This window comes from Pseudomonas sp. 8(2025), assembly GCF_052665325.1.
Genome location: NZ_JBQOIE010000013.1, coordinates 1 through 112,303, shown reverse-complemented (window position 1 = coordinate 112,303; position 112,303 = coordinate 1). Strand labels below are relative to the sequence as shown.

At 63.4% G+C, this 112,303-nt stretch carries 103 protein-coding genes and 2 pseudogenes (1 of these 105 cut by a window edge); 75 read left to right on the top strand and 30 right to left on the bottom strand.

Annotated elements, in window-relative coordinates:
- The 18 genes from fliP to ACUXVH_RS23135 all read left to right on the top strand — a co-directional run.
- A protein-coding gene (gene fliP, locus ACUXVH_RS23220) for a flagellar type III secretion system pore protein FliP (protein WP_011059987.1) crosses the window boundary here: on the top strand, positions 1–584 show its 3' portion. The gene continues 166 nt to the left of window position 1, outside the view; the window shows 584 of its 750 coding nt (coding positions 167–750); its start codon lies beyond the left edge, outside the window; its stop codon occupies positions 582–584.
- A 24-nt stretch (positions 585–608) separates the two neighbouring features.
- A complete protein-coding gene (fliQ, locus tag ACUXVH_RS23215) occupies positions 609–878 on the top strand; it encodes a flagellar biosynthesis protein FliQ (RefSeq protein WP_011059988.1) in 270 nt (89 codons plus the stop codon).
- 4 nt (positions 879–882) lie between these two features.
- Entirely contained in the window at positions 883–1,665 is a 783-nt protein-coding gene (gene fliR, locus ACUXVH_RS23210) for a flagellar biosynthetic protein FliR (RefSeq protein ID WP_011059989.1), read from the top strand.
- Between the two features lie 3 nt (positions 1,666–1,668).
- Positions 1,669–2,844 (top strand): flagellar biosynthesis protein FlhB, encoded by a 1,176-nt coding sequence (gene flhB, locus ACUXVH_RS23205; protein ID WP_065363383.1) that lies wholly within the window; start codon positions 1,669–1,671, stop codon positions 2,842–2,844.
- A gap of 215 nt (positions 2,845–3,059) precedes the next feature.
- Positions 3,060–5,189: a flagellar biosynthesis protein FlhA gene (gene flhA / locus ACUXVH_RS23200; protein ID WP_065363384.1), complete on the top strand. Its 2,130-nt coding sequence runs from the start codon at positions 3,060–3,062 to the stop codon at positions 5,187–5,189.
- Positions 5,190–5,200: 11 nt separating this feature from the next.
- A complete protein-coding gene (gene flhF, locus ACUXVH_RS23195; RefSeq protein WP_011060001.1) occupies positions 5,201–6,523 on the top strand; it encodes a flagellar biosynthesis protein FlhF in 1,323 nt (440 codons plus the stop codon).
- A gap of 118 nt (positions 6,524–6,641) precedes the next feature.
- Positions 6,642–7,472, top strand: coding sequence for a flagellar synthesis regulator FleN (fleN, locus tag ACUXVH_RS23190; RefSeq protein WP_011060002.1), 831 nt, complete (start codon positions 6,642–6,644; stop codon positions 7,470–7,472).
- Complete coding sequence (gene fliA, locus ACUXVH_RS23185; protein WP_011060003.1) at positions 7,469–8,209, top strand: RNA polymerase sigma factor FliA; 741 nt, start codon at positions 7,469–7,471, stop codon at positions 8,207–8,209. The genes fleN and fliA overlap by 4 nt, the downstream gene beginning before the upstream one ends.
- Before the next feature lie 165 nt (positions 8,210–8,374).
- Positions 8,375–8,746, top strand: a complete 372-nt coding sequence (locus tag ACUXVH_RS23180; protein WP_003183998.1) for a chemotaxis response regulator CheY — start codon at positions 8,375–8,377, stop codon at positions 8,744–8,746.
- A gap of 30 nt (positions 8,747–8,776) precedes the next feature.
- Positions 8,777–9,565 carry a protein phosphatase CheZ gene (locus tag ACUXVH_RS23175; protein ID WP_011060004.1) on the top strand — a complete coding sequence of 263 codons (789 nt, stop codon included), beginning with the start codon at positions 8,777–8,779 and terminating at the stop codon, positions 9,563–9,565.
- A 12-nt stretch (positions 9,566–9,577) separates the two neighbouring features.
- On the top strand, positions 9,578–11,863 hold the full coding sequence (locus tag ACUXVH_RS23170) for a chemotaxis protein CheA (protein WP_065363385.1): 2,286 nt from the start codon (positions 9,578–9,580) through the stop codon (positions 11,861–11,863).
- Positions 11,864–11,910: 47 nt separating this feature from the next.
- Positions 11,911–13,032, top strand: coding sequence for a protein-glutamate methylesterase/protein-glutamine glutaminase (locus ACUXVH_RS23165; protein WP_011060006.1), 1,122 nt, complete (start codon positions 11,911–11,913; stop codon positions 13,030–13,032).
- On the top strand, positions 13,032–13,772 hold the full coding sequence (locus tag ACUXVH_RS23160) for a flagellar motor protein (protein WP_011060007.1): 741 nt from the start codon (positions 13,032–13,034) through the stop codon (positions 13,770–13,772). Before ACUXVH_RS23165 ends, ACUXVH_RS23160 begins: the two co-directional genes overlap by 1 nt.
- Positions 13,773–13,774: 2 nt before the next feature.
- The gene (motD, locus tag ACUXVH_RS23155; RefSeq protein WP_011060008.1) at positions 13,775–14,659 is read left to right on the top strand and encodes a flagellar motor protein MotD; all 885 of its coding nucleotides are present in this window, start codon (positions 13,775–13,777) and stop codon (positions 14,657–14,659) included.
- A 50-nt stretch (positions 14,660–14,709) separates the two neighbouring features.
- Positions 14,710–15,498, top strand: a complete 789-nt coding sequence (locus ACUXVH_RS23150) for a ParA family protein (protein WP_011060009.1) — start codon at positions 14,710–14,712, stop codon at positions 15,496–15,498.
- 84 nt (positions 15,499–15,582) lie between these two features.
- Positions 15,583–16,461, top strand: a complete 879-nt coding sequence (locus ACUXVH_RS23145) for a chemotaxis protein CheW (RefSeq protein WP_065363386.1) — start codon at positions 15,583–15,585, stop codon at positions 16,459–16,461.
- A gap of 79 nt (positions 16,462–16,540) precedes the next feature.
- On the top strand, positions 16,541–17,023 hold the full coding sequence (locus ACUXVH_RS23140) for a chemotaxis protein CheW (RefSeq protein WP_011060011.1): 483 nt from the start codon (positions 16,541–16,543) through the stop codon (positions 17,021–17,023).
- Positions 17,024–17,416: a DUF2802 domain-containing protein gene (locus tag ACUXVH_RS23135; protein WP_011060012.1), complete on the top strand. Its 393-nt coding sequence runs from the start codon at positions 17,024–17,026 to the stop codon at positions 17,414–17,416.
- A 59-nt stretch (positions 17,417–17,475) separates the two neighbouring features.
- Here the strand turns inward: ACUXVH_RS23135 and ACUXVH_RS23130 are convergent, their stop codons facing one another.
- Both ACUXVH_RS23130 and fliK read right to left on the bottom strand, forming a co-directional pair.
- Entirely contained in the window at positions 17,476–17,805 is a 330-nt protein-coding gene (locus ACUXVH_RS23130) for an EscU/YscU/HrcU family type III secretion system export apparatus switch protein (RefSeq protein WP_011060013.1), read from the bottom strand.
- Positions 17,802–19,385 (bottom strand): flagellar hook-length control protein FliK, encoded by a 1,584-nt coding sequence (fliK, locus tag ACUXVH_RS23125; RefSeq protein ID WP_065363388.1) that lies wholly within the window; start codon positions 19,383–19,385, stop codon positions 17,802–17,804. The genes ACUXVH_RS23130 and fliK overlap by 4 nt, the downstream gene beginning before the upstream one ends.
- 196 nt (positions 19,386–19,581) lie before the next feature.
- Here fliK and ccmA point away from each other — a divergent pair, with 196 nt between their 5' ends.
- The 11 genes from ccmA (at position 19,582) to ACUXVH_RS23070 (ending at position 28,231) form a co-directional block, all read left to right on the top strand.
- Positions 19,582–20,217, top strand: coding sequence for a cytochrome c biogenesis heme-transporting ATPase CcmA (gene ccmA, locus ACUXVH_RS23120; RefSeq protein ID WP_011060015.1), 636 nt, complete (start codon positions 19,582–19,584; stop codon positions 20,215–20,217).
- The gene (gene ccmB, locus ACUXVH_RS23115; protein WP_011060016.1) at positions 20,214–20,882 is read left to right on the top strand and encodes a heme exporter protein CcmB; all 669 of its coding nucleotides are present in this window, start codon (positions 20,214–20,216) and stop codon (positions 20,880–20,882) included. The genes ccmA and ccmB overlap by 4 nt, the downstream gene beginning before the upstream one ends.
- Positions 20,883–20,972: 90 nt before the next feature.
- Positions 20,973–21,728 (top strand): heme ABC transporter permease, encoded by a 756-nt coding sequence (locus ACUXVH_RS23110; protein WP_011060017.1) that lies wholly within the window; start codon positions 20,973–20,975, stop codon positions 21,726–21,728.
- Entirely contained in the window at positions 21,725–21,901 is a 177-nt protein-coding gene (gene ccmD / locus ACUXVH_RS23105) for a heme exporter protein CcmD (protein ID WP_011060018.1), read from the top strand. Before ACUXVH_RS23110 ends, ccmD begins: the two co-directional genes overlap by 4 nt.
- A complete protein-coding gene (gene ccmE / locus ACUXVH_RS23100) occupies positions 21,898–22,353 on the top strand; it encodes a cytochrome c maturation protein CcmE (protein WP_011060019.1) in 456 nt (151 codons plus the stop codon). The genes ccmD and ccmE overlap by 4 nt, the downstream gene beginning before the upstream one ends.
- Positions 22,354–22,356: 3 nt before the next feature.
- The gene (locus ACUXVH_RS23095) at positions 22,357–24,345 is read left to right on the top strand and encodes a heme lyase CcmF/NrfE family subunit (protein ID WP_065363389.1); all 1,989 of its coding nucleotides are present in this window, start codon (positions 22,357–22,359) and stop codon (positions 24,343–24,345) included.
- Entirely contained in the window at positions 24,342–24,878 is a 537-nt protein-coding gene (locus ACUXVH_RS23090; protein WP_065363390.1) for a DsbE family thiol:disulfide interchange protein, read from the top strand. Before ACUXVH_RS23095 ends, ACUXVH_RS23090 begins: the two co-directional genes overlap by 4 nt.
- Positions 24,875–25,345 (top strand): cytochrome c-type biogenesis protein, encoded by a 471-nt coding sequence (locus ACUXVH_RS23085; protein WP_011060022.1) that lies wholly within the window; start codon positions 24,875–24,877, stop codon positions 25,343–25,345. The genes ACUXVH_RS23090 and ACUXVH_RS23085 overlap by 4 nt, the downstream gene beginning before the upstream one ends.
- Complete coding sequence (gene ccmI, locus ACUXVH_RS23080) at positions 25,342–26,553, top strand: c-type cytochrome biogenesis protein CcmI (RefSeq protein ID WP_015634649.1); 1,212 nt, start codon at positions 25,342–25,344, stop codon at positions 26,551–26,553. The genes ACUXVH_RS23085 and ccmI overlap by 4 nt, the downstream gene beginning before the upstream one ends.
- A gap of 14 nt (positions 26,554–26,567) precedes the next feature.
- Complete coding sequence (locus ACUXVH_RS23075) at positions 26,568–26,969, top strand: hypothetical protein (protein ID WP_011060023.1); 402 nt, start codon at positions 26,568–26,570, stop codon at positions 26,967–26,969.
- Positions 26,970–27,088: 119 nt separating this feature from the next.
- Positions 27,089–28,231: a hypothetical protein gene (locus ACUXVH_RS23070; protein WP_065363391.1), complete on the top strand. Its 1,143-nt coding sequence runs from the start codon at positions 27,089–27,091 to the stop codon at positions 28,229–28,231.
- Positions 28,232–28,301: 70 nt separating this feature from the next.
- Here ACUXVH_RS23070 and ACUXVH_RS23065 read toward each other — a convergent pair whose 3' ends face one another.
- Positions 28,302–29,510 carry an MFS transporter gene (locus tag ACUXVH_RS23065; RefSeq protein ID WP_041116710.1) on the bottom strand — a complete coding sequence of 403 codons (1,209 nt, stop codon included), beginning with the start codon at positions 29,508–29,510 and terminating at the stop codon, positions 28,302–28,304.
- 245 nt (positions 29,511–29,755) lie between these two features.
- On the opposite strand from ACUXVH_RS23065, the gene ACUXVH_RS23060 reads away from it, so the two are divergent.
- On the top strand, positions 29,756–30,385 hold the full coding sequence (locus ACUXVH_RS23060) for a hypothetical protein (RefSeq protein WP_065363392.1): 630 nt from the start codon (positions 29,756–29,758) through the stop codon (positions 30,383–30,385).
- Between the two features lie 134 nt (positions 30,386–30,519).
- Positions 30,520–30,969 carry a RidA family protein gene (locus ACUXVH_RS23055; RefSeq protein ID WP_011060027.1) on the top strand — a complete coding sequence of 150 codons (450 nt, stop codon included), beginning with the start codon at positions 30,520–30,522 and terminating at the stop codon, positions 30,967–30,969.
- 65 nt (positions 30,970–31,034) lie between these two features.
- Here the strand turns inward: ACUXVH_RS23055 and ACUXVH_RS23050 are convergent, their stop codons facing one another.
- The 8 genes from ACUXVH_RS23050 to gcl all read right to left on the bottom strand — a co-directional run bounded on the left by ACUXVH_RS23050 (position 31,035) and on the right by gcl (position 40,508).
- The gene (locus ACUXVH_RS23050) at positions 31,035–32,036 is read right to left on the bottom strand and encodes a sulfate ABC transporter substrate-binding protein (RefSeq protein WP_011060028.1); all 1,002 of its coding nucleotides are present in this window, start codon (positions 32,034–32,036) and stop codon (positions 31,035–31,037) included.
- A 90-nt stretch (positions 32,037–32,126) separates the two neighbouring features.
- The gene (locus tag ACUXVH_RS23045) at positions 32,127–32,951 is read right to left on the bottom strand and encodes an ion transporter (protein WP_015634655.1); all 825 of its coding nucleotides are present in this window, start codon (positions 32,949–32,951) and stop codon (positions 32,127–32,129) included.
- 21 nt (positions 32,952–32,972) lie between these two features.
- The gene (locus ACUXVH_RS23040) at positions 32,973–33,893 is read right to left on the bottom strand and encodes an urea transporter (protein ID WP_123397646.1); all 921 of its coding nucleotides are present in this window, start codon (positions 33,891–33,893) and stop codon (positions 32,973–32,975) included.
- A 101-nt stretch (positions 33,894–33,994) separates the two neighbouring features.
- The gene (gene pyk, locus ACUXVH_RS23035) at positions 33,995–35,410 is read right to left on the bottom strand and encodes a pyruvate kinase (protein WP_047284607.1); all 1,416 of its coding nucleotides are present in this window, start codon (positions 35,408–35,410) and stop codon (positions 33,995–33,997) included.
- Complete coding sequence (locus tag ACUXVH_RS23030; RefSeq protein WP_011060032.1) at positions 35,400–36,680, bottom strand: glycerate kinase type-2 family protein; 1,281 nt, start codon at positions 36,678–36,680, stop codon at positions 35,400–35,402. The genes pyk and ACUXVH_RS23030 overlap by 11 nt, the downstream gene beginning before the upstream one ends.
- A 153-nt stretch (positions 36,681–36,833) precedes the next feature.
- Positions 36,834–37,727, bottom strand: a complete 894-nt coding sequence (locus ACUXVH_RS23025; RefSeq protein ID WP_011060033.1) for a 2-hydroxy-3-oxopropionate reductase — start codon at positions 37,725–37,727, stop codon at positions 36,834–36,836.
- 105 nt (positions 37,728–37,832) lie between these two features.
- Positions 37,833–38,615: a hydroxypyruvate isomerase gene (gene hyi / locus ACUXVH_RS23020; RefSeq protein WP_011060034.1), complete on the bottom strand. Its 783-nt coding sequence runs from the start codon at positions 38,613–38,615 to the stop codon at positions 37,833–37,835.
- Between the two features lie 117 nt (positions 38,616–38,732).
- Positions 38,733–40,508 carry a glyoxylate carboligase gene (gene gcl / locus ACUXVH_RS23015; RefSeq protein WP_015634658.1) on the bottom strand — a complete coding sequence of 592 codons (1,776 nt, stop codon included), beginning with the start codon at positions 40,506–40,508 and terminating at the stop codon, positions 38,733–38,735.
- A gap of 268 nt (positions 40,509–40,776) precedes the next feature.
- Between gcl and ACUXVH_RS23010 the strand changes: the two genes are divergently transcribed.
- The gene (locus ACUXVH_RS23010; protein WP_011060036.1) at positions 40,777–41,217 is read left to right on the top strand and encodes a GlcG/HbpS family heme-binding protein; all 441 of its coding nucleotides are present in this window, start codon (positions 40,777–40,779) and stop codon (positions 41,215–41,217) included.
- A 131-nt stretch (positions 41,218–41,348) separates the two neighbouring features.
- Here ACUXVH_RS23010 and ACUXVH_RS23005 read toward each other — a convergent pair whose 3' ends face one another.
- Entirely contained in the window at positions 41,349–41,957 is a 609-nt protein-coding gene (locus tag ACUXVH_RS23005) for a TetR/AcrR family transcriptional regulator (RefSeq protein ID WP_011060037.1), read from the bottom strand.
- A gap of 274 nt (positions 41,958–42,231) precedes the next feature.
- Between ACUXVH_RS23005 and ACUXVH_RS23000 the strand changes: the two genes are divergently transcribed.
- The 5 genes from ACUXVH_RS23000 to ACUXVH_RS22980 all read left to right on the top strand — a co-directional run bounded on the left by ACUXVH_RS23000 (position 42,232) and on the right by ACUXVH_RS22980 (position 52,042).
- On the top strand, positions 42,232–43,362 hold the full coding sequence (locus ACUXVH_RS23000; RefSeq protein WP_065363395.1) for an efflux RND transporter periplasmic adaptor subunit: 1,131 nt from the start codon (positions 42,232–42,234) through the stop codon (positions 43,360–43,362).
- Between the two features lie 10 nt (positions 43,363–43,372).
- On the top strand, positions 43,373–46,474 hold the full coding sequence (locus tag ACUXVH_RS22995) for an efflux RND transporter permease subunit (RefSeq protein ID WP_065363396.1): 3,102 nt from the start codon (positions 43,373–43,375) through the stop codon (positions 46,472–46,474).
- Complete coding sequence (locus ACUXVH_RS22990) at positions 46,464–49,589, top strand: efflux RND transporter permease subunit (RefSeq protein ID WP_065363397.1); 3,126 nt, start codon at positions 46,464–46,466, stop codon at positions 49,587–49,589. The genes ACUXVH_RS22995 and ACUXVH_RS22990 overlap by 11 nt, the downstream gene beginning before the upstream one ends.
- Before the next feature lie 2 nt (positions 49,590–49,591).
- On the top strand, positions 49,592–51,043 hold the full coding sequence (locus tag ACUXVH_RS22985) for an efflux transporter outer membrane subunit (protein WP_065363398.1): 1,452 nt from the start codon (positions 49,592–49,594) through the stop codon (positions 51,041–51,043).
- A 75-nt stretch (positions 51,044–51,118) separates the two neighbouring features.
- Positions 51,119–52,042: a DUF808 domain-containing protein gene (locus ACUXVH_RS22980; RefSeq protein WP_011060038.1), complete on the top strand. Its 924-nt coding sequence runs from the start codon at positions 51,119–51,121 to the stop codon at positions 52,040–52,042.
- Positions 52,043–52,049: 7 nt separating this feature from the next.
- On the opposite strand, the gene ACUXVH_RS22975 is transcribed toward ACUXVH_RS22980, so the two are convergent.
- The 3 genes from ACUXVH_RS22975 to ACUXVH_RS22965 form a co-directional block, all read right to left on the bottom strand.
- Complete coding sequence (locus tag ACUXVH_RS22975) at positions 52,050–54,083, bottom strand: FUSC family protein (protein WP_065363399.1); 2,034 nt, start codon at positions 54,081–54,083, stop codon at positions 52,050–52,052.
- A 141-nt stretch (positions 54,084–54,224) separates the two neighbouring features.
- The gene (locus ACUXVH_RS22970) at positions 54,225–55,013 is read right to left on the bottom strand and encodes an MlaA family lipoprotein (protein WP_011060040.1); all 789 of its coding nucleotides are present in this window, start codon (positions 55,011–55,013) and stop codon (positions 54,225–54,227) included.
- Positions 55,006–56,304 (bottom strand): serine/threonine protein kinase, encoded by a 1,299-nt coding sequence (locus tag ACUXVH_RS22965; protein WP_026020029.1) that lies wholly within the window; start codon positions 56,302–56,304, stop codon positions 55,006–55,008. The genes ACUXVH_RS22970 and ACUXVH_RS22965 overlap by 8 nt, the downstream gene beginning before the upstream one ends.
- A 233-nt stretch (positions 56,305–56,537) precedes the next feature.
- Here ACUXVH_RS22965 and ACUXVH_RS22960 point away from each other — a divergent pair, with 233 nt between their 5' ends.
- Positions 56,538–56,900, top strand: coding sequence for a hypothetical protein (locus ACUXVH_RS22960; protein ID WP_065363400.1), 363 nt, complete (start codon positions 56,538–56,540; stop codon positions 56,898–56,900).
- Between the two features lie 27 nt (positions 56,901–56,927).
- On the opposite strand, the gene ACUXVH_RS22955 is transcribed toward ACUXVH_RS22960, so the two are convergent.
- Positions 56,928–58,523, bottom strand: coding sequence for a glycoside hydrolase family 17 protein (locus ACUXVH_RS22955; RefSeq protein WP_176707079.1), 1,596 nt, complete (start codon positions 58,521–58,523; stop codon positions 56,928–56,930).
- 288 nt (positions 58,524–58,811) lie between these two features.
- On the opposite strand from ACUXVH_RS22955, the gene ACUXVH_RS22950 reads away from it, so the two are divergent.
- The 3 genes from ACUXVH_RS22950 to ACUXVH_RS22940 all read left to right on the top strand — a co-directional run bounded on the left by ACUXVH_RS22950 (position 58,812) and on the right by ACUXVH_RS22940 (position 61,820).
- The gene (locus ACUXVH_RS22950) at positions 58,812–59,663 is read left to right on the top strand and encodes a glycine betaine ABC transporter substrate-binding protein (RefSeq protein WP_011060044.1); all 852 of its coding nucleotides are present in this window, start codon (positions 58,812–58,814) and stop codon (positions 59,661–59,663) included.
- A gap of 190 nt (positions 59,664–59,853) precedes the next feature.
- The gene (locus ACUXVH_RS22945) at positions 59,854–60,165 is read left to right on the top strand and encodes a DUF485 domain-containing protein (protein WP_011060045.1); all 312 of its coding nucleotides are present in this window, start codon (positions 59,854–59,856) and stop codon (positions 60,163–60,165) included.
- Positions 60,162–61,820, top strand: a complete 1,659-nt coding sequence (locus ACUXVH_RS22940; protein WP_011060046.1) for a cation acetate symporter — start codon at positions 60,162–60,164, stop codon at positions 61,818–61,820. Before ACUXVH_RS22945 ends, ACUXVH_RS22940 begins: the two co-directional genes overlap by 4 nt.
- Positions 61,821–62,108: 288 nt before the next feature.
- Here ACUXVH_RS22940 and gltA read toward each other — a convergent pair whose 3' ends face one another.
- Positions 62,109–63,398 carry a citrate synthase gene (gene gltA, locus ACUXVH_RS22935; protein ID WP_011060047.1) on the bottom strand — a complete coding sequence of 430 codons (1,290 nt, stop codon included), beginning with the start codon at positions 63,396–63,398 and terminating at the stop codon, positions 62,109–62,111.
- A gap of 350 nt (positions 63,399–63,748) precedes the next feature.
- On the opposite strand from gltA, the gene sdhC reads away from it, so the two are divergent.
- The 12 genes from sdhC (at position 63,749) to ACUXVH_RS22875 (ending at position 78,239) form a co-directional block, all read left to right on the top strand.
- Entirely contained in the window at positions 63,749–64,135 is a 387-nt protein-coding gene (gene sdhC, locus ACUXVH_RS22930; RefSeq protein WP_015634665.1) for a succinate dehydrogenase, cytochrome b556 subunit, read from the top strand.
- A complete protein-coding gene (gene sdhD / locus ACUXVH_RS22925) occupies positions 64,129–64,497 on the top strand; it encodes a succinate dehydrogenase, hydrophobic membrane anchor protein (protein WP_011060049.1) in 369 nt (122 codons plus the stop codon). Before sdhC ends, sdhD begins: the two co-directional genes overlap by 7 nt.
- Positions 64,498–64,500: 3 nt before the next feature.
- Complete coding sequence (gene sdhA / locus ACUXVH_RS22920) at positions 64,501–66,273, top strand: succinate dehydrogenase flavoprotein subunit (RefSeq protein WP_011060050.1); 1,773 nt, start codon at positions 64,501–64,503, stop codon at positions 66,271–66,273.
- Positions 66,274–66,285: 12 nt separating this feature from the next.
- Complete coding sequence (locus ACUXVH_RS22915; protein WP_011060051.1) at positions 66,286–66,990, top strand: succinate dehydrogenase iron-sulfur subunit; 705 nt, start codon at positions 66,286–66,288, stop codon at positions 66,988–66,990.
- 263 nt (positions 66,991–67,253) lie between these two features.
- Positions 67,254–70,085, top strand: coding sequence for a 2-oxoglutarate dehydrogenase E1 component (locus tag ACUXVH_RS22910; protein WP_011060052.1), 2,832 nt, complete (start codon positions 67,254–67,256; stop codon positions 70,083–70,085).
- A 42-nt stretch (positions 70,086–70,127) separates the two neighbouring features.
- Positions 70,128–71,351, top strand: a complete 1,224-nt coding sequence (gene odhB, locus ACUXVH_RS22905; RefSeq protein WP_025128636.1) for a 2-oxoglutarate dehydrogenase complex dihydrolipoyllysine-residue succinyltransferase — start codon at positions 70,128–70,130, stop codon at positions 71,349–71,351.
- Between the two features lie 100 nt (positions 71,352–71,451).
- The gene (gene lpdA / locus ACUXVH_RS22900; protein WP_011060054.1) at positions 71,452–72,888 is read left to right on the top strand and encodes a dihydrolipoyl dehydrogenase; all 1,437 of its coding nucleotides are present in this window, start codon (positions 71,452–71,454) and stop codon (positions 72,886–72,888) included.
- A gap of 230 nt (positions 72,889–73,118) precedes the next feature.
- The gene (gene sucC, locus ACUXVH_RS22895) at positions 73,119–74,285 is read left to right on the top strand and encodes an ADP-forming succinate--CoA ligase subunit beta (protein ID WP_009047768.1); all 1,167 of its coding nucleotides are present in this window, start codon (positions 73,119–73,121) and stop codon (positions 74,283–74,285) included.
- Positions 74,285–75,166 (top strand): succinate--CoA ligase subunit alpha, encoded by an 882-nt coding sequence (gene sucD / locus ACUXVH_RS22890; protein WP_003223019.1) that lies wholly within the window; start codon positions 74,285–74,287, stop codon positions 75,164–75,166. The genes sucC and sucD overlap by 1 nt, the downstream gene beginning before the upstream one ends.
- 328 nt (positions 75,167–75,494) lie before the next feature.
- The gene (gene brnQ / locus ACUXVH_RS22885; protein WP_011060055.1) at positions 75,495–76,808 is read left to right on the top strand and encodes a branched-chain amino acid transport system II carrier protein; all 1,314 of its coding nucleotides are present in this window, start codon (positions 75,495–75,497) and stop codon (positions 76,806–76,808) included.
- 176 nt (positions 76,809–76,984) lie between these two features.
- Positions 76,985–77,722 (top strand): DUF599 domain-containing protein, encoded by a 738-nt coding sequence (locus ACUXVH_RS22880; RefSeq protein WP_011060056.1) that lies wholly within the window; start codon positions 76,985–76,987, stop codon positions 77,720–77,722.
- Positions 77,723–77,765: 43 nt separating this feature from the next.
- The gene (locus ACUXVH_RS22875; protein WP_065363402.1) at positions 77,766–78,239 is read left to right on the top strand and encodes a hypothetical protein; all 474 of its coding nucleotides are present in this window, start codon (positions 77,766–77,768) and stop codon (positions 78,237–78,239) included.
- A 117-nt stretch (positions 78,240–78,356) separates the two neighbouring features.
- Here the strand turns inward: ACUXVH_RS22875 and ACUXVH_RS22870 are convergent, their stop codons facing one another.
- Positions 78,357–78,608, bottom strand: a complete 252-nt coding sequence (locus ACUXVH_RS22870) for a hypothetical protein (RefSeq protein WP_011060058.1) — start codon at positions 78,606–78,608, stop codon at positions 78,357–78,359.
- Between the two features lie 158 nt (positions 78,609–78,766).
- Between ACUXVH_RS22870 and ACUXVH_RS22865 the strand changes: the two genes are divergently transcribed.
- The 4 genes from ACUXVH_RS22865 (at position 78,767) to ACUXVH_RS22850 (ending at position 82,487) form a co-directional block, all read left to right on the top strand.
- Positions 78,767–79,243, top strand: coding sequence for a PaaI family thioesterase (locus ACUXVH_RS22865; protein WP_015634669.1), 477 nt, complete (start codon positions 78,767–78,769; stop codon positions 79,241–79,243).
- A complete protein-coding gene (locus ACUXVH_RS22860) occupies positions 79,240–79,692 on the top strand; it encodes a PaaI family thioesterase (protein WP_015634670.1) in 453 nt (150 codons plus the stop codon). The genes ACUXVH_RS22865 and ACUXVH_RS22860 overlap by 4 nt, the downstream gene beginning before the upstream one ends.
- A gap of 90 nt (positions 79,693–79,782) precedes the next feature.
- Positions 79,783–81,687: a molecular chaperone HtpG gene (gene htpG / locus ACUXVH_RS22855; protein WP_011060059.1), complete on the top strand. Its 1,905-nt coding sequence runs from the start codon at positions 79,783–79,785 to the stop codon at positions 81,685–81,687.
- 71 nt (positions 81,688–81,758) lie between these two features.
- Complete coding sequence (locus ACUXVH_RS22850; RefSeq protein ID WP_015634672.1) at positions 81,759–82,487, top strand: dienelactone hydrolase family protein; 729 nt, start codon at positions 81,759–81,761, stop codon at positions 82,485–82,487.
- A 103-nt stretch (positions 82,488–82,590) separates the two neighbouring features.
- On the opposite strand, the gene ACUXVH_RS22845 is transcribed toward ACUXVH_RS22850, so the two are convergent.
- Both ACUXVH_RS22845 and ACUXVH_RS22840 read right to left on the bottom strand, forming a co-directional pair.
- Positions 82,591–83,463 (bottom strand): pirin family protein, encoded by an 873-nt coding sequence (locus ACUXVH_RS22845; protein ID WP_065363403.1) that lies wholly within the window; start codon positions 83,461–83,463, stop codon positions 82,591–82,593.
- Positions 83,464–83,525: 62 nt separating this feature from the next.
- A complete protein-coding gene (locus ACUXVH_RS22840; RefSeq protein WP_011060062.1) occupies positions 83,526–83,942 on the bottom strand; it encodes an OsmC family protein in 417 nt (138 codons plus the stop codon).
- Between the two features lie 191 nt (positions 83,943–84,133).
- On the opposite strand from ACUXVH_RS22840, the gene ACUXVH_RS22835 reads away from it, so the two are divergent.
- The 4 genes and pseudogenes from ACUXVH_RS22835 (at position 84,134) to ACUXVH_RS22820 (ending at position 87,410) form a co-directional block, all read left to right on the top strand.
- On the top strand, positions 84,134–85,108 hold the full coding sequence (locus tag ACUXVH_RS22835) for an amidohydrolase family protein (protein WP_370505840.1): 975 nt from the start codon (positions 84,134–84,136) through the stop codon (positions 85,106–85,108).
- A gap of 72 nt (positions 85,109–85,180) precedes the next feature.
- Complete coding sequence (locus ACUXVH_RS22830) at positions 85,181–85,645, top strand: DUF3859 domain-containing protein (protein WP_015634675.1); 465 nt, start codon at positions 85,181–85,183, stop codon at positions 85,643–85,645.
- A gap of 139 nt (positions 85,646–85,784) precedes the next feature.
- Positions 85,785–86,555, top strand: a pseudogene (locus ACUXVH_RS22825) (MCP four helix bundle domain-containing protein); the annotation flags it as partial.
- Complete coding sequence (locus ACUXVH_RS22820) at positions 86,547–87,410, top strand: methyl-accepting chemotaxis protein (protein WP_404940410.1); 864 nt, start codon at positions 86,547–86,549, stop codon at positions 87,408–87,410. The pseudogene ACUXVH_RS22825 and the gene ACUXVH_RS22820, both read left to right, overlap by 9 nt.
- A gap of 67 nt (positions 87,411–87,477) precedes the next feature.
- Here the strand turns inward: ACUXVH_RS22820 and fabB are convergent, their stop codons facing one another.
- From fabB to ACUXVH_RS22795, 5 genes are all read right to left on the bottom strand, one after another.
- A complete protein-coding gene (gene fabB, locus ACUXVH_RS22815; protein ID WP_011060066.1) occupies positions 87,478–88,698 on the bottom strand; it encodes a beta-ketoacyl-ACP synthase I in 1,221 nt (406 codons plus the stop codon).
- Between the two features lie 11 nt (positions 88,699–88,709).
- Positions 88,710–89,225: a 3-hydroxyacyl-[acyl-carrier-protein] dehydratase FabA gene (gene fabA, locus ACUXVH_RS22810; protein ID WP_011060067.1), complete on the bottom strand. Its 516-nt coding sequence runs from the start codon at positions 89,223–89,225 to the stop codon at positions 88,710–88,712.
- A gap of 248 nt (positions 89,226–89,473) precedes the next feature.
- A complete protein-coding gene (locus tag ACUXVH_RS22805; RefSeq protein ID WP_065363406.1) occupies positions 89,474–91,375 on the bottom strand; it encodes an ATP-binding protein in 1,902 nt (633 codons plus the stop codon).
- Positions 91,372–92,295: an ABC transporter substrate-binding protein gene (locus ACUXVH_RS22800; RefSeq protein WP_065363407.1), complete on the bottom strand. Its 924-nt coding sequence runs from the start codon at positions 92,293–92,295 to the stop codon at positions 91,372–91,374. Before ACUXVH_RS22800 ends, ACUXVH_RS22805 begins: the two co-directional genes overlap by 4 nt.
- Position 92,296: 1 nt before the next feature.
- The gene (locus ACUXVH_RS22795; protein ID WP_015634679.1) at positions 92,297–94,423 is read right to left on the bottom strand and encodes a TonB-dependent receptor plug domain-containing protein; all 2,127 of its coding nucleotides are present in this window, start codon (positions 94,421–94,423) and stop codon (positions 92,297–92,299) included.
- A gap of 195 nt (positions 94,424–94,618) precedes the next feature.
- On the opposite strand from ACUXVH_RS22795, the gene ACUXVH_RS22790 reads away from it, so the two are divergent.
- The 10 genes from ACUXVH_RS22790 to ACUXVH_RS22745 all read left to right on the top strand — a co-directional run bounded on the left by ACUXVH_RS22790 (position 94,619) and on the right by ACUXVH_RS22745 (position 103,174).
- Positions 94,619–95,644: an NAD(P)H-dependent glycerol-3-phosphate dehydrogenase gene (locus tag ACUXVH_RS22790; RefSeq protein WP_011060071.1), complete on the top strand. Its 1,026-nt coding sequence runs from the start codon at positions 94,619–94,621 to the stop codon at positions 95,642–95,644.
- An 18-nt stretch (positions 95,645–95,662) separates the two neighbouring features.
- The gene (locus tag ACUXVH_RS22785) at positions 95,663–96,010 is read left to right on the top strand and encodes a DUF4389 domain-containing protein (protein WP_011060072.1); all 348 of its coding nucleotides are present in this window, start codon (positions 95,663–95,665) and stop codon (positions 96,008–96,010) included.
- A complete protein-coding gene (gene sixA, locus ACUXVH_RS22780) occupies positions 96,007–96,456 on the top strand; it encodes a phosphohistidine phosphatase SixA (RefSeq protein ID WP_011060073.1) in 450 nt (149 codons plus the stop codon). Before ACUXVH_RS22785 ends, sixA begins: the two co-directional genes overlap by 4 nt.
- A gap of 171 nt (positions 96,457–96,627) precedes the next feature.
- Positions 96,628–98,295, top strand: coding sequence for an AMP-binding protein (locus ACUXVH_RS22775; protein WP_065363408.1), 1,668 nt, complete (start codon positions 96,628–96,630; stop codon positions 98,293–98,295).
- A 31-nt stretch (positions 98,296–98,326) separates the two neighbouring features.
- The gene (locus ACUXVH_RS22770; protein ID WP_011060075.1) at positions 98,327–98,770 is read left to right on the top strand and encodes a hotdog fold thioesterase; all 444 of its coding nucleotides are present in this window, start codon (positions 98,327–98,329) and stop codon (positions 98,768–98,770) included.
- 114 nt (positions 98,771–98,884) lie between these two features.
- The gene (locus tag ACUXVH_RS22765; RefSeq protein ID WP_011060076.1) at positions 98,885–99,679 is read left to right on the top strand and encodes an alpha/beta fold hydrolase; all 795 of its coding nucleotides are present in this window, start codon (positions 98,885–98,887) and stop codon (positions 99,677–99,679) included.
- Positions 99,676–100,530: an alpha/beta hydrolase gene (locus ACUXVH_RS22760; RefSeq protein ID WP_065363409.1), complete on the top strand. Its 855-nt coding sequence runs from the start codon at positions 99,676–99,678 to the stop codon at positions 100,528–100,530. The genes ACUXVH_RS22765 and ACUXVH_RS22760 overlap by 4 nt, the downstream gene beginning before the upstream one ends.
- Before the next feature lie 50 nt (positions 100,531–100,580).
- The gene (locus ACUXVH_RS22755; protein ID WP_011060078.1) at positions 100,581–101,240 is read left to right on the top strand and encodes a glutathione S-transferase family protein; all 660 of its coding nucleotides are present in this window, start codon (positions 100,581–100,583) and stop codon (positions 101,238–101,240) included.
- Between the two features lie 8 nt (positions 101,241–101,248).
- Positions 101,249–102,052, top strand: a complete 804-nt coding sequence (locus ACUXVH_RS22750) for a DUF4892 domain-containing protein (RefSeq protein ID WP_053156988.1) — start codon at positions 101,249–101,251, stop codon at positions 102,050–102,052.
- 69 nt (positions 102,053–102,121) lie between these two features.
- Positions 102,122–103,174, top strand: a complete 1,053-nt coding sequence (locus ACUXVH_RS22745) for an AI-2E family transporter (RefSeq protein ID WP_065363410.1) — start codon at positions 102,122–102,124, stop codon at positions 103,172–103,174.
- 39 nt (positions 103,175–103,213) lie between these two features.
- On the opposite strand, the gene xopAW is transcribed toward ACUXVH_RS22745, so the two are convergent.
- From xopAW to ACUXVH_RS22730, 3 genes are all read right to left on the bottom strand, one after another.
- Entirely contained in the window at positions 103,214–103,840 is a 627-nt protein-coding gene (xopAW, locus tag ACUXVH_RS22740; protein WP_011060081.1) for an EF-hand domain-containing protein, read from the bottom strand.
- A gap of 113 nt (positions 103,841–103,953) precedes the next feature.
- On the bottom strand, positions 103,954–104,994 hold the full coding sequence (locus tag ACUXVH_RS22735) for a sensor histidine kinase (RefSeq protein WP_065363411.1): 1,041 nt from the start codon (positions 104,992–104,994) through the stop codon (positions 103,954–103,956).
- Positions 104,994–105,758, bottom strand: a complete 765-nt coding sequence (locus ACUXVH_RS22730; protein WP_011060083.1) for a response regulator — start codon at positions 105,756–105,758, stop codon at positions 104,994–104,996. The genes ACUXVH_RS22735 and ACUXVH_RS22730 overlap by 1 nt, the downstream gene beginning before the upstream one ends.
- Positions 105,759–106,075: 317 nt before the next feature.
- Here ACUXVH_RS22730 and pyrF point away from each other — a divergent pair, with 317 nt between their 5' ends.
- Positions 106,076–106,777 (top strand): orotidine-5'-phosphate decarboxylase, encoded by a 702-nt coding sequence (gene pyrF / locus ACUXVH_RS22725; RefSeq protein ID WP_011060084.1) that lies wholly within the window; start codon positions 106,076–106,078, stop codon positions 106,775–106,777.
- A 105-nt stretch (positions 106,778–106,882) separates the two neighbouring features.
- Here the strand turns inward: pyrF and ACUXVH_RS22720 are convergent, their stop codons facing one another.
- Positions 106,883–107,887, bottom strand: coding sequence for an NADP-dependent oxidoreductase (locus ACUXVH_RS22720; RefSeq protein ID WP_019095878.1), 1,005 nt, complete (start codon positions 107,885–107,887; stop codon positions 106,883–106,885).
- Positions 107,888–108,124: 237 nt separating this feature from the next.
- On the opposite strand from ACUXVH_RS22720, the gene ACUXVH_RS22715 reads away from it, so the two are divergent.
- The 3 genes and pseudogenes from ACUXVH_RS22715 to ACUXVH_RS22705 all read left to right on the top strand — a co-directional run bounded on the left by ACUXVH_RS22715 (position 108,125) and on the right by ACUXVH_RS22705 (position 111,032).
- On the top strand, positions 108,125–108,886 hold the full coding sequence (locus tag ACUXVH_RS22715; protein ID WP_011060086.1) for an SDR family oxidoreductase: 762 nt from the start codon (positions 108,125–108,127) through the stop codon (positions 108,884–108,886).
- 79 nt (positions 108,887–108,965) lie between these two features.
- Positions 108,966–110,123, top strand: a pseudogene (locus ACUXVH_RS22710) (methyl-accepting chemotaxis protein); the annotation flags it as partial.
- 27 nt (positions 110,124–110,150) lie between these two features.
- A complete protein-coding gene (locus tag ACUXVH_RS22705; protein ID WP_370508345.1) occupies positions 110,151–111,032 on the top strand; it encodes a methyl-accepting chemotaxis protein in 882 nt (293 codons plus the stop codon).
- Positions 111,033–111,095: 63 nt separating this feature from the next.
- Here the strand turns inward: ACUXVH_RS22705 and ACUXVH_RS22700 are convergent, their stop codons facing one another.
- Positions 111,096–111,854 (bottom strand): hypothetical protein, encoded by a 759-nt coding sequence (locus tag ACUXVH_RS22700; protein ID WP_065363413.1) that lies wholly within the window; start codon positions 111,852–111,854, stop codon positions 111,096–111,098.
- Positions 111,855–112,303: the final 449 nt, after the last annotated feature.

Genomic DNA, 112,303 nt, shown 5'->3' with positions numbered 1-112,303 from the left:
TCATTCCAGCGTTCGTCATGCTGATGACCAGCTTCACCCGGATCATCATCGTCTTCTCGATCCTGCGTCAGGCCCTGGGCCTGCAGCAGACCCCGTCGAACCAGATCCTCACCGGCATGGCGCTGTTTCTTACCATGTTCATCATGGCGCCGGTGTTCGACCGGGTGAACCAGGACGCCTTGCAGCCTTACCTGGCGGAAAAACTCACCGCCCAGGACGCCGTGGCCAAGGCTCAGGTGCCGATCAAGGACTTCATGCTGGCGCAGACCCGCAGCAGCGACCTGGAGCTGTTCATGCGCCTGTCCAAGCGCACCGACATCGCCAGCCCTGACCAGGCGCCGCTGACCATCCTGGTCCCGGCCTTCGTCACCTCCGAGCTCAAGACTGCGTTCCAGATCGGCTTCATGATCTTCATTCCGTTCCTGATCATCGACCTGGTGGTGGCCAGTGTGCTGATGGCCATGGGCATGATGATGCTCTCGCCCCTGATCATTTCCCTGCCGTTCAAGATCATGCTGTTCGTCCTCGTGGACGGTTGGGCGTTGATCATCGGTACCCTGGCGGGCAGTTTCGGTGGTGTTTAAAACCTTGTTTGCGGGTGATCGAAAATGACTCCGGAAGTCGCGGTAGACCTGTTTCGCGAAGCGCTCTGGCTGACCACCATGATGGTGGCGGTGCTGGTGGTGCCCAGCTTGTTGGTGGGCCTGATGGTGGCCATGTTCCAGGCTGCCACCCAGATCAACGAACAGACCCTGAGCTTCCTGCCGCGCCTGCTGGTGATGCTGGTGACCCTGATTGTCGCCGGGCCCTGGCTGGTGCAAACCTTCATGGAATACATCCGTCAGTTGTACGGCAGTATTCCGCAGTTGATCGGCTGAGCCCATGTCCCTGCTGGCGTTGACCGACACCCAGATCAGTACCTGGGTGGCGAGCTTCATGTTGCCGCTGTTCCGGGTCACCTCGCTGCTGATGGTGATGCCGGTCTTCGGGACCACCCTGGTGCCGCGGCGGGTACGCTTGTACTTTGCCCTGGCGATCACCGTGGTGATAGCGCCGGGGCTGCCGCCCATGCCCGAAGTGCACGCCCTGGATCTCAGCGGCCTGTTGCTGGTCGCCGAACAGATCCTGATCGGCGCGGTACTGGGGTTTTCCCTGCAGCTGTTCTTCCAGGCTTTCGTGGTTGCCGGACAGATCGTGGCGATCCAGATGGGCATGGGGTTCGCTTCCATGGTCGACCCCACCAACGGTGTGTCGGTGGCGGTGATCGGGCAGTTCTTCACCATGCTGGTGACCCTGTTGTTCCTGGCCATGAACGGCCACTTGGTGGTGTTCGAGGTACTTACCGAGAGCTTTACCACCCTGCCGGTGGGTGGCGGCCTGATGGTCAACCATTACTGGGAGCTGGCAGGCAAGCTCGGTTGGGTGCTGGGGGCGGCGCTGCTGCTGGTATTGCCGGCGATCACCGCGCTGCTGGTGGTGAACATCGCCTTTGGCGTCATGACTCGCGCGGCGCCGCAATTGAACATCTTCTCCATCGGCTTTCCCCTGACCCTGGTGCTGGGCATGGGCATCGTCTGGATCAGCCTGGCTGACATTCTCAATCAGTATCAACCGCTGGCCTCCGAGGCCCTGCAGTTCTTGCGCGAACTGGCGAGGGCACGCTGAGCCATGGCAGAGAGCGAGAGCGGTCAGGACAAGACAGAAGAGCCCACGGAGAAACGCAAAAAGGACTCCCGGGAAAAGGGCGAGATTGCCCGCTCCAAGGAGCTCAATACCCTGGCCATCATGCTGGCGGGGGCGGGTGGTCTGCTGGTCTATGGTGGTGGCCTGGCCCTGGATCTGCTGGAAATCATGCGCCTGAATTTCTCCCTGCCCCGTGAAGTGCTGCTCAGCCCCGGGGCTATGGGCCTGTACCTGCTGCATTCGGGCAAGATCGCCATCCTGGCAGTGCAGCCGGTACTGCTGACCCTGCTGCTGGCGGCGGTCATCGGCCCTATTTCCCTGGGCGGCTGGTTGTTCGCCGGCAAGAGCCTGGCGCCCAAGTTCAGCCGGATGAACCCGGCCAACGGCCTCAAGCGGATGTTTTCCCCCACGGCGTTGATCGAGCTGCTCAAGGCCCTGGCCAAGTTTGCCCTGGTGCTGTTCGTGGCGCTCTCGGTGCTCTCGGCAGATATCGACGACCTCTTGCGTATCGCCCATGAGCCCCTGGAGAAGGCGATCATCCACAGTATCCAGGTGGTGGGCTGGAGCACCTTGTGGATGGCCTGCGGGCTGATCCTGATTGCTGCAGTGGATGTGCCGGTGCAGCTGTACCAGGCCCACAAGAAGTTGCTGATGACCAAGCAGGAAGTGCGCGACGAGCACAAGGACCAGGAGGGGCGGCCTGAGGTCAAGCAGCGGATTCGCCAGTTGCAGCGCGAGATGTCCCAGCGGCGGATGATGGCGGCGATCCCGGAGGCCGATGTGGTCATCACCAACCCGACCCACTACGCCGTGGCGCTCAAATACGATGCCGAGAAGGGCGGGGCGCCGGTGCTGCTGGCCAAGGGCAGCGACTTCCTGGCCTTGCAGATTCGCGAGATCGCCGTGGCCCACGAAGTCATGCTGCTGGAGTCGCCGGCCCTGGCGCGTTCGATCTTCTATTCCACCGAGCTTGAGGAAGAGATTCCTGCCGGGCTTTACCTGGCGGTGGCCCAGGTACTGGCCTACGTCTATCAGATCCGCCAGCACCGCGCGGGCAAGGGCAAGCGCCCGGATCCGCTCAAGGATCTGCCGATTCCGCCGGATCTGCAGCGCGATACTTCTGGCAAGCAGGCCCCACCCGGGCCCGTCACGCCGGTATAAGCCTGGCCATAGCGGCGCTAAAAAACACTCCTCGCCAGAAAAGTGGCTTATCGCCATTATTTTTTTGCTTGTGCATGCCCAGGCTTGCCGATGCGGCTGATAGAGGCTGCGGCCCTCTGCTTCCGGCGTCAGGGCAAAGTTGGAAGGTTTCTTGCAGTAGCAGCCCCGTGCCGCTTCAGGCGTCAAAAGTTTGCTTTACGGAACGGGGTAAATCGGTGGATCGCTCTCAGTTAATCAACACGGCTCGCAGCAACCTGGCTGACCTCGGTCGAGGCAATCTGGGTGTGCCGGTGCTGCTGTTGGTCATGCTGGCCATGATGATGTTGCCGGTCCCGGCGTTCCTGCTGGACGTGTTCTTCACGTTCAACATCGCTTTGTCGATCGTGGTTCTGCTGGTGTGCGTGTACGCCCTGCGGCCGCTGGACTTTGCCGTGTTCCCCACCATTCTGCTGGTGGCCACGCTGCTGCGCCTGGCGCTCAACGTGGCTTCGACCCGGGTGGTGATGCTCCATGGCCAGGAGGGCCACGCCGCTGCCGGTAAGGTGATCCAGGCCTTCGGTGAGGTGGTGATCGGCGGCAACTACGTGGTCGGTATCGTGGTCTTTGCGATCCTCATGATCATCAACTTCGTGGTGGTGACCAAGGGTGCCGGCCGTATTTCCGAGGTGAGCGCGCGCTTCACCCTGGACGCCATGCCCGGCAAGCAGATGGCCATCGATGCTGACTTGAACGCCGGCCTGATCGACCAGAACCAGGCCAAGCTGCGCCGTCTCGAAGTGGCCCAGGAGGCCGAGTTCTACGGTTCCATGGACGGTGCCAGCAAATTCGTGCGCGGTGACGCCATCGCCGGTTTGCTGATCCTGTTCATCAACCTGATCGGCGGCATGGCCGTCGGTATCTTCCAGCACAACATGAGCTTTGGCGATGCGGGCCGGGTATACGCCTTGCTGACCATCGGTGACGGTTTGGTGGCGCAATTGCCATCACTGTTGCTGTCCACTGCGGCGGCGATCATGGTGACCCGGGCTTCGGGTTCCGAAGACATGGGCAAGCAGATCAACCGGCAGATGTTCGCTTCGCCCAAGGCGCTGGCGGTGGCAGCCGGCCTGATGGCCGTGATGGGGCTGGTGCCGGGCATGCCGCACGTCTCCTTCCTCAGCCTGGCGGCCGTGGCCGGTGGCGCCGCTTATCTGGTCTGGAAAAAGCAGAACCAGGTCAAGGTCAAGGCTCTGGAAGAGGTCCAGCGTCAACAGGACCTGCTGCCTTCCCCGGCCCGTGCCCTGGAAACCAAGGAGTTGGGTTGGGACGACGTGACGCCGATCGACATGATCGGCCTGGAAGTCGGTTACCGCCTGATTCCCCTGGTGGATCGCAACCAGGGCGGGCAATTGCTGGCGCGGATCAAGGGGGTACGCAAGAAGCTCTCCCAGGACCTGGGCTTTCTCATGCCCACGGTGCATATCCGCGACAACCTGGACCTGGCGCCGAGCGCCTACCGCCTGACCCTGATGGGGGTGATCCTGGCCGAAGCGGAGATCTATCCGGATCGCGAGCTGGCGATCAACCCGGGGCAGGTCTATGGCACGCTCAACGGCATCTCCGCTCGGGACCCGGCCTTTGGTCTGGAAGCGGTGTGGATCGAAATCAGCCAGCGGCCGCAGGCGCAGTCCCTGGGCTACACCGTGGTGGACGCCAGTACCGTGGTCGCCACCCACTTGAACCAGATTCTGTACAAGCACTCCAGCGAACTGATCGGCCACGAAGAGGTCCAGCAGTTGCTGCAAGTGTTGTCCAAGAGTTCGCCGAAGCTGGCCGAGGAATTGGTGCCGGGCGTGCTGTCGCTGTCGCAGTTGCTCAAGGTCCTGCAGGCGCTGCTGGCCGAGCAGGTGCCGGTACGCGACATCCGCAGCATTGCCGAAGCCATCGCCAACAATGCCGCCAAGAGTCAAGATACTGCCGCTTTGGTTGCCGCGGTACGCGTCGGATTGTCTCGTGCCATCGTCCAAAGCATTGTAGGCACTGAGTCTGAGCTGCCTGTGATCACCTTGGAGCCAAGGTTGGAACAAATTTTGCTCAGCAGTCTGCAGAAGGCAGGACAAGGCCAGGAAGAAGGCGTTCTGCTGGAGCCAAGCATGGCAGAGAAGCTGCAGCGTTCGCTGATCGATGCGGCGCAGCGTCAAGAGATGCAAGGTCAACCGGTGATTCTGTTGGTAGCGGGGCCGGTCCGCGCCATGCTCTCGCGGTTCGGCCGTCTCGCCGTCCCGGGTTTGCATGTGCTGGCGTACCAGGAAATTCCGGACAACAAGCAAGTGACCATCGTTGCGACAGTAGGGCCCAACGGCTGAGGTAGTGGGTTATGCAAGTTAAGCGTTTTTTCGCCGCCGATATGCGTCAGGCCATGAAACTGGTTCGTGATGAGTTGGGCGCTGAAGCCGCCATCATCGGCAACCGGCGGATCGCCGGCGGTGTCGAGCTGACGGCTGCGCTGGATTACAAGTTGTCGGCCTTGTCGCCACGGGTTCCGAACATGGAACTCGAGGACGAGCTGCGCAAGACCCAGTCGCGGATTGTCACCGCCCAGGCCGAACTGAGCCTGCGGGGCGAGGGCGACAGTGCCTCGATCACCAATCGCCAGCTGTTCGCCGGCCTGCCGTTGACCGCGGCCGAACCCCTGATCGAGCCGACCCTGACCGAGCGTCCGCGCCCGGCGCCGGCTCCTGCAGCGCCACCTGCCGATACGCGGGCGCTGGACTCGATGCGTTTCGAGCTCAACGGTCTGCGCGAACTGCTGGAAGTGCAGCTCGGCTCCCTGGCCTGGAGCCAGTTGCAGGGCAGCCGTCCGGAGCAGGCCAACCTCTGGCGTCGCCTGCAGCGCATCGGCCTGTCGGGCCCGCTGGCCCGCGACCTGCTGGCACTGATTACCGAAATCAACGAACCCCGTCAGGCCTGGCGCATGTTGCTGGCGCACCTGGCGCGAATGATCCAGACCCCGGAAGTCGAGCCTCTGGAAGAGGGCGGCGTGATCGCCATGGTCGGCCCGGCCGGCATGGGCAAGACCACCACCCTGGCCAAGCTGGCGGCGCGCTACGTGCTCAAGTACGGGGCGCAGAACATTGCCCTGGTGAGCATGGACAGCTACCGCATCGGCGCCCAGGAGCAGCTCAAGACCCTGGGGCGCATCCTCAATGTGTCGGTGACCCATGTGGACCCGGGCCAGTCCCTGGCCCAGGCACTGGATCCGCTGCTGCGCAAGCGCGTGGTGCTGATCGATACCGCCGGCCTGCAGGCCAGCGATCCGGCGTTGCGCATGCAACTGGAGAGCCTGGCCGGTCGTGGCATTCGTGCGAAGAACTATCTGGTACTGGCTACCACCAGCCAGAAACAGGTGCTGACCGCCGCCTACCACAGCTACAAACGCTGCGGCCTGGCCGGTTGCATCCTGACTAAACTTGATGAAACAGCCAGTCTTGGCGAAGTGTTGAGCCTGGCCATCAGTCATGAACTGCCGGTTGCCTATCTCACTGATGGTCCGCGGATTCCTGACGATCTGCACCTGCCTCGCCGGCATCAGCTGGTGAGTCGCGCGGTAAGCGTACAGATGCAGGAAGAACCCAGCGAGGAAGCCATGGCCGACATGTTCGCTGACCTTTACCACAGCCCGTCCAAACGGGTTGGCTGAGGTAATCATGAATAGATTGCAGTGTATCTACATCGATGGTCTGCCATGCATTGTTCCAATGGTGAACGCGCAGCCAGTTATGTGGCCCCGTCTAAGTAAGACAAGGTAAAGAAAGAACATGGGCAGCATGCATCCCGTACAGGTGATTGCGGTGACCGGCGGCAAAGGTGGCGTCGGCAAGACTAATGTGTCAGTGAACTTGTCCCTGGCTCTGGCTGAGCTCGGCCGGCGGGTCTTGCTGCTGGATGCCGACCTGGGACTGGCCAATGTCGATGTCCTGCTGGGCCTGACTCCCAAACATACCCTGGCCGACGTCATCGAGGGCCGTTGCGAACTGCGCGATGTGCTGCTCCAGGGCCCTGGAGGCATCCGCATCGTACCGGCCGCCTCGGGCACCCAGAGCATGGTGCACCTGAGCCCTGCGCAGCACGCTGGCCTGATCCAGGCCTTCAGCGATATCGGCGACAATCTCGATGTGCTGGTGATCGACACCGCTGCGGGTATTGGTGACTCGGTAGTCAGCTTTGTCCGCGCGGCCCAGGAAGTACTGCTGGTGGTGTGCGACGAGCCGACCTCGATCACGGACGCCTACGCGCTGATCAAGCTGCTCAACCGCGACTACGGCATGAACCGTTTCCGGGTCCTGGCCAACATGGCTCAGAGCCCTCAGGAAGGTCGCAACCTGTTTGCAAAATTGACCAAGGTCACGGATCGCTTCCTGGACGTGGCCTTACAATACGTCGGCGCAGTTCCCTACGACGAAAGCGTACGCAAGGCCGTGCAAAAGCAGCGTGCGGTCTATGAAGCCTTTCCTCGTTCGAAGTGTGCATTGGCGTTCAAGGCCATCGCGCAAAAAGTCGATACCTGGCCGTTGCCGGCGAACCCACGCGGGCATCTGGAGTTTTTTGTCGAGCGGCTAGTGCATCAAACAGCGGGACCGGTGCTATGACTGCCAGTGGCTACAACCTCTACAAGAAGTCGGCGCGTGACAGCCAGTACGAATTGATCGAGCGCTACGCGCCTCTGGTCAAGCGTATTGCCTATCACCTGCTGGCGCGGTTGCCGGCCAGTGTTCAGGTAGAAGACCTGATTCAGGCCGGGATGATCGGTTTGCTCGAAGTGTCGACCAAATACGACGCGAGCAAGGGGGCGAGTTTCGAAACCTACGCGGGTATCCGTATCCGTGGGGCGATGCTCGACGAGGTTCGTAAAGGCGACTGGGCACCGCGTTCGGTGCACCGTAATACGCGCATGGTCAGTGATGCGATTCGCGCAATTGAAGCTAAAACCGGTCGTGACGCTAAAGATCATGAAGTTGCGGCCGAACTTCAATTGAGTCTCGACGATTATTACGGGATTTTGAACGACACCTTGGGCAGCCGCCTGTTCAGTTTCGACGACCTGTTGCAGGACGGCGAGCATGAAGGGCTGCATGAGGATGGCGCCAGTGCTCATCTCGAGCCGTCACGGGACTTGGAGGATGAACGCTTCCAGGCCGCGTTGGCGGATGCGATTGCCAATTTGCCGGAGCGCGAGCGACTGGTGTTGGCGCTGTACTACGACGAAGAGCTGAACCTCAAGGAAATCGGTGAGGTCCTGGGGGTCAGCGAATCGCGGGTCAGCCAGTTACACAGCCAGTGCGCAGCCCGTTTGCGGGGGCGTTTGGGGGAGTGGCGAGCGCGCTGACAGGCAGTGTGGGGACACTGCGTTCAGGACCGGTGAAGCAAGCGCTGCACCGGTCTTGCAGTATGTGCTCCATGCAGTCGTTGTGTGTTATGCCGGATTGATTGAATGGCGCGTTCAGGTGCTGGATGCGTTTAAGACTGCTTGGAGGTCGAATTGGACAAGAACATGAAAATCCTCATCGTTGATGACTTTTCAACGATGCGGCGGATCATTAAGAACCTGTTGCGTGATCTGGGATTCACCAACACGGTCGAGGCCGACGATGGCACTACCGCCATTCCGGTACTCAACAGCGGGAGCATCGACTTTCTGGTAACGGACTGGAACATGCCGGGCATGACCGGTATCGACCTGCTGCGCCACGTGCGCGCCGATGAAAAACTCAAGCACCTGCCGGTATTGATGGTGACTGCTGAAGCCAAGCGCGAGCAGATCATCGAAGCTGCCCAGGCCGGCGTAAACGGCTATGTCGTCAAACCATTCACGGCTCAGGCGTTGAAAGAGAAGATCGAAAAAATCTTCGAACGCATCGGTTGAGACGCGTAGCCATTCCGCCACGGGGGAGCTATGGAGCATAACGAATCTTCACTGGGCGACTTTGAGTCGACCCTGAAAAAACATGCGCTGGAACTGGTCGAGAGCCTTGAAAAGGGCCGGTTCGGCGAAGCGGTGCAATTGATCCATGAGCTCAATCAGACCCGTGACCGCGGCCTGTACCAGGAAGTGGGCAAGCTCACCCGCGAGCTGCATAGCGCGATCGTCAATTTCCAGATTGACCCGCACATGCCACAAGCCGAGGAAGTTTCACAGATCACGGATGCCACTGAGCGCCTGTCCTATGTGGTCCGGCTGACGGAAGCCGCAGCCAACCGCACCATGGACCTGGTGGAGAGCAGCACCCCGCTGGTCAACGGCCTGAGCACTGAAGCCCAGGCCTTGAGCGCAGACTGGGGGCGCTTCATGCGGCGCGAGGTCGGCGCTGAAGAGTTTCGCGAGCTGGCGCGCCGGGTCGACAGTTTCCTGACGCGCAGCGAACAGGAAACCCGTACCGTTTCCGGCCACCTCAACGACATTCTGCTGGCGCAGGATTACCAGGACCTGACCGGTCAGGTGATCAAGCGTGTGACCCAGTTGGTCACGGAAGTCGAAAGCAATCTGCTCAAACTCGTCTTGATGGCCAGCCAGGTCGATCGTTTCGCCGGTATCGAACATGACCGTGAATCGATCCTCGCTGAAAAAGATCCGCAAAAACATCTCGCCAAGGGTGAAGGTCCGCAGATTCATGCCGATAAACGGGAAGACGTTATGTCCGGTCAGGACGATGTAGACGATTTGCTTTCCAGCCTTGGATTCTAGGAGCACCCATTAATGAGCTTCGGCGCCGATGAAGAGATCCTTCAGGATTTCCTGGTTGAGGCCGGCGAGATTCTAGAGCAACTGTCCGAACAACTGGTCGAGCTGGAAAGCCGGCCGGATGATGCGGATTTGCTCAATGCAATTTTTCGCGGTTTTCACACTGTTAAAGGGGGCGCCGGCTTCCTCCAGCTCAATGAGCTGGTGGAGTGCTGCCACATCGCCGAGAACGTCTTCGACATCCTGCGCAAGGGTGAGCGGCGAGTCGACTCGGAACTGATGGACGTGGTGCTTGAAGCTCTGGACGCGGTGAACGGCATGTTCAGCCAGGTCCGTGAGCGCACCGAAATCACCGCTGCCACACCGGAGTTGCTGGCGGCCCTGGCGCGCCTGGCCGAACCTGCCGGTGCCGAGCCTGCAGCACCTGCTGTGGAAGAGGTGGTTGAGCCGGTTGCCGAGCCTGTGGCTGAAGAAAGCCCGGCAGGGGACATCACCGATAACGAATTCGAGCTGTTGCTCGACTCGCTGAATGCCGCCAAGGCCGAAGCCGAAGCAGCGCCTGCCGCCGCACCTGCGGCCCAGGGCGAGCCGGCCAGCGATGAAATCACCGACGCCGAGTTCGAATCCCTGCTCGATCAGTTGCACGGCAAGGGCCAGTTCGCCCCGGATGCCGTGGCACCGGCCGCGGCCAGTGCCACCAGTGGTGCGGCTGGCGCAGGTGATGAGATCACCGACGATGAATTCGAAGCATTGCTGGACCAGTTGCATGGCAAGGGCAACTTCGCCGTGGAGGCCCTGGATTCGGCCGTGGCGGCGGCGCCTGCCGCTCCTGCCGCAGCCGCACCAAGCGCAGCCGCAGCCGGCAGCGACCTGATCACCGATCACGAATTCGAATCCCTGCTGGATGAGTTGCACGGCAAGGGCAAATTCTCCGAAACCCCGGGTGCGGCCAAGCCAGCCGCGGCCACTGCGGCTCCGGCAGCGGCGGCCACTGCTGCCGTCGCCAAGCCGGCGGCGAAGAAGCCCGAGCCCAAGGCCGAGGCGCCGAAAGCTGCCGCTGCTCCTGCTGCGGCCCCGGCCCCGGCTCGCGCCGCCGCTGCGGCCCCGCCGGCGGAAAAGCCTGCCAGCGAAGCGGAAACCACGGTGCGTGTCGATACCGCGCGCCTGGACGAAATCATGAACATGGTGGGCGAGCTGGTGCTGGTGCGTAACCGCCTGGTGCGCCTGGGCCTCAACAGCGGCGACGAAGCCATGTCCAAGGCCGTGTCGAACCTCGACGTGGTGACTGCCGACCTGCAGACCGCGGTGATGAAGACCCGCATGCAGCCGATCAAGAAGGTCTTCGGGCGCTTCCCGCGCCTGGTTCGCGACCTGGCCCGGCAGCTCAAGAAAGAGATCAACCTGGAGCTGGTGGGGGAAGAAACCGACCTCGACAAGAACCTGGTAGAGGCCCTGGCCGACCCGCTGGTGCACTTGGTGCGCAACGCGGTGGACCACGGCATCGAATCGCCGGAAGAGCGCGAAGCCTCGGGCAAGTCCCGTGGCGGCAAGGTGGTGCTGGCGGCGGAACAGGAAGGCGACCACATCCTGCTGTCGATCTCCGATGACGGCAAGGGCATGGACCCGAACGTGTTGCGCGCCATCGCCGTCAAGCGTGGCGTGATGGACAAGGATGCCGCCGACCGCCTGAGCGATACCGAGTGCTACAACCTGATCTTTGCCCCGGGCTTCTCCACCAAGACCGAGATTTCCGATGTGTCCGGTCGCGGTGTGGGCATGGACGTGGTGAAGACCAAGATTTCCCAGCTCAATGGTTCGATCAACATCTATTCGACCAAGGGCCAGGGCTCGAAGATCGTCATCAAGGTGCCGTTGACCCTGGCGATCATGCCGACCCTGATGGTCATGCTCGGCAACCAGGCATTCGCTTTCCCGCTGGTCAACGTCAACGAGATCTTCCACCTCGACCTGTCGCGCACCAACGTGGTGGACGGCCAGGAAGTGGTGATCGTGCGCGACAAGGCGTTGCCCCTGTTCTACCTCAAACGCTGGCTGGTCAGTTCCGCCGCTCATGAAGAGCAGCGCGAGGGCCACGTAGTGATCCTTTCGGTGGGTACCCAGCGGATCGGCTTTGTCGTCGATCAACTGGTGGGCCAGGAAGAAGTGGTCATCAAGCCCTTGGGCAAAATGCTTCAGGGAACCCCGGGCATGTCCGGCGCCACCATTACCGGTGACGGCCGCATTGCTCTGATCCTCGATGTTCCGAGCATGCTCAAGCGTTACGCCGCACGGCGTATTTGATTCGGCGGGGAGGGGCGGTTGGCCTCGCCCCACCTAACGGAGTGTTTATGGCAGTCAAAGTCCTGGTGGTGGACGATTCGGGTTTTTTCCGCCGCCGCGTCTCGGAAATTCTTTCAGCGGATTCGAATATCCAGGTCGTCGGCACGGCGACCAATGGTAAAGAGGCGATCGATCAGGCCCTGGCGCTCAAGCCGGACGTGATCACCATGGACTACGAGATGCCGATGATGGATGGCATCACCGCAGTGCGGCACATCATGCAGCGCTGCCCGACGCCGGTCCTGATGTTCTCCTCCCTGACCCACGAAGGCGCCCGAGTGACCCTCGATGCGCTGGATGCCGGGGCGGTGGACTTTCTGCCGAAGAACTTCGAGGACATCTCGCGCAATCCCGAGAAGGTCAAGCAGTTGCTGTGCGAGAAGGTCCACAGTATTTCGCGCAGCAATCGGCGCTTCAGTAGCTACAGTGCTCCGGCACCGCAGCCGGCGAGTGCTCCGGCACCTGCTCCTTCGAGCTTCGCCAGTTCGCGCTCGCCAGCTCCCGCACCGGCTCCGGCCCGCGCAGCGGCGCCGGCGGCCAGTGCGAATTCGCCGGCACCCAAGCGCAAGGCCTACAAGCTGGTGGCCATTGGTACGTCCACAGGCGGCCCGGTGGCGCTGCAGCGGGTCCTGACCCAGCTGCCGGCCAACTTCCCGGCCCCCATCGTCTTGATCCAGCATATGCCGGCGGCCTTCACCAAGGCCTTTGCCGAGCGTCTGGACAAGCTCTGCCGCATCAGCGTCAAGGAAGCCGAGGATGGCGACATCCTGCGTCCGGGCCTGGCGCTGCTGGCGCCTGGCGGCAAGCAGATGATGGTCGACGGTCGCGGTGCGGTGAAGATTCTCCCGGGCGATGAGCGCTTGAACTACAAGCCGTGCGTGGATATCACCTTCGGCTCTGCGGCCAAGTCCTACAGCGACAAAGTTCTGGCGGTGGTGCTCACCGGCATGGGCGCCGACGGTCGCGAAGGCGCGCGTCTGCTCAAGCAGGGCGGCAGTGCGGTCTGGGCCCAGGACGAGGCCAGCTGTGTGATCTATGGCATGCCAATGGCCATCGTCAAGGCCAACCTGGCGGATGCGGTGTACAGCCTGGACGACATCGGCCGGCACCTGGTCGAGGCCTGTCTCTGATGGATGTGCTCAGCCTTATCGGGATCATCATGGCGTTTGTCGCCATCATCGGTGGCAACTACCTGGAGGGGGGGCACCTGTCGGCCCTGGCCAACGGTCCGGCGGCACTGATCGTGCTCGGCGGGACCATCGGCGCGGCACTGCTGCAGTCGCCGCTGAGCGCCTTCAAACGGGCCATGCAGATCCTTGCCTGGATCCTGTTCCCGCCCCGGGTCGATCTGCCGGGCGGCATCGACCGGGTGGTCAACTGGAGCCTCACCGCGCGCAAGGAAGGCCTGCTGGGCCTGGAAGGCGTGGCGGATGCCGAGCCTGACAGTTATGCGCGCAAGGGCTTGCAGTTGCTGGTGGACGGTGCCGAACCCGAAGCCATCCGCAGCATTCTCGAAGTGGATTTCTATACCCAGGAAAGTCGTGATATCGAGGCCGCCAAGGTGTTCGAGAGCATGGGCGGCTATGCGCCGACCATCGGCATCATCGGCGCGGTAATGGGGCTGATCCACGTGATGGGCAACCTGGCCGATCCATCCCAGCTGGGTAGCGGCATCGCCGTGGCCTTCGTCGCCACTATCTATGGGGTGGCCAGTGCCAACCTGGTGCTGCTGCCGATCGCCGCCAAGCTGAAATCCGTTGCCTTGCGCCAGTCGCGTTACCGGGAAATGCTCCTCGAAGGCATCCTGTCGATCGCCGAAGGCGAAAACCCCCGCTCCATCGAGCTGAAGCTGCAAGGCTTCATGGACTGATTATGGCCCGTCGTCGCCAGCAAGAAGAACACGTCAACCATGAGCGCTGGTTGGTTTCCTACGCCGACTTCATTACCTTGCTGTTCGCGTTTTTCGTGGTCATGTACTCGATTTCCTCGATCAACGAGGGCAAGTACAAGGTCATTTCCGAAGCCTTGATCGGGGTCTTCACCGACTCCGATCGTAGCCTCAAGCCGATTCCCATCGGTGACGAGCGTCCCAAGACCGTGACCCCGGCCAAACCCCTGGTCAAGGACAGCGACCAGACCGACGCCGGCATCGCCGGGGCCAGCGACCCGCTGAAAAGCATCGCCGATGACATCAGCGCAGCCTTTGGCGACCTGATCAGCTCCAACCAGATGACCGTGCGCGGCAATGAACTGTGGGTGGAGATCGAACTCAACTCCAGCCTGCTGTTCGGCAGTGGCGATGCCATGCCCAGCGACCAGGCGTTCACCATCATCGACAAGGTGGCGAAGATCCTCAAACCCTTCGACAACCCGATCCATGTCGAGGGCTTCACCGACAACCTGCCGATCCAGACCGCGCAGTACCCGACCAACTGGGAACTGTCCTCGGCCCGTTCGGCGAGCATCGTGCGCATGCTGGCGATGCAGGGGGTGAACCCGGCGCGCATGGCCTCGGTGGGCTACGGTGAGTTCCAGCCAGTGGCCAACAACGCCACCGCCGAAGGCCGGGCGCGCAATCGCCGGGTGGTGCTGGTGGTGTCGCGCAACCTGGATGTGCGCCGCAGCCTGACCGGTACCGGCACCGCCCATGCAACACCGGATGCGGCACTCAAGCGTGCTGGCACACAAACTGCACCAACCCCGGTCAAAACGCCGGTACAGGGAAGCGCCGTCAATTCTCCGTCACCTGCTTTATAACTTAGCGCTATGTCTCGCCCCGCTGTGGCCGGGCGGGAGGAACCAACCGAATGAGAGTCTGGGCAGTTGCCAATCAAAAGGGTGGTGTCGGTAAAACCACCAGTTCCATCGCTTTAGCCGGCTTGCTGGCCGAGGCGGGCAAGCGTGTGGTCGTGGTCGATCTCGACCCCCACGGCTCCATGACCAGCTACTTCGGCTATGACCCGGACAGCCTGGAGCACAGCAGCTACGACCTGTTCCTGCACAAGGGCAATGTGCCCCAGGACCTGCCGGGCCAGTTGTTGCTGGGCACCAGCCACGAGCGTATTTCGCTGTTGCCGTCCAGCACCGCGCTGGCCACCCTGGAGCGCCAGTCGCCGGGGCAGAGCGGCCTGGGCCTGGTAATCGCCAAGAGCCTGGCGCAGTTGTGGCAGGATTTCGACTATGCGGTGATCGACAGCCCCCCGTTGCTCGGGGTGCTGATGGTCAACGCCCTGGCGGCCAGCCAGCAGTTGGTGATCCCGGTGCAGACCGAGCACCTGGCGGTCAAGGGCCTGGAGCGCATGGTCAATACCCTGGCCATGGTCAATCGCTCGCGCAAGCAACCCTTGCCGTTCACTATCGTGCCGACCCTGTTCGACCGCCGTACCCAGGCCTCCCTGGGCACCCTGCGGGTACTGCGGGACAAGTTTCCCGAGGAGATCTGGCAAGGCTACATTCCGGTGGATACCCGCCTGCGCGACGCCAGCCGGGCCGGGGTCACCCCTTCGCAATTCGATGGCAAGAGCCGCGGCGTACTGGCCTACAAGGCCTTGCTCAAGCACTTGCTGGCCCAGCAGCTCGTGGCGCAGGTGGCTTGACGTGAAGCGTTATTCAAGTCGCCACGCCGCCCGGCCGATAACCCCTACAGGTCACTGTATCGGGGTTTTAGCGTGGGCATCCTCATGAACCGTCCTCTGGATGTAAAGAGCCGGCCGCAGTTGGCGCTGCAGTCGTACCTGGACGCCTTGCTGCAGGACGCCACCGACGAGGAGTTGCTGCCACCGCCGCCGATCCCGGTGCCCGCCCAGATAGTGGTCGAAGCCTCCAGTGAAGTGCTGGATGAATTCCAGGCCGCGGTACTGGAAGAGCAGGCCCGTGACGCCCAGCTCCAGCAGCACTCGGCGCCTGCGGTTGCTGCGCCAGAGCCTATTGCCACCCCGGTGCTGGAAGCGCCGGAGCCCATGCCAAGCACCCTCTCGCCCGTGGTGCCGATGCTCCAGGCCCTGGTGCCGCCCGTGGTGGAAGTGCACTTGCCGCCGAGCAATACGCCGCCTCCGGTCACTGGCAGCGATCGTCCCGCCTGGGCGGCAGAGCCGTTCGAGTGCCTGTTGTTCGATGTCGCGGGCCTGACCCTGGCGGTGCCCCTGGTATGCCTGGGCTCGATCTATTCCCTGGCCGGGCAGGAGCTGACGCCGCTGTTCGGCCAGCCGGAATGGTTCCTCGGTATCCTGCCGAGCCAGGCTGGCAACCTGAAGGTGCTGGATACCGCACGCTGGGTCATGCCGGATCGCTACCGCGACGATTTCCGCCAGGGCCTGCAGTACGTGATCTCGGTCCAGGGCTATGAGTGGGGGCTGGCGGTGCACCAGGTCAGCCGCTCGCTGCGCCTGGACCCCAATGAAATCAAGTGGCGCAGTCACCGTGGCCAACGCCCGTGGCTGGCCGGCACGGTGATTGAACATATGTGCGCCTTGCTCGATGTTGCCGAACTGGCGGAATTGATCGCCACCGGTGGCGCCAAGCAGATGGCGATCAGTCAAGCGGCCCACAAGCCGAAGTAAACCAACAACAGGCCGCGTCCGTCGGGCGTGGCCACACAGAACACACGCCGTTTTCAACGGTTATTTGAGGGGTCAGGGTATGAATAAGTCGTCGTCTGCACAGGGTTCCGAAGATCCGATCCTGCAATGGGTCACCTTCAAGCTGGATAACGAGTCCTACGGCATCAACGTGATGCGGGTCCAGGAAGTGCTGCGCTACACCGAGATCGCTCCGGTGCCGGGCGCACCCAGCTACGTGCTGGGGATCATCAACCTGCGCGGCAACGTGGTGACCGTGATCGATACCCGCCAGCGCTTCGGCCTGGTGCCGACCGAAGTCAACGACAACACCCGGATCGTCATCATAGAAGCCGACAAGCAAGTGGTCGGGATCATGGTGGACAGCGTCGCCGAAGTGGTTTACCTGCGCCAGTCGGAAGTCGAGACCGCGCCGAACGTCGGCAACGAAGAGTCGGCCAAGTTCATCCAGGGCGTGTGCAACAAGAACGGCGAACTGCTGATTCTGGTTGAGCTGGACAAGATGATGAGCGAAGAGGAATGGTCGGAACTGGAGAGTATCTGATTGATCCTCGAGGTAGCGGTAATTGTCCTGGCGATCCTCTGGGTCGCCACTCTGGCTCTGTTCCTGTCCTACACCCGCAACCAGCGGCAGATTGCTGCCCAGCAGGCTGAGGGTGACGCCGTGCGCGACCAGCGGATCAAGGAGCTGGCCAAGCGCGTCGACCATTACCAGAGCGGTACGGTGCGCATGGGCGAGGACCTGCACGAGTTGCGCGCTGTGGTAGCGCCTTTGCCGGACAAGCTGGCCCAGCTGGAGCAGCGTGACCCTTCCAGCCTGTCGTTCGCCCAGGCCGCGCGCCTGGTGGGCATGGGCGCCAGCGTCGACGAGCTGACCCAGTCCTGCGGCCTCACCCAGGCCGAAGCGGAGCTGGTCAGCAAGCTGCACAAAGGCTGATGTAGACGCGAACGCCCGCTGCAAAAAGGCCCCTGGGGCCTTCATGCGGCCGGGCTGTATCAGTAATCGTCGCCGCGTTCGGTGACGTCCTTCTCCAGTTCCGCCCGTTGCGGATCATGCCCTGCCGGGAACTTGCCCTTGAGGTTCCAGGCGAAGGCGATGATCTCGGCGATGGTGCGGTACAGCTCCGGCGGAATGCTCTCGCCCAGTTCCAGTCGCGCCAGCAGCTTCACCAGCTCGGCGTTCTCGTAGATCGGGACTTCATAGTCCCGGGCAATCTTCAGGATGGCTTCGGCCAGTTCGTCATCGCCCTTGGCGGTGAGGGTCGGAGCTTGCTGGCCATCGTATTTGAGGGCGATGGCCTGGCGTGGTGGCGGAGAGTGCTTCATGCGGTTTCGTCCACCCAGCGTTGTTCCAATCGGGTTTGCGGGCCCTGGGGCGGAGTGCCGAGGTGGCAATCCAGGTCGCCGACATTCAGTCCCGAGGCTAGCAGGCGTTCGCGCAGGTTGCCCAGGTGGCTTTCAATCAGGCTCGCCGTATAGGGGCGCTCGGCCCAGAGCTGGCTGGACAGCCGGCCCTGGATCAGCTGTGCCTGGACTTGCAGCGGGCCCAGAGGCTCCAGGTCGAAGGCCAGGTCGACCCGCCACAGGGCCTGCTTGGGCTCACGCTCCTCGCGTTTGTGTTCCGGCTCCGGTTCCGGCGCCTCTTCGCGCTGCAGCTTGACCTGCAAGGGCACGATGTCCTGCAGGTTGCGCATGGGGATTTCCAACTGCCAGGTACTCAACAGCCGGCCATCGTCGGTCAGGCCGCTTTGCTCCAGGCTCGACAATTGATGGCTCTGCAAGCGCGATACGGCCGAGGCGGCCAGGCGCAGCAGTTGTTCCAGGTCACCTTCGCCTTCCAGGCTCTGCAGCAACCGTTCCGGCAATGGAAAGCCGGTGGGCGAAGCCTTGGCGCTGACCTGGCCGAGGGTACCCAGGGCGCTGCGCACGAAGCTGGGCTGCGACTGGGCCAGGGTGTTGGCGGCCAGGATGGCGTTGAAGCTGGTGGAGGAGGGCAGGCCCGGGGTCAGCTGGGCGATCAGGCGCAACAGGTCGGCCTTCATATCCGGCACCTGCCCTGGGTTGGCCCCGGCCAGCAGCCGGGCTTCCAGGAACAGGCCGCTGCCCAGCAAGGCCTGGGCCACGCCGCGCGGGTTGCTCAGTTGCTGCACGTCGGGCAGGCCGGCCAGCAGGCGCTCGACGGCGGCGCGCAGGTCGGTGGAGGTGGTCGAGGGGTCACTGTCGGCGGGCAGGTTCTGCAGGGCGTTGATCAAGCTACTGAGGGAGCCCTGGCGGCTTTGCTGGCTGGCCAGTTGGGCGGCGATGGCCAATTGCTCCTGACGGCTGCTCAGGGGGACGAAATTCAGGGTCTGGGCATCCGAGACCAGGGCGCTGAACAGGCTGCCGATGCGCAGCGGCTGCGGGCTTTCGATGCTCAGGGTGGCGCCGCTCTGTGCGGTGTTGAGCAGGCTCACCAGGGAGCGATAGATCGCCGGCTGGCTGGTGCCCTGGGGCAGCATCTGGCTGGTCAGCACCTTGGCCTGGATCAGGGTGCCGGGGGGCAGTTGGCTGGTGTCCAGGCGGGTCAGGGCGGCGACACTGGAGGCGATGGCCTGTTGCACGGTGATCGCCAGGTTGCCCGCCGAGGGTTGGGTGACCGCCAGGCTGGTGCCCTGGGGCAGGGGTTGATTGCTGGTGGCCTGCAAAGTGGTTTGCCGGCCGTTGTCCAGGGTCACTTTGAGCAGCAACTGGAACGTCTGGTCGGTCTGCTTGAGCGACAGCACTTCGGCCTTGGCGCTCTGGCCGGCGGCAATCAGGCCCTCCAGGGGCGGCACCAGCTTCAGCAGTTCCCCGCTGATCGCCTGGGGGCGCGAGGCGCCGGGCGCGGGCACCTGGGGCGCAGGCAGGATGTTCATTTCGCCTGTCATTCGGACACAACCTGTGGAAATTAGCCCTCATAAGCGTAGGGCTTCGCATGTATAATGCCGCCCGTCTTTGGGGGAGTGGTGAAAACATTGCAATTGTTTGACGCAGCTCTCTAGAACAGGCCGCCAATGCATTTATCCTGCATCTCTTTAACGGCCGCTCCGTTGCCGACTTGAACCTGTAAAGGCCCGCTATCCCTTGACCAGCCCTCTTCTCGAAGCCGTAGCACTCGCCTGTGAGCGCGATTGGCGGATGCTATTTGAACACCTCGAGTTGCGTCTGACGGGCGGCGACATGGTGCAGATCAGCGGCCCCAACGGCAGCGGCAAGACCAGCCTGCTGCGCCTGCTGGCCGGGTTGATGCAGCCCACCAGCGGCCAGGTGCTGCTCAATGGCCAGCCATTGCACGCCCAGCGCGCGGAACTGGCCCGCAACCTGTTGTGGATCGGCCATGCCGCCGGCATCAAGGAGCTGTTGAGCCCCGAGGAGAACCTCAGCTGGCTCTGTGCCCTGCACCAGCCTGCCCGGCGCGAGGCGATCTGGCAGGCCCTGGCGGCGGTCGGCCTGCGCGGTTTCGAGGATGTGCCTTGCCATACCCTTTCCGCCGGCCAGCAGCGCCGCGTGGCCTTGGCGCGCCTGTACCTGGACAGCCCGCCGTTGTGGATACTCGACGAACCCTTCACCGCCCTCGACAAGCAGGGCGTGGCCCAGCTCGAAGAACACCTGGCGGGCCATTGCGAGCGCGGCGGCATGGTGGTCCTGACCACCCACCACAGCCTGGCCCGCATGCCTTCTGGCTACCGTGACATTGACCTGGGACGGTGGGCTGCATGAGTGTGTTTGCCCTGTTGGTGGCCCGTGAAGCGCGCCTGTTGTGCCGGCGCCCGGCGGAACTGGCCAACCCCTTGGTATTTTTCGCAATCGTTGTCGCACTGTTCCCCCTGGCCGTGGGACCTGAGACACAATTGTTGCAAACCTTGTCTCCGGGGCTGGTCTGGGTAGCGGCCCTATTGTCCGTCCTGCTCTCGCTGGACGGGCTTTTTCGCAGTGATTTCGAGGATGGATCCCTGGAGCAGTGGGTCCTTTCGCCGCACCCCCTGGCTCTTCTGGTTCTGGCCAAGGTACTGGCACACTGGGTGTTTTCCGGGTTGGCACTGGTCTTGCTCGCGCCCTTGCTGGCGGTGATGCTGGGGCTGCCTGCCGCCTGTCTGCCGGTGCTGCTGATGTCCCTGCTGCTGGGGACCCCGGTGCTCAGCCTGCTGGGCGCAGTAGGCGCGGCATTGACGGTGGGGCTCAAGCGTGGCGGCCTGCTGCTGGCGCTGCTGATCCTGCCGTTGTACATCCCGGTACTGATTCTCGGCAGTGGCGCCCTGCAGGCGGCATTGCAGGGCATGCCGGCAACCGGTTACCTGCTCTGGCTTGGGAGCCTGACCGCCCTGGCAGTAACCTTGACACCCTTTGCAATAGCGGCTGGCCTGAAGATCAGCGTCGGCGAATAATAATGAGGTCTGATCATTTTTTGATCACTTCTTTCTGAGAAAAGACCCAGGCTTTTCGACCACGAAAAGCACCCGTGATGGAAATAGTGAATGAACTGGACTTGGTTTCATAAGCTCGGCTCGCCTAAATGGTTTTACGGCATCAGTGGCAAGCTGCTGCCCTGGCTGAGTGTTGCCGCCGTGTTGCTGATCGGCATCGGCGTGGTCTGGGGCCTGGCCTTTGCGCCACCGGATTACCAGCAAGGCAACAGTTTCCGCATCATCTACATCCATGTGCCGATGGCGATGCTGGCCCAGTCCTGCTACGTCATGCTGGCCGTGTGCGGTGTGGTCGGGCTGGTGTGGAAAATGAAACTGGCCGATGTCGCCCTGCAATGCGCGGCGCCCATCGGGCACTCGATCACTTTCCTGGCCCTGGTGACCGGGGCTATCTGGGGCAAGCCGACCTGGGGTTCCTGGTGGGTCTGGGATGCCCGACTAACGTCGATGCTGATCCTGCTGTTTCTGTACGCAGGTCTGATTGCGCTCAATGCCGCCATCAGCAATCGTGACAGCGCCGCCAAGGCCTGTGCGGTGCTGGCGATTGTCGGCGTGGTGAATATCCCGATCATCAAATACTCGGTGGAATGGTGGAACACCCTCCACCAGGGCGCGACCTTCACCCTGACCGAAAAGCCTGCCATGCCGGTGGAAATGTGGCTGCCGCTGCTGCTGACCTCGTTGGGTTTCTACTGTTTCTTTGGTGTGCTGCTGTTGCTGCGCATGCGCCTTGAGGTGCTCAAGCGTGAAGCCCGGACCAGTTGGGTCAAGGCCGAAGTCCAACGCAGCCTGGAGGCCGCCCGATGAGCTTTGCATCCTTCAGCGATTTTCTCGCCATGGGCCATCACGGCCTCTACGTCTGGTCGGCCTATGGCATTTGCCTGGTGGTCCTGGCTCGTGAGCTGGTGGCGCCGATCCTGGCGCGCAAGCGCTATCTGCAACAAGAGGCGCGTCGTCTGCGCCGGGAGAACGGTAAGTGAATCCGCTGCGTAAAAAGCGTCTTTTGATCATCCTGGCGATTCTGGTCGGTGTCGGCATTGCCGTCGGCCTGGCCCTCAGCGCGCTGAAGGAAAACATCAACCTGTTCTACACCCCGACCCAGATCGCCAATGGCGAAGCACCGCTGGACACGCGGATCCGCGCCGGCGGCATGGTCCAGGCCGGTTCCCTGCAGCGTTCCGCCGACTCCCTGGACGTGAAATTCGTGGTCACCGACTTCAACAAGTCGGTGACCATCACCTACCGCGGCATCCTTCCGGACCTGTTCCGCGAAGGGCAGGGCATCGTTGCCCTGGGCAAGCTCAACGCCGATGGCGTGGTGGTGGCCGATGAAGTGCTGGCCAAGCACGACGAGAAGTACATGCCGCCGGAAGTCACCAAGGCCCTGAAAGACAGCGGCCAATCGGCACCGACACCAGCGAAAGAGGGTTAAGCCATGAGTTCCGCACTGTTCGTTCCCGAACTCGGTCACCTGGCGATGATCCTCGCCCTGTGCTTCGCCCTGGTCCAGGCCTTGGTGCCGCTGCTGGGGGCCTGGCGCGGTGATCGCCTGTGGATGAGCCTGGCCCAGCCGGCTGCCTGGGGCCAGTTCGCCTTCCTGGCGTTCGCCTTCGGCTGCCTGACCTACGCTTTCATGAGCGACGATTTCTCGGTGGCCTATGTCGCCAGCAACTCCAACAGCGCCTTGCCCTGGTACTACAAGTTCAGCGCCGTGTGGGGGGCTCACGAAGGCTCGCTGCTGCTCTGGGCACTGATCCTCGGTGGCTGGACCTTCGCCGTGTCGGTGTTCTCGCGCCAGTTGCCCCAGGTGATGCTGGCCCGGGTGCTGGCGGTGATGGGCATGATCAGCACCGGCTTCCTGCTGTTCCTGATCATGACCTCCAACCCGTTTTCGCGGATCCTGCCCCAGGTGCCGGCCGATGGTCGCGACCTCAACCCGCTGTTGCAGGACATTGGCCTGATCGTTCACCCGCCGATGCTCTACATGGGCTATGTGGGTTTTTCGGTGGCCTTCGCCTTCGCCATCGCCGCCTTGCTCGGCGGTCGCCTGGACGCCGCCTGGGCTCGCTGGTCGCGGCCCTGGACCATCGTGGCCTGGGCCTTCCTCGGCATCGGCATCACCCTGGGCTCCTGGTGGGCCTACTACGAGTTGGGCTGGGGTGGCTGGTGGTTCTGGGACCCGGTGGAAAACGCCTCGTTCATGCCCTGGCTGGTGGGCACGGCGCTGATCCACTCCCTGGCGGTCACCGAAAAGCGCGGGGTGTTCAAGAGCTGGACCGTGCTGCTGGCGATTGCTGCCTTCTCCCTGAGCCTGCTGGGGACTTTCCTGGTGCGTTCCGGCGTCCTGACTTCGGTGCATGCCTTCGCCTCCGACCCTGAGCGCGGCGTGTTCATCCTGATTTTCCTGCTGTTCGTGGTGGGTGGTTCGCTGACCCTGTTCGCCCTGCGCGCGCCGGTGGTCAAGAGCCAGGTGGGCTTCAACCTCTGGTCGCGGGAAACCCTGCTGCTGGGCAACAACCTGGTGCTGGTGGTGGCGGCCTCGATGATTCTCCTCGGCACCCTGTACCCGCTGGTGCTGGACGCCCTGACCGGCGCCAAGCTGTCGGTGGGCCCGCCGTACTTCAACGCGCTGTTCATTCCGCTGATGGCCCTGTTGATGGTGGTGATGGCGGTGGGCGTGCTGGTGCGCTGGAAAGACACCCCGGTGAAATGGCTGGTGGGCATGCTCGGCCCGGTACTGCTGGGCAGCGTGGCCCTGGCCGTGGTTGCGGGCATCGCCTATGGCGACTTCAACTGGGCCGTGCTGGCGACCTTCCTGCTGGCGGCCTGGGTGCTGCTGGCCGGGGCTCGCGACATCGTCGACAAGACCCGGCACAAGGGCCTGATCAAGGGCCTGCCGAGCCTGACCCGCAGCTACTGGGGCATGCAGCTGGCGCACCTGGGCATCGCGGTCTGCGCCCTGGGCGTGGTGCTGTCGAGCCAGAACAGCGCCGAGCGCGATCTGCGCCTGGCGCCGGGTGAATCCATGGAACTGGCCGGCTATCACTTCATCTTCGAGGGCGCCAAGCACTTCGAAGGGCCGAACTTCACTTCCGACAAGGGCACCGTCCGCGTGGTGCGCAACGGCAAGGAAGTGGCGGTGCTGCATCCGGAGAAGCGCCTGTATACCGTGCAGAGTTCGATGATGACCGAGGCCGGGATCGATGCCGGCTTCACCCGCGACCTGTATGTGGCCCTTGGCGAGCCCCTGGGCGATGGCGCCTGGGCGGTGCGGGTACACGTCAAGCCGTTCGTGCGCTGGATCTGGTTCGGCGGCCTGCTCACCGGTTTCGGTGGCTTGCTGGCGGCCCTGGACCGGCGCTACCGGGTCAAGGTTAAAAGCCGCGTGCGCGAAGCGCTGGGCATGACAGGAGCTACGGCATGAGACGCTGGATGATGATGCTGCCCCTGGCGGTGTTCCTGGTGGTGGCGGTGTTCCTCTATCGCGGGTTGTACCTGGACCCGGCTGAACTGCCGTCGGCGATGATCGGCAAGCCGTTCCCGGAGTTCTCCCTGCCGTCGGTGCAGGGCGACAAGACCCTGACCCGCGCCGACCTGCTGGGCAAGCCGGCGCTGGTCAACGTCTGGGGCACCTGGTGCATTTCCTGCCGGGTCGAGCACCCGGTACTGAACAAGCTGGCCGAGAAGGGCGTGGTGATCTACGGCATCAACTACAAGGACGTCAACGCCGATGCCCTGAAGTGGCTGGCCGAATTCCACAATCCCTACCTGCTGGACGTGCGTGACGAGGAGGGCTCCCTGGGCCTGAACCTGGGCGTCTACGGCGCTCCGGAAACCTTTTTCATCGACGCCAAGGGCATCATCCGCGACAAGTACGTCGGGGTGATCGACGAAGTGGTGTGGCGCGAGCAACTGGCCGCCAAGTACCAGGCCCTGGTCGAAGAGGCCAAGCCATGAAGCGCTGGTTAGCCGCCGCCATCCTGGGCCTGGGCATCGCCGGCATGGCCCATGCCGCCATCGACACCTACCAGTTCGCCAACGACACTGATCGCGAACGGTTCCACGAGCTGACCAAGGAACTGCGCTGCCCCAAGTGCCAGAACCAGGACATCGCCGATTCCAACGCGCCGATTGCCGCCGACCTGCGCAAAGAGATTTTCCGCATGCTCGGCGAGGGCAAGGACAACCAGCAGATCATCGACTTCATGGTCGATCGCTACGGTGACTTCGTGCGCTACCGGCCGGCCCTGACCGGCAAGACTGCCTTGCTCTGGTTCGGCCCCGCCGGGTTGCTGCTGGGCGGGCTGGTGATCATTGTCGTGATTGTCCGGCGTCGGCGCGTGCAGCGCAGCGACAGCCCGAACACGCTTTCCGTCGAAGAGCGTCAGCGCCTCGACCAACTGCTGGATAAAAACCACCCATGATTGATTTCTGGCTTGCGGCAGGCCTGCTGCTCCTGATTGCCCTGAGTTTCCTGTTGATCCCGGTATTGCGTGAGCGTCGCGCTCAGCGTGAAGAGGATCGTACCGCGCTGAACGTGGCGCTTTATGAAGAGCGCGTGGCCGAACTGCACAGCCAGCAGCAGGAAGGCGTGCTCAGTGCCGAACAGATGGACAGCGGCCGTGCCGAAGCCGCGCGCGAACTGCTGGCCGATACCGAAGGCAGCGCTAACGTGCGCACTTCGCGCCTGGGCAAGCCGCTGCCGTTGCTGGCCGCGCTGCTGGTGCCGGTACTGGGCCTGGGCCTGTACCTGCATTTTGGTGCCAGCGACAAGGTCGAGCTGACCCGGGAGTTCGCCCAGGCGCCACAGTCCATGGAGGAAATGACCCGGCGCCTGGAGCGTGCGGTGGCGGCCCAGCCGGATTCCGCCGAAGGCCTGTACTTCCTCGGCCGTACCTACATGGCCCAGGACCGGCCGGCGGACGCGGCGAAGATCTTCGAGCGCACCGTGGCCCTGGCCGGGCGCCAGCCCGAGCTGCTGGGGCAATGGGCCCAGGCGCAGTACTTTGCCGACAACAAGCAATGGTCGGACAAGGTCCAGGGCCTGACCGACGAAGCCCTGAAAGCCGACCCCAATGAAGTCACCAGCCTCGGGCTGCTGGGGATCGCCGCCTTCGAAGGCGGGCGTTTCCAGGAAGCCATCGACTACTGGAAGCGCCTGCAGGCGCAACTGCCGCCGGACGACAACTCCCGCGCCGCGTTGCAGGGCGGTATCGACCGCGCCAGCGAGAAGCTGGTGGCCAGTGGCGGCAAGGTTGCCAGCGAACCTGCGGCCAAGGCTCAGGCCAAGGGCGCGGTGCTCAAGGTCAGGGTCGACCTGGCGGCCGAGCTCAAGGCCAAGGTCCAGCCGGGCGACAGCGTGTTCATCTTTGCTCGCGCCACCCAGGGGCCACCCGCGCCGCTGGCGGCCAAGCGCCTGACCGTGGCCGACTTGCCGGCCACGGTCGAGCTGGCGGATGCCGACGCGATGATGCCGCAGTTGAAACTGTCGAACTTCCCTGAAGTCCAACTGGTTGCGCGCGTGTCCCGCGCCGGCCAGCCGACGGCCGGCGAGTGGGTCGGGCGCAGCCAGCCTCTGGCCAGCAGCACCACCGCTGCCCAGCAGCTGACCATCGACAGCCCGGATCAATAATCAGAGAAGCCGCCATGACCGCCATCGCTCGTATCACCCTGTTATCACTGGTCCTGGGGTTGAGCGCATGTACGGTCCATCGGCCGGTGCCCACCAGCTCCGAGCCGATCCCGCCGGCAGGGCCGAGCACACGCCCGGCCCCGTCCACGGCGCCGGGTACGCCCAGCGCGCCGATCCCCGCCGCCAAGCCCCTGCCACGCACCTCCGCCAGCTTCGCGCCGCCACCGGGCGGGCACAGCCATTGGGATGCGCGGTTGGGGGTCTATGTGCTGGATGACCAGAGCAACACCTTCTACCGCCAGCGCACCTACTACCGCTGGAACAATGGCTGGAGCCGCTCCATCAGCCCTGACGGGCCCTGGGAAGACACCGATATCCATGGTGTGCCCGCCGGGCTTGGTCGCCAGTTCCAGTAACCCTGTCCGATAAGCGCAGAGGCGCAGGCCAGAGCCTGCGCCCGGGCTGGATTATTTAAGCCTCGGGATGCCTGGCCGATACAGCGGGGTGTTCCCGAGTATCAGCCGTTGAGCGCCCGATGAAGAATGACCTGAATAAACCCTATTTCACGCCGATGGTGTTCTGGCTTGCGCTGATCTGTGTGTTGTTGCTGGTGTATGGCTTTGGCCCGACCGAGGTGCCGGAGCTGATCTACCTGTCGCTGGAGCCGGTGTGCCTGCTGCTGGCATTCGTCTTCATGTACTACTTCTTCTGCTGGAGCCTGATCTCGGTCTTTCGCTTGGGCGAGATCGGCTGGAAGCGCGTGGACTACGCCTGGCTGCTGCTGGCGTCCCTGGCCCTGATCAGCGCCACCCAGGCGGTGCGCGTGGACTGGTTCCAGACCGACTACCAATTGGCGCAGCAGGCCCAGGCCGGGCTGCAGCGGCGCGTGGCCACGGAGATCGAGGACATGCTGGGCGTGGAGCACTGCAAGGCGGCCATCGCTCGCTACGAGCCCCAGGATGCGGCCCAGGTCAGCAGCCTGTGCGAGCGTTTTGCAGCGCTGGAGCGCACCGCGGACGGGCGCCTTTCGGTCTTGGCAGAGGTCAAGGTGCAGCAGGCGCTGGAGGATATCCGCGGCGAATACACGGCGGCTCCCATCCGCCAATGGCTGCAGGGCTTGAGTGAAAGCCTCAAGGAACTGGAGCAGCAGCGGGCCGAGGTGCGGCGCCTGTACGGGTTGGTAACGGTCAGCGCTACCGAGAGGCTCTACAGCTACTTCGTGCCCTTGCTGCTGGTGATCGCCCTGGCATTGCGCGCCTCCAAGGTCACCGGCGAAGTGCTGCTCAAGGCACCACGGCGGCGCAAGCTGTGGCTGATCATCAACCGCCGCGTGATCATCGATGGCCTGGGTTTTGCCCGTGGCGCCCGGGCTCGGCTGGATGAAGCCCTGGGCAATTGGCGGGTAGCCCGTTGGGGCGTGGTGCACCTGGGCTGCGACTTCATCGGCGCGCCCGGCCCCCAGGACACCCCGGTCCCGGTCACCCCGGGCTTCTATGAAAGTGAATTCCAATTGGCCAGCCTGGCCGACTTCGACAGCAGCGAGTTCGTCGAATGGGCCGCGACCCAGACCATCGACACTCTGTACCTGGTGGGGGAAACCGATGCCGGCCTGATCGGGCGCCTGCGGCTCTGGGGGGCGGCGGCCAATATCGAAGTCCTGGTGCGCGAACGCATCTGAGGCGCCCGCCCTGGTGCAGCTTGCCTGCCCGGGCAACTCCGGGCAGGGGCAAGGGCGCCGCGCCTTTTCCTCAGGCCCGGGCCGGGCGGCGGTTGTCCCGCACCAGCAGGAAACGCATCAAGGCCAGCAGCGGGAAGGCGCTGCCCACCAGCACGATGCCCAGCCAGCCGCCATGCTCGTACACCGCACTGGCAATCGAGGAGCCAAAGGCACCGCCGATGAAGATGCTGGTCATGTACAGCGCATTCAGGCGGCTGCGGCTGTGGGCGTCGAGGGCGTACACGGCGCGTTGGCCGAGCACCATGTTCATCTGCACGCAGAAATCCAGGACCACCCCGGTCACGGCCATGCCGATCACGCTGTAGGCCGGATGCACCAGGCTGGGGATGAAGCTCAGGGCCGCCAGCAGCATGGCCAGCAGTGAGGCGATGCGGGTATGGCCGGCATCTGCCAGGCGCCCGCTGATGGGCGCGGCGATGGCGCCGATGGCGCCCACCAGGGCAAAGATCGCGATCTGGCTTTGGCTCAGGCCGTGCTGGCGCGCCAGCTCCAGCGGTGCGGCGGTCCAGAACAGGCTGAAGGTGGCGAACAGGCAACCCTGGTAGAAGGCGCGCTGGCGCAGTACCGGTTGCTGGCGCAGCAAGTTGCCCAGGGAATGCAGCAGTTGGCCATAGGTGGCGCTGTGGGCCGGCTGGCGCTTGGGAATGGTGAGCATCAGCACCAGGCTGATGGCTGCCATCAGCAGCGCCGCGGCGATGAACATCGCCCGCCAGCCGAAGTGGTCGGCCACCACGCTGGACACCGGCCGGGCCAGGAGAATCCCCAGCAGCAGGCCGCCCATGATCCCGCCCACCACCCGGCCCCGGGTTTCCTCGGGGGCCAGGTGCGCGGCCAGGGGAATCAGGATCTGCACCGACACCGAACTGAAGCCGATCAACAGCGACACCAGGAGAAAGGCATTGGGCTGCTGGATAAAGGCCGCGCCCAGCAGGCTGGCAATCGCCACCAGGGTGGTGCAGATCATCAGCCGGCGGTTTTCCAGCAAATCGCCCAGGGGCACCAGGAAGAACAGGCCCAGGGCGTAGCCGATCTGGGTCAGCGACACGATCAGGCTGGCCAGGGCGCTGGACAGGCCGAGGTCCGGGGCAATCAGCTCGATGATCGGTTGTGCGTAGTAGATGTTGGCGACTATGGCCCCGCAGCAGAAGGCGAACAGCAGCACCATGCCTCGGGTCATTGTCGCGCTGCCGGTGGGCAGAGCCTGGGTCGTGGAATTCATTGGCGATCTCTGGGGCAAGCGCAAGGAGCGAGGTCGGCAAGACCCCCTGGCAAAGCGATGGAGCGGGCCGGGTGGCAAAGGTCAGCGATCGAATGATGAAGGCCCGTTGAGTACCGGGGCGTGTCGCTGTCGAGGGGCGATGATACATTTACTTACATCCTGTTCGATAGCATGCTCATGCTCCCCCGGGGCCTTGCAGTCGACTGACGGGCTCTGTGCACCCATTGCCTTGAGGAATCCGTTCCATGAATCGGTCTTTGCCTGGTTTGTTGTGCAACCTTCCATGCCTGGCCCTGGCGTTCCTGCTGGGCAGCACCGCGGCCCTGGCCCAGGATGCGCCGGGCATGCGCATTGGCGTACGCGGGGAAATCACCGGGGTCGGCGGCGACGTGGTGCGGGTGCACGTCAACAGTGGGGAGAATGTCAGCATCGAGCTGACGCCCCAGACCCAGGTGCGTGCCGTGACCCTGGCCAATATCGAGGACATCAAGCCCGGCAGCTACATCGGCTCGGCGGCCATGCCCATGGCCGACGGCACCCTCAAGGCGCTGGAAGTGCATGTGTTTCCACCGCAGTTGGCCGGTACGGGTGATGGCCACCGGCCTTTCGACCTGGCCAAGGGCAGCAGCATGACCAACGGCAGCGTCGGCGACCTGGTGGTGAGCAACGGCCGCACCCTGACCGTCAACTACAAGGGCGGCCAGCAGAAGATCCTGGTGCCGGACGATGTGCCCATCGTCAACCTGACTCCCGGCGACCGCAGCCTGCTCAAGGTCGGGGTCAAGGTGGTGATGTTCGTTACCCAGAGCGATGACGGCAAACTCACCGCGCAGTCGATCTCCGCCGGCAAGGATGGGGTCGCGCCGCCGATGTAGGCCGCTGCTGCACAGGGTTGCCACCAGGCGGGCGGGGGCTTGCATTGCCAAATGTTGCTGCGCGCGGGTTGCAGTGGAAGTCGGCAAAGGCTTGGTTTACGGTCTCCGGTCGTTCAATGCGCCGGGAGTGCCTTATGGAAAAGTCGACGTTCAACCCAGCCAGTGTGTTCAATTCCCTGCAATACGGTTTCAGCCAGGCGGTGGAGGTGCGCGGTGGGCGGCGCCTGCTGCTTTCCGGCCAGGTGGGTGTGGATGAGCAGGAGCGCACCGTGGGCCCGGGCCTGCGGGAGCAGACCGAGCAGGCCTTCGACAATATCGCCCGGGTCCTGGCCGAGGCGGGTGGCCGGCTGGCGGATGTGGTGATGCTGCGGATCTACATCGCCGAAGCGGCCCGCAACCAGCAGGAGCACATCAGCGCAGTCTTGCTCGAACGCTTTGCCAGCCAGCCGCCGGCGTCTTCGTGGATCATCGTCAGCGGGCTGTCGCTGCCAGAGTGGCTGATCGAAGTCGAGGCGGAGGCGGTGCTGGAGGAGCGCCATCAGGTCGCCGAAGCGGCGCTGTTCACTCCGGCGCGAGCCCTCTGAGCGCCATCCCTGGGGCATAAAAAAAGCGACCCCGGAGGTCGCTTTTTTCATTCACCCGTTAGGGGTCACTTGGCGTTGGTATAGATCTGGTCGAAGATCCCGCCGTCGTTGAAGTGGGTCTTCTGCACGCTGCGCCAGTCGCCGAAGGTCTTCTCCACCGAGAGGAAGTCGACTTTCGGGAAGCGATCGGTGTACTTGGCCAGCACTTTCGGGTCCCGTGGGCGCAGGTAGTTGTTGGCGGCGATTTCCTGGCCTTCCGGCGACCACAGGTACTTGAGGTATTCCTCGGCGGCGGCGCGGGTGCCTTTCTTCTCTACCACCTTGTCCACCACCGATACCGGCGGCTCGGCTTCGGCGGACACACTCGGGTAGATCACCTCGAACTGGTCGCGACCGAATTCGCGGGCGATCATCTCCGCTTCGTTCTCGAAGGTCACCAGCACGTCGCCGATCTGGTTGGTCATGAAGGTGGTGGTGGCGGCGCGGCCACCGGTGTCGAGCACCGGCGCCTGCTTGAACAGCTTGCCGACGAAGTCCTTGGCCTTGTTCTCATCGCCGCCGTTCTTGAGCACATAGCCCCAGGCCGAGAGGTAGGTGTAGCGGCCGTTACCCGAGGTCTTGGGGTTGGGCACTATCACCTGTACGCCGTCCTTGAGCAGGTCCGGCCAGTCCTTCAGGGCCTTGGGGTTGCCCTTGCGGACGATGAACACGGTGGCCGAGGTGAACGGCGCGCTGTTGTTCGGCAGGCGGGTCACCCAGTTGTCCGGCACCAGCTTGCCGTTGTCCGCCAGGGCGTTGATGTCGGTGGCCATGTTCATGGTGATGACATCCGCCGGCAGGCCGTCGATTACCGAGCGCGCCTGTTTGCTGGAGCCGCCGAAGGACATCTGCAGGGTGATGTTCTCGTTGTGCTCGGCTTTCCAGTGTTTCTGGAAGGCGGCGTTGTAGTCCTTGTAGAAGTCGCGCATCACGTCGTAGGAAACGTTGAGCAGGGTCGGTGCGGCCTGGGCGACGCTGCCCAGGGCCAGGCCGGCGGCCAGTAGCGAGGCGCTGAAGAGTTTTTTCACTGCACATTCCTTTTGTTCGAGAGTGAAGGCAATTTGCCGCCGACTATAGCCGGGGCGCTATATCTCTTTAAAGATTAAAAAGTACTTTGCTTATTCCAGTTTCCTGAATAGCGCATTGCCGCAGCGGGAACAGAAGGCCGCGGCGGGTTCGTGGGTGTTCTTGCGGCACACCGGGCAGTCGTGCTTGAGCTGCTCGCCGCGCATGGCGCTGGCCAGTTCCGCGGTGAAGATCCCGGTGGGCACGGCGATGATCGAGTAACCGGTGATCATCACCATGGACGAGATCACCTGGCCGATCACGGTCTTGGGCACGATGTCGCCGTAGCCCACGGTGGTCAGGGTGACGATGGCCCAGTAGATGCCCTTGGGAATGCTGGTGAAACCGTGCTCCGGGCCTTCGACCACGTACATCAGGGTGCCGAACACCGTGACCAGGGTGCAGACGCTGAGCAGGAACACCAGGATCTTCTGCTTGCTGCCGCGCAGGGCGTCCAGCAGGTAGTGGGCCTGCTTGAGGTAGGGCGCCAGCTTGAGCACGCGAAAGATCCGCAGCATGCGGATGATGCGGATGATCAGCAGGTATTGGGCGTCGCTGTAATACAGGGCGAGGATCCCCGGAACGATCGCCAGCAGGTCCACCAGGCCATAGAAGCTGAAGGCATAGCGCAGCGGCCGGGGGGAGCAGTACAGGCGCAGCCCGTACTCGATGGCGAAGATCAGGGTAAAACCCCATTCGATGTAGGCCAGGACGTTGGCGTAGTTGCGATGGACCTCGTCGATGCTGTCGAGGATCACGATCACCAGGCTGGCGAGGATGATCAGCAGCAGGGTGCTGTCAAAGCGCCTCCCCGCCACCGTATCGGTCTGGAAGATCATTACGTAGAGGCGCTGCCGCCAGTTGTCGCTGTTGCCCATGGAAATCGCCTGAATCGAAAGTCAGCGAAGCCTAGGGGGATTTGCCGGGGGAGCGCAAGGCGCGTCGCCCCGCACGTGGCGGCCCAGCACCCGGTCGACGGTGTGCACCAGCCAGCAGGCCAGGACAAAGGGTGCGGTCAGGGGCGCAAGACCCAGGGCGACCAGCCCCGGGCTGATCAGCAGTGCCAGCAGCATCCCCAGCAGCGGCCGCCAGGGGTGCCGGGCCTGCTGGCCCAGGGCCAGGGCGACCAGGGCGCAGTTGTAGCCGCCCTGGCCCTGCAGGGCCTGGGCATGCTCTTGCTGCAGCAGGGCAAAGAGCAGGCCGCAGGCGGAGCCGAACAGGGCCCAGGCTGCCGCGCGGCGGCTGGCCAGCAGCAGGCCGAGCAGAATCAGCAGGCCGGCCAGGGGCTGGCCGAGGAACATGATCTGTCCCAGGCCCTGGAACAGCCCACCCAGCAGGTTCGCCAGGGACAGCCCGGGCACGCCCTGGGTGGCCGCGGGCAGCGGCTCGATCAGGCTCAGCAGCAGCCAGCCGAGGCCGACGAAGGGCGCGGTGTAGGCCGGCAGGCTGGCGGGGTTGCGGGCACGTTTGAGCCATTGCTGGGTAATGATCGCGCTGAGGCCGCCGGCGGCGATGATCAGCGGCGGCAGCAATACCGACCAGGGCAGGTACAGGCCCAGCAGCAGGCCCAGCAATACGCCGTTGTAGCTGAACAGCCCGGCCTGGCGGTCGGCCTTGGCGTACCCCCGGCGTTGTGCGGTCAGCAGCCCGGCCAGGGCACCCAGCAGGGCAGCGCCGAGCAGTGCCGGGGCACTGACCAGGATCGCCAGCAGGCACAGCAGGCCGCACAGCGGATGGCGCTGGAGAAAGATCTGACTGAAGCCGTTAAGCAGGGCAGTGGCCCAGTCGGGGCAGAAGGCATTGAAAGACTGTGAGGGCATGATGCAAATCAGTGGGGCGGCCCCTGGGCGAGGGTTGCGCCGACCGCCCAGGCCTCCTCTGCGGGAGGCTCTGGCCGGTCAGCGGCGCCATGGGCTGCGGGTCAGAGAAGGGTTTCGACGCGCAACGAATTGGTGGTGCCCGGCTGGCCGAACGGCACACCGGTGGTGATCACCACGGTGTCGCCGCGCTTGGCCAGGCCCTGGGCCTGGGCGATTTCCAGGGCCGTGGCACACACCTCGTCGACCTGGCGCAGCCGGTCGTTGACCACCGAATGCACGCCCCAGGCCACTGTCAGGCGGCGAGCAGTGGCAAGGTTCGGCGTCAGGTTGAGGATCGGCACCGAAGGCCGCTCGCGGGCGGCGCGCAGGGTCGAACTGCCGGATTCGCTGTAGTTCACCAGCACCGCCACCGGCAGGATGCTGCACACCCGGCGGATCGCACAGCTGATGGCGTCCGAGACCGTGGCCTCGGCCTGGGGCCGGCTGACGTCCAGTTGGGCCTGGTAGTCCGGGCCGGTTTCCACCTGGCGGATGATCTTGCTCATCATCTGCACGGCCTCCAGCGGGTATTCGCCGGAAGCGGTTTCCGCCGACAGCATCACTGCGTCCGCACCCTCGGCCACAGCGTTGGCGACGTCCGTGACCTCGGCCCGGGTCGGCGCAGGGGAGAAACGCATAGATTCGAGCATTTGGGTGGCCACCACCACCGGCTTGCCCAGCTGGCGGCAGGTGCTGATGATGTTTTTCTGGATCTGCGGCACGCTTTCTGCGGGCACTTCCACCCCCAGGTCGCCCCTGGCCACCATGATCGCGTCGCTCAGCTCGGCGATTTCCCGCAGTTGGGTGACGGCCGAAGGCTTCTCGATCTTGGCCATCAGGTAGGCCTTGTCGCCGATCAGCGCACGGGCTTCACGGATGTCTTCCGGGCGCTGCACGAAGGACAGGGCCACCCAGTCCACTCCCAGTTCCAGGCCGAAGCTCAGGTCGCGACGGTCCTTGGCCGTCAGCGGGCTGAGGTCGAGCACCGCCTGGGGCACGTTGACGCCCTTGCGGTCCGACAGCTCACCGCCATTGAGCACGGTGGTCTCGATGGCGTCGGCGTGCTTGGCGATCACCCGCAGGCGCAGCTTGCCGTCGTCCAGCAGCAGGTCCATGCCCGGCTCCAGGGCGGCGATGATCTCCGGGTGCGGCAGGCTGACCCGCTGGGCGTTGCCCGGGGTCGCGTCGAGGTCCAGGCGCAGGGCCTGGCCGCGCACCAGTTGCACCTTGCCCTCGGCGAAGGTGCCGACCCGCAGCTTCGGCCCTTGCAGGTCCATGAGGATGCCCAGGGGGTAGTTCAGTTCGCGCTCTACCTGGCGGATCCACTCGTAGCGCTGGGCGTGGTCGGCATGGGCGCCGTGGCTGAAGTTGAGCCGGAAGATGTTCACCCCGGCTTGCACCAGCTCACGGATGTCCTCGATGCCGTCGATGGCCGGGCCCAGGGTGGCGAGGATTTTGACCTTCTTGTCAGGCGTCATGTTTGGGGTTCTCGAGAATCAGGATGGCGCGGAAGTCGTTGACGTTGGTGCGGGTCGGCTCGGTGACGATCAGGTCCCCCAGCGCCGCGAAGTAGCCATAGCCGTTGTTGTTGTCCAGCTCGTCGCTGGCGCTCAGGCCCAGGGCCGCGGCGCGGGCGTAGCTGTCCGGGGTCATGATGGCCCCGGCATTGTCCTCGGAACCGTCGATGCCGTCAGTGTCGCCGGCCAGGGCATAGATGCCCGGGTAGCCCTTGAGGCTGTCGGTGAGGCTCAGGAGGAACTCCGCGTTGCGCCCGCCACGGCCATTGCCGCGCACGGTGACCGTGGTTTCACCGCCGGAGAGGATCACGCAGGGCGCCGCCAGGGGCTGGCCGTGCAGGGCGACCTGGCGGGCGATGCCGGCGTGGACCTTGGCCACCTCCCGGGATTCGCCCTCCAGGTCGCCGAGGATCAGTGGGCTGAAGCCGGCCTGGCGAGCCTTCACGGCCGCCGCCTCAAGGGACTGCTGGGGCCGGGCGATCAGCTGGAAGTGGCTGCGCGCCAGGCACGGGTCACCGGGCTTGACGGTTTCCGACTCGGGGCTCTGCAGCCAGCTGCGGACCGCGGCCGGTACGTCGATGCCATAGCGCTTGAGAATCGCCAGGGCCTCGGCCGAGGTGCTGGGGTCGGCCACGGTGGGGCCGGAGGCGATGACCGTGGCCAGGTCGCCGGGTACATCGGAAATCGCATAGGTGTAGACCGTGGCCGGCCAGCAGGCCTTGGCCAGGCGTCCACCCTTGATCGCCGAGAGGTGCTTGCGCACGCAGTTCATCTCGCCGATGGTGGCGCCGGATTTGAGCAGGGCCTTGTTGATGGCCTGCTTGTCCGCCAGGGTGATGCCGGCGGCTGGCAGGGCCAGCAGCGCCGAACCGCCACCGGACAGCAGGAAGATCACCCGATCCTGTTCCGACAGGTTGCTGACCAGTTCCAGCACGCGCTTGGCCACGGCCAGGCCGGCGGCGTCGGGTACCGGGTGGGCGGCTTCGACCACTTCGATCTTGGTGCAGGGGGCGCCGTGGCCGTAGCGGGTGACCACCAGCCCGGAGACTTCGCCCTGCCAGCTGCGCTCGACCACCTGGGCCATGGCCGCGGCGGCCTTGCCGGCGCCGATGACGATGACGCGGCCGCTGCGGTCGCTGGGGAGATGGGCTTGCAGAACCTGTTGCGGGTGGGCGGCGTCGATGGCTGTGGCGAACAGCTCACGGAGGAATTTTTGCGGATCGACCGACATGGCGGGCTCCCGGATTTCTTGTTATGGGGGGCTTGAAACGGGTGTAGCCGCCACCTCAGGCGGCGGCAAGGTCAGCAGGGCCTGTCCCTGGCCCGCCGTGAGGCGTTTCCTGCGAACCTTGGCGCAGCCTGCGGCAGCGGCTACGGATGCTGCTTATTTCTTCTCGCGGATCGAGAAGTTGGCCATGTGTTCCAGGCCCTTGATCAGGGCCGAGTGGTCCCAGTTGGCGCCACCGATGGCGGTGCAGGTGCTGAACACTTGCTGGGTGTTGGCGGTGTTGGGCAGGTTGATGCCCAGCTCGCGGGCACCGCTCAGGGCCAGGTTCAGGTCCTTCTGGTGCAGGTTGATGCGGAAGCCCGGGTCGAAGGTGCCCTTGATCATCCGCTCGCCGTGCACTTCGAGGATCTTCGAGGAAGCGAAGCCACCCATCAGTGCTTCACGCACCTTGGCCGGGTCGGCGCCGTTCTTCGAGGCGAACAGCAGGGCTTCGGCCACGGCCTGGATGTTCAGGGCGACGATGATCTGGTTGGCCACCTTGGCAGTCTGGCCGTCACCGTTGCCACCCACCAGGGTGATGTTCTTGCCCATGCTCTGGAACAGCGGCAGGGCACGTTCGAAGGCCTGGCTGTCGCCACCGACCATGATGCTCAGGGTGGCGGCCTTGGCCCCGACTTCACCGCCGGACACCGGGGCGTCCAGGTACTGGGCGCCGGTTTCGTTGATCTTGGCGGCGAAGGCCTTGGTAGCGGTGGGCGAGATCGAGCTCATGTCGATGACGATCTTGCCCTTGCCGATCCCGGCGGCCACGCCGTCGGCGCGCAGCAGCACGTCTTCGACCTGGGGGGTATCGGGGACCATGATGATGACGAACTCGGCTTCCTGGGCGACGTCCCGGGGCGAGGCCAGGGCGATGGCGCCGGCGGCGATCAGGTCGGCCGGAGCCTTGCCGTGGTGTTCCGAGAGCAGCAGGCTGTGACCGGCCTTCTGCAGGTTGGCGGCCATTGGGTGGCCCATGATGCCGGTGCCGATAAATCCGATTTTAGCCATGATAAAAATCCTCTATTCAACGGGACCTTGTGGGCGCTGGCTGGCCAGCGAAGGCGGTCTTGCGGGCCTCTTCGCCGGCAAGCCGGCTCCTACGCAGGTACAGGTTCAGATTGCGTTGTGGGTTTTCAGCCAGCCAAGGCCGGCTTCAGTGGTGGTCAGCGGCTTGTACTCGCAACCGACCCAGCCCTGGTAGCCGATGCGGTCCAGGTGCTCGAAGAGGAAGCGGTAGTTGATCTCGCCGGTGCCCGGCTCGTTGCGCCCGGGGTTGTCCGCCAGCTGGATGTGGTTGATCTGGCCCAGGTGGTTGGCCATGGTCCGCGCCAGGTCTCCCTCCATGATCTGCATGTGGTAGATGTCGTACTGCAGGTACAGGTTGTCGCTGCCCACCTGCTCGCGAATCGACAGCGCCTGGGCGGTATTGTTGAGGTAGAAGCCGGGAATGTCGCGGGTGTTGATGGCTTCCATCACCAGCTTGATGCCCACGGCCTGGAGCTTGTCGGCGGCGTACTTGAGGTTGGCGACCAAGGTCTTTTCCACCAGGGCTTCATCGGCGCCCTGTGGGCGGATGCCTGCCAGGCAGTTGATCTGGGTATTGCCCAGGACCTGGGCGTAGGCAATGGCCAGGTCGACCCCGGCGCGGAACTCCTCGACCCGGTCGGGCAGGCAGGCGATACCGCGTTCACCCTTGGCCCAGTCGCCGGCCGGCAGGTTGAACAGCACCTGGCTCAGGCCGTGGGCGTCAAGTTGCGCCTTGATTTCGGCAGAGCTGAATTCGTAGGGGAACAGATATTCGACGCCGCTGAAGCCGGCATCGGCGGCCGCCTTGAAGCGGGCGAGGAAGTCCTGTTCGGTGAACAGCATGGACAGGTTGGCAGCAAAGCGCGGCATGGTGGTCTCCTGTGGTTCGGTCAAGCCTGGGGCTGGCGCCAGGGGGCGGGCGGCCCGCGCGCAACCTCTGGCGGGAGGTTGCGCCCGGGGCCCGGCCGGTGCCAGCGGCCAGGGGTATCAGTCGAGCAGGGAAATCGCGGTAGGGGCGTCGTTGCCCACCAGCGCCAGGTCTTCGAACTCGTTGACCGCGTTGATTTCGGTGCCCATGGAAATGTTGGTCACGCGCTCCAGGATGATTTCCACCACCACCGGTACCTTGAAGGTCTGGAGCATTTCCTGGGCCTGGCGCAGGGCCGGCTGGATGTCCTTGGGTTCGAACACCCGCAGGGCCTTGCAACCCAGGCCTTCGGCAACGGCCACGTGGTCGACGCCATAGCCGTTGAGTTCCGGCGCGTTGAGGTTGTCGAAGGACAGCTGCACGCAGTAGTCCATGTCGAAACCGCGCTGGGCCTGGCGGATCAGCCCGAGGTAGGAGTTGTTCACCACCACGTGGATGTACGGCAGGTTGAACTGCGCGCCCACCGCCAGTTCTTCGATCATGAACTGGAAGTCGTAGTCGCCGGACAGCGCCACCACCTGGCGGTTCGGGTCGGCCTTGACCACGCCCAGGGCAGCGGGGATGGTCCAGCCCAACGGGCCGGCCTGGCCGCAGTTGATCCAGTGGCGTGGCTTGTAGACGTGGAGGAACTGCGCGCCGGCAATCTGCGACAGGCCGATGGTGCTGACGTAGCAGGTGTCCTTGCCGAATACCTGGTTCATTTCTTCGTACACGCGTTGCGGCTTGACCGGCACGTTGTCGAAGTGGGTCTTGCGGTGCAGGCTGGCCTTGCGCTGCTGGCAGTCATGCAGCCAGGCGCTGCGATCCTTGAGCTTGCCGGCGGTCTGCCATTCGCGGGCCACCTCCAGCAATACGGTCAGGGCGCTGCCAGCATCGGAAACGATGCCCAGGTCCGGGGTGAAGACACGGCCGATCTGGGTCGGTTCGATGTCCACGTGGATGAACTTGCGGCCTTCGGTGTAGACGTCCACCGAACCGGTGTGGCGGTTGGCCCAGCGGTTGCCGATGCCCAGCACGGTGTCGGACTTGAGCAGGGTGGCATTGCCGTAGCGATGGGAGGTCTGCAGGCCGACCATGCCCACCATCTGTGGGTGATCGTCAGGGATGGTGCCCCAGCCCATCAGGGTCGGGATCACCGGAATGCCGGTCAGTTCGGCGAACTCCACCAGCAGCTCGCTGGCGTCGGCGTTGATCACGCCGCCACCGGCCACCAGCAATGGACGTTCGGCCTGGTCCAGCAGGGCCAGGACCTTTTCCGCCTGCAGGCGGGTCGCCGCCGGCTTGGCCAGGGGCAGGGGCTGGTAGGCGTCGATGTCGAATTCGATTTCCGCCATCTGCACGTCGAACGGCAGGTCGATCAGCACCGGGCCGGGACGGCCGGAGCGCATTTCATAAAAGGCTTTCTGGAAGGCGTAGGGCACCTGGCCCGGTTCCAGCACGGTGGTGGCCCATTTGGTCACCGGCTTGACGATGCTGGTGATGTCCACGGCCTGGAAGTCTTCCTTGTGCAGGCGGGCGCGGGGGGCCTGACCGGTGATGCAGAGAATAGGGATGGAGTCGGCCGAGGCGCTGTACAGGCCGGTGACCATGTCGGTGCCGGCGGGGCCCGAAGTACCGATGCACACGCCGATGTTACCGGCCTTGGTGCGGGTGTAACCCTCGGCCATGTGCGAGGCGCCTTCGACGTGGCGAGCGAGCACGTGATCGATGCCACCGACCTTCTGCAGCGCGGAATACAGCGGGTTGATGGCGGCACCCGGGATGCCAAAAGCGGTATCGACCCCTTCACGGCGCATCACCAGAACGGCGGCTTCGATTGCTCTCATTTTGCTCATGGTTTTGTGCCTCTTGCGTTTTGTAATTGTATACAAGTGGTTTTGCGCAAAGTGTATTCACGGCGGATGGCGCAGGTCAATCCATTTTCTTGAGCGGCAGCGGCTTTCATCAAAGCCCCGATAAACCGGCGTCCTTTTGTCGCAGGGGCTACCTTTCGCGAATTATTGTATACAAAAAATAAATTCATTGTGTTCTATTTGTTGTATCGGACTTCTCCTACAAGAAGCTTCCCCAGGTTTTCTCAATAACAAGATAAGGACGGCACCCATGAGCGCTTTAACCTTGAAAGTCGCAGTCAACCTGGCCAACCAGGCCATCAACGCGGGGCGCAAGATCAATGCGGCGCCGCTGACCATCGCGGTGCTGGATGCCGGCGGGCACCTGGTGACCCTGCAACGGGAGGACGGCGCCAGCCTGCTGCGCCCGCAGATCGCCATCGGCAAGGCCTGGGGGGCGGTGGCCCTGGGCAAGGGCTCGCGCCTGCTGGCCCTGGACGCGCAGCAGCGCCCGGCCTTCATCGGCGCATTGAACGGTCTGGGGCAGGGCAGCGTGGTGCCTGCGCCGGGCGGGGTGTTGATTCGGGATCAGGCGGGGGCAGTGATTGGGGCGATCGGCATCAGTGGCGATACCTCGGACATCGATGAGCAGTGCGCCATCAGCGCGATCGAAGCCCAGGGCCTGGCGGCGGACGCTGGCGTCAGCGCATAGCCCTCGACCTCGCGGGCCCGGCCTGTAGCCACTGCCGAGCCCGCGAGGCTGCGAAAAGCCGCGCAGGATCTTGATTGAAACTATTGCGCCCTTGCGGGCCGGGAAACAAACCAGAAAGTACCAAAACGCTATCAGCGATCCAGTTCACAGCCCTTGAGCACCAACCGGATGATGGTCTGCGCCGCAGCTTCGTAGTCGTCTTCGTCGAGCTTGGTCTTGCCGGTGACCACCGAGATCTGCCAGTCGAAGTCGGCGTAGGTCTGGGTCGCGGCCCAGATGCTGAACATCAGGTGGTTGGGGTCGAGCGGGGCGATCAGGCCGCGATCGATCCAGGTCTGGATGCACTCGATGTTGTGCTTGGCCTGGGCGTTGAGCTGTTCCACCTGCTCCGGGCTCAGGTGCGGCGCACCATGCATGATCTCGCTGGCAAAGACCTTGGAAGCGAACGGCAGGTCGCGGGAGATGCGGATCTTCGAGCGGATGTAGCCGCTGAGCACTTCGCTGGGCACGCCATCGGCATTGAACGGGGTGGAGGCCTGGAGGATGGGTTCGATGATGCTTTCCAGCACCTCGCGATAGAGGTTTTCCTTGGACTTGAAGTAGTAGTAGACGTTGGGTTTGGGCAACCCGGCCTTGGCGGCGATGTCGCTGGTCTTGGTCGCCGCAAAGCCCTTGTCGGCAAACTCTTCACTGGCGGCCCGCAGGATCAGTTCTTTATTGCGCTCGCGGATGGTGCTCATAAACCAGGGGATTCCTTGCCTGTTCGGGCGGTTGCGCATGGTAGCACCGGCCTTGTACGAGGCTCAAGAATGCCGGCTCGGGCCCGGTTTTCCTGCACTTGGGCGGATTTGCCTGTCCCGTGGCTGAACGAAAATACGCATCGGCGGGCGCCCGAGAGGGCGGCTGCTAGAGTTCAGGGCAGTGCTTGGCTCGCCGGCCTGTGATCAGCCTGTGGTGGGGCGTTCATCGCGCTGCGCAACCGGGTCCGGACCCGCCTGAATCGGATGCTCGCTCGTGGACAAAGGCAGACGCGGCAAAGTTTCTCTGTGGCTCATCCTGTTGGCACTGGCAGCTCTGGCCCTGGGGCTGTGGTTCTACCTGTCCGGCCCGCGGTATCCGGTCAAGCCGGCACCCGTGGGGGAGCCGGTGGTGGCGGTGGCGGTGCAGTTGCAGGATGTGCCGGTCTACATCGACGCCCTGGGCACGGTGACGCCGACCCGCAGCGTGACGGTGATCACCCAGGTGGACGGGATTCTTTCCAGCGTCGAGTTCAAGGAAGGCCAGCCTGTGCGCAAGGGCCAGGTCATCGCGCGGATCGATGATCGCGCGCTCAAGGCGCAGTTGGCCCAGGCCCGGGGCGTGCTGGCCCATGATCAGGCGGTGCTGGACAATGCCCAGCGCGACCTGGCCCGCTACCGCGAACTGATCAAGGCCGGTTCGGTCAGCCAGCAGACCCTCGACACCCAGGTTTCCACGGTGCAGCAACAGGCCGGCACCGTGGCTGCCGACCAGGGCAGCGTGCAGAACCTGGAAGTGCAGTTGAGCTACTGCACCATCATCTCGCCGGTGGACGGCGTGGCCGGACTGCGCCTGGTGGACCCGGGCAACTACGTGACCACCGCCAGCACCACCGGGATCGTGGTGATCACCCAGATGGAGCCGGCCGAGGTGGTGTTCGCGGTGCCCGAGGATGACCTGGGGGCGATCAGCCAGGCCATGGCCAAGGGGCCAGTGCCGGTACTCGCCTATGACCGCAACAAGCACAACCTGCTGGCCAGCGGCAGCCTGCTGGCGCTGGACAACCAGGTCAACACCAGTACCGGGACCATCAACGTCAAGGCTCGCTTCGAGGGGGCGGGCAAGGCCCTGTTTCCCAATCAGTTCGTCAACGCCAGGCTCAGGGCCGACACCCTGACGCAGGTGCCGGTGGTGCCCACCCGGGCCATTCAGCATGGCAGCAAGGGCGACTTCGTGTTCGTCGTTGACGGCAGCACCAAGGCCGGCCTGCGCAACATCAAGAGCGGGCCGGCCAGCGGCGAGGTCACGGCTGTGCTGGACGCCGGGGTCAAGGCTGGCGAGCAGGTGATTACCGAGGGCGCGGACAAGCTGGACAACGGCTCGGCCATCAAAGTCGTGGCTCAATAGGCCGGCGCCGATGAACGTCTCGCGCCCCTTTATCGAACGGCCGGTGGCCACCACCTTGTTGATGGTGGCGGTGCTGTTGCTGGGCCTGCTGGGCTATCACCTGCTGTCGGTCTCGGCCCTGCCGGAAGTCGATTACCCCACCATCCAGGTCTACACCCAGTACCCGGGGGCCAGCCCGGAGGTGATCAGTTCGTCGATCACCGCACCCCTGGAGCGCCAGCTGGGGGAGATGCCGGGGCTCAAGTCCATGAGTTCCACCAGCTCCAACGGTGCTTCGGTGGTCACCTTGCAATTCGACCTGGCGCTGTCCCTGGATGTGGCCGAGCAGGAGGTGCAGGCGTCGATCAACGCCGCGGGCACCTTCCTGCCGAGCAACCTGCCTTACCCGCCGGTGTACAGCAAGGTCAACCCGGCGGACGCGCCGGTGCTGACCCTGTCCCTGACCTCCGACGTGCTGCCCCTGACCAAGGTCGAGGACCTGGCCGACACCCGCCTGGCGCAGAAGATCTCGCAGATCTCCGGGGTCGGCCTGGTGACTATCAGCGGCGGCCAGCGCCCGGCGGTGCGGGTCGAGGCCAATACCTCGGCGCTGAACAACCTGGGCCTGTCCCTGGATGACCTGCGCACGGCCCTGGGTACCGCCAACGTCAACCAGGCCAAGGGCAATATCGACGGGCGCTACCAGGCCTATTCCATCGGTGCCAACGACCAGTTGCAGTCGGCGCAGGAGTACCGCGACCTGGTGATCGCCTACAAGAACGGCGCGCCGATTCGCCTGGCGCAGATCGCCAGTTCCGTGCAGGGCCCGGAAAACCCGCATCAGGCCGCCTGGACCAACAGCACGCCATCCATCGTTCTGAACATCCAGCGCCAGCCCGGGGCCAACGTCATCGACGTGGTGGACCGGGTCCAGCAACTCTTGCCCAAGCTGCGGGCCAGCCTGCCGGGCACCCTCAAGGTCGAGGTGCTCACCGACCGGACCCAGACCATCCGCGCTTCGGTCACCGACGTGCAGTTCGAACTGGCGGTGGCGGTGCTGCTGGTGGTGCTGGTGATCTTCCTGTTCCTGCGCAACGTCGCGGCCACCCTGATTCCCGCGGTGACCGTGCCCCTGACCCTGGTGGGCACCCTGGCGGTGGCCTATGCGCTGGGCTTTTCCCTGAACAACCTGACCCTGATGGCCCTGACCATCGCCATCGGTTTCGTGGTGGACGATGCCATCGTCATGATCGAGAACATCACCCGCTACATCGAGGCGGGCGAGCCACCGTTGCAGGCAGCGCTCAAGGGCGCGGAGCAGATCGGCTTCACCATCATCTCGCTGTCGGTGGCGCTGATCGCGGTGATGATCCCGCTGCTGTTCATGGGCGATGTGGTGGGCCGGCTGTTTCGCGAGTTCGCCATGACCGTGGCGGTGACCATCGTGATCTCGGCGCTGATCTCCCTGACCCTGACGCCAATGATGTGCGCGCGCATGCTCAAGAGTCGCCACCAGGAGCGCCGCGCGGATTTCTTCGACCGTATCAACCGGCATTATGTGCGCGGCCTGGACTGGGTGCTGGCCCACCGCACCCTGACCCTGCTGTCGGTGATGCTCACGGCGGTGCTGACCCTGGCGACCCTGATGATCATGCCCAAGGGCTTTTTCCCCGAGCAGGACACCGGGCTGATCCAGGGCATCTCCCAGGCGGCGCCGAGTATTTCCTTCCAGCAGATGCAGGAACAGCAGCAACGCCTGGCGGCGCGTATTCTCAAGGATCCGGCGGTAGAGAGCCTGTCGTCCTTCGTCGGCATCGACCAGACCAACCCCACCCTCAACCAGGGCAACCTGCTGATCAACCTCAAGCCCCACGGGCAGCGCGACAGCAGCGCGGTGGTGATCCGCCGGCTGGCCGATGCCAACGCCGATGACGCCGGGATACGCCTGTACCTGCACGGGGTCCAGGACCTGACCCTGGATGCCACCGTGTCTACCACCAGCTACCGCCTGGGCCTGCAGGCCACCGACCCGGACCTGCTGGAGCTGTGGACCGGCAAGATGCTGGCGGCGCTGAAGCAGGATCCGATGTTCACCGATGTGCAGAGCCAGGCGATGCAGTTCGGCAACCAGATCCAGCTGAACTTCGACCGCGCCACCGCCTCGCGCCTGGGCATCACTCCCCAGGCCATCGACGATGTGCTCTACGACGCCTTCGGCCAGCGCCAGGTGTCGACCATCTATACCCAGCTCAACCAGTATCACGTGGTCATGGCCACCGACCGGCCACCGCGTAATCTGGCGGACCTGCTCACCGGGCTCTACGTGAACATCCCCGGCGGCGGGGTGGCGCCGCTGTCCAGCATGGCCACCCAGCAGGTGCAGCGGGCGCCGCTGACCATCAACCGCCTGGGGCAGTTTCCCTATGCCGATGTCTCGTTCAACCTCGCCCCCGGGCAGAGCCTGGGAGCGGCGGTGACCCGGCTGCAACAGATCGAGGCCCGGGTCGGCCTGCCGGCCTCGGTGCAGGCGTCGCTGGAAGGGGCGGCGGCGACCTTCGAGGCTTCGCTGTCGAACCAGGTGTTTCTGGTGCTGGCGGCGATCGTGGTGGTGTACCTGATGCTGGGGGTTCTCTACGAGAGTTTCGTGCACCCGGTGACCATTCTCTCGACCCTGCTCTCGGCGGCCCTGGGCGCCTTGTTGGCGCTGCTGATCACCGGGACCCAGTTCGACATCATCGGCCTGATCGGCATCGTGCTGCTGATCGGCATCGTCATGAAGAACGGCATCATGATGGTGGACTTCGCCCTTGAGCTGGCGCGCAAAGGCGGCCTGACGCCACTGGCGGCGATCCGCCAGGCGGCGGAGCTGCGTTTTCGGCCGATCCTGATGACCAGCATGGCCTCGCTGTTCGGCGCGGTGCCCCTGGCCCTGGGCACCGGCATCGGCTCGGAACTGCGCCACCCGCTGGGTATCGCGATCATCGGCGGCCTGTTGCTCAGCCAGTTGCTGACGCTGTTTTCCACCCCGGTGATCTTCCTCGCCATGCACGGCCTGGGCGAGCGGCTGGCAGGGCGCCGCAGTGGCAGGGAGGGCGACGGGGAAGGGCCGCAGGGGATCGGCGATGAACCTTAGCGCGCCGTTCATCCAGCGCCCCATCGCCACCACGTTGCTTGCCGCCGGGCTGGCGCTGTTCGGCGTCCTGGCCTTCAAACTGCTGCCGGTGGCGCCACTGCCGGAGGTGGACTTTCCCACCATCAGCGTGCGTGCCTCCCTGCCGGGGGCCGACCCGCACACCGTCGCCAGCTCGGTGGCCACGCCCCTGGAACGGCAGTTCGGGCAAATCGCCGGGGTTACCCAGATGACCTCGTCGAGCACCCTGGGGGCGACCCGGATCAACCTGCAATTGGACCTCAACCGTGACATCGACGGTGCCGCCCGGGACGTGCAGGCAGCGATCAACGCTGCGCGTACCAACCTGCCCAGTGACCTCTCCGGCAACCCCACTTACCGCAAGGTCAACCCGGCCGACTCGCCGATCCTGATCATCAGCCTGACCTCCGATAGCGCCTCGCCGGGGCAGATGTACGACGTGGCCTCGACCTTGCTGGAGCAGCGGCTGTTGCAGACCACCGGAGTCGGCGATGTGACTGTCGGCGGAGGCGCCCTGCCGGCGGTGCGGGTCGAGCTCAACCCGGACCGGCTCAATCACTACGGGGTCAGCCTGGAGCAGGTGCGCCAGGTGATCGCCGCAGCCAACGTCAACCTGCCCAAGGGCTCGATCATCCTCGGCCAGCAGAACCATGTGCTCGGCGCCAACGACCAGCTGTACCAGAGCGCCGACTACGCCGACCTGGTGGTCAAGCAGAACAACGGCAGCCTGGTGCGCATCGCCGACCTGGGCTACGTCCACGAGGACGTCGAGGACCTGCGCAACTTCGGCCTGTTCAACGGCAAGCCGGCGGTGCTGCTGGTGATCTTCAAGCAGCCGGGGGCCAACGTCATCGACACCGTGGATGCGGTAAAGGCCGAGCTGCCGTTTCTCCAGGAGTCGATCCCGGCCTCGATCCGCCTGAATATCCTGATGGACCGCACCACCACCATCCGTGCCTCGCTGCGGGACGTGGAGCTGAGCCTGATCGCCTCGATCGTGCTGGTGACCCTGGTGACCTTCGCTTTCTTCCGCGACTGGCGCAGCACCCTGGTGCCGGCCATCGTCGTGCCGCTGTCGCTGCTGGGCACCTTTGGCGCCATGTATTTTCTGGGCTACAGCCTGAACAACCTGTCACTGATGGCCCTGACCATTTCCACCGGGTTCGTGGTGGATGACGCCATCGTCGTGGTGGAAAACATCATGCGCCACCTGGAGCGGGGCGAATCGCGGCTGCAGGCAGCGCTGGCCGGGGCCCGGGAAGTGGGCTTCACCCTGCTCAGCATCAGCGTGTCGCTGGTGGCGGTGTTCATTCCGCTGCTGTTGATGGGGGGCATCGTCGGCCGTCTGTTCCGCGAGTTCTCGGTGTCGCTGTCGGTGTCCATCGGCATCTCGATGCTGATCTCGCTGACGGTGACGCCGATGCTCTCCAGCGTGCTGCTGCGCACCCGGCAGAAGGCACCCGAAGGCGCCGAGACCGTGGATTCGCCGGTGCACCGCTTCTATGACCGGACCCTGGGCTGGGTCATCGGCCATTCACGGCTGATGGGCCTGGTGACGGTGCTGGTGATCCTGCTCGCCGGTGTGCTCTACGTGCTGGTGCCCAAGGGTTTCTTTCCCCAGGAGGACACCGGGCGCTTGTCCGGCAGCATCCTGGCGGCCCAGAGCATTTCCTACGACGCCATGCAGAAGGATTTCATGGAGATCAACCGCAAGGTCATGCACAACCCCAATATCGACACGGTCGGCGGCTTTGTCGGGGGTGGGGGCGGCGGTGGCGGGGCGATCAACAGTGCGCAACTGTTCATTGCCCTCAAGCCCCTGAACCAGCGCCACGACAGCGCCGACCAGGTGATCGCGCAGATCCGTCGGACCCTGGGCGACATGCCCGGTACCCGGCTGTACCTGCAATCGGTACAGGACATCACCGTGGGCGGACGCCAGAGCGGCGCGCAGTACCAGTACACCCTGACCGCCGATGACCAGGCCGACCTCGATGAATGGGTGCCCAAGGTGGTAGCGGTGCTGCGCGGCTTGCCCCAGCTCAAGGATCTGAATACCGACCAGCAGGACAACAGCCTGCTGGCCAATGTCCAGGTCAACCGCGACACCGCGGCGCGCCTGGGCGTAAGCATGGCGGCCATCGACCAGACGCTGTACGACGCCTTCGGCCAGCGCCAGGTATCGACCCTGTACCGGGCTGCCAACCAATACCATGTGGTGATGGAGATCGCTCCGCAGTACTGGACCGATCCTTCGACCCTGAACTCGATCTACCTGCCCACCGGGGCGGTGGCCAGCGGCAAGGGCGGCGCGGCAAGCCCGGACCTGGCGGCCGATGCGCAACGGACCTTGATTCCGCTGTCGTCGGTGGCCCAGCTGTCGGTGCAGCGCACGGCCATCGCCATCAGCCACCAGGGCACATTTCCGGCTGTGACCGCTTCGTTCAACCTGGCGCCGGGGGTGTCCATCGGCCAGGCCACGGCCCTGGTGGACCAGGCCGTGGCGCAGTTGCGCATGCCGGCCAGCGTGGTCGGGCAGTTTGCCGGCACGGCCCAGGTGTTCCAGTCCTCGGTAGCCAGCGAGCCCTTGCTGATCATTGCCGCGCTGGTCTCGGTGTACCTCGTGCTGGGCATTCTCTACGAGAACCTGATGCACCCGCTGACCATCCTCTCGACCCTGCCTTCGGCCGGGGTCGGGGCACTGATCGCCTTGCTGCTGACCGGCACCGAGCTGTCGATCATTGCCCTGGTGGGGGTGATCCTGCTGATCGGTATCGTCAAGAAAAACGCCATCATGATGATCGACTTCGCCATCACCGAGGCCAGGGAGCAGGGGCTCAGTGCCCAGGACGCGATCCGCCGGGCCTGCCTGATCCGCTTCCGGCCGATCATGATGACCACCCTGGCGGCGATACTCGGCGCCTTGCCATTGGTGCTCGGCAGTGGTTACGGCTCGGAGCTGCGCCGCCCGCTGGGGATCTCGATCATCGGCGGCCTGCTGCTCAGCCAGGTGCTGACGCTGTATACCACCCCCGTTATCTACCTGTGGCTCGACCGGGCGTCCCAACGCCTGCGCCGGGTGGTCAAGGAGGCATGACTATGCGTGGCCAACCTGTACCGGGGCGTCTGGCCGTGGCACTGCTGTGTGTGTTGCTCGGCGGCTGCATGGTCGGGCCGGACTACCAGAAGCCCGAGATGCCGTTGCCCATGGCCTTCAAGGAAGGCGGGCAGTGGCAGCGCGCCGTAGCCAACCCCCAGGGTGCCCTGGACAGCCAGTGGTGGCTGGCGTATCAGGACCCGGTGCTCAACGATCTGGTCCGGCGCTCGGCCAGCGCCAACCAGTCGATCGTCGCTGCCGAGGCGGCCTATCGCCAGGCACAGGCCCAGGTGGCGTCGAGCCGCTCGGGGCTGTTTCCCACGATTAGCGCCGGGCTTTCCGGTTCGCGGGGTGTGGGCGGCACCAGCGCCGGTAGCGGTTCGAGTACCGGCACCAGCAGTTCCGGCGGCGTCGAGCAGAGTGTCAGCGCGACCCTGGGGGCCAGCTGGGAACCGGACCTGTGGGGCCAGGTGCGCCGCGGCATCGAGTCGAGCCAGGCCCTGGCCCAGTCTTCCGATGCGCTGCTGGCTGGGGTACGGCTGTCCATCAGCGCCAGTGTGGCGAGCAACTACCTGAGCCTGCGTCAGCTGGATATGGACATCCGCCTGCTCCAGGAGCAGCAGCGGATCACCCAGCGCCTGCAGGACATGACCCAGGCCGCCTACGTCCAGGGCACGGCCTCCAACGATCAGTTGCTGCTGATCCAGGATCAGTTGAGCAGTGTGGTGGCGGCCCTGCAGACGGCGCAGATCTCCCGCGAGCAGTTCGAGCATGCCCTGGCGGTGCTGCTGGGCGTGGCTCCGGCCCAGTTCAGCCTGGCGCCGCAGGCCGACTACCGCTTCAATGCGCCGCAGCCGCCGCTGAGCCTGCCTTCGACCCTGTTGCTGCGCCGCCCCGACGTGGTCTCGGCGGAGCGCACCGCGGCGGCGGCCAATGCGCGGATCGGTGTGGCCGAGGCGGCATTCTTCCCGACCCTGGACCTGACCGCCGAAGTGGGCTTTCGCGGCAGCGCCCTGGGCGGGCTGTTCTCGGTACCGAACCGGATCTGGACCCTGGGCCCGGCGCTGGCCGGAACCCTGTTCGACGGCGGCGCCCGGGAAGCGGCGGTGCAGCAGGCCCGGGCCAGCTATGACCAGGACGTGGCCAACTACCGCGGCACGGTGCTTGGCGCCCTGCAGAACGTCGAGGACCAGTTGTCCTCGGTCAATCACCTGCAGCGCCAAGTGGCGACCTACCAGCAGATGTACCAGCGCAACCAGCAACTGTTCGGCAGCCAGCAAGCCCAACTGCGGGCCGGCACCGTCAGCGAGCAGAACGTGCTGACCCAGCAACTGGTGCTGCTGCAGGCCGAGCAGAGCCTGCGCGATTCCCAGGGCCAGCTGAGCCTGGGCAGCGTGGCCCTGTTCCAGAGCCTGGGCGGCGGCTGGCACGAGCCGGGCGCGAGCCTGCCCTGACACGCGGGATCTCGCGTGGCACAAGCCCGGCACGCTATGCTGCGCGCCTTATTTCCATGCAGGGAAGCCAGGTTCATGGCCGGAAGCAGTTTGCTGGTATTGATCGATGACATCGCCGCGGTACTCGATGACGTGGCCTTGATGACCAAGATGGCGGCGAAGAAGACCGCCGGTGTGCTGGGCGACGACCTCGCGCTCAATGCCCAGCAGGTCTCCGGGGTCCGCGCCGAGCGGGAAATTCCGGTGGTCTGGGCGGTGGCCAAGGGGTCGTTTCGCAACAAGCTGATCCTGGTGCCGGCGGCGCTGGCCATCAGCGCCCTGGCGCCGTGGCTGGTGACCCCGCTGCTGATGCTGGGTGGTGCCTACCTGTGTTTCGAGGGCTTCGAGAAGCTGGCGCACAAATACCTGCACCACGCCGAAGTGGCGGCCGAACATACCCAGACCCTGCAAGCCCTGGCCGACCCCCAGGTGGATCTGGTGGCTTTCGAGAAGGACAAGATCAAGGGTGCGGTGCGCACCGATTTCATCCTTTCCGCGGAAATCATCGCCATCACCCTGGGCACCGTGGCCGGGGCCTCCCTGACCCAGCAGGTGGTGGTGCTCTCGGGTATCGCCATTGTCATGACCGTCGGCGTCTACGGCCTGGTGGCCGGCATCGTCAAGCTCGATGACCTGGGGCTGTGGCTGGTGCACAAGCCCGCTGCCCTGGCCAAACGCATCGGTGGGGCGATCCTGCGGGCAGCGCCGCTGATGATGAAGAGCCTGTCGGTGATCGGTACGGCGGCGATGTTCATGGTCGGCGGCGGCATCCTGACCCACGGTGTGCCCGCCGTGCACCACCTGATAGAAGGGCTGGCCGAGCGCAGCGCCGGGGTCATAGGCCCGGTATCGGCGTTGATGCCGACCCTGCTCAATGCCGTGGCCGGGATCATTGCCGGTGCCGTGGTGCTGCTGGCGGTCACCCTGGCGGGCAAGGCCTGGCGTGCACTGCGCGGCTGACGGGCGCTCAGCCCGCTGCCGGCACCGGGGTCGGCAGCGCGGCCGCTTGTTGCTGGCGGCACCAGCGGCGCCAGGTGAACTGCAGTTGCAGGATCGCCGCCCGGGCCATCTCCCGGGCTTGCAGGGGCAGGTCGCGGTCGCCATCCAGGGCCTTGAGCAGGGCCGCGGAGACCGCATCCAGCTGTTCGCTGCGGTTGGCGCTGGGGCCGCCGTGCCTGAGCAGCGTCGCCAGGTGCGCGAGATAATGCTCGCGTTCCGTGGCCAGGGTGCCCCGGGCCGGGTCCAGGCAACTGCGCAATTGCAGCAGCTCATCTCCCAGGTCCAGCCCCAGCAGGCCGTTGTCCCAGTGACTGCGGCGGTTCTCGGGCTGCATCTGCCAATACCGCGACACCCGGATCAGCCGATCGGCCATGCGCCCGCCGAACCAGCTTTCGGCCTGCTCCGGCGGGCGTGAGGTGAGCTGCGCCAGATCGAACAGCGAAGCCTTGAACATCCGCCGGTAGTGCTGCTCGCCCGGGTTGAGGCTGACCAGGCGCAGCACCACCACGGCGATGCCGACACCGATCAGGGTGGCCATGGCCTTGTTCAGGAACGCTCCGAGGTCGTAGCTCATCAGGTTGCTGGGGCCGACGTTGTTGACGAAAAAGATGCAGAACGCCGAGGCGACGGGCGCGAGCTTCGGTCGGCTCATGCACAGCGAAGCGCAGAACAGCGGCACTGCCAGCCCCAGGCACAGCAGGGGTAAACCGTCCCAGCCCGGCAGCAGGCCAAGGCCGACGAAGGCCGCCACGGGAATGGACAGGGCAATGCCCTTGAAGAAATTCAGGCAGGACGCGGCAGGGTTCTCACGCCCGGCGAACAGGCTCAGCACCACGCCACAGATGGAGACGGCCCCCAGCCCCGAGGGCCAGGCGGACAGCAGCCAGAAGCCGGCGACGGCGAGAAAGGCCAGGGCGCTGCGCAAGCCTCCCAGCACCCCTTGCTGGATATCCCGGTGCCAGGACAGGGCGCCGGGAGCGCCGGGCGGGACCCGGCCCTGTTCCACGGCGCTGACACTCAGGGCGCTCTGTTCCACCCGCTCCAGTACCTGGGCCAGTTGCACCAGGCACAGATGGCCTTCGGCGGACAGCGAAGGGTCCTGCAGTGCCTGTTGCAGGCGCTGGAGCAAGGGCGGCAGGGCGGCGTCATGTTCGGCCTGCAGGGCCTGGATGGTCTCGCCGAGCAAGGGTTGGAGTTGCTGCGCGGTGGCGGCGTCGAGCATCTGCCGTTGCCGCGCCACGCCGCGGGCGGACCGGAGCAAGCCCAGCAGGTCGCGGCTCAGCACCCGCAGCGCCTGGGAGCGACGGCGCCCCTGCGGGCCTTCGAACCAGGCGTGATCGCGTTGGGCATCCACGGTGACGATACGCCCCAGGGCTTCCAGCAGCCCCTTGCGCTGGTCTTCCCCCAGCAGCTCCGAGGCTGCGGCCTGGCGCCCGGCCAGCCAGGCGGCGCGGCCCTGGACCGCCAGCGCCTGTTCCACCCGGCGCGGCCAGAGCAGTTGGCTGGCCACGGCGGCGCAGATGATCCCCAGGCCGATTTCCGAACAGCGCGCCACTGCCTGGTCGAACACCTGCAAGGGCGCTGCGGTGGCGGGCAGGGCGATGATGGCAGTGGTGTAGCCCGCCAGTACGAAACCGTAGGCTGCGTGGTTGCGCAGCAGCGAGGCGCCGGTGGTGCAGAAGGCCAGCCACAGGGCCATGGCCAGCAGGAACAGCAGGGGCGCCTGGCCCAGGGTAGCGATCAGCAATATCGACACCACGGCCCCCACCAGGGTGCCCAGCAGGCGGTAGGCGCCCTTGGCCAGGACCATGCCGCTGCTGGACTGGCTGACGATGAACACCGTGGTCAGGGCCCATTGCGGTTGTTCGAAATCCAGGCGGAACGCCAGGTACAGGGCCAGGCCGCCGGCAATCAGGTTGCGCGCGGCGAACAGCAGGTCGGCAGGGGCAGGGGCGAAGAGGGCTTGCCAGATATCGGCGCGGAAAAAGGTCGGCAGTTTCATCTTTCAGACACATCGATAGCTAGCTAATGATTAGCATCGTATCGATTTTACCAGGGTGTGCCAATCGGCTTTTCAACGAGCGGGGAGGAAGGGGCTTTGACGGGGAGCGGACGCCCCGCCGGATGGCGGGGCGAGGCAGGGTTACTCGGCGATCTGCAGCTTGCGCGACTCGGTGTAGACGTAGCGCACTTTCTCGTATTCGAACGGCGAGTTCAGCTGGCCATAGCGGAAGCTGGTCTGGTAGCGCTTGTCGACCCCGCGCAGGACCCAGATTTCCGGGTGGTTGCTGCTGGCTTCCGAAACATTGAGGAAGTTGATCGCCGATTCGGCGGTGTAGTCCACCGCCAGCCCGGCGGTATCACGCAGGTTCGACGGGCCGAGGATCGGCAGCACCAGGTACGCGCCGCCGGGTACGCCGTAGAAGCCCAGGGTCTGGCCGAAGTCTTCGCTCTGGCGCGGCAGGCCCATCTTGGTAGCCGGGTCCCACAGGCCGGCCACGCCGATGGTGGTGTTGAGCAGCAGGCGCGCGGTGGTTTCCATGGAGCGCTGGCCCTTGAACTGCAGCAGGCTGTTGAACAGGTTGGGCACATCGCCCAGGTTGTTGAAGAAGTTGCTGACCCCGGTGCGCAGGAAGCTCGGCGTCACGTAGCGGTACCCGTCCACCACCGGCAGGAACACCCATTGGTCGAAGCGGTAGTTGAAGTGGTAGACCCGGCGGTTCCACGACTCCAGCGGGTCGTAGATATTCAGGGCGTTCAAGGTCGAGCGCTCGAACTCGCGCTGGTCCAGCCCCGGGTTGAACTTGAGCTTCTTCAACGGCTCGGTGAAGCCATCGGGGTCGGGGGTGACGGGGATGTTGGCCTTGCTGTTGTCGGCTTGGGCATAGCCTGCGCAGAGCAACGCAGCGATAAGCAGGAGATGTTTAGCCACGGAAGAACTCCAGCATGGCGTCGCTGTTGACGCGGTAGTTGAGGTTGCCGCAGTGGCCGCCATGGGGGTAGACGGTCAGGCGGTCACCAAAGGTTTTACGCAGGAAGCCCAGGTCGCCGGGGCCGAGGATCACGTCGTCGGCGTTGTGCATCACGGCGATCTTCGGGCTGGCCTTGAGGTAGTCCTGCAGGGCGTAGAGGCTGACCTGGTCGATCAGTTGCAGCAGGCTGCCGCCATCGGTGCGGGCGCGCCACATGGGGATCACCTGCTCGGTCAGGTAGCAGTCGAAGTCGCATTGCAGGGCACGCTTGAGAAACGGCGTGAGGCTGGTGCCTTCGCGGATCGGGTATTTGGGCGGGGTGATCAGGCCACGGCGGTTGATCAGGTCCGAGGTGAAGGCAATGTCCGCCGCCGAGAAACGGAAGGAGGTGCCGATCAGCATCGCCATCTGCTCGTTGGTCAGGTGCTGCTTGGATTGCTGGAAGTCGTAGAGCAGGGCGTCGTTGAGGTCGATATAGCCCTTCTGCTGGAAGTAGCGGGTCAGCTTGCCCAGCACCAGTTCGTAGAAGGTAGTGCTGTTGTTGATGCCCTTGACCTCGGTCTGCACCAGCTTGTCGAGGTTGGTGATCGAGGTATAGAGATTGACCGGCGGGTTGAGCAGCAGGACCTTCTTGAAATTGAAGCTGCGCCGGGTTTCATCCAGCTTGCTGACGAAGGCCGCATCCAGCGCGCCAAGACTGTAGCCGGTGAGGTAGAACTCGGTGATCGGCAACTTGGGATTCTGCGCCCGTACGGCCTGCATCACCCGGTACATGTCCTCGGCGTCTTCCTGGGTCACGCCCGGGGTGGCAAAGCGCGAAGCGGCGCTGATGAAGTCGAAGCTGGTGGGCGAGGACAGCTGCACCACGTGGTAGCCGGCTTTGTAGTAGAGCTTCTTCAGGTACTCGTTGAGGCTGCTGTCATAGCGCGCCCCGGTGCCGGCGATCAGGAAGATCAGCGGCGCGGCGTGGTCCTGGGTGGCAATGCGGTAGGTGAGTTTCTTCACCGCCCAGAAGTTGTCCGGGAGGATGAATTCCCGTTCCGGACGCAGCGTCAGGCTGTGGTCAGACTGGCGGATGTCATCGTTGGAGGGCAGTTCCGGGCGCAACTCCGGAGGCGTGGTGGCGATGGTGGCTTCGAAGGGGTTGGTCAACGGGTAGCCATAGGTGGCCGGGTCGACGTCGACCGCCAGCGCGGACGCACTCAGGATAAGGCCGCCAAACAGGGCAGCGAAGCGCAAGGAACGAAGCATGACTGTATCCCTAGAAGAAGGTACCGAATGAGGTTCGCAGGCTATGACCACCGCGCTGCTGCCGAAGTGCCATGGTTGGGCACAAATAACGCCTGCGACAGGCTTATTGGGAAGTGATAGTAGCCGGACGATACACTTTGCCGCCATTTGCATGACAGATATCTGCGCCTGGCGCTTGCCAAGCGTTCGCGGGGGATTATGCTGGGCGCCGTTTTGACTGTTCGGAGTGTTTCATGTCCCGCCTTCCCCTGATTCTGCTGCTCGTGGTCCTGCCGCTGTGGCTGGCCGCCAGTTATGGCCTGCGCTACGGCTTCATGGAGGATGCTCGCTGGGTGGGTGCCTGTGTCGAGGCTGCCAGCCGCTGGGAGTGCGGGCTGCGCTCCAGCCTGGGTTGGATGATTCACTTCAAGGTGCTGGGCTGGAGCGCGGTGGCCGTGGCGCTCCTGGGTTTTGTCATGCCCGGGCGTGCCGGTTGGGGGCTGGGCGTACTGGCGTTGCTGATCGGCATCCCGGCCCTGGCCCTGTACAACACCACCCTGGCGGTATTTGCCGTGGTGATTGCCGGCTTGCGCCTGGTACGCGCCAGCAAGCCATAGCCGCAGCAGCGGCCATGGCCTATGGCCTCAGGCCCTGCGGGCCCGCAGGTTGCGCCAAAGCGCCGCTACCATCAGCAGGCTGACCAGGGCCCAGCCCCAGGCCTGCTGGTTGGCCAGACCTTCCTGATACAACTGCGGGGCAATGCCGGCACCGACGATAAAGGTCAGCAGGGCAATCTCCCGGCGCGGTACTCGCACCGGGCGGCACAGGTAGACCAGTGCCGGCAGTAGCAGGGCTGCGCTGGGGAAGCTGCGGTAGCGCGGGTCGAACACCAGCTCCAGCATCATCACCGCCGCGGCGAAGCCTGCGGCCGTCAGCAGCCAGCCGGCCCGTTTCTCCAGTGCATCGAAGGATTTCAGGCGCCAGCCCTGGCGAGGGCTCAGGGCCAGGGCGGCGTGGGCCAGCACCAGCAGGTTGAGCCCCAGCAGCAACGCGGCCCAGCACCATTCACCGGCGAAACGGCTGGTTGCCCGCGCCAGTTCTCCCCAGGTTCCGATGCTGCAAGCGGCCACTGCGCCCAACAGGGGCAGCAGCAGGGCGGCGCGGTGGTCGCGGGGCCGGCCGCCGAGCACCAGGGTGCCGAGCAGTATCAGGCCGCCGACGCCCAGCCACAGCGGCCAGTACGGCAGGTTGGACACCGGGCCGGCGAGGATGCCCTTGTCCTGGCGATCAGCATCGAACAGCCCCCAGTAGCCACCGACGGCACCTTCGCTGGCGCGCTTCCAGGGCTGGTCGAAGGCTTCGATCAGGTTGTAGTGCCAGCCATTGTGTTCCGCCAGGGCGACGAAGCCGCGGATGAACTTGGCCTCGTTGACCCGGCTGGGCAGCGCGGTTTCTCGCTGCCGGCCTTCACTGGGCCAGCCGGTCTCGCCAATCAGCACGTCCTTGGGGGCGAAGCGGTTGCCGAACACCTGGCGCACCTCGGCCACGTGGTTCAAGGCGGCGTCGATGTTCGACGGATCGTCTTCCCAGTACGGCAGCAGGTGGATGGTGAGGAAATCCACCGCTGGGGCGATTTCCGGGTGCTTGAGCCAGAACTCCCAGACATCGGCGTAGGTCACCGGCTGCTTGACCCCGGCCTTGACCTTGAGGATCAGCCGCGCCAATTGCGCGCCGGTGACCTCCTTGCGCAGCAGTGCTTCGTTACCGACGATCACCGCACTGACCACGTCCGGGTTGGCGTTGGCCGAGGCGATCAGCAGGTCGACCTCCTTCTCGGTGTCCACCGGGTTGCTGTTGACCCAGGCGCCGATCATCAGCTTCAGGCCGTGCTTGCGCGCCAGGTCCGGCAGGGCTTCCAGGCCGGTCATGGAATAGGTACGGATGCATTCGAAACGGGTCGCCAGCAGGGCCAGGTCGGCGTCCATGCGCTGCGGGCGCAGCTTGAACGGCTGGTCGAAGGGCGACTGGTCCTTGTCGAACGGAGTGTAGGAAGCGCACTGCAGCTTGTGGCTGGCGCTGGCGACATCCGGCAGGTGCACCGGCCGGCCAAGGCCGTACCAATAACCGCAGAGGGCCAGCAGCCCGAGCAGGCAGGCGAACAGATAGGGCAGGGCGGGGAAACGAGGGGTGGCGGGCATGATCGGGCCGTCGTGGAACAAAGCCGGGCATCTTACCCGCATTTGTCCGCAGCTTGGTGGGCTGCATGATTTTGACATGCAAAGTTCGGGCGGACCCACTGCCCGGGAGAGGCCGGCCGTTGGTTACTGGCTATCTGATGTCGCTGCTGGCTGTCTTGAGGTCGTAGACAGAGCAGGTCGCGGAACAGGGCGGGTTGATGATCCAGGCATCAGTACTCCGCTGATGATCGAACGCGTTCGCGGTGAGGCGTGATGGGGGCGCTGAGCACCATAACCATACGTTGACGTGCCTGGCAGCCGCCCGGCACTGCACTTTTCGGGGAAGTAACGATGAAGATGCGACGACTCTTAGGCGCAGGTGCCGCACTGGTACTTGCCATCAGCTCCACTCTGGCCAGTGCCGACAGCAAGACCCTGAGCATCGGCTATGTCGACGGCTGGTCCGACAGCGTGGCGACGACCCATGTGGCGGCGGAAGTGATCAAGCAGAAGCTCGGTTATGACGTCAAGCTGCAGGCGGTGGCGACCGGGATCATGTGGCAGGGCGTAGCCACCGGCAAGCTCGACGCCATGCTTTCGGCCTGGCTGCCGGTGACCCATGGCGAGTACTGGGCCAAGAACAAGGACAAGGTGGTGGACTACGGCCCCAACTTCAAGGACGCCAAGATCGGCCTGATCGTGCCGGAGTACGTCAAGGCCAAGTCCATCGAGGACCTCAAGACCGATACCACGTTCAAGAACAAGATCGTCGGCATCGACGCCGGCTCGGGGGTGATGCTCAAGACCGACCAGGCGATCAAGGACTACGGCCTGGACTACAAGCTGCAGGCCAGTTCCGGGGCGGCAATGATCGCCGAGCTGACTCGCGCCGAAGAAAAACAGGATTCCATCGCCGTGACCGGCTGGGTGCCGCACTGGATGTTCGCCAAGTGGAAACTGCGCTTCCTCGAAGACCCGAAGGGCGTGTACGGCGCTGCTGAAACCGTCAACAGCATCGGCAGCAAGGGCCTGGAGAAGAAGGCGCCGGAAGTGGCGGCCTTCCTGAAGAAATTCCAGTGGGCCTCGAAAGATGAAATCGGTGAGGTCATGCTGGCCATTCAAGAGGGTGCAAAACCCGATGTGGCGGCCAAGGATTGGGTGAGCAAGCACCCGGAAAGGGTTGCCGAGTGGACTGCTAAATAAGCACAACGCGTCTAGATCAGGGGTCTTGAGGCCGCGCACTGGAAACAGTGGGCGGCCTTGTCATTTATTGAAGAAAAAACCGGCGCCAACGCTAATGTCGTTCTAATACTAAGGTCGTCTGGAACCTGCTCCATAGCCGCATAGAGTGGATTAGGTTCCACCTAAAATCTGTGCTGCGAGGATAAAAACAATGAACGACAGCATTTACCTCTCGATTCAAAACAGCCCGCGTTTCAAGGAGCTGGTCAGCAAACGAGAGCGGTTCGCCTGGATTCTCTCGGCGATCATGCTTGGGCTTTACTCGGCTTTCATCCTGTTGATCGCCTATGGTCCCCAGATCCTGGGCGCCAAACTCAGTCCTACCTCATCCATCACCTGGGGCATTCCCATCGGTGTCGGCTTGATTCTCTCGGCCTTCATCCTGACGGCCATCTATGTGCGACGCGCCAACGGCGAATTCGACGAGTTGAACAATGCGATCCTGAAGGAGGCTCAGCAATGATCCGACGTCTATTCGCAGCACTCGGTCTTGCCGCCTTCGCTCCCGCCCTCTGGGCTGCAGACGCCTTGACGGGCGAAGTCCACAAGCAACCACTCAACGTATCGGCGATCGTGATGTTCGTGGTCTTCGTCGGTGCCACCCTGTGCATCACCTACTGGGCCTCCAAGCGCAACAAGTCGGCTGCCGACTATTACGCGGCGGGCGGCAAGATCACCGGCTTCCAGAACGGCCTGGCGATCGCTGGCGACTACATGTCCGCGGCGTCCTTCCTGGGGATTTCCGCCCTGGTGTTCACTTCCGGCTATGACGGCCTGATCTACTCCATCGGCTTCCTGGTGGGCTGGCCGATCATTCTGTTCCTGATCGCCGAGCGCCTGCGCAACCTGGGCAAGTACACCTTTGCCGATGTGGCGTCCTACCGCCTCGGGCAGACCCAGATCCGCACCCTGTCGGCCTGTGGCTCGCTGGTGGTGGTGGCGTTCTACCTGATCGCGCAGATGGTGGGTGCCGGCAAGCTCATCCAGTTGCTGTTCGGCCTCGACTACCATGTGGCGGTGATCCTGGTGGGCATCCTGATGTGCCTGTACGTGCTGTTCGGCGGCATGCTGGCCACGACCTGGGTGCAGATCATCAAGGCGGTGCTGTTGCTCTCCGGCGCGTCCTTCATGGCACTGATGGTGATGAAGCACGTCAACTTCGACTTCAACACCCTGTTCTCCGAAGCGATCAAGGTTCACCCCAAGGGTGAAGCTATCATGAGCCCCGGCGGCCTGGTGAAAGATCCGATCTCGGCGTTCTCCTTAGGCCTCGCGCTGATGTTCGGTACCGCTGGCCTGCCCCACATCCTGATGCGCTTCTTCACCGTCAGCGATGCCAAGGAAGCTCGCAAGAGCGTGCTCTATGCCACAGGCTTCATCGGCTACTTCTACATCCTGACCTTCATCATCGGCTTCGGCGCGATCCTGCTGGTAAGCACCAACCCGGACTTCAAGGATGCCGCAGGCGCCTTGCTGGGCGGCAACAACATGGCGGCGGTGCACCTGGCCAACGCAGTGGGCGGCAGCGTGTTCCTCGGCTTCATTTCGGCCGTGGCCTTCGCCACCATCCTGGCGGTCGTTGCAGGCCTGACCCTGGCTGGCGCCTCGGCGGTGTCCCATGACCTGTATGCCAGCGTGATCAAGAAGGGCAAGGCCAACGAGAAGGACGAGATCCGCGTTTCCAAGATCACCACCGTGGCATTGGGCGTACTGGCCATCGGCCTGGGCATTCTCTTTGAAAGCCAGAACATCGCGTTCATGGTCGGCCTGGCGTTCTCCATTGCCGCCAGCTGCAACTTCCCGGTACTGCTGCTTTCCATGTACTGGAAGAAGCTCACCACCCGTGGCGCCATGATTGGCGGCTGGATGGGCCTGGTGAGTGCCGTGGCGCTGATGATCCTCGGCCCGACCATCTGGGTGCAGATCCTGCATCACGAGAAGGCGATCTTCCCGTACGAGTACCCGGCGCTGTTCTCGATGATCATCGCCTTCATCGGTATCTGGTTCTTCTCCATCACCGACAAGTCGACCGCGGCGGTCAACGAGCGGGCGCTGTTCTTCCCGCAGTTCGTGCGTTCGCAGACCGGCCTGGGTGCCAGTGGGGCGGTGTCGCACTAAGCGAGATGAATGTATCGGCTTCTATATAGAAGCTGCGTAATGGCGAAATGCCCCGATCGAGAGACCGGGGCATTTTTCTGTCCGCTCGCCCTGCCCGGAGCCCCCCGACTGCAGGTGCAGGAGCATAGGCGCTGGCTTGCCAGCGCAAGCGTATGTGAGGAGCAGGGCTCTTCGCCGGCAGGCCGGATCCTGCGGGTTGGGGGGGGGGGCGAGGGGAGGGCAGAAACAAATACGACCTCTGTTAGAGGCCGTATCCGGTGCAGCTAAGACGTTTGCGCAAGGCAGATCTTATTTGCGGTCTTCCAGTTTGGTGATGTCACGCGACTCGTAGCCGGTGTACAGCTGGCGTGGACGGCCGATCTTGTACGGGCTGGAGAGCATTTCCTTCCAGTGCGAGATCCAGCCGACGGTCCGCGCCAGGGCGAAGATCACGGTGAACATGCTGGTTGGAATGCCGATCGCCTTGAGGATGATCCCCGAGTAGAAGTCGACGTTCGGGTACAGCGAGCGCTCGATGAAGTACGGGTCGGTCAGGGCGATCTCTTCCAGGCGCATGGCCAGTTCGAGTTGCGGATCGTTGTTGATGCCCAGTTCCTTGAGTACTTCGTCGCAGGTCTGTTTCATCACGGTGGCGCGCGGGTCGCGGTTCTTGTACACGCGGTGACCGAAGCCCATGAGCTTGAACGGATCGTTCTTGTCCTTGGCCTTGGCGATGAACTTGTCGATGTTCGAGACATCGCCAATTTCGTCGAGCATGGTCAGTACCGCTTCGTTGGCACCGCCGTGGGCCGGGCCCCAGAGTGCAGCGATACCGGCAGCGATACAGGCGAACGGGTTGGCACCCGAGGAGCCCGCCAGGCGCACGGTGGACGTCGAGGCGTTCTGTTCGTGGTCGGCATGGAGGATGAAGATCCGGTCCATTGCCTTGGCCAGTACCGGGCTGATCGGTTTGATCTCGCACGGGGTGTTGAACATCATGTGCAGGAAGTTTTCCGCGTACGACAGGTCGTTGCGCGGGTACATCATCGGCTGGCCCATGGAGTACTTGTAGACCATCGCTGCCAGGGTCGGCATCTTGGCCACCAGGCGCACGGCGGAGATTTCGCGGTGCTGCGGGTTATTGATGTCCAGGGAGTCGTGGTAGAACGCCGACAGCGCACCGACTACGCCGCACATCACCGCCATCGGGTGGGCGTCGCGACGGAAACCGTTGAAGAAGCTCTTGAGCTGTTCGTGAACCATGGTGTGGTTCTTCACGGTGCTGACGAACTGGGCCTTCTGTTCGGCGGTGGGCAATTCACCGTTGAGCAGCAGGTAGCAGGTTTCCAGGTAGTCCGATTTCTCGGCCAGCTGTTCGATCGGGTAGCCGCGATGCAGCAGAATGCCGTTGTCGCCGTCGATGTAGGTGATTTTCGACTCGCAGGAGGCGGTCGACATGAAACCCGGGTCAAAAGTGAAGCGGCCCGTGGCCGTCAGACCCCGAACATCGATTACATCGGGACCAACGGTGCCGGTTAAAATGGGCAGCTCGACGGGGGCTGCGCCCTCGATGATCAACTGCGCTTTTTTGTCAGCCATGTGGCCTCCTATTTATGCTTGAAATCATCAGACAGACCCCCCACGCAGGGCCCGCACCACTATAGTGAGATAAATCCGAATGTCAATTTGCCTAAAGTCTTGTCCCAGAAGGCTTTGGGAGGGATTTTTTCGCGAAATTCAGCGCCATTTACGCCTTTTATAACGCTAACGCAATCAGCTATTAGGGGAAGGTCTTTGCGTTGTCATTAGTAGCCTAACTGTCTATACTCGGCCACCGACCTCCGTAGGCTTCTGGGCCCGCTTTGCTGGGGGTCGCACTCCCTGGGTAGTGGTTGCCTGACCAGTGCACTCCCCAACAACTTTGCCCTGATTGTTAGGGGCTCTTCAGTGTGAAAAAAGCCGTGAATAGCCAACGACCTGTAAACCTAGACCTAAGGACCATCAAACTCCCCATCACCGGCGTTACGTCGTTTCTCCACCGTGTTTCCGGCATCATCCTCTTCCTGGGCATCGGCATCATGCTTTATGCATTGAGCAAATCCCTGGGCTCCGAGGAAGGCTATGCCGAGGTGAAGGCGTGCTTGACCAGTCCGCTGGCCAAATTCGTTGCATGGGGCCTCCTGTCCGCCTTGCTGTATCACTTGGTGGCCGGTGTACGCCATCTGATTATGGACATGGGCATCGGTGAGACGCTGGAAGGCGGCAAGCTGGGCTCGAAAATCGTTATCGCCGTATCCGTGGTGGTAATCGTTCTGGCGGGAGTTTGGATATGGTAACCAGCGTTACGAACCTGTCGCGTTCGGGCCTTTATGACTGGATGGCACAGCGTGTGTCTGCGGTCGTTCTCGCGGCTTATTTCATTTTCCTGATCGGATACCTCGTAGCGAATCCGGGCATTGACTACACCCAGTGGCATGGCCTGTTCGCAAACAACTGGATGCGTATCTTCAGTCTGCTGGCCATGGTGGCCCTGGGCGCTCACGCCTGGGTCGGCATGTGGACCATCTCGACTGACTACCTGACGCCGATGGCGCTGGGCAAGTCGGCCACAGCAGTACGTTTCCTTTTCCAGGCAGTATGCGGCGTCGCGATGTTCGCTTACTTCGTCTGGGGTGTGCAGATTCTCTGGGGTATCTGATTCATGGCTAACATTCCAACCATTTCATTCGACGCCATCATCATTGGCGGCGGCGGCGCCGGCATGCGTGCCGCACTGCAGCTGGCCCAGGGCGGCCACAAGACTGCGGTGATCACCAAGGTGTTCCCGACCCGTTCGCATACTGTGTCTGCCCAGGGCGGCATCACTTGCGCGATCGCCTCGGCGGACCCGAACGATGACTGGCGCTGGCACATGTACGATACCGTCAAGGGTTCCGACTACATCGGTGACCAGGACGCTATCGAATACATGTGTCAGGAAGGCCCGGCTGCGGTCTTCGAACTGGACCACATGGGTCTGCCGTTCTCCCGTACCGAAACCGGTCGTATCTACCAGCGTCCTTTCGGCGGTCAGTCCAAGGACTACGGCAAGGGCGGCCAGGCTGCTCGTACCTGCGCAGCATCCGACCGTACCGGTCACGCACTGCTGCACACCCTTTATCAGGGCAACCTGAAAGCCGGCACCACCTTCCTCAACGAGTGGTACGCGGTCGATCTGGTGAAGAACCAGGACGGCGCCTTTGTCGGCGTGATCGCTATCTGCATCGAAACCGGCGAAACCACCTACATCCGCTCCAAGGCCACCGTTCTGGCCACCGGCGGTGCAGGTCGTATCTACGCCTCCACCACCAACGCCCTGATCAACACCGGTGACGGCGTTGGTATGGCGCTGCGTGCTGGCGTTCCGGTGCAAGACATCGAAATGTGGCAGTTCCACCCGACCGGTATTGCCGGCGCCGGTGTACTGGTGACCGAAGGTTGCCGTGGTGAGGGTGGTTACCTGATCAACAAGCATGGCGAGCGTTTCATGGAGCGTTATGCTCCGAACGCCAAAGACCTGGCTGGCCGCGACGTTGTTGCGCGCTCCATGGTCAAGGAAATCATCGCCGGCAACGGCTGTGGCCCGAACGGCGACCACGTGATGCTCAAGCTCGACCACCTGGGCGAGGAAGTGCTGCACAGCCGCCTGCCAGGTATCTGCGAGTTGTCCAAGACGTTTGCGCACGTTGACCCGGTGGTTGCTCCGGTTCCGGTCGTTCCAACCTGCCACTACATGATGGGTGGCGTTGCCACCAACATTCATGGCCAGGCCATCACACAGAACGCCGCTGGCGAAGACACCATCATCCCTGGCCTGTTCGCAGTGGGTGAAGTGGCTTGCGTATCGGTACACGGCGCCAACCGTCTGGGCGGCAACTCGCTGCTGGACCTGGTGGTGTTCGGCCGTGCAGCCGGTCTGCACCTGGAAAAAGCGCTGACCGACGGTATCGAATACCGCGACGCCAGCGACACCGACGTTGATGTTGCCCTGAACCGCCTGGCCAAGCTCAACGAGCGCACCACCGGTGAAGACGTTGCAACCCTGCGTCGCGAGCTGCAGAACTGCATGCAGAACTACTTCGGTGTATTCCGTACCGGCGAATACATGCAGAAGGGTATCGCCCAGCTGGCTGACCTGCGCGAGCGTATCGCCAACGTCAAGATCAACGACAAGTCTCAAGCTTTCAACACTGCGCGTATCGAAGCACTTGAGCTGCAGAACCTGCTGGAAGTGGCCGAAGCCACTGCCATCGCTGCCGAAGTGCGCAAAGAGTCCCGCGGCGCTCACGCCCGTGAAGACTTCGAAGACCGTGACGACGAAAACTGGCTGTGCCACACCCTGTACTTCCCGGGTGAGAAGCGCGTTGCCAAGCGTGCGGTCAACTTCTCGCCGAAGACTGTTCCGACTTTCGAACCAAAAGTCCGGACTTACTAAAGGGTGATCGATATGTTGCAAGTTGAAGTTTATCGTTACAACCCTGACACCGACTCGGCTCCGAAAACCCAGGTTTTCCAGGTAGACACCGGTGGCAAGGACTTGATGGTGCTGGACGTGCTGGCCCTGATCAAAGAGCAGGACGAAGGTTTTTCCTACCGTCGTTCCTGCCGTGAAGGCGTTTGCGGTTCCGATGGCATGAACATCAACGGCAAGAACGGTCTGGCGTGCATCACGCCGCTGTCTGCTGTGGTCAAGAAGAACAAGCTGGTTGTTCGCCCGCTGCCAGGTCTGCCGGTTATCCGTGACCTGGTCGTCGATATGAGCATCTTCTACAAGCAATACGAGAAGGTGAAGCCATTCCTGCAGAACGATACGCCGGCTCCGGCCATCGAACGTCTGCAGTCCCCGGAAGAGCGCGAGAAGCTCGACGGTCTGTACGAGTGCATCCTGTGCGCTTGCTGCTCGACCTCTTGCCCGTCCTTCTGGTGGAACCCGGACAAGTTCCTGGGTCCAGCTGCCCTGCTGCAAGCCTACCGCTTCCTGGCAGACAGCCGTGACACCAAGACGTCCGAGCGTCTGGCTTCCCTGGACGACCCGTTCAGCGTATTCCGCTGCCGGGGCATCATGAACTGCGTCAACGTTTGTCCGAAGGGCCTGAACCCGACTAAGGCCATCGGTCACATTCGTAACATGCTGCTGCAGAGTGGCGTGTGATTCAGCTGTTGTACCCGTAGGACCGCTGTACCCGTAAAAGCCACGGCGCGGGCTTCAACCCGCGTCATGGCTCTAACCTGAGCAGCAGCTCACAAAGTGGCTGCTCTATATTTTGAAGAAATGAGACAAGCAGGGGCATCCGGGCTGGTACCCGGACTATCAGCGTGATCCTAAGTGGCTTGTTTTGGTCGCTGCATTCGGACTTCTGCAAGCTTGCTCGGTGTCGTCGCCGGTGGTGTTCCCCTAACCGAGGGTGACCAAGCATGCAAGAAAGCGTGATGCAGCGCATGTGGAACAGCGCCTACCTATCCGGTAGTAACGCTGCCTATGTGGAAGAGCTCTACGAGCTCTACCTGCACGACCCTAACGCTGTGCCAGAAGAGTGGCGCACTTACTTTCAGAAGTTGCCTACCGACGGCAGCACTGCCATCGATGTTTCGCACTCGACAATCCGCGATCATTTCGTCTTGCTGGCAAAGAACCAGCGCCGCGCCCAACCGGTATCCGCCGGTAGCGTGAGCAGTGAGCACGAGAAGAAGCAAGTTGAAGTGCTGCGATTGATCCAGGCCTATCGGATGCGTGGCCACCAGGCAGCCCAGCTGGACCCGCTGGGGCTGTGGCAGCGTCCTGCACCTGCAGACCTGTCGATCAATCATTACGGCTTGACCAATGCCGATCTTGATACGACCTTCCGTGCCGGCGACCTGTTCATCGGCAAAGAGGAAGCGAGCCTACGCGAAATTCACGAAGCGTTGCAGCAGACATATTGCCGCACCATTGGCGCTGAATTCACGCACATCACCGATTCCGAGCAGCGTCAGTGGTTCCAGCAGCGTCTGGAAAGCGTACGCGGCCGTCCGACCTATTCCGCCGACATCAAGAGCCACCTGCTCGAGCGCGTCACTGCGGCTGAAGGCCTGGAAAAATACCTGGGTACCAAATACCCGGGCACCAAGCGTTTCGGTCTGGAAGGCGGCGAGAGCCTGATTCCGATGCTCGACGAGCTGATCCAGCGTTCCGGTTCCTACGGCACCAAGGAAGTGGTAATCGGCATGGCCCACCGTGGCCGTCTGAACGTGCTGGTCAACACCTTCGGCAAGAACCCGCGCGAGCTGTTCGACGAGTTCGAAGGCAAGAAGAAGGTCGAGCTGGGTTCCGGTGACGTTAAATACCACCAGGGCTTCTCGTCCAACGTCATGACCACCGGTGGCGAAGTTCACCTGGCGATGGCGTTCAACCCGTCCCACCTGGAAATCGTTTCTCCAGTGGTCGAGGGTTCGGTGCGCGCTCGTCAGGACCGTCGCAACGACCAGACCGGCGACAAGGTTCTGCCGATCTCGATCCACGGTGACGCGGCGTTCGCCGGCCAGGGCGTGGTGATGGAAACCTTCCAGATGTCCCAGACCCGCGGTTTCCGTACCGGCGGCACTGTGCACATCGTGATCAACAACCAGGTCGGTTTCACCATCAGCAACCCGCTGGACTCGCGCTCCACCGAGTACGCCACCGACGTTGCGAAGATGATCCAGGCACCGATCCTCCATGTGAATGGTGATGATCCGGAAGCCGTGTTGTTCGTGACCCAGTTGGCCATCGACTACCGCATGCAGTACAAGCGCGACGTGGTGATCGACCTGGTCTGCTACCGTCGTCGCGGCCACAACGAGGCCGACGAGCCAAGCGGCACCCAGCCACTGATGTATCAGCAGATCGCCAAGCAGCGCACCACCCGTGAACTGTATGCCGATCGCCTGACCCAGGGCGGTGTGCTCGACGCAGAGCGTGTTCAGGCGAAAGTCGACGAATATCGCAATGCGCTGGACAACGGTCTGCACGTGGTCAAGAGCCTGGTCAAGGAGCCGAACAAAGAGCTGTTCGTGGACTGGCGTCCGTACCTGGGCCATACCTGGACCGCGCGTCACGACACCACCTTCGACCTCAAGACTCTTCAGGAACTGTCCGCCAAGCTGCTGGAGCTGCCGGAAGGCTTCGTGGTTCAGCGTCAGGTCGCGAAGATCTACGAAGACCGTCAGAAGATGCAAGCCGGCGGCCTGCCGATCAACTGGGGTTACGCTGAAACCATGGCGTACGCGACCCTGGCGTTCGAAGGTCACCCGATTCGCATGACCGGCCAGGACATCGGCCGCGGCACCTTCTCGCACCGCCATGCGGTGTTGCACAACCAGAAGGACGCCGGCACCTACATCCCGTTGCAGCACCTGTACGAAGGCCAGCCACGTTTCGACCTGTACGATTCGTTCCTGTCCGAAGAAGCCGTACTGGCGTTCGAATACGGCTACTCCACCACCACGCCTAACGCGCTGGTGATCTGGGAAGCCCAATTCGGCGACTTCGCCAACGGTGCACAAGTAGTGATCGACCAGTTCATCACCAGCGGCGAGCACAAGTGGGGCCGTCTCTGCGGTCTGACCATGCTGCTGCCACACGGTTATGAAGGTCAGGGTCCCGAGCACTCCTCGGCTCGTCTGGAGCGTTACCTGCAGCTGTGCGCCGAGCACAACATCCAGGTATGCGTACCGACCACGCCGGCTCAGATCTACCACTTGCTGCGTCGCCAGGTGATTCGTCCGCTGCGCAAGCCGCTGGTCGTGCTGACACCGAAATCCCTGCTGCGTCATAAGCTGGCCATCTCGACCCTGGAAGATCTGGCGGAAGGTTCGTTCCAGACCGTTATCCCGGAAATCGATGCCCAGGATCCAAAAGACGTGGGTCGCATCATTCTGTGTAGCGGCAAGGTCTACTACGACCTGTTGGAAAAACGCCGTGCCGAAGGTCGTGACGACATCGCCATCGTGCGTATCGAGCAGCTGTACCCATTCCCTGAGGACGACCTGATCGAAGTCCTGGCTCCGTACAAAAACGTCAAACACATCGTTTGGTGTCAGGAAGAGCCGATGAACCAGGGTGCCTGGTACTGCAGCCAGCATCACATGCGTCGCATCATCAGCGGTCACAACAAGTCGCTCGTACTCGAGTACGCGGGCCGTGACGCTTCTGCTGCTCCAGCTTGTGGTTATGCATCGATGCACGCTGAGCAGCAGGAAAAACTGCTGCAAGATGCCTTTACTGTTTAACGCCTTCGCGCACCTGAAACCGAATTTAAGGAACCACAGATAATGGCTATCGAGATCAAAGCCCCCACTTTCCCGGAATCGGTTGCCGATGGCACCGTTGCCACCTGGCACAAGCAACCGGGCGACGCCGTCAAGCGTGACGAGCTGATCGTTGACATCGAGACCGACAAGGTCGTGCTGGAAGTTCTGGCCACCGCTGACGGCGTGCTGGGCGCTATCGTCAAGAACGAAGGCGACACCGTTCTGTCCGACGAAGTCCTGGGCTCCATCGTTGAAGGCGGCGCTGCTGCCGCTGCTCCTGCTGCCGCCGCCGCTCCGGCCGCCGCCGCTGCTGCCCCGGCTGCTGCCGATGGCGAAGACGATCCAATCGCTGCTCCTGCCGCGCGCAAGCTGGCTGAAGAAAACGGTATCAACATCGCTTCCGTTGCCGGTACCGGCAAAGGCGGCCGTGTGACCAAGGAAGACGTGGTCGCTGCTGTTGCCGCGAAGAAAGCCGCTCCGGCTGCCGCGCCTGCCAAGGCTCCGGCTCCTGCCGCTGCTGCTCCGGTCTTCGCTGCCGGTGATCGCGTCGAGAAGCGCGTGCCTATGACCCGCCTGCGTGCCAAGGTTGCCGAGCGTCTGGTTGAAGCCCAGTCGAACATGGCGATGCTGACCACCTTCAACGAAGTCGACATGACTGAAGTCATGGCCCTGCGTTCGAAGTACAAGGATCTGTTCGAGAAGTCCCACAATGGCGTACGCCTGGGCTTCATGTCGTTCTTCGTCAAGGCCGCCACCGAAGCCCTGAAGCGCTTCCCGGCTGTCAACGCCTCGATCGACGGTTCCGACATCGTCTACCACGGCTATGCCGACATCGGTGTTGCGGTCTCCAGCGACCGTGGCCTGGTGGTTCCGGTTCTGCGTAACGCCGAACTGATGAGCCTGGCCGAAATCGAAGGCGGCATCGCCACCTTCGGCAAGAAGGCCCGTGACGGCAAGCTGTCGATGGAAGAGATGACCGGTGGTACTTTCACCATCACCAACGGTGGTACTTTCGGTTCGATGATGTCGACCCCGATCGTCAACCCGCCACAAGCCGCGATCCTGGGCATGCACAACATTCTGCAGCGTCCTATGGCGATCAACGGTCAAGTGGTCATCCGTCCGATGATGTACCTGGCGCTGTCCTACGATCACCGCCTGATCGACGGTAAAGAAGCCGTGACGTTCCTGGTGACCATCAAGAACCTGCTGGAAGACCCGGCTCGTCTGCTCCTGGACATCTAAAAAGCAGCTGCATGCTGCAAGCGGGAAGCTTCGCGCCCCAGGGCAAGAGGCTTCAAGCTTGCGGCTGCAGCTTCTAGCTTGCCGTTAAAAGGAACCTTTTATGACTCAGAAATTCGACGTGGTAGTGATTGGCGCGGGCCCAGGCGGTTATGTCGCCGCAATCAAGGCCGCACAACTCGGTTTCACCACCGCTTGCATCGAGAAGTACACCGATAAAGAGGGCAAGCTGGCCCTCGGTGGTACTTGCCTGAACGTCGGTTGCATTCCTTCCAAGGCGCTGCTGGACAGCTCCTGGAAATTCCACGAAGCCCAGGACGGTTTTGCCATCCACGGTATCAACCACGCTGGCGTGACCATGGACGTACCAGCCATGGTGGGTCGCAAGGCCAATATCGTCAAAGGCCTGACCAGCGGTGTTGCCACCCTGTTCAAGGCCAATGGCGTCACTTCGATCCAGGGCCACGGCAAACTGCTGGCCGGCAAGAAAGTCGAAGTCACCAAGCCTGACGGTTCGGTTGAAGTGATCGAAGCCGAAAACGTGATCCTGGCTCCAGGCTCGCGTCCGATCGACATTCCACCGGCTCCGGTCGACCAGAATGTGATCGTCGATTCCACCGGCGCTCTGGAATTCCAATCCGTACCAAAACGCCTGGGCGTGATCGGCGCTGGCGTCATCGGCCTGGAACTGGGTTCGGTATGGTCGCGCCTGGGTGCGCAAGTGACTGTCCTGGAAGCCCTGGACACCTTCCTGATGGCAGCCGACACCGCTGTTTCCAAGGAAGCGCTGAAAACCCTGACCAAGCAAGGCCTGGACATCAAGCTGGGCGCTCGCGTGACCGGCTCCAAGGTCAACGGCGAAGAAGTCGTGGTCACCTACACCGATGCCAATGGCGAGCAGACCATCACTTTCGACAAGCTGATCGTTGCCGTTGGTCGCCGCCCGGTGACCACCGACCTGCTGGCCGCCGATTGCGGCGTGACCCTCGACGAGCGCGGTTTCGTGCACGTTGACGATCATTGCGCTACCACCGTACCGGGCGTCTACGCCATCGGTGACGTGGTGCGCGGCATGATGCTGGCTCACAAGGCCTCGGAAGAGGGCATCATGGTTGCCGAGCGCATCAAGGGCCACAAAGCCCAGATGAACTATGACCTGATCCCTTCGGTTATCTATACTCACCCGGAAATTGCATGGGTCGGTAAAACCGAGCAGGCCTTGAAAGCTGAAGGCGTTGAAGTTAACGTCGGCACCTTTCCGTTTGCCGCCAGCGGCCGTGCCATGGCAGCCAACGACACCGGTGGTTTCGTCAAAGTCATCGCCGATGCCAAGACTGACCGCGTATTGGGCGTCCACGTGATTGGCCCAAGCGCTGCGGAACTGGTTCAGCAAGGTGCGATCGGCATGGAATTCGGCACCAGCGCCGAAGACCTGGGCATGATGGTTTTCTCCCATCCGACCCTGTCCGAAGCCCTGCACGAAGCAGCTCTGGCTGTGAATGGCACTGCCATCCACATTGCCAACCGCAAGAAACGCTAAGCAATAATAAGAAACCACGGCGGTTGGCCCGTCGTGAGCCTTGTGCGCAAGACTCACCGCGGAATATCCGCTGGACTCGACCTCTCAGGGTAGCGCCACACACTGGACCGGGGCCCAGGCTCCGGGTTCAGGTGTGGCGCTGGTTTTGAGAGTAGCGGTCACAGGTGGTGCGGCACTCAATCTTGAGCGCAGCGCCGAATGCGCAGTACCTAACGAAGACGGTAAAAAGCATGAATCTTCACGAGTATCAGGGTAAGCAGCTGTTCGCTGAATACGGCCTGCCAGTATCCAAAGGCTACGCGGTAGACACCCCGGAAGAAGCAGCAGAAGCTTGCGACAAAATCGGCGGCTCCGAGTGGGTTGTCAAAGCCCAGGTTCACGCCGGTGGTCGCGGTAAAGCGGGCGGCGTTAAGCTGGTTCGCAGCAAAGAAGACGCTAAGGCATTCGCTCAGCAGTGGTTGGGCAAGCGTCTGGTGACCTATCAGACTGACGCCAATGGCCAGCCTGTCACCAAGATCCTGGTTGAATCGTGCACTGATATCGCTAAAGAGCTGTACCTGGGCGCTGTCGTTGACCGTTCGAGCCGTCGCATCGTGTTCATGGCTTCCACCGAAGGTGGCGTGGACATCGAGAAAATCGCTCACGACACTCCAGAAAAAATTCTCAAGGCCACTATCGATCCACTGGTTGGCGCTCAGCCATTCCAGGGTCGCGAGCTGGCTTTCCAATTGGGTCTGGAAGGCAAGCAAGTTGCCCAGTTCGCCAAGATCTTCGTAGGTCTGGCCAAACTGTTCCAGGATCACGATCTGGCCCTGCTGGAAGTGAACCCGCTGGTGATCAAGGCCGACGGCGATCTGCACTGCCTGGACGCGAAGATCAACATCGACGCCAACGCCATGTACCGTCAGCCTAAGCTGAAAACCTTCCACGATCCGTCCCAGGACGATCCGCGCGAAGCCCACGCTGCCAAGTTCGAACTGAACTACGTAGCTCTGGAAGGCAACATCGGCTGCATGGTCAACGGTGCCGGCCTGGCCATGGGTACCATGGACATCGTCAACCTGCACGGCGGCAAGCCAGCCAACTTCCTCGACGTAGGTGGTGGTGCTACCAAAGAGCGCGTGACCGAAGCCTTCAAGATCATCCTGTCCGACACCAACGTCGCTGCAGTACTGGTCAACATCTTCGGCGGCATCGTTCGCTGCGACATGATTGCCGAAGGCATCATCGGCGCCGTGAAAGAAGTCGGCGTGAAAATCCCGGTTGTTGTTCGCCTTGAAGGCAACAACGCTGAACTGGGCGCTAAAGTACTGGCAGAAAGCGGCTTGAACATCATCGCTGCTACCAGCCTGACCGACGCTGCTCAACAAGTTGTCAAAGCTGCGGAGGGCAAATAATGAGCGTCCTGATCAATAAAGACACCAAAGTTATCTGCCAGGGCATTACCGGTTCGCAAGGTAGTTTCCACACCCAGCAAGCCATCGAGTACGGCACCAAGATGGTTGGCGGCGTAACTCCTGGCAAAGGCGGCACCGAGCACCTGGGCCTGCCAGTGTTCAACACCGTGAAAGACGCTGTAGCTGCCACCGGCGCTACCGCCAGCGTGATCTACGTTCCAGCTCCTTTCTGCAAGGACTCGATCCTGGAAGCGGCCTTCGGCGGCATCAAGCTGATCGTCTGCATCACCGAAGGCATTCCTACCCTGGACATGCTGGACGCCAAGGTTAAGTGCGACGAGCTGGGTGTGACCCTGATCGGCCCTAACTGCCCAGGCGTGATCACCCCAGGCGAATGCAAGATCGGCATCATGCCAGGTCACATTCACTTGCCAGGCAAGGTCGGTATCGTTTCCCGTTCCGGCACCCTGACCTACGAAGCTGTTAAGCAGACTACTGACGCCGGTTTCGGTCAGTCCACCTGTGTCGGCATCGGTGGTGACCCGATCCCGGGTTCGAACTTCATCGACATCCTGAAGCTGTTCCAGGAGGACCCGAAGACCGAAGCGATCGTGATGATCGGTGAGATCGGCGGTTCGGCTGAAGAAGAAGCGGCTGCCTACATCAAGGCTCACGTGACCAAGCCGGTTGTTTCCTACATCGCTGGTGTGACTGCTCCTCCGGGCAAGCGCATGGGCCATGCTGGCGCAATCATCTCTGGCGGCAAAGGCACTGCAGACGAGAAATTCGCTGCTCTGCAAGACGCAGGCGTGAAAACCGTGCGTTCGCTGGCAGACATCGGCAAGGCCCTGGCCGAGCTGACCGGTTGGGCTGTCAAGTAAGCCTCGCGCTTAGCTGACGCTTCAACCACAAAGGCCACCTTCGGGTGGCCTTTGTGCTTTCTGCCGTAGGAGACCTGCATCCTGCACAGAGCCTGGGGGAAATATAATTTCAAAAATGCGACATCATTCTGTCGCATATCGGATAGTTCGCCCTGGAACAGTGCGCTTGTCTTACCGATTCTGTAATCTAGCCGCCTCTTTTTGCGTCTGCTGCCCACAAGGTCGCTGCGCGCTAAACGGGTCAGTCTTATACGGACTGACAGCATTTCCCTCACCCATAAGGGAAATCCCTCTCTAAATTCCGATTCAGTAGTGTGGTATTTCCTTAATGAAAGTGTTGAAAGGCCAGGACATCCTGGCACTCGGCTTTATGACTTTTGCCCTGTTCGTCGGGGCCGGCAACATCATTTTCCCGCCTATCGTCGGCCTGCAGTCCGGACCCCATGTCTGGATGGCGGCGCTGGGCTTCCTGATCACTGCGGTCGGTCTGCCGGTGATCACCGTGGTTGCCCTGGCCAAGGTCGGCGGTGCCATGGACGCGCTGAGCACGCCTATCGGCAAGCTGGCCGGTGGCCTGCTGGCAGCGGTCTGCTACCTGGCGGTAGGCCCGCTGTTCGCCACGCCACGTACCGCTACCGTGTCCTTTGAAGTGGGCCTGGCGCCGTTGACCGGCGAAAGCCCGCTGGCCCTGTTCCTCTACAGTTCGGTGTACTTCCTGCTGGTGTTCTTCATCTCCCTGTACCCGGGCCGGCTGCTGGACACCGTCGGACGCTTCCTGGCGCCGCTGAAGATCATCGCCCTGGCTGTGCTGGGCATTGCGGCCTTTGCCTTGCCCGCCGGCGACATCGGCACCGCCACTCCCGAGTACGTTGCAGCACCATTCTCCCAGGGCTTCATCAATGGTTACCTGACCATGGATACCCTGGGCGCGCTGGTGTTCGGCATCGTCATTGTCAATGCCATCCGTTCCCGCGGGGTCGAGTCGCCTCGGCTCATTACCCGTTATGCCGTGATCGCCGGCCTGATCGCCGGGGTCGGCCTGGCGCTGGTCTACGTCAGCCTGTTCCGCCTGGGCTCGGGCAGCCATGAAGTGGCCGCCGGTGCCAGCAACGGCGCCGCGGTATTGCACGCCTATGTGCAGCACACCTTCGGTTCCCTGGGCAGCGGTTTCCTCGCGGTGCTGATCTCCCTGGCCTGCCTGGTGACCGCCGTGGGCCTGACCTGCGCCTGCGCCGAGTACTTCAGCCGTGTCCTGCCGCTGTCCTACAAGACGCTGGTGGTGATCCTCGCGGCGTTCTCGCTGCTGGTATCGAACCTGGGCCTGACCAAGCTGATCGCGTTCTCGATCCCGGTGCTGACCGCGATTTACCCGCCGTGCATCGCCCTGGTGGCCCTGAGCTTCTGCAAGGACTTCTGGCAGGACCAGCGCCGTATCGTCGGCCCGGTGATGCTGGTGTCCTTCGTGTTTGGCCTGATCGATGCCCTCAAGGGCGCGGGCCTGGCCGGCTGGATGCCAACCCAGCTGTCGCACTTGCCGCTGAGCGAGCAGGGCCTGGCGTGGCTGGTGCCGTCGGTGATCGTGCTGGTGGTGGCAGTGATCTGCGATCGCCTGCTGGGCAAGCGCAGCGAAGCCCTGGCCTGACCTGAAGTTGATGGCCCGGGGGCGCCACAAGCGGCCCCCGAGCCCCTTAAAAAATGCCCCGCATCGATGGATGCGGGGCATTTTTTATGGGCGTACAGCGGTGTCTTTTTCCCCTGCGGGGCGTCGAAGCAGTGCCCTTTGCTTTTGTCTTCTGCCAACGCCTTACAGGAATTTGCATGTCGTTCGTTCAAGCCAACCTGATCCACCTACTGGCCGCCCTGTGGTTCGTCGTCTGCTGGGGTGGCTATACCCGCTACGCCAGTTGGAAGGGAAGGGACACCGCGTGCCTGGCCAGCGTCCTGCACCTGTATCGCGAGGACTGGATGCGCCGCATGCTGCTGCGGGACAACCGCATCGCCGATGCCAGCGTGATCGGCAACCTGGAGCGCAATGCCTCGTTCTTCGCCTCCAGCACCCTGATCATCCTGGCGGGCATCCTCACCGTGCTGGGCGCCTCGGAGCGTGCAGTGTCGCTATTGGCGGACATTCCCATGGTCCAGCAGGCGTCCCAGGGCATGTCGGAAATCAAGCTGCTGTGCCTGGCGCTGGTGTTCGTCTATGCCTTCTTTACCTTCAGCTGGTGCATGCGCCAGTACAACTTCGCCGCAGTGCTGGTGGGGTCGGCGCCAATGATCGGCGAGCGTCATGTTTCCGAGCAGGAGCGCAAGGCTTTTGCATCGCGAGCGGCTCGGGTAATTTCCATGGCGGCCAACCAGTTCAACTTCGGATTGCGTTCCTATTACTTCGGCATGACCATGCTGGCCTGGTTCGTCAGCCCCTGGTTATTCATGCTGATGAGCGCGGGTGTGGTGTTTGTCCTGTATCGGCGGGAGTTCCACTCCGATGTACTTGAGGTCATGGTCTATACACCGACAGAACAACCTGTGGTCGATAGCCCCAAAGATGCAGCCTGAGCGTTGATGGCTGATCGATTGAACGGTTGAAAGGAGTTGACCAATGAGCAGTTCGCGTGCCCTGAAGTACCTGTGCCTGGGGTTCTTCCTGTTGTCGGGCTGCAGGGCGCAAACCCTGTATCTGAATGGCGAAGCCCGGGGCAGGGTGGTAGATGCATTGAGCGGCATGCCGATCGCCGGGGCCAAGGGCGCCTTGTGTGGCGCACAGTTCCTGACGGCCGATGACGGGAGCTTCAAGGTCGAAGCGGCAACTGACTGGGAATGGGTCATGTTGCTGGCCGGGCGTTCGCCGCAGGACATCCCGCACCCTTGTTTCATGAGTATCGCGGCAGCGGATTACCAGACCCGCCAATGGCTGGCGCCTGTTACCGCCCACTACGACTTTCCCATCAGGTTGCTGCCCATTTCCAGCCCCTTGCACTATGCACTGGAGTCCCCGGGCAATGAGTCGGTGCCAATGCAGCCGTTGCAGGCAGAGCCCCACCAGGACGAATTGTTCCTGGGGGCAGGCGGCTGATCTTCAACGCTTAGTTGCTTGCCCGGCAACTAAGCACTGTTGTATTGAGCGACTGTTTTACGAGCAAGAAAAAGCCCGCACTTGGCGGGCTTTGTTCTTTGTTGCGCTAAAACCGACTTAGTTGGTTTTAGGAGCTGCTTCCTTGGCGCTTTCTTCAGCAGCAGCCTTGTTGGATTCAGCCTGATCTTTGGCTGCTTCGGCGTTTTCTTTTGCCGCGTCGTTCACTTTATCCTGAGCTTCGTTCATTTTCTGTTGGGCTTGCTCAGCATGTTGATTGGCATCTTGAGCTTTGTCCTCGGATTTTTTGTCGCAGGCAGCCAGACCGAGGGAAGCGGTCAGCATCAGGGCAATAGCTAAAGTCTTACGCATGGGGTGTTTCTCCTTAGTGAAGATATCTACTGGCCTTTCGATCATGGCCTTGTGATTTAAGTTCCTTGAGACTCACAGATATATTAAGTAGTCATTTCATGGAACTTTTGCCTGCTTCATTCAACGCACATTCCCGACAATAAAAAGAGATAAATCCCATGGCGCAAAACCCTATTTCTGAGCGTGCGGCGCGCTTTCTTTCCGCCTTGCGCCACTGCCAGGTGCTGGGCATCCGGGTACATAGCGCCTCTGAGGAGGGCCTGACCCTGACCTTGCCCTACAGTCCGCAGATTGTCGGCGACCCGCAAACCGGGATCATTCACGGCGGTGCCCTGACCACGCTGATGGACAGCGCCTGTGGCATGGCCACGCTTTGCGTGCTGCCGGAGTTCGAGGTGTGTCCGACCCTGGACCTGCGCATAGACTATATGCATCCGGCGGTCCCTCATCATGACGTGCACGGCTTTGCCCAGTGTTACCGGGTCACCACCGATGTGATCTTTACCCGCGGCTTTGCCTATCAGGATGATCCCGAGCGTCCCGTGGCTCATGTCGTCGGCACTTTCATGCGCATGGGCCGGGGGCTCAAGGGCAGCCGCGGGCTGGCCAGCTCGATCAAGGGGGAGCGGGCATGAGCACGGACCTTCGAGCACTCCTGGAGCAGGCTCGCCAGCAGGGCGATTACACCGCGTTGCTGGAGCAGATCCCCTACGCGAAGCTGATTGGCATCGAGTGCACGCAACTGGGAGATGAACTGCTGTTTCGCCTGCCGGCCAACAAGGACAATATCGGCAACCCTCTGCTTCCAGCCCTGCACGGTGGAGTGATCGCCGGTTTCATGGAACTGGCGGCCGCCTTGCATTTGCTGATTCTCACCGGCTCGCCCGGGGTGCCGAAAATCATCGACTTTTCCCTCGACTACCTGCGCGCCGGGCAGTTTCGCGACACCTTTGCCCGCTGCCAGGTATGCCGGCAGGGCAGGAGGGTGGCCAATGTCGCCATCACCGCCTGGCAGAGCACTGCCGAGGAGTCGATTGCCACCGCTCGCGCACATTTCAAGATCGAAGAGAGCACCGGCCCTTGAAATCCAGCGAGCGACCCCCACTTTCATGTCATCCCGCCGCCCTCCGCTCCCGGAACGCGGCCAATGCCATCTGATTGGAGTTTGATGACCATGAGTGTGGAAACTCAAAAGGAAACCCTGGGCTTCCAGACCGAGGTGAAGCAACTGCTGCACCTCATGATCCATTCGCTGTATTCCAACAAGGAAATCTTCCTTCGCGAATTGATCTCGAACGCCTCTGACGCCGTCGACAAATTGCGCTTCGAAGCCCTGTCCAAGCCCGAGTTGCTGGAAGGTGGCGCCGAACTGAAAATCCGTGTGAGCTTCGACAAGGACGCGAAAACCGTCACCCTCGAAGACAACGGTATCGGCATGAGCCGAGAAGATGTGATCACCCACCTGGGGACCATCGCCAAGTCCGGCACTGCCGATTTCATGAAGAACCTCACCGGCGACCAGAAGAAGGACTCGCACCTGATCGGTCAGTTCGGCGTGGGTTTCTACTCCGCCTTTATCGTGGCCGACCAGGTTGAAGTGTTCAGCCGCCGTGCCGGTCTGCCCGCCAGCGAAGGCGTGCACTGGTCGTCCAAGGGCGAAGGCGAGTTCGAAGTTGCGACCATCGACAAGGCCGAGCGCGGTACCCGCATCGTTCTGCACCTGAAGTCCGGTGAAGACGAGTTCGCCGATGGCTGGCGCCTGCGCAACATCATCAAGAAGTATTCCGACCACATCGCGCTGCCGATCGAGCTGCCCAAAGAAGCCGCTGCCGCTGAAGGCGAAGAGAAACCTGCGCTGGAGTGGGAAACCGTCAACCGCGCCAGTGCCCTGTGGACCCGCCCGCGTACCGAGATCAAGGACGAGGAATACCAGGAGTTCTACAAGCACATCGCCCATGACTTCGAGAACCCGCTGAGCTGGAGCCACAACAAGGTCGAAGGCAAGCTGGAGTACAGCTCGCTGCTCTACGTACCGGCTCGCGCGCCGTTCGACCTGTACCAGCGTGAAGCGCCCAAGGGCCTCAAGCTCTACGTGCAGCGCGTGTTCGTCATGGATCAGGCCGAGTCGTTCCTGCCGCTGTACCTGCGCTTCATCAAGGGTGTGGTGGATTCCAACGACCTGTCGCTGAACGTCTCGCGGGAAATCCTGCAGAAAGACCCGATCATCGACTCGATGAAGTCGGCGCTGACCAAGCGTGTCCTCGACATGCTGGAGAAACTGGCGAAGAACGAACCCGAGCAATACAAGGGCTTTTGGAAGAACTTCGGCCAGGTGATGAAGGAAGGCCCGGCCGAGGACTTCGCCAACAAGGAGAAGATCGCCGGCCTGCTGCGCTTCGCCTCCACCCAGGGCGACGACGGCGAGCAGAATGTCTCCTTGGCCGACTACCTGGCTCGCGCCAAGGAAGGCCAGGACAAGATCTACTTCCTCACCGGCGAATCCTACGCCCAGGTGAAGAACAGCCCGCACCTGGAAGTCTTCCGCAAGAAAGGCATCGAAGTGCTGCTGCTCACCGACCGTATCGACGAGTGGCTGATGAGCTACCTCAACGAGTTCGACGGCAAGAGCTTTGTCGACGTGGCGCGCGGCGACCTGGACCTGGGCAACCTCGACTCCGAAGAGGACAAGAAGGCTGCCGAGGAAGTCGCCAAGACCAAGGAAGGCTTGGTGGAGCGGATCAAGACCGCCCTGGGCGAGAGTGTCAGCGAAGTGCGGGTTTCCCACCGCCTGACCGACTCGCCGGCGATCCTGGCCATTGGCGAGCAGGACCTGGGGCTGCAAATGCGTCAGATCCTTGAAGCCAGCGGGCAGAAGGTTCCGGATTCCAAGCCGATCTTCGAGTTCAACCCGACTCACCCGCTGATCGAGAAACTCGACGGCGAGCAGAGCGAAGAGCGCTTTGGCGACCTGTCGCACATTCTCTTCGATCAGGCGGCCCTGGCGGCCGGTGACAGCTTGAAGGATCCGGCGGCCTATGTGCGCCGGCTGAACAAGCTGCTGGTGGAGCTGTCGGTTTAACCACGTTGCAAGAAAAACCCGCTTCGGCGGGTTTTTTCATTCTGGTGTCCCCCTACTGGAGAAGATGAGTCATGAGTCAAATCACAGTGCGTTCCGTGGTCTATCAGATCGATGGCCAGCCCTATGAAGGCCGCCTGGCCTTCGATGCCGCCCATAAAGCTGCGCGTCCGGGGTTGCTGATGGCGCCGAACTGGATGGGTGTCAGCGCCGGCGCGGAGAAGATCGCCGAGGCGGTGGCGGCCAAGGGTTATGTGGTGCTGATCGCCGATCTGTATGGCCAGTCGCTGCGCCCCGGCGATGCGAGCCAGGCCGGTGCCGCGATGATGCCGCTCAAGGATGACCGGGCGTTGTTGCGCAAGCGCATGCAGGCGGCCTTTGCGGCCTTGCAGAGCCAGGGCGAAGCCGCGGTGGACACCTCCAGGCTGGCCACCTTCGGCTTCTGCTTTGGCGGCTGCTGCGCCCTGGAACTGGCCCGCAGTGGCGCGCCGGTGAAGGCGGCGGTGTCGTTCCACGGCACCCTGGACACCCCCAACCCTGCCGATGCCAACAACATCAAGGGTTCGGTACTGGTACTGCACGGCGCGGCGGACCCGTTCGTGGCCAAGGAGCAACTGCCGGCCTTCGAAGCGGAAATGGACGCCGCGGGAGTGGACTGGCAACTGGTCAGCTACGGTGGCGCGGTGCATTCCTTCACCGACACCCACGCCAACCTGCCGGGCAAGATGATGTACGACGCCAAGACCTCGGCCCGGGCCTTCGCCACCATGCATTACCTGCTGGACGAAGTCTTTAGCGGCTGACCCACCGACCCTGATCCCGTAGGAGCTGGCTTGCCAGCGAAGGCGTCAGTGAGAGCAACGCCAGACTCACGGGCCTGTTCGCCGGCAAACCGGCCCCTACCGATCAGTGGCGGGCGGGTGGCAATTCGATGCGCTCGCTTTCTCCCGGCACCTGCGGCCAGTCCCCGGCGGCCCAGCGTCTGCGAGCTTCATCGATCAACAGTGGATCGCTGGCGACGAAGTTCCAGTTGATCCGCCGCGGGCCGTCCAGGGCGGCGCCGCCGATCAGCACCGCGTGGCAATCGCTCTCGGCGAACAGCGTGGCGTTCTCCCCCTCTGGCAATACCACCAGCGAGTGCACGGGTAATGGCTCGCCGTCCAGTTGTGCCTCGCCCTCCAGTACATACAGCGCACGCTGTTGATGCTCGGTGGGAATCAGCAGGCTGGTGGCGGTCTGCAGCCGCAACTCGGCATACAGGGTGGGGGAGAGCACCGGCACCGGCGACTCCAGGCAGAAACCGCTGCCGGCAATCATCCGAATGCTCACCCCCAGGTTGTCGCTCACCGGCAGGCTGCTGGCCGGGTGATGGCTGTAGTGCCCCGGGCCCTGCTCCTGTTCTTTGGGCGAGGCCAGCCAGACCTGCAGGCCGTGCATGGCAAATCCCTGGGCCTGCAAGGGTGCTGGCGTGCGCTCGACATGGGCGATGGCGCTGCCGGCGGTCATCCAGCTGACGTCCCCGGCGCCCACGATCTGGTCGGAGCCCAGGCTGTCCTTGTGCTGGATCTGCCCGGCGAACAGGTAGGTCAGGGTGGAGAGGCCGATATGCGGATGCTGGCGGATATTCATGCCCTTGCCCGGCGGGTAGCGGGTTTCCAGCATGTGGTCGAAGAACACGAAAGGCCCGACACTGCGGCACTGGGCCGAAGGCAGGGGGCGCAGGATGGGCTGGCCTTCAACGTCCTCGGCACGGGGACGGATCACGAGGGGGGAGTTCATGGCGGATTCCAGGCTGATCGGGTTATGCCCGGGAGCATAACCCGCTTGTGCCCGCCTTGCCGCTACTGGCTGAAGGCGCCTTCGGAGAGGTGGGTCTCGATGCTGACTTCGCTGGTGGTCATCAGCTTGTGGATCGGGCAACGGTCGGCCACCCGATGCAGCTCATCACGCTGGGCGTCGGTGAGCACGCCCTTGAGGGTCAGCTTCACATGCAGGGCGTACTTGCCTTTCTGCTCTTCGCTGTTGTCGTGCTTGATCTCCACGGTGACCCCGGTCAGCGGGATGTTCTTCTTCTGCGCGTAGAGCTTGAGGGTCAGGGCCTTGCAGGCGCCCAGGGCGGCATCGAAGTAGTCATGGGGCTCGGGGGCGGTGCCTTCGCCACCGGCGGACTTGGGCAGGTCGGTGAACAACTGGTGGTCGTCGACCTGGATGCTGTGGCGGAAACCTTCGCTGGACTCGGTATTGACGGTGATGGTCATGGCAAACCTCAGGCAGTGATGAATAAGGATCAGGCTGTAAGGGTGCTGAAGTTATAGAGCATATCGAAGCGCGGGCGTTCCCCTTTTTCTGAACCTGCGGCTCGGCGTCGCGGTCTATCCTGCTTCGATCCATGGGAGGCGGCCCGGTGCACTGGAACCCTGTTCAAGCAAGCTGTTTGTGGGCGCTGCTGATGCTGCCGCTGGCGGTGGCCCAGGCGCGTGACTATGTGTACAGCGACGCGCACCTGCATTACGTGGACTTCTTCCAGGAAACCGCGGGCATGGAAGCCTTGCTCAAGGCCATGGATGACAACCGCATCGAGCAGGTGATGATTGCCGGGATTCCGGTGGCCAAGAAATGGCACGAGGATGAGCCCAAGCGCCCGCGCTACTACGCCGGGGACGATGCCGCGGCCTACTGGTACAGCGCCACCGACGTGCTGGTGGCCGCCGCGGTGAAAAAGCTGCCGGCCGAGCAGCGCCGGCGCTTTCATCCGTTCCTTTCGGGGTTCAACCCCAACGACAAGAACTCCGCGGCGCATATCCAGCGAATGCTCGATCTCGACCCGGGGCTGTGGCAGGGCATCGGCGAGGTCTTCACCCGGCACGACGATCTCACCGCGCTGACCGCCGGCGACACGCCGCGGGCCAATAACGAGGCGATGACCAAGGTCTATCACCTGGCGGCCGAGAACGACCTGCCGGTCATGCTGCACTCCAACATCACCTCCAAGCGCGAGCGCAATCCGCTGTACCTGGCGGAAATCGAAGAGCCGCTGCGCAATCACCCCCATACGCGTTTTATCTGGGCCCATGCCGGCACCAGTGCCGAGATCCATCGTCACCAGACCCGGCTGGAGTTCCTGCTGCCGACCCTGATGCGGCTGCTGGAGAGCTACCCCAACCTCTACATCGACCTGTCCTGGAGCTTGCTCACGCCCTATCTGCTGGATAAGCAGGGCAACCCCGACCCGGCCTGGCTGCAGCTGGTGGAGCGCTTCCCGGAGCGCTTCATGCTGGGTTCGGACGTGGTCGGGCGCTTCAACAAACTGGGGAGCGAGCTGCGGGGGTTCGATGGCTTTCTTGACGCCTTGCCGCAGGAGGTGGCACGCAAGGTGGCCCATGACAATTTCCTCGCCATCCTTCCCGCCAACCATCGTCCCTAGCAGGCGCCAGACTGTCATCAGCCTGTCATGCCTGCTTCATAAGCTCGCGCCATCTCAATCAAGGAGCGCGATATGCACCTCACTCGTTTAAGCGCACTGGCGGCGCTGATGATCTTCAGTGGCCTGGCCAGCGCCGAAGTCCGTGTCGAAGGGCCGGTGGAATACGGCGTGTTCGAAGGTCCCAAGGCCGAGCTGCAATCGGGGGAGCGGGTGCTGCGCCGCAGCAACGAGAAGATCCAGCAGACCTCCGTGGTGCCCGCCAGGCTGGGGACCAAGTTCGGCATGCGTTACCAGTTGCTGGGCAAGGTGGCCGAAGATCAGCCCCTGACTCTTCTTTACCTGACGCCGGGCATCCGTACGCCGGACGGGGTACGCCATGACAAGTTCGAAATCACTCAGAAACTGGTGCCCAACGCTCCCCAGGACGTGATGGCCTATGAGTTCACCGAAAGCCATGAGGTGGTCCCGGGCGAGTGGCGTTTCATGGTCTTCCAGGGCGACCGATTGTTGGCAGAACAGCGATTTTCTGTGCGCTGAATCGTTTTACGCCCAAGTATTGGAGTGCTAGGGCGTTTTGATATCACGTTTTTGTCTTACGCAATTTTCCAATGGCCCGATACCGTCTAAGAGCACCCTGCTGCAAGTTCTTGCAGCGCTCTAGGAAGGAGCCAGAGGAATGAGTCTTAGAAGTCTGAACATTGCGCTACGGGCGAGCCTGGGTTTCGGCTTGCTGGCGCTGATGGTGTTTGCCCTGGGGGCATTCGCCTTGATGCAGATGGGCAATATGCGCCAGCAGTCCGATGAAGTGGAAAGCAATTGGCTGCCCAGCGTGATGTCCGTAGGGGAAATGAACCAGGACCTGCTGCGCATTCGCGCCCTGACCCTGCGGTTGTTGATCAATCGCGACCCGCAGGCGATCACCCAGAACGAAAACAAGATCAACGAGATCAAGAGTGTCCTGGGGGGTGCCCAGAGCCGCTACGAATCCTTGATCCTCCTGCCCCAGGAGCGGGTCCTGTTCGATCGCTTCAAGACCATCGAAAAACAGTACCTGCAACGCCAGGAACGGGTCATGCAGCTCTCCAGCCAGAACCAGCTGGAGGAAGCGGTCAAGGTGGTCAATGGCGAAATGAACCAGCTGGCCGATGAGATGGCCGCGACCCTGCACGAGCTGGTGGAGCTGAACAAGCAAAGCGCGACCCATGCCACCGATATGGCCCAGGCGGTGTTCAGCAAGTCGCGGGTATGGGTGATCGGCATGATTGCCCTGGCGGCGCTGGTGACCATCGGCCTGGCCCTGTTGTTGACCCGCAGTATCGTCCTGCCTCTGGCGCAGTCGGTGAATGTGGCCGAAGTGGTGGCCGGCGGCGATCTGACCGGCACTATCACGGTGACCGGCAGGGACGAGCCGGCGCGCCTGCTGCACGCGCTCAAGGCCATGCAGCACAGCCTGCGGGAAACCATCCGGCGCATCTCCGATTCATCCAGCCAGCTGGCCTCGGCCTCGGAAGAGCTCAGTTGTGTCACCGAGGATGCGACCCGTGGCCTGCATCAGCAGAGCCTGGAGATCGAACAGGCGGCCACGGCGGTAAACCAGATGACCGCAGCGGTGGAGGAGGTGGCCAGTAACGCAGTGGCCACGTCCGAGGCCTCGCGGGAGTCCGACCGCATCGCCCAGCACGGGCGCGAGCAGGTGCACCAGACGGTGCTCTCGATTGAGTCGCTGGCGCAGGACGTGACGGCCAATGCCAGCCAGGTGGAGGATCTGGCGCAGAAGGTCTATGGCATCAGCAAGGTACTGGAGGTGATCCGTTCCATTGCCGAGCAGACCAACCTGCTGGCGTTGAACGCGGCCATCGAGGCGGCACGGGCCGGGGATGCGGGACGCGGGTTCGCAGTGGTGGCCGATGAAGTCCGGGCCCTGGCTCATCGGACCCAGCAGTCGACCCAGGAAATCGAGCAGATGATCGGCGGTATCCAGCAGGGCACCGACCAGGCCGTCAGTTCCATGCAGCAGAGCAACAACCGCGCCCATTCGACCCTGGAGGTGGCCAAGGCGGCAGGACAGGCGCTGGAGGAAATCGCATCGGCCTTCACCCAGATCAATGAGCGCAACATCGTCATTGCCAGCGCCTCGGAGCAGCAGGCGGCAGTGGCGCGGGAGGTGGACCGCAACCTGATGAACATCCGCGACCTGGCCTTGCAGACCTCCGCCGGGGCCAATCAGACCAGTGCGGCCAGCCAGGAGTTGTCGCGCCTGGCGGTGGACCTGAACAGCATGGTGGCGCGTTTCTCGGTCTGAGCCTTCTGGCAGGCGAAAAAAAGCCCCGAACCGGTCGGGGCTTTTTCATTCGGCGAAGCGGCGGGGCTTACTTACCCTGCCAGCGCTTCAGGACCAGGGTGGCGTTGGTGCCACCGAAGCCGAAGCTGTTGCTCATCACGGTGTTGATGGTGGCGTCTTCGCGGGTCTTGGTCAGGATCGGCATATCGGCCACTTCCGGATCCAGCTCGTCGATGTTGGCCGAACCGGCCATGAAGTTGCCTTCCATCATCAGCATGCAGTAGATCGCTTCGTGAACGCCGGCAGCGCCCAGGGAGTGACCCGACAGGCTCTTGGTGGAGCTGATGGCCGGGGCCTTGTCGCCGAACACTTCACGCACGCCCTTCATTTCCGCGACGTCGCCGACCGGGGTCGAAGTGCCGTGGGTGTTCAGGTAGTCGATAGGAGTGTCGACGGTGGACATGGCCATTTCCATGCAGCGGATTGCACCTTCGCCGCTTGGAGCCACCATGTCGTAGCCATCGGAAGTGGCGCCGTAGCCGACGATTTCCGCGTAGATCTTGGCGCCACGGGCCAGAGCGTGTTCCAGCTCCTCGACCACCACCATGCCGCCACCACCGGCGATGACGAAACCGTCACGCTTGGCGTCGTAGGCGCGGGAGGCCTTTTCCGGGGTTTCGTTGTACTGGGTCGACAGGGCACCCATGGCGTCGAACAGGAACGACTGGGTCCAATGCTCTTCTTCACCGCCACCGGCGAAGACGATGTCCTGCTTGCCCATCTGGATCTGTTCCATGGCGGTACCGATGCAGTGAGCACTGGTGGCGCAGGCAGAAGCGATGGAGTAGTTCAGGCCCTTGATCTTGAACGGGGTGGCCAGGCAGGCGGAAACGGTGCTGCTCATGGTCCGCGTAACGCGGTATGGGCCAACGCGCTTGACGCCTTTCTCGCGCAGGATGTCCAGCGCTTCCATCTGGTTCAGGGTCGAGGCGCCGCCGGAACCGGCGATCAGGCCGGTGCGCGGGTTGGACACTTGTTCTTCGCTCAGGCCGGAGTCGGCGATGGCGTCTTTCATGGCCAGGTAGGCGTAAGCCGCCGCGTGGCCGACGAAGCGATAGATCTTGCGGTCGATCAGCTCTTCGAGGTTCAGGTCAATGGAGCCGGAAACCTGGCTACGCAGACCCATTTCGGCATATTCCGGGTTGAAGCGGATGCCAGGGCGACTTGCACGCAGGTTAGCGGAGACGGTCTCTTTGTCATTGCCCAGGCACGAAACAATGCCAAGACCTGTGATAACGACGCGGCGCATGCGGATAACCCTTAGAAGTTGTCAGTTGAAGTAAACACGCCGACCCGGAGGCCTTCGGCGGTATAGATTTCGCGGCCGTCAACGCTGACCGAACCATCGGCGATGGCCATGTTCAGCTTGCCCTTGAGCACGCGCTTGATGTGAATGTTATAGGTGACTTTCTTGGCGGTCGGCAGGACCTGGCCGAAGAATTTCACTTCCCCCGAACCCAGGGCGCGACCGCGGCCCGGCAAGCCCTGCCAGCCGAGGAAGAAGCCCACCAGTTGCCACATGGCATCCAGGCCCAGGCAGCCTGGCATCACCGGGTCGCCTTCGAAGTGGCAAGCGAAGAACCACAGGTCTGGAGTGATATCCAGCTCAGCGACCAACTCACCTTTACCGTACTTGCCACCCTCTTCGCTGATATGGGTGATGCGATCCACCATCAGCATGTTGGGGGCGGGCAGTTGCGCGTTACCTGGGCCGAACAGCTCACCGCGACTGCAGCGCAGCAGGTCTTCCCGAGTAAAGGCGTTTTGTTTGGTCATGCGAGCTCCTCAATAGTCCCGTGCGGCAGGGTTGGGCAAATCTTCCCGGCCGATCGAAGCGTTCATGCCTCGAGCCGGCAGCCTACTCATAGACTATTGCGTTGTAGTGAAAGTCACAGCGCAAAGGGCATGAATGTACACTTGTGCACTGAAATTTTTTTTGAGGGCCTTTTCAGGGCCCCGTCGGGTGCCTAAGACTGCCGCACTTTCGCCCATGACGCCAGTCGTAGCTGTTGGAAAATAGCCGGTTATTGCACCCAACGTTGGAGAATTTGCTGCAGATCCGCGCGCTTGAAAGGCTTGGCCAGGTAGTCGTTCATGCCCGCTGCAAGGCAGGCTTCACGGTCGCCCTGCAAGGCGTTGGCGGTCAGGGCGATGATCGGTAAATCGGCACAGCCGGGCAGTTGGCGGATCTGCCGGGTGGCTTCATAGCCGTCGACCAGCGGCAGTCGGCAATCCATCATAATCGCCTCGAAGATCAGGCTTTCGGCACTGCGGACTGCCTGGGCGCCGTCGGTGACGATGCTCACGGTGAACCCCAGGCTGCGCAGCATGGCCTGGATCACGGTCTGGTTCACCGGGTTGTCTTCCACCAGCAGCACGTTGCGGCCTTCACCGGAGTGCTGATTGCTGCTCATCCGCGGGGCCAGTACCGGCAGGCTCTGCTGGAACAGCGCCAGGGGGATTTCCAGGGTGAACACCGAGCCTCGGCCTTCCTCGCTCTGGGCCCGCAGGGTGCCACCCATGCGCTCGGCCAGGGTGCGGGCGATGGGCAGGCCCAGGCCGGTGCCGCCATAGCGACGGGAAATCGAACTGTCGGCCTGCTGGAAGGCGTCGAACATCAGCTCCAGGCTGGCCGGGCTGATGCCGATACCGCTGTCGCGCACTGCGCAGGTGAACCACAGCAGTTCGTGATCCAGGGCCTGCCACTGGGGCTCGATGGTGATGCTGCCCTGCTCGGTGAATTTCAGGGCGTTGCCGATCAGGTTGACCAGGATCTGCCGGATTCGCGTCGGGTCGCCCTTGACCTGCAGCGACTCCATGCCCGGCGGCAGCCGCAGTTGCAAGTCCAGGCCGCGTTGCAGGGCGCTGTGCTGGAAGGCCTGGGCCGAGCTGGTGATCAGTTCGGCAAGGTTGAACGGGATGTGCTCCAGTTCCAGGGCCGAGCGTTCGATGCGGGAGAAGTCGAGGATGTCGTTGATCACCTTCAGCAGGTGTTCGGTGGATTCCGACGCCAGCGCCGCGTACTCGCTCTGTTCCTGGGTCATCTGGGTGGTTTCCAGCAGTTGCAGCATGCCCAGCACACCGTTCATCGGTGTGCGCAGCTCGTGGCTCATCATCGCCAGGAAATCCGACTTGGCCTTGTTCGCCCGTTCCGCCTCTTCCCGGGTCTGGATCAACTGGGACATGGCCTGGTGCTGCTCGCGGCTGGCCAGTTCCAGGCCGGCGGCGAGGTTGTTGATGTGCCGGGCCAGGTTGCCCAGCTCGCCATCGTCGACGATCGGCAGCGGGGTCTTGAAATCCCCTTCCTGGATTGCCTTCACCGCATCGCCCATGGCGCGGATAGGCTGTGCCAGGCCGGCCGCCAGGCGCCGGGCCAGGAGGAAGGTGAAGAGCAGGGCGAACAGCGCGAGGATGGCGGCCTTGAGGAGGATTTCCTGCTGGCGCTGGCTGAAGGCGTCGTTGGACATGCCGACGATCACCCGGCCCAGGTAACCATCGCCCTGGGCAGCCACGCTGGCCGGGTCGTTCTGCAGAAAGTCGTTGTGCACCTGGATGCGCTGCAGGCGTACCGGGGCCTGGAATACCTTGATCTGCTGCGCGTGGTTGTGGCTGGCCGAGGGCTGTTCCACGTACACCAGGATGTTGTTGGCGCTGTCCTGCACCTCCAGGAAGTGCACGTGGGGCGTGGCCAGGGTTGCCTGCAGCAGGCTCTCCAGGCCCTCGTTGTTGCCGGAGATCACCCCGTACTCGGTGGCTGGCGCCAGTTGATTGGCGATCAGTTGCCCGGTGTGGTTGAGCTCCTGGCGCAAGTCCTGGATACGCACGAAGGTAAAAAAGCTGATCAGTAGCAGGGTCAGGAGCAGGGCCGGGCCCAGGCTGATGAGCTGAGTGCGGGTCTGGATATCCCATCGGCGACGCAATGTCATGGGTGCTTCTCTCCTTCACTCAACTGGCGCGCAACGGCCTGCGGGTCGATTTCCTCGATGCCCAGCGAGCGTGCCACCTGTGGGTTGCTCAGTACTTTGAAAGCCGTCGGGTATAGCGCACGGGGCCAGCGAGCCGGCGGTTGGTCGAGCAGGCTGTCCAGGGTCTGCAGCCAGTCCTGCTGGTCGCTGTAGGTGCTGGCCAGGCTGCCGGCCCGGACGAAGCCGGCATTGGGGCCGATCAGCGCCTGTTGCCGGGCGTAGCTGCTCAGTAGCAGGTTCTTCACGGTTTTCGGGTTGTACAGCTTCGGATCATCCAGGCCCAGCAGCACTTCGCTGTTGCGCAGCAGGTTCTGCAGCGGGCGGCTGTCGCTGGTGCTGTCCCAGGGTTCGGCGATGATTTCCATGTTCAGGGTTTGCGCGGCCAGGTGCAGTTCCTTGAGCAGGAACTGACTGTCGGCGCTGTACAGCACCCCCACCCGGCGCGCCTGCGGCAGAACACTGCGGATCAGGCGTAACTGGCGCTCCAGGGGCGGATCGCTCCACAGCAGGCTCAACCGTGGATGAGGGCTTTGCACCAGGCGCTGTTGGGCCTGCAGGCGGCTGATGCGCAGGACCAGGGTCGGCGGGCCCAAGGGATCTTGCAGGCGCCAGTCGAGGCTTTGCGGGTCCAGCAGGATCAGGCGCGTGCTGCCGGGCAGTTGGCCCGGCGGCGGCAGTTGGGCCAGGGGGACGAAGCGCACCTGGTCCCGGGGGCGCTGGGCGGCCAGTTCTTCGGTGAAGGTGCGCACGCTGCTGTTGTCGTCGCTGGCGGTGAGCAGCACATCGGCCGCCCACAACGGGTTGCCCAGCAGCATGCCCAGTACCAGCAGGCACAGGCGACGATGTATGCGCAGGGCCTTCCAGGGCCGACAGTGGCCCATGTCAGAACTCGAGCTCCGCGCTGAAGTAGACCACGTGGCGCGAGTCGTAGAGATTGTCGGCGAAGGTGGTGGGCTGGTGGTCGAGCCGTTGCTGCAGGGTGCCGGCCAGTTCCAGGCTGGTCTTGCTGCCCAGGGCCAGGCGCTTGGCGATGCGGGTGTCGACCCGTTCGAATCGGTAGCCGTTGAGGGCGCTGTCGCCATAGTAGAAGAGCGCGCTGGACCAGCCCTGGCCCCAATTGCGCAGCCAGCCGGCGGAGCCGCTGTTGCTGGCGGTCAGGCGCTGGTCCAGGCGGTTGCTGGCCTGGGCATGGACGTAGGCGTAGGTCAGGCGCAGGCGGTCGGCGCGGCTCAGTTGCCAGTCCAGCTGGCTCTCGGTACCGGCGAAGCGCGAGGCGTTGCTGTTGCTGGCGATGTACTGGTTGTTGCGCAGCGGCTCGCTGATCATCCCGGTGATTTCGTCATAGAACAGCTTGATGTCGAGGTTCAGCGCCTGGTCGACGAAGTAACCGTTGTAGCCCAGTTCCCGGGAACGCATGTGCTCCTGGTCGAGGTTGCCGGGGCCACGGGTCTTGACGAAGTACTGGGCGCTGTTCTGGCCGTAGACCGGGGTACTCAGGCCGGTGACCCGGTAGCTCCAGTTGACGTTGTTCTCGAACATGTCCGGGGAGCGGATGGCTTCCGAATACACCGCCCGCAAGCCGTGGCGCGGGTTGATCAGGTAGTTGACCGCGATCCTCGGGGTCAGGGAGTTGCCGGTCAGCTGGGTGTCTTCGTACATAGCCCCGCCCTGGATCAGCCAATGTTCGCTGGCCCGCCACTCCAGCTGGCCGAACAGGCGCCAGGTGGTGTCGTCGAGGGTGCCGTTGAAGTAGGTTTCGGAGTCGGCCCGGTCGTAACGATAGTTCATGCCGCTGACCAGCCGCAGGTTGTCGCTGAGGCTCAGGGTGTCCTGCAGCTCCAGGTCGTAGCGGGTTTCCCGAGAGCTCTGGTCGATGTTGCCGCAGACCGTATTCTTGCCGCCGCCGGTTTTCCATTGGTCGATGACCTGGTTGGCCAATGCCTGTTCCGTCGGGGTTCCACCGGGCGTCGCGCTTAAATAATCGGGCATGTGGCGCGCCAGGCGCTCGGCGTAGTTCGGGTTGAGTTGCCACAGGCGTGTCAGCTCGGGGCTGAAGGAAATTGCCGCGTCGCAGGCACGCCAGGTCTGCTGGCGGTCCCAGTGTTGGGCCGAGCCCTGGATATAAAGGCTGTGCTGTGGATTGAGCTCCAGGTTCCAGCGCAGTGACCCGGCGTAGTCCTTGGCCACCACATCGGAGTTGTTGCCTTGCTGGGTTACCCCGTGGAACACCGGCTGATAGGTATAGGGCCGCTGGTTGGTGCCTTCCTTGGCATTCAACTGCCAGTCGATGCTCTGCTGTTCATTGAGCATCTGGCTCACGGACAGACTGAAGCGGTTCAAGCGCTTGCTGTCGCGGTAGTCGGCCCCCAGGCGATTCTTGTCGAAGCCATCATCTTCCTGCCCCGACAGCGACAGGCGCAGGTCGCCGCTTTCCCAGCCGGTACCCTGGCTGGCGTACCAGTCGCTGATGCCGCGCTGGCCCCGGGTCAGCTTGACCCGCGTGCCATGGCTGTTGGCCGGGGCGCGGGTGATGATGTTGACCACCGCCATCAGCGCGTTGGCGCCGTAGCTGACGGTATTGGGGCCGCGAAACACCTCGATGCGCTCGATGTCTTCCATGGCCACCGGGATATCGCTCCAGTCCACTGTCGCCAGGCCGGCGCGATACACCGAACGCCCGTCGATCAGCACTTGCATGCGCCGGGCTTCGCTGGCGTTGGTGCCGTGGTAGTTGACCGTGGCTTGGTTGCCGCTGATGGCGCCGACCATCATCCCCGGCACCAGGCGCAGCAGTTCGCTGATGTCCCGGGCGCCGCTGGCCTTGATCAACTCGTTGTCGAGCACCGTCATGCTGCCGGGAACCGCGGCAGGTGACTGTTTCAGGCGGGTGGCGGTGAGGACCTCGGGCAGGGCGGTGCCGTCCAGGAACAGATCGTCGGCCAGCACCGAGTGGCCGAACAGCATGCCCAGCAGCAGCGACAGACGAAGAGGTGAGGGGCCAGCGGACACGACACAGCCTTGAATCTTGATGGAAGGCGCGCATGTTAACCGAGATAGTCGAGTTTTCCAGTCGATAAGCCCGACATTCCCCGAATGACTCCACGTGTTCCCGACAGGTTGCCTGAATGGCCCCTGGGGCTGGTGGTGAGAAAACCGCCCCGTATAATGCCGCCATCGCCACTGCTATGGATTAACGGATTGCATATGACACAACAGCGCCCTATTGCGGTCCTGGGAGGCGGAAGTTTTGGTACCGCCGTGGCCAATCTGCTGGCCGAGAACGGTCACCGGGTGCGGCAGTGGATGCGCGACCCCGAGCAGGCCGAGGCCATTCGGGTCAACCGCGAGAATCCGCGCTACCTCAAGGGCATCAAGATTCATCCGGCGGTGGAGCCGGTCACCGACCTGCTGGCCACCCTCAATGACAGTGACCTGTGCTTTGTCGCCTTGCCCTCCAGCGCCCTGCGCTCGGTGCTGGCGCCCCACGCCGAGCTGCTCCGCGGCAAGCTGCTGGTCAGCCTGACCAAGGGCATCGAGGCCCAGACCTTCAAGCTGATGAGCGAGATCCTCCAGGACATCGCCCCGCAAGCGCGCATCGGCGTACTTTCCGGCCCCAACCTGGCTCGGGAAGTGGCCGAGCACGCCCTGACCGCCACCGTGGTCGCCAGTGAAGACGAAGAGCTCTGTCAGCGGGTCCAGGCCGCGCTGCATGGCCGCACCTTCCGTGTGTATGCCAGTGCCGACCGCTTCGGCGTGGAACTGGGCGGGGCGCTGAAGAACGTCTACGCGATCATCGCCGGCATGGCGGTGGCCCTGGGCATGGGGGAAAACACCAAGAGCATGCTGATTACCCGGGCGCTGGCGGAAATGACCCGCTTTGCCGTGAGCCAGGGCGCCAACCCCATGACCTTCCTCGGCCTGGCCGGGGTCGGCGACCTGATCGTCACCTGTTCCTCGCCCAAGAGCCGCAACTACCAGGTGGGCTTTGCCCTGGGCCAGGGCCTGAGCCTGGAAGAGGCGGTGACCCGCCTGGGTGAGGTGGCGGAGGGCGTCAACACCCTCAAGGTGCTCAAGGTCAAGGCTCAGGAGCTGGGGGTCTACATGCCGCTGGTGGCCGGCCTGCACGCGATCCTGTTCGAAGGGCGTACGCTGAACCAGGTAATCGAGCTCTTGATGCGCGGCGAGCCGAAAACCGACGTCGACTTTATCTCCACCAGCGGATTCAACTGAGCAGCACAGGAGCCAGACATGAACGATACGAATTCCGAAGCCAAATACGAGTCCATCCTCCTGCGGGTGCTGTGGATGCTGATATTCGTGCTGGTGTGGCAGGTGGCGCAGTTTCTCCTGGGCGCGCTGGTGCTGGTGCAGTTGATCTATCGCCTGATCTACGGCGCGCCGAATGCCGGCCTGATGAACTTCGGCGATAGCCTGAGCCAGTTCCTGGCGCAGATCGGCCGTTTCGGCAGCTTCCATACCGAACAGAAACCCTGGCCGTTCGCCGATTGGCCCGCTCCCCGGGCGCCTGAAGGCGAAGCTCCCCATAGCGTGCCGCCAGCGCCTCACCCGGTGCGTGACGAGGAGCCCAAGCTGTGAAGCTGTGGGTGCTGCGTCACGGCCAGGCCGAGTCCCATGCGCCGACCGATGCCCAGCGCAACCTCACGGCCCACGGTCGCGAGGAAGTGCTGGGCAGCGCCGCGCACCTGATCGGCCAGCCCATCGCCGCGATCCTCGCCAGCCCTTATGTACGTGCCCAGCAGACTGCACAGCTGGTGCGCGAGGCCCTGGGGTTCGAAGGCGAGATCCGCACCGTGCCCTGGCTCACCCCCGAGGCCAACCCGCTGCAGGTGCTGGAGCAACTGGACAGTGCCGACAACCTGCTGCTGGTCAGCCATCAACCCCTGGTGGGCAACCTGATCGGCCTGTTGCAGCACGGCCACCTGCGTGATCCGCAGCCGATGAACACCGCCAGCCTGGCGGAGCTCGAAGGCGACTGGCCCCTGGCGGGGCTGATGACCTTGAATGCCGTGACACACCCTTGATGGACGCGGCGGCAGGGCATGCCCGGGCCGCCGTTGTTGTCTCGAACCCACCGATCCCCGGTTGCGATCCGCTACATTTCTTAACTTGCAGCGCTCCTTTGTGCGTGGAATAGTCCACCAAGCAAGTGCTTGGTTGGTGTCGCGAACAGAATAAGAACAAAGGAGCGAGTCATGTCTGCTGCTTTTCGTTTGCCCCTGCAAGTGTTCTACGAGCGCGAGGCTCGTCATCCCCAGCAGCGCTTTCTGGTCCAGCCCAGTGCCGGCGGGCAGGTGCAGGAGCTGAACTGGTTCGAGGTGGGCCAGCAGGCCCGGCGTGCCGCCCAATGGCTGCGCGAGCGCCAGCTGCCTTCCGGCAGCCACATCGCAATCATTGGCAAGAACTCCGCGCACTGGGTCATTGCCGACCTGGCGATCTGGATCGCCGGGCATGTCTCGGTGCCGTTGTATCCCAATCTCACGGCCGAGTCGGTAGCCCAGGTGCTGGAGCATTCCGAGTCGGCCCTGGCCTTTATCGGCAAGCTTGACGACTGGCCGCAAATGGCGCTCGGGATCAAGGCCGGGTTGCCCACCATCCGCTTGCCCCTGGCCCCCGAAGGCCCTTTCGATTTCAGTTGGGAAGACCTGCAACGCTGTCCGCCGCTCGAGGATAGCCCGAGCCCTGCGGCCGATCAGCTGGCCACCATCATCTATACCTCCGGCACCACCGGGCTGCCCAAGGGTGTGATGCACAGTTTCGGCAACCTGGGCTTTGCCGCCAGCCATGGTGTGCAGATGTTCGGCCTGGGCCCCGAGGACCGGCTGCTGTCCTACCTGCCCCTGTGCCACGTGGCCGAGCGCATGTTTGTCGAGATGGCGGCGATCTATACCGGGCAGACGGTGTTCTTCGCCGAAAGCCTGGACACCTTCCTCGCCGACCTGCAGCGAGCCCGGCCCACCGCGCTGTTTGGCGTGCCGCGGATCTGGACCAAGTTCCAGATGGGGGTCTACAGCAAGGTGCCGGCCAAGCGCCTGGATTTTCTCCTGGGCCTGCCCTTTATCGGCAAGCGTGTCGGCCACAAGGTGCTGAGCGGGCTCGGGCTGGACGCGTTGCGGGTGGCGCTGTCGGGAGCGGCACCGGTGCCCCAGACCTTGTTGCACTGGTATCGACGCCTCGGGCTGGACGTGCTGGAGGTGTACGGCATGACCGAGAGCTGCGGCTACTCCCATATCGGCCGCTCCGGTGAGCATGTGCCCGGCTGGATTGGCCGGCCCTGCCCGGAAGTCGAGGTGCGCATCGACGAGGCGGGGGAGGTTCAGGTACGCAGCGGAGCCACTATGCTGGGCTATTTCAAGGACCCGCAGAAGACCGCCGAAACCGTCACCGAGGATGGTTTCCTGCGCACCGGCGACAAGGGGGAGCAGGATGCCGCCGGCAACCTGCGCCTGACCGGCCGGCTCAAGGAGATCTTCAAGACCAGCAAGGGCAAGTACGTGGCCCCGGCGCCCATCGAGAACCGCCTGGCGGTGCATGCCCATATCGAGCAGGTGTGCGTGGTGGGCGACGGGCTGATTGCCCCCCTGGGCCTGTGCGTGCTTTCGGCTGCGGGCGTGCAGGCCGCCGCCGGCAGTGCCAGGGAAGGCTTGCACAGCAGCCTGGAAAGCCTGCTGGCCCAGGTCAATGGCAGCCTGGACAAGCACGAGCGGCTGCATCGGCTGGTGGTGGTCAAGGACAGTTGGGCGGTGGAAAACGGCTTTCTCACTCCAACCCTGAAGATCAAGCGCAATGTGATCGAAGCTACCTATGGCGGCAGTTTTCAAGCCTGGAGCGAGCGCAGCGAAGCCGTGCTGTGGCAGGATTGACCGACAATAACCACCCATAAGGGAAGCGGCGATGAGTCTATGGCGCACCACTCCGAACATCGAGCAACTGAACGCGATCCAGAAGAACACCATCGGCGAAGTGCTGGATATTCGCTTCGAGTCCTATGACGAGCAGTCACTGACCGCGAGCATGGTCATCGACCATCGCACCCACCAGCCCTACGGGCTGCTGCACGGCGGGGCCTCGGTGGTGCTGGCGGAAACCGTCGGCTCCATGGCCAGCTACCTGTGCATCGACGCCAGCAAGTTCTACTGCGTGGGGCTGGAGATCAATGCCAATCACCTGCGGGGCTTGCGCACCGGGCGGGTCACGGCGGTGGCCAAGGCCATTCATATCGGGCGCACCACCCATGTCTGGGACATCCGCCTGAGCAGTGATGAAGGCAAGGCCAGTTGCGTCTCGCGCCTGACCATGGCGGTGGTGCCCCTCGGGCAGAACCCGCCGGCGCAATGAGGCAACGCGCCATAGGCTGAGCCTGGGTGTCAGCATTCCTGTCCGTTACGGTCATTGCCCTGGTGCCAGGGCCTGCGGACAATCGGTGTTCGTTTGGTGGATGGATAGGTCGGTATGTCGCAACAGGTGTTTTTCGCTCACGCCAATGGGTTTCCCTCCGGCACGTACGGCAAGTTGTTTGCTGCCCTGGCGCCGGAGTTCGAGGTGGCTCATCTGCAGCAGCATGCCCACGACCCGCGCTTTCCGGTGGACGACAACTGGCGCAGCCTGGTGGATGAACTGATCCATCACCTGCAACAGCAGGCCCAGCCGGTCTGGGGCGTGGGGCATTCGCTGGGTGGTGTGCTGCACCTGCACGCGGCCCTGCGCTGCCCGGAGCTGTATCGGGGGGTGGTGATGCTCGATTCGCCGGTGCTGACCCGGGCCGACCAATGGGTGATTCGCGCCGCCAAGCGCCTGGGCTTCATCGACCGGCTGACTCCGGCCGGGCGCACCCTGGGGCGTCGCGAAGAGTTTGCCGACATCGAGGCCGCCCGCAGTTACTTCTCCCGCAAGACGCTGTTCCGGGCCTTCGATCCCGATTGCCTGGATGCTTACCTGCAGCACGGCCTGCAGCAGGTGGGGGATCGCTTGCGCCTGCGTTTTGACCCGGCCACGGAAATCAGCATCTACCGCGGCGTGCCTCATACCAGCCCGGGCAGTGCGCGCCAGCTCAAGGTACCGCTGGCGGTGGTGCGCGGACAGCAGAGCCGGGTGGTGATGCGCCATCACACCAGTGCGGTCGGGCGCATGCCCCTGGGCGAGTCGCTGACCATGCCCGGTGGCCACATGTTTCCCCTTGAGCGCCCCCAGGACACCGCGGCGCTGCTCAAGGAGCTGTTCACACGCTGGCAACGGAGCCCTGCATGAGCCACGCCGTCGAAGAAGTCCGCCTGAACCTGCCGCACATCGAACTGGCGGCCCATCTGTTCGGGCCCGAGGACGGTCTGCCGGTCATCGCCCTGCATGGCTGGCTGGATAACGCCAACAGCTTCGCCCGGCTGGCGCCCAAGCTCGCCGGCCTGCGCATCGTTGCCCTGGACCTGGCCGGCCACGGTCATTCCGGGCATCGCCCGGCGGGGGCCGGCTATGCCCTGTGGGACTACGTCTATGACGTGCTGCAAGCCGCCGAGCAACTGGGCTGGAAGCGCTTTGCCCTGATGGGCCATTCCCTGGGGGCGATCGTCTCGCTGGTGCTGTCGGCGGCGATGCCGGAGCGGGTTAGCCACCTGGCCCTGATCGATGGGGTGATCCCGCCGACGGCCAATGGCGAGGACGCCGCCGAGCGCCTGGGCATGGCGTTGCAGGCACAGCTGAATCTGCAGAACAAGAGCAAGCCGGTGTACGCCACCCTGGAGCGGGCCATCGAGGCGCGCATGAAGGGCCTGGTGGCGGTTAGCCGCGAGGCGGCCGAACTGCTGGCCCAGCGCGGCCTGATGCCGGTGCCCGGGGGCTATACCTGGCGCAGCGACAGCCGCCTGACCCTGGCTTCGCCGCTGCGCCTGACAGAGGAGCAGGCCATGTCCTTTGTTCAGCGGGTGGCCTGCCCGACACAACTGGTGGTGGCCGCCGATGGCATGCTGGCCAAGCACCAGGCCTTGTTGCAGCGTCTACCCTTCAGCGTTGAGCAGTTGCCCGGCGGGCATCACCTGCACCTCAACGACGAGGCGGGTGCTACCTTTGTCGCAGACTGTTTCAATCGGTTTTTCGCCGTTCCTTGACTTGACGGGATCAACTGTCGAGGCTGGGCGGGTTGAAATGGGAGACAACCATGATAGATCTGTACACCGCTGCGACCCCCAATGGTCACAAGGTTTCCATCCTGCTTGAGGAACTCGGCCTGCCCTATGAGGTGCACGCCTTGAGTTTCGACAAGAAGGAGCAAAAGGCCCCAGCGTTCCTGAAGATCAATCCCAATGGGCGTATTCCGGCCATCGTCGATCGCGACAATGGCGATTTTCCGGTGTTCGAGTCCGGTGCGATCCTGGTGTACCTGGCCGAACGCACTGGCCAGTTGTTGCCGGCCGATCCCAAGGGCCGTTCGCTGGTCATGCAATGGCTGATGTTCCAGATGGGCGGGGTCGGGCCCATGCAGGGCCAGGCCAATGTGTTCTTCCGCTATTTCCCGGAGAAGCTGCAGGGCGCCATCGACCGTTATCAGCACGAGACCCGGCGCCTGTACGAAGTGCTCGACAGCCGCCTGCAACAGGCCGAGTACCTGGCCGGCGACTACAGCATTGCCGACATCGCCACCTTCCCCTGGGTGCGCGGCCATGAATGGTCCGGGGTTTCGGTGCAGGGCCTGCCGGCGTTGCAACGCTGGATGGCGGCCCTGGAGGCCCGTCCTGCGGTGCAGCGAGGCTTGCAGGTTCCACAACGCAGCGACGATGCCAGCGTCGTCAAGGGCGCCCAGGCCATGCTTATCCGATGAGAGTTTCCATGCGTTCAATCAGTGTTCTGGGCCTGTCCCTGGCAAGTACCCTGGTGCTTGCCGCCGATCTGCCGGGCAGCCACGACCTGCCCCTGGTCCCCCGTCTGACCGATGCACAGATCGTCGACTACCGCCCCGAAGTGGAGCAGGAGCGCGTCTACCCCCTGGGTTCGATCCGCCGTATCAGCGGCCAGTTGCGTTTCGATGGCCAGGTCAATGCCCGCGGTAAGCTCACCGCCATCACTTACCAGTTGCCCGCCGAGCGCACATCCAACGAAGCCTTCACCCTGGCCAGGGAGGCGCTGCAAAAGCAGGGCGCCGAGCTGCTGTTCTGGTGCCAGGCCCGCGATTGCGGTGAAAGCAGCCTGTGGGCCAACGAAGTATTCGGCAACGCCAAGCTGTTTGGCGCCGATGAACAGCAGGCCTACCTGCTGCTGCGGCTGGCGGCGCCCCAGGACAACTCCCTGGTAGCCCTGTACAGCATCACCCGGGGTAACCGCCGGGCCTACCTGCATGTGGAGCAGTTCGACGCCAGCGCGCCGCTGGGGGACCTGCTACCCACTTCGGCCACCCTGCTGCGCCAGCTCAAGGACACCGGCAAGCTGGACCTGCCGAAACTCGCCGAGCCCCAGCCCACCTGGCTCAACCTGCTGTCCCGCGGGCTGAACCTGGACACCACCCTGCGCATCAGCCTGTCCGGCAAGCAGGCCGAAGCCTGGCGCCAGGCGCTGATTGGCCAGGGCGTGCTGGCCTCGCGGATGGAAACCGGTAACACCGACGCAGCAGGCCTGCATTTCGAACTACTGCGTTAAGCTGTTTCAGGCAGCCCGCGCTCGCGGGTTCGCCTACTCTTCACTGGTTCTTCTTGCGCGAGACATTTCATGCCCAATAACGATCGCCTGCTGGTGCAGATCCTGCTCCTGGTGTTGTTCGGTGCCAGCTTCTGGGTCATGGCGCCTTTCTGGTCAGCGCTGTTCTGGGGCGCCGTGCTGGCGTTTGCCAGCTGGCCGCTGATGCGCCTGCTGACCCGCTGGCTCAATGGCCGAGAATCCCTGGCAGCGGCCCTGCTGACCCTGGGCTGGATGGTGCTGGTGGCCGCGCCGCTGGTCTGGCTCGGCCTCAACCTGGCGGACCATGTGCGCGATGCCACGGCCTTCATCAAGGACGTGCAGGTCGACGGCCTGCCCGCCGCTCCAGAGTGGCTCGGCAACCTGCCATTGGTGGGCGAGCGCCTGGTGGGCTTGTGGAACAGCATCGACCAGCAGGGCGCGGCCCTGATGCTGGCGGTCAAACCCTATCTGGGGCAGGTGGGCAACTGGCTGCTGGCTCGCAGCGCGCAGATCGGCGGGGGCATTCTGGAACTGACCCTGAGCATCGTCTTCGTGTTTTTCTTCTACCGCGATGGCCCGCGCCTGGCGCTGTTTGTGCACAAGTTGCTGGAGCGCCTGATCGGCGAGCGCGCCGGCTACTACATCGACCTGGTGGCTGGCACCGTGCAACGGGTAGTCAACGGGGTGATCGGCACCGCGGCGGCCCAGGGCCTGCTGGCGCTGATCGGCTTCCTGATTGCCGGAGTGCCCGGGGCGCTGGTGCTGGGGATCGTCACCTTCCTGCTCAGCCTGATTCCCATGGGCCCGCCCTTGGTATGGATCCCGGCTACCGCCTGGCTGGCCTGGAAAGGCGAATATGGCATGGCGGTGTTCCTGGGGATCTGGGGCACTTTCATCATCAGCGGCGTGGACAACGTGCTCAAACCGTACCTGATCAGCCGCGGCGGCAACCTGCCGCTTGTGATCGTGCTGCTGGGAGTGTTCGGTGGCCTGATCGCCTTCGGCTTTATCGGCCTGTTCATCGGCCCGACGCTGCTGGCGGTGGCCTACAGCCTGTTGCTGGACTGGAGCGCCAGCCAGGCCCGGGTCCAGGAGCCGCGTTGAACCACCGATTGCCGCTCCCCCCGGGAGCGGCAACGGACGTCAGGCAGCGACGTTGACGCTGCCGCCGAGGCTGCTGCTGGTGTCCAACTGATACTGCTTGCTCAAGCTGGCGATCATCTTGCCCAGAGCTTCGGCGAGGTTGGCCTGCGGGTCCTGGGGGGCGCTGTCCTGGTTGCTTCCGGCCTGCAACGCGGCCTTGAGCTCATCGCTACTGATGCCGCCACTGCTGTCGCTGTCGAGAATCTTCAGCAGAGCCGAGCTGGTGTCGCTGCTGGTGGAGCTGTTGCCCGAGGCTTGCAGGGCAGTGCTCAGTTCGTCACTGCTGATGACTCCGTCGCCATCGCTGTCCAGGGCGCCGAGCAGGGCATCCGCCAGGTGGGTATCGGGGGCGCGGTCCTTGGGCGGGGGAGGGGCCATGGCGGCCATTTCATCGCTGCTCAAGCTACCGCTGCCGTCACTGTCCAGGTCGCTGAAATTCTTGCTCAGGCTGACCAGGATGCCGTTGTCGCTTTTCTGCGACAGGGCGTTTTTCAGCTCGTCCTGATCCACCGCGCCATCACCGTTGCTGTCGAGCTTGGCGAACAGCTCCTTGTGCAATTGCTGGCCACGGCTGGTGCTGCTGGAGCTGTAATAGCTCGAATAGTTGCTGCTGAGGCTATCGATCATGGGGCTCACTCCCTGCGGATGAATTGAACCGGTGGGGGGCACCGGCCCAAGCAGCCTCAGGGGGGGAGTTGTCCTGGGTATTGGCGGTTTGTACCTGCCGCCACACAAGGCGCTCAAGGCCTGGGTAGACGCAATACCGCGGTCAGGCCGCCGCCGGGGGTTTCTTCGAGGATCAGTTGGCCGCCCAGGCGCTGCGCCGCTTCACGGGCGATGGTCATGCCCAGGCCGACGCCGCCGGAGTTGCGGTTGCGCGAGCCTTCCAGGCGAAAGAATGGCTCGAACACCGCTTCACGCTTGTCGGCGGCAATCCCCGGGCCGTGGTCGATGACCCGGATCAGCAGTTGCCCGCGGTCGTCCTCCAGGGCCAGGGTTGCCTGGCCGGCGTAGCGCAGGGCGTTGTCCAGCAGGTTGTTGAGGCATGACTGCAACGCCATGGGTTGCACCAGCAGCGGCGCGCAATGGCCCTGGGCCTGAGCGTCGGCGCCCTGGTCCTGGGCGTTCTCGCACAGCGACTCCACCAGGGCCTGCACGTCCATCCATTGCTCGGCCTCGCTGGTGCGTTGTTCGTGCAGGTAGCTGAGGGTGGCGTCGAGCATCTTGATCATGTCGTCCAGGTCCTGGCGCATCTGCCCTTGCAGCTTGCTGTCCTCGATCTGCTCCAGGCGCAGTTTCAGCCTTGATAACGGGGTGCGCAGGTCGTGGGAGACGGCACCGAGCATGCGCCCGCGTTGCTGCACCTGCTCGCGGATGCGCTTCTGCATCTGGTTGAAGGTGCTGGCCGCTTGCCGGGCTTCCCTTGGGCCCACCTCTTCCAGGGGCGGGCTGTCGAGGTCTTCGCTCAAACGCTCGGCGGCGGCGCTCAGGCGCTGGATCGGCCGCGACAACAGCTTGGCGCCGTACCAGGCAGCGATGATCAGGGAGATGAACTGGAACGTCAGGGGCACCAGCGGGCCGCCGAACCAGGGCCGTGGCGGGCGCCTTGGATAAGGGGGCGGCGGCTGGCCATTGATCAACTGCGCCGAATCGGGAGGGGGCGGCGGCGGGGGCGGGCCGTAGTGGTGAAACCAGAAGAACGCCAGCAGGTGGGCGAGGACGATCGCGATCAGCAGGACGCCGAACAGGCGGCCGAACAGCGTATCGAACCGCCCGCGCATCAGCCGATGTCCCGGGCGTCGAACAGGTAGCCTTCACCGCGCACGGTCTTGATCAGTTGCGGCGACTTCGGATCGTCGCCGAGCTTTTGCCGCAGGCGCGAGACCAGCAGGTCGATGCTGCGATCAAAGGCCTCGATGGATCGGCCGCGGGCGGCGTCCAGCAATTGTTCGCGGCTCAGTACCCGGCGCGGGCGCTCGATGAACACCCAGAGCAGGCGGAACTCGGCGTTGGACAGCGGCACCACCAGGCCATCGGCGGAAATCAGTTGGCGCAGCACGCTGTTCAGGCGCCAGTTGTCGAAGCGGATATTGGCCCGCTGCTCGCTGCGATCGTCGCGCACCCGGCGCAGGATGGTCTGGATCCGGGCCACCAGTTCCCGTGGCTCGAAAGGCTTGGCCATGTAGTCGTCGGCCCCCAGCTCCAGGCCGATGATGCGATCGGTGGGCTCGCAGCGGGCGGTGAGCATGAGGATCGGGATGTCCGATTCGGTACGCAGCCAGCGGCACAGGGACAGGCCGTCTTCGCCGGGCAGCATCAGGTCCAGCACCACCACGTCGAAGTGCTCGGCCTGCAGGGCCTGGCGCATCGCCGCGCCGTCGGTGACGCCGCTGGCGTGAATGTTGAAACGCGCCAGGTAGTCGATCAGCAACTCGCGGATCGGCACGTCGTCGTCGACGATCAGGGCCCGGGTGTTCCAGCGTTTGTCGTCGCCACTGACCAATGCTTTGGCGTCTTCGTTGAGAGGGGCTGAAGTGTTCTGCATGGGTGCGGTCGTCTGCCAGGTAGGCTGCCGGCGCCTTAGGGCGACGGCGGGGTTGTGGCTTCAGCATAGGCGTCCGGCCCGGGGGCTGGAAGTGCTGTTCGAAGGTGTTGCGGCTGGCGAGGGTAGCGCCGGGGATTGTTGCCGACGTGTCGTCAGTGTATCGAGGTTGATACAAATGCCGTGGCGTGGGGGAGCGATTGCCGGGGCAATCGGCCTTCTTGCGCACCGTTGAGGAGGATTTACCTCTGATCGGGTCCCGGAGCGGCGCGGCTTGCGCTACAATCCGCGCCGATTTCGACTTGCCTGAGAGCCCCTTCATGTCCGCCTGCCAGACTCCTATCATCGTCGCCCTGGATTTCCCCACCCGTGACGCCGCACTGAAACTGGCCGATCAACTGGACCCCAAACTGTGCCGGGTCAAGGTCGGCAAGGAGCTGTTCACCAGCTGCGCCGCCGAGATTGTCGGGACCCTGCGGGACAAGGGTTTCGAAGTGTTCCTGGACCTGAAGTTCCACGATATTCCCAACACCACCGCCATGGCGGTCAAGGCCGCCGCGGAAATGGGCGTGTGGATGGTCAACGTGCACTGCTCCGGCGGCCTGCGCATGATGGCTGCCTGCCGCGAAGTGCTGGACCAGCGCAGCGGCCCCAAGCCGTTGCTGATCGGCGTCACCGTGCTTACCAGCATGGAGCGTGAAGACCTTGCCGGTATCGGCCTGGACATCGAGCCCCAGGAGCAGGTGCTGCGCCTGGCTGCCCTGGCGCAGAAAGCCGGTATGGACGGCCTGGTGTGCTCGGCCCTGGAAGCCCAGGCCCTGAAGAGCGCCCATCCGTCCCTGCAACTGGTGACCCCGGGGATTCGCCCGGCGGGCAGCGCCCAGGACGACCAGCGGCGGATCCTCACCCCGCGCCAGGCCCTGGATGCCGGCTCCGATTACCTGGTGATCGGTCGCCCCATCAGCCAGGCGGCAGATCCGGCCAAGGCGCTGGCCGACGTCGTGGCCGAACTGGCCCTGTAACACGCTTCCTCTTGTAGGAGCCGGCATGCCGGCGATAGCGGTTTTGCGGTTGGCGGCCCTTTCCGGTCGCCGTTGCGGATCGCCGACAAGCCGGCTCCTACGGATTCAGACTTTCAGTATCAGCTTGCCGAAGTTCTCGCCGCTGAACAGCTTGCCCAGGGTTTCCGGGAAGGTTTCCAGGCCCTCGACAATATCCTCCTTGCTCTTGAGCTGTCCCTTGGCCATCCAGCCGGCCATTTCCTGCCCGGCTTCGGCGAACTGCGCGGCATAGTCCATCACCACGAACCCCTCCATGCGCGCCCGGTTGACCAGCAGCGACAGGTAGTTGGCCGGCCCCTTGACCGCCTCCTTGTTGTTGTACTGGCTGATGGCACCGCAGATCACCACCCGCGCCTTGACGTTCAGGCGGCTGAGCACGGCATCGAGGATGTCGCCGCCGACGTTGTCGAAATACACATCGACGCCTTTGGGGCACTCGCGCTTGAGGCCGGCGTGGACGTCTTCGTTCTTGTAGTCGATGGCGCCGTCAAAACCCAGCTCGTCGATGAGGAACCGGCACTTGTCCTGGCCGCCGGCAATCCCCACCACGCGGCAGCCCTTGATCCTGGCGATCTGCCCGGCAATGCTGCCCACCGCGCCGGCGGCCCCGGACAGCACCACGGTGTCGCCGGCCTTGGGCGCGCCCACGTCCAGCAGGGCGAAGTAGGCGGTCATGCCGGTCATGCCCAGGGCTGACAGGTAGAGCGGCAGCGGGGCCAGCTTGGGGTCGACCTTGTAGAAGCCCCGGGGCTCGCCGAGGAAGTAGTCCTGCACGCCGAGTGCACCATTGACGTAGTCGCCCACCGCGAAACCGGGGTGGCTGGAGGCGATTACCTGGCCCACGCCCAGGGCGCGCATGACCTCGCCGATGGCCACCGGGGCAATGTAGGACTTGCCCTCGTTCATCCAGCCGCGCATGGCCGGGTCCAGGGACAGGTATTGGTTCTGCACCAGGATCTGCCCGGCGGCGGGCTCGCCCACTGCCACTTGCTGGTAGGTGAAGGTATCGCGGGTGGCCGGTCCGATGGGGCGTTTGGCGAGCAGGAACTGGCGATTGGTCAGGGCGGTCATGGCAGGCACTCGTGGGATGAATGAACCCCTAGTTGATAGCCCCTTGGCCTCGGTGCCGCAAGGTTTGCCGCTGCAGCGAATGGAGGCCAATCGATCGCCCTGATAAAGCCCCCGGCAGATTCATCACCAGAATGCATGAGCATCCAACCGGGCTTTTGATAGTGCTGACGCCACCAGCCCCGGCTGTGGCTAGATTGGGCCGGGTAGCTGACCCGCATTCGATCGAGGATTCCTGCAATGAGCATGACGTTTTCCGGCCAGGTGGCCCTAGTGACCGGCGCAGCCAATGGTATCGGCCGCGCCACCGCCCAGGCATTTGCCGCACAAGGCTTGAAGGTGGTGGTGGCGGACCTGGACACGGCGGGGGGCGAGGGCACCGTGGCGCTGATCCGCGAGGCCGGTGGCGAGGCATTGTTCGTGCCGTGCAACGTTACCCTGGAGGCGGATGTGCAAAGCCTCATGGCCCGCACCATCGAAGCCTATGGGCGCCTGGATTACGCCTTCAACAATGCCGGTATCGAGATCGAAAAGGGCCGCCTTGCGGAGGGCTCCATGGATGAGTTCGACGCCATCATGGGGGTCAACGTCAAAGGGGTCTGGCTGTGCATGAAGTACCAGTTGCCGCTGCTGCTGGCCCAGGGCGGTGGGGCGATCGTCAACACCGCCTCGGTGGCGGGCCTGGGCGCGGCGCCGAAGATGAGCATCTATGCGGCCTCCAAGCATGCGGTGATCGGCCTGACCAAGTCGGCGGCCATCGAATATGCGAAGAAGAAAATCCGCGTGAACGCGGTATGCCCGGCGGTGATCGACACCGACATGTTCCGCCGTGCCTACGAGGCGGACCCGAAGAAGGCCGAGTTCGCCGCGGCCATGCACCCGGTGGGGCGCATCGGCAAGGTCGAGGAGATCGCCAGTGCGGTGCTCTACCTGTGCAGCGATGGCGCGGCCTTTACCACCGGCCATGCACTGGCGGTCGACGGCGGGGCCACCGCGATCTGATGCCGATGGCCGGGGCCCGATGGAATCGACCTCCAGTGTCCTGAAAACGACCTCGGCGTAGCTTTTTGCCATTATTCCGATGTCAGAGACTTGTGCGCCGGTGCATGCCGTTGCGACCCTTCGCCAAGACAAGATGGCCCTATTGCCATTGGGGATTGGAAGGGGACTGCGCACCATGACTTCGGCCGCAAGTGGACGTTTTGCCAACCTGGGCATGGCAAAGAAACTGGGCATCGGGTTTGCCCTGGTGTTGCTCCTAACCGCTCTGGTGGCGGGGATTGGTGTCTGGTCCCTGCAGACCATCAGCCAGCGCTTCGATGGCCTCAAGCAGATGTCCCAGCTCAATAGCGGCGTGCTCAAGGTGCGGCTGCAGGAGCAGGACTACGCCCTGCATGGCGACAGCAAGACCGTGGACAGCCTGCATGAAAGCCTGGAAGGCCTGCAGGCCCTGGCCCAGCAGCTCAAGGTGCGGTCGGCGGCCAACCAGACCGCGATGGGCGATGTGGAGCTGGCGCTGGCGGACTATCGCAAGGCCTTCGACGAGTTCGTCGAGCTGACCCAGGCCAAGGACCTGGCCCTGGAAATGGCCAGTTGGTCGGTGTCCAGCGTGGCCAATAACCTGGACGTGCTGCAGGCGGGGCTGGCGGATGACGGTGCCTATACGCTCAAGGAATCCCAGGGCAAGGATGGTGCCGAATTCATCGAGCAGGCCAATCAGATCAGCCAGGTTTCACGCCTGATGCTGCAGGCCATGAATGAGGCCCGGTTGCGCCTGGATCAGAACCGCAAGGGCGGCGACCAGGAGCCCGCCGAGCAGGGCAAGATCGAGCAGGCCGATCAGGCCCTGGCCCAGGCCGAGCAGTTGAAGGCCACGGTCAAGGATGCGGGCTATCAGACGGTGCTCAACGAAGTCTCGGGGCATATCGGCAACTTCAGCGAGAAGCTCAACGAGTACACCGGGTTGCTGGCCCAGGAGAAGCAGGTCTATCAGCAGTTGCATGAGCGCGCCGCCCAGGTGATGGCGCGGGTTGATCAGGCGTACGGGGCGCAAGAGCATTCGATGCTGGGGGAACTGGACAAGAACTCCCTGCTGATCATCGGCTCCTCGGCCCTGGCGCTGTTGGTGGGGCTGTTGGCGGCCTTGAGCGTCACCCGCCTGATCGTGCGCCCGTTGCGTAGTGTGATGCACGTGGCTCAGCAGATTGCCGCCGGTGATCTGACCGCGACCGTGGAGGTGACCCGACGTGACGAGATCGGTCAGTTGATGCAGGCCATGCAGCAGATGGGCAGCGGCCTGAGCGGCATTGTCAGTGGCCTGCAGGCGGGGATCGAGCAACTGGCCAGTTCGGCTCAGTCGCTGTCCACGGTGACCGAGCAGACCAACCTGGAAGTCAGCACCCAGAAGGAAGAAACCGAGCAAGTGGCCACGGCGATGAATCAGATGACCGCCACGGTGCACGATGTGGCGCGCAATGCCGAGGAGGCCGCCCAAGCTGCCCAGGCGGCGGACGACAAGGTCGAAAGTGGCCAGCAAGTGGTGCGCCAGAGCATGCAGCGCATCGAGCAACTGGCGGATTCCGCCAGCCGTGCCAGCAGTGGTATCGAGAGCCTGAGCGCGGAAATCGACAACATTGGTAGCGTGCTGGATGTGATCAAGAGCGTGGCCGAGCAGACCAACCTGCTGGCCCTCAACGCCGCTATCGAAGCCGCCAGGGCCGGGGAGCAGGGCCGGGGGTTTGCGGTGGTGGCCGATGAAGTGCGGGCCCTGGCGAAACGCACGCAGCAGTCCACCGAAGAGATCGCCCGGTTGGTGACGGCTCTGCACGCGGCGGCCGACTCCTCGGTGCGGCAGATCCAGAGCAGTGGCGAGCTGGTGAAGCTGGCGGTCAGCGATGCCCTGCAGACCGAAAGCGCCCTGGGTAGCATTGCCGCGGCGGTGTCATTGATCCAGCAGATGAACCAGCAGATCGCCGCTGCGGCCGAGCAGCAGAGTTCGGTGGCCGAAGAGATCAACCGCAGTGTCACCAGCATTCGCGCCAGTGCCGATCAGTCGTCCCTGGCGATGCAGGGCAACGCCGCGTCGAGCATCGAGCTGGCGCAGTTGGGCGTGGAACTGAAGGGGATGGTGGGGCATTTCCGCTTGTAGCGGCGGGGAGGGCGCAGCGTTCTAAAACCCTTGCCCGGGTGTTCCGGGCAAGGGTTTTTTCTGTCAGTCGTAGATGGCTTTCTTTTTCCAGTCGGCGTCGGCTTCCACGGTCTTGAGGCCCTGGGTCAGCTGGTTGTCTTCGTCCGGGGCAGGTTCCAGGGTCGACAGCACCATGGCATTGGCCCGGGCCAGGAGTTTGTCCAGGTATTCCAGTTGCTCCTTGTAGACCGCCGGGTCTGGCTGCTTGCGCAGGTACTGCACGCCACGCTCGAAGGCCAGGCGGGCCTGGCCCGGCTGGTTCTGCTGCAGGGCGTACTGGCCCAGGTTGTTGAAGAACTCGATATGCAGCAGCACCAGGATGTGGCGGATCTCCTTGATCCAGCGCTTGGCTTCGTTGGGCTGCAGGAAACCGTCGTGGGCGGCGCGAGTGACCTGGCCGTGCATGGCCTCCAGCAGGAAGCGCACGTCCTTGGCCTTGGCTTCGGTCTGGATCGGTGCCGGTGGGTTGTTCACCGGGATCGACTCGCCCTGGCCCACCAGGGTATTGAGCTCAGCCAGGCGAACCTTGAGGGCGCTGTCGGTTTTATCGAGGTTGAGCATGCGCTGAACGACGTTCAGCTCCAGGCGCGTCAGCAGCAGCTTGAGGGCCGGTGACATGAACTGGCCGGGGAAGGTTTCGGTGATCTCGCCGCAACGACGCAGGCGATCATTGAGTTCGACCTTGGTGCGGGCTTTTTCCAGTTTGTTGTTTTCCACCACATGGTTCATGTAGCCAATGGCGATCAATAGTGCGATCCCGGCTATTACCAGCAGGGTGATCATGAGTGGTGTCACCGTTAAAACCTCGTTATGGGATTCGCGTGCGAGTGTAGTGGCTTGGCATTTAGACGCATAGCGCCGCTCGACGAGCCGGGCATGGATTGTGCTGCTTATATAGGTGGCATTTGCCTCGGGGGATCCAAGGGTTCAAATTGCCATCACCGGCTGTGGAGGACTATAACGCCTTGTCGAGTGCCAGAATATAGGCGTCAAAGCGCGGACGGCAGAAAACCCTGAAGCGGGCCTAAAACAGCTCCGAAGTCATTGATTTAAATAAAATTATATCTGGGGGTTGACGGCCTCCCAAAGCATCCATAGAATGCGCGCCACTTTCAACGGAAAGCAAATAGCAAAACGTTGAAGGAAGTGAATGCTGTAGCGTGTCCCCTTCGTCTAGTGGCCTAGGACACCGCCCTTTCACGGCGGTAACAGGGGTTCGAGTCCCCTAGGGG

What these genes read in the sequence shown, in the direction of transcription:
- sucD (WP_003223019.1), top strand. Translation starts at nt 74,285, where the DNA reads ATGAGCGTCCTGATCAATAAAGACACCAAAGTTATCTGCCAGGGCATT.
- hyi (WP_011060034.1), bottom strand. Translation starts at nt 38,615, where the DNA reads ATGCCGCGCTTTGCTGCCAACCTGTCCATGCTGTTCACCGAACAGGAC.
- ACUXVH_RS22875 (WP_065363402.1), top strand. Translation starts at nt 77,766, where the DNA reads ATGAGCAGTTCGCGTGCCCTGAAGTACCTGTGCCTGGGGTTCTTCCTG.
- fleN (WP_011060002.1), top strand. Translation starts at nt 6,642, where the DNA reads ATGGGCAGCATGCATCCCGTACAGGTGATTGCGGTGACCGGCGGCAAA.
- ACUXVH_RS22750 (WP_053156988.1), top strand. Translation starts at nt 101,249, where the DNA reads ATGCGTTCAATCAGTGTTCTGGGCCTGTCCCTGGCAAGTACCCTGGTG.
- ACUXVH_RS23140 (WP_011060011.1), top strand. Translation starts at nt 16,541, where the DNA reads ATGAATAAGTCGTCGTCTGCACAGGGTTCCGAAGATCCGATCCTGCAA.
- ACUXVH_RS22840 (WP_011060062.1), bottom strand. Translation starts at nt 83,942, where the DNA reads ATGACCATCACCGTCAATACCGAGTCCAGCGAAGGTTTCCGCCACAGC.
- ACUXVH_RS22785 (WP_011060072.1), top strand. Translation starts at nt 95,663, where the DNA reads ATGAACGATACGAATTCCGAAGCCAAATACGAGTCCATCCTCCTGCGG.
- lpdA (WP_011060054.1), top strand. Translation starts at nt 71,452, where the DNA reads ATGACTCAGAAATTCGACGTGGTAGTGATTGGCGCGGGCCCAGGCGGT.
- ACUXVH_RS22800 (WP_065363407.1), bottom strand. Translation starts at nt 92,295, where the DNA reads ATGGGCCACTGTCGGCCCTGGAAGGCCCTGCGCATACATCGTCGCCTG.
- motD (WP_011060008.1), top strand. Translation starts at nt 13,775, where the DNA reads ATGGCCCGTCGTCGCCAGCAAGAAGAACACGTCAACCATGAGCGCTGG.
- ACUXVH_RS22995 (WP_065363396.1), top strand. Translation starts at nt 43,373, where the DNA reads ATGAACGTCTCGCGCCCCTTTATCGAACGGCCGGTGGCCACCACCTTG.
- ACUXVH_RS22820 (WP_404940410.1), top strand. Translation starts at nt 86,547, where the DNA reads ATGCAGCACAGCCTGCGGGAAACCATCCGGCGCATCTCCGATTCATCC.
- ACUXVH_RS22730 (WP_011060083.1), bottom strand. Translation starts at nt 105,758, where the DNA reads ATGCAGAACACTTCAGCCCCTCTCAACGAAGACGCCAAAGCATTGGTC.
- fliR (WP_011059989.1), top strand. Translation starts at nt 883, where the DNA reads ATGTCCCTGCTGGCGTTGACCGACACCCAGATCAGTACCTGGGTGGCG.
- ACUXVH_RS22845 (WP_065363403.1), bottom strand. Translation starts at nt 83,463, where the DNA reads ATGAACTCCCCCCTCGTGATCCGTCCCCGTGCCGAGGACGTTGAAGGC.
- ACUXVH_RS22950 (WP_011060044.1), top strand. Translation starts at nt 58,812, where the DNA reads ATGAAGATGCGACGACTCTTAGGCGCAGGTGCCGCACTGGTACTTGCC.
- ACUXVH_RS22955 (WP_176707079.1), bottom strand. Translation starts at nt 58,523, where the DNA reads ATGCGGGTAAGATGCCCGGCTTTGTTCCACGACGGCCCGATCATGCCC.
- sucC (WP_009047768.1), top strand. Translation starts at nt 73,119, where the DNA reads ATGAATCTTCACGAGTATCAGGGTAAGCAGCTGTTCGCTGAATACGGC.
- ACUXVH_RS22980 (WP_011060038.1), top strand. Translation starts at nt 51,119, where the DNA reads ATGGCCGGAAGCAGTTTGCTGGTATTGATCGATGACATCGCCGCGGTA.
- ACUXVH_RS22990 (WP_065363397.1), top strand. Translation starts at nt 46,464, where the DNA reads ATGAACCTTAGCGCGCCGTTCATCCAGCGCCCCATCGCCACCACGTTG.
- ACUXVH_RS22880 (WP_011060056.1), top strand. Translation starts at nt 76,985, where the DNA reads ATGTCGTTCGTTCAAGCCAACCTGATCCACCTACTGGCCGCCCTGTGG.
- fliK (WP_065363388.1), bottom strand. Translation starts at nt 19,385, where the DNA reads ATGACAGGCGAAATGAACATCCTGCCTGCGCCCCAGGTGCCCGCGCCC.
- ACUXVH_RS22745 (WP_065363410.1), top strand. Translation starts at nt 102,122, where the DNA reads ATGCCCAATAACGATCGCCTGCTGGTGCAGATCCTGCTCCTGGTGTTG.
- ACUXVH_RS23130 (WP_011060013.1), bottom strand. Translation starts at nt 17,805, where the DNA reads ATGAAGCACTCTCCGCCACCACGCCAGGCCATCGCCCTCAAATACGAT.
- ACUXVH_RS23145 (WP_065363386.1), top strand. Translation starts at nt 15,583, where the DNA reads ATGAACCGTCCTCTGGATGTAAAGAGCCGGCCGCAGTTGGCGCTGCAG.
- ACUXVH_RS22945 (WP_011060045.1), top strand. Translation starts at nt 59,854, where the DNA reads ATGAACGACAGCATTTACCTCTCGATTCAAAACAGCCCGCGTTTCAAG.
- ACUXVH_RS23060 (WP_065363392.1), top strand. Translation starts at nt 29,756, where the DNA reads ATGAATCGGTCTTTGCCTGGTTTGTTGTGCAACCTTCCATGCCTGGCC.
- pyrF (WP_011060084.1), top strand. Translation starts at nt 106,076, where the DNA reads ATGTCCGCCTGCCAGACTCCTATCATCGTCGCCCTGGATTTCCCCACC.
- ACUXVH_RS23095 (WP_065363389.1), top strand. Translation starts at nt 22,357, where the DNA reads ATGAGTTCCGCACTGTTCGTTCCCGAACTCGGTCACCTGGCGATGATC.
- ACUXVH_RS22870 (WP_011060058.1), bottom strand. Translation starts at nt 78,608, where the DNA reads ATGCGTAAGACTTTAGCTATTGCCCTGATGCTGACCGCTTCCCTCGGT.
- ACUXVH_RS23025 (WP_011060033.1), bottom strand. Translation starts at nt 37,727, where the DNA reads ATGGCTAAAATCGGATTTATCGGCACCGGCATCATGGGCCACCCAATG.
- ACUXVH_RS23180 (WP_003183998.1), top strand. Translation starts at nt 8,375, where the DNA reads ATGAAAATCCTCATCGTTGATGACTTTTCAACGATGCGGCGGATCATT.
- ACUXVH_RS23165 (WP_011060006.1), top strand. Translation starts at nt 11,911, where the DNA reads ATGGCAGTCAAAGTCCTGGTGGTGGACGATTCGGGTTTTTTCCGCCGC.
- ACUXVH_RS22765 (WP_011060076.1), top strand. Translation starts at nt 98,885, where the DNA reads ATGTCGCAACAGGTGTTTTTCGCTCACGCCAATGGGTTTCCCTCCGGC.
- ACUXVH_RS23075 (WP_011060023.1), top strand. Translation starts at nt 26,568, where the DNA reads ATGACCGCCATCGCTCGTATCACCCTGTTATCACTGGTCCTGGGGTTG.
- fabB (WP_011060066.1), bottom strand. Translation starts at nt 88,698, where the DNA reads ATGCGCCGCGTCGTTATCACAGGTCTTGGCATTGTTTCGTGCCTGGGC.
- ACUXVH_RS22835 (WP_370505840.1), top strand. Translation starts at nt 84,134, where the DNA reads ATGCTGCCGCTGGCGGTGGCCCAGGCGCGTGACTATGTGTACAGCGAC.
- ACUXVH_RS22720 (WP_019095878.1), bottom strand. Translation starts at nt 107,887, where the DNA reads ATGACCGCCCTGACCAATCGCCAGTTCCTGCTCGCCAAACGCCCCATC.
- htpG (WP_011060059.1), top strand. Translation starts at nt 79,783, where the DNA reads ATGAGTGTGGAAACTCAAAAGGAAACCCTGGGCTTCCAGACCGAGGTG.
- ACUXVH_RS23090 (WP_065363390.1), top strand. Translation starts at nt 24,342, where the DNA reads ATGAGACGCTGGATGATGATGCTGCCCCTGGCGGTGTTCCTGGTGGTG.
- ACUXVH_RS23045 (WP_015634655.1), bottom strand. Translation starts at nt 32,951, where the DNA reads ATGGGCAACAGCGACAACTGGCGGCAGCGCCTCTACGTAATGATCTTC.
- pyk (WP_047284607.1), bottom strand. Translation starts at nt 35,410, where the DNA reads ATGACGCCTGACAAGAAGGTCAAAATCCTCGCCACCCTGGGCCCGGCC.
- ACUXVH_RS23175 (WP_011060004.1), top strand. Translation starts at nt 8,777, where the DNA reads ATGGAGCATAACGAATCTTCACTGGGCGACTTTGAGTCGACCCTGAAA.
- xopAW (WP_011060081.1), bottom strand. Translation starts at nt 103,840, where the DNA reads ATGATCGATAGCCTCAGCAGCAACTATTCGAGCTATTACAGCTCCAGC.
- ACUXVH_RS22940 (WP_011060046.1), top strand. Translation starts at nt 60,162, where the DNA reads ATGATCCGACGTCTATTCGCAGCACTCGGTCTTGCCGCCTTCGCTCCC.
- gltA (WP_011060047.1), bottom strand. Translation starts at nt 63,398, where the DNA reads ATGGCTGACAAAAAAGCGCAGTTGATCATCGAGGGCGCAGCCCCCGTC.
- ACUXVH_RS22755 (WP_011060078.1), top strand. Translation starts at nt 100,581, where the DNA reads ATGATAGATCTGTACACCGCTGCGACCCCCAATGGTCACAAGGTTTCC.
- ACUXVH_RS23110 (WP_011060017.1), top strand. Translation starts at nt 20,973, where the DNA reads ATGAACTGGACTTGGTTTCATAAGCTCGGCTCGCCTAAATGGTTTTAC.
- ACUXVH_RS22700 (WP_065363413.1), bottom strand. Translation starts at nt 111,854, where the DNA reads ATGATCACCCTGCTGGTAATAGCCGGGATCGCACTATTGATCGCCATT.
- ACUXVH_RS22735 (WP_065363411.1), bottom strand. Translation starts at nt 104,994, where the DNA reads ATGCGCGGGCGGTTCGATACGCTGTTCGGCCGCCTGTTCGGCGTCCTG.
- ACUXVH_RS23070 (WP_065363391.1), top strand. Translation starts at nt 27,089, where the DNA reads ATGAAGAATGACCTGAATAAACCCTATTTCACGCCGATGGTGTTCTGG.
- ACUXVH_RS22915 (WP_011060051.1), top strand. Translation starts at nt 66,286, where the DNA reads ATGTTGCAAGTTGAAGTTTATCGTTACAACCCTGACACCGACTCGGCT.
- ccmB (WP_011060016.1), top strand. Translation starts at nt 20,214, where the DNA reads ATGAGTGTGTTTGCCCTGTTGGTGGCCCGTGAAGCGCGCCTGTTGTGC.
- ACUXVH_RS23040 (WP_123397646.1), bottom strand. Translation starts at nt 33,893, where the DNA reads ATGCCCTCACAGTCTTTCAATGCCTTCTGCCCCGACTGGGCCACTGCC.
- ACUXVH_RS23030 (WP_011060032.1), bottom strand. Translation starts at nt 36,680, where the DNA reads ATGTCGGTCGATCCGCAAAAATTCCTCCGTGAGCTGTTCGCCACAGCC.
- ACUXVH_RS22860 (WP_015634670.1), top strand. Translation starts at nt 79,240, where the DNA reads ATGAGCACGGACCTTCGAGCACTCCTGGAGCAGGCTCGCCAGCAGGGC.
- ACUXVH_RS23085 (WP_011060022.1), top strand. Translation starts at nt 24,875, where the DNA reads ATGAAGCGCTGGTTAGCCGCCGCCATCCTGGGCCTGGGCATCGCCGGC.
- ACUXVH_RS22960 (WP_065363400.1), top strand. Translation starts at nt 56,538, where the DNA reads ATGTCCCGCCTTCCCCTGATTCTGCTGCTCGTGGTCCTGCCGCTGTGG.
- fliA (WP_011060003.1), top strand. Translation starts at nt 7,469, where the DNA reads ATGACTGCCAGTGGCTACAACCTCTACAAGAAGTCGGCGCGTGACAGC.
- ACUXVH_RS22910 (WP_011060052.1), top strand. Translation starts at nt 67,254, where the DNA reads ATGCAAGAAAGCGTGATGCAGCGCATGTGGAACAGCGCCTACCTATCC.
- fabA (WP_011060067.1), bottom strand. Translation starts at nt 89,225, where the DNA reads ATGACCAAACAAAACGCCTTTACTCGGGAAGACCTGCTGCGCTGCAGT.
- ACUXVH_RS23160 (WP_011060007.1), top strand. Translation starts at nt 13,032, where the DNA reads ATGGATGTGCTCAGCCTTATCGGGATCATCATGGCGTTTGTCGCCATC.
- gcl (WP_015634658.1), bottom strand. Translation starts at nt 40,508, where the DNA reads ATGAGCAAAATGAGAGCAATCGAAGCCGCCGTTCTGGTGATGCGCCGT.
- ACUXVH_RS23055 (WP_011060027.1), top strand. Translation starts at nt 30,520, where the DNA reads ATGGAAAAGTCGACGTTCAACCCAGCCAGTGTGTTCAATTCCCTGCAA.
- ACUXVH_RS23065 (WP_041116710.1), bottom strand. Translation starts at nt 29,510, where the DNA reads ATGAATTCCACGACCCAGGCTCTGCCCACCGGCAGCGCGACAATGACC.
- ACUXVH_RS22705 (WP_370508345.1), top strand. Translation starts at nt 110,151, where the DNA reads ATGCAGGCCATGCAGCAGATGGGCAGCGGCCTGAGCGGCATTGTCAGT.
- ACUXVH_RS22770 (WP_011060075.1), top strand. Translation starts at nt 98,327, where the DNA reads ATGAGTCTATGGCGCACCACTCCGAACATCGAGCAACTGAACGCGATC.
- ACUXVH_RS22965 (WP_026020029.1), bottom strand. Translation starts at nt 56,304, where the DNA reads ATGCTTCGTTCCTTGCGCTTCGCTGCCCTGTTTGGCGGCCTTATCCTG.
- fliQ (WP_011059988.1), top strand. Translation starts at nt 609, where the DNA reads ATGACTCCGGAAGTCGCGGTAGACCTGTTTCGCGAAGCGCTCTGGCTG.
- flhF (WP_011060001.1), top strand. Translation starts at nt 5,201, where the DNA reads ATGCAAGTTAAGCGTTTTTTCGCCGCCGATATGCGTCAGGCCATGAAA.
- ACUXVH_RS22985 (WP_065363398.1), top strand. Translation starts at nt 49,592, where the DNA reads ATGCGTGGCCAACCTGTACCGGGGCGTCTGGCCGTGGCACTGCTGTGT.
- odhB (WP_025128636.1), top strand. Translation starts at nt 70,128, where the DNA reads ATGGCTATCGAGATCAAAGCCCCCACTTTCCCGGAATCGGTTGCCGAT.
- ccmI (WP_015634649.1), top strand. Translation starts at nt 25,342, where the DNA reads ATGATTGATTTCTGGCTTGCGGCAGGCCTGCTGCTCCTGATTGCCCTG.
- ACUXVH_RS23010 (WP_011060036.1), top strand. Translation starts at nt 40,777, where the DNA reads ATGAGCGCTTTAACCTTGAAAGTCGCAGTCAACCTGGCCAACCAGGCC.
- ACUXVH_RS22715 (WP_011060086.1), top strand. Translation starts at nt 108,125, where the DNA reads ATGAGCATGACGTTTTCCGGCCAGGTGGCCCTAGTGACCGGCGCAGCC.
- ACUXVH_RS22830 (WP_015634675.1), top strand. Translation starts at nt 85,181, where the DNA reads ATGCACCTCACTCGTTTAAGCGCACTGGCGGCGCTGATGATCTTCAGT.
- ACUXVH_RS22975 (WP_065363399.1), bottom strand. Translation starts at nt 54,083, where the DNA reads ATGAAACTGCCGACCTTTTTCCGCGCCGATATCTGGCAAGCCCTCTTC.
- sdhD (WP_011060049.1), top strand. Translation starts at nt 64,129, where the DNA reads ATGGTAACCAGCGTTACGAACCTGTCGCGTTCGGGCCTTTATGACTGG.
- ACUXVH_RS23150 (WP_011060009.1), top strand. Translation starts at nt 14,710, where the DNA reads ATGAGAGTCTGGGCAGTTGCCAATCAAAAGGGTGGTGTCGGTAAAACC.
- brnQ (WP_011060055.1), top strand. Translation starts at nt 75,495, where the DNA reads ATGAAAGTGTTGAAAGGCCAGGACATCCTGGCACTCGGCTTTATGACT.
- ACUXVH_RS22790 (WP_011060071.1), top strand. Translation starts at nt 94,619, where the DNA reads ATGACACAACAGCGCCCTATTGCGGTCCTGGGAGGCGGAAGTTTTGGT.
- sdhA (WP_011060050.1), top strand. Translation starts at nt 64,501, where the DNA reads ATGGCTAACATTCCAACCATTTCATTCGACGCCATCATCATTGGCGGC.
- ACUXVH_RS22805 (WP_065363406.1), bottom strand. Translation starts at nt 91,375, where the DNA reads ATGACATTGCGTCGCCGATGGGATATCCAGACCCGCACTCAGCTCATC.
- ACUXVH_RS22865 (WP_015634669.1), top strand. Translation starts at nt 78,767, where the DNA reads ATGGCGCAAAACCCTATTTCTGAGCGTGCGGCGCGCTTTCTTTCCGCC.
- ccmD (WP_011060018.1), top strand. Translation starts at nt 21,725, where the DNA reads ATGAGCTTTGCATCCTTCAGCGATTTTCTCGCCATGGGCCATCACGGC.
- flhB (WP_065363383.1), top strand. Translation starts at nt 1,669, where the DNA reads ATGGCAGAGAGCGAGAGCGGTCAGGACAAGACAGAAGAGCCCACGGAG.
- ACUXVH_RS22850 (WP_015634672.1), top strand. Translation starts at nt 81,759, where the DNA reads ATGAGTCAAATCACAGTGCGTTCCGTGGTCTATCAGATCGATGGCCAG.
- ACUXVH_RS23005 (WP_011060037.1), bottom strand. Translation starts at nt 41,957, where the DNA reads ATGAGCACCATCCGCGAGCGCAATAAAGAACTGATCCTGCGGGCCGCC.
- ACUXVH_RS22775 (WP_065363408.1), top strand. Translation starts at nt 96,628, where the DNA reads ATGTCTGCTGCTTTTCGTTTGCCCCTGCAAGTGTTCTACGAGCGCGAG.
- ACUXVH_RS22760 (WP_065363409.1), top strand. Translation starts at nt 99,676, where the DNA reads ATGAGCCACGCCGTCGAAGAAGTCCGCCTGAACCTGCCGCACATCGAA.
- ACUXVH_RS23170 (WP_065363385.1), top strand. Translation starts at nt 9,578, where the DNA reads ATGAGCTTCGGCGCCGATGAAGAGATCCTTCAGGATTTCCTGGTTGAG.